General features: G+C 61.5%; 97 protein-coding genes, 3 tRNA genes and 2 pseudogenes (2 of these 102 only partly in view). 61 read left to right on the top strand and 41 right to left on the bottom strand.

Annotation, left to right across the window (positions count from 1 at the left end; translation table 11 throughout):
- Positions 1-143: the end of an MFS transporter gene (locus ACFRFQ_RS13015; protein ID WP_378657847.1), read on the top strand. 1099 nt of this gene lie to the left of the window's left edge; the window shows 143 of its 1242 coding nt (coding positions 1100-1242); the start codon falls outside the window, past its left edge; it ends in the stop codon at positions 141-143.
- A gap of 4 nt (positions 144-147) precedes the next feature.
- Entirely contained in the window at positions 148-1128 is a 981-nt protein-coding gene (locus ACFRFQ_RS13010; protein ID WP_378657844.1) for a bile acid:sodium symporter family protein, read from the top strand.
- 34 nt (positions 1129-1162) lie between these two features.
- Here ACFRFQ_RS13010 and ACFRFQ_RS13005 read toward each other — a convergent pair whose 3' ends face one another.
- Together ACFRFQ_RS13005 and ACFRFQ_RS13000 are read right to left on the bottom strand one after the other, a co-directional pair.
- Positions 1163-1768, bottom strand: a complete 606-nt coding sequence (locus ACFRFQ_RS13005; protein WP_378657841.1) for a YqgE/AlgH family protein — start codon at positions 1766-1768, stop codon at positions 1163-1165.
- A 12-nt stretch (positions 1769-1780) separates the two neighbouring features.
- Entirely contained in the window at positions 1781-2476 is a 696-nt protein-coding gene (locus tag ACFRFQ_RS13000; protein ID WP_378657838.1) for a TetR/AcrR family transcriptional regulator, read from the bottom strand.
- Between the two features lie 153 nt (positions 2477-2629).
- Here ACFRFQ_RS13000 and ACFRFQ_RS12995 point away from each other — a divergent pair, with 153 nt between their 5' ends.
- From ACFRFQ_RS12995 to ACFRFQ_RS12985, 3 genes are all read left to right on the top strand, one after another.
- Positions 2630-3571 (top strand): NAD-dependent epimerase/dehydratase family protein, encoded by a 942-nt coding sequence (locus ACFRFQ_RS12995; RefSeq protein ID WP_378657832.1) that lies wholly within the window; start codon positions 2630-2632, stop codon positions 3569-3571.
- A 97-nt stretch (positions 3572-3668) separates the two neighbouring features.
- The gene (locus ACFRFQ_RS12990; RefSeq protein WP_378657829.1) at positions 3669-4103 is read left to right on the top strand and encodes an SRPBCC family protein; all 435 of its coding nucleotides are present in this window, start codon (positions 3669-3671) and stop codon (positions 4101-4103) included.
- A 26-nt stretch (positions 4104-4129) separates the two neighbouring features.
- The gene (locus tag ACFRFQ_RS12985; RefSeq protein WP_378657826.1) at positions 4130-5425 is read left to right on the top strand and encodes an MFS transporter; all 1296 of its coding nucleotides are present in this window, start codon (positions 4130-4132) and stop codon (positions 5423-5425) included.
- Here the strand turns inward: ACFRFQ_RS12985 and ACFRFQ_RS12980 are convergent.
- Entirely contained in the window at positions 5422-6873 is a 1452-nt protein-coding gene (locus ACFRFQ_RS12980) for a CCA tRNA nucleotidyltransferase (protein WP_378657823.1), read from the bottom strand. The genes ACFRFQ_RS12985 and ACFRFQ_RS12980 overlap by 4 nt on opposite strands.
- Before the next feature lie 202 nt (positions 6874-7075).
- On the opposite strand from ACFRFQ_RS12980, the gene ACFRFQ_RS12975 reads away from it, so the two are divergent.
- The 5 genes from ACFRFQ_RS12975 to ACFRFQ_RS12955 all read left to right on the top strand — a co-directional run bounded on the left by ACFRFQ_RS12975 (position 7076) and on the right by ACFRFQ_RS12955 (position 15183).
- Entirely contained in the window at positions 7076-7555 is a 480-nt protein-coding gene (locus ACFRFQ_RS12975) for an NUDIX hydrolase (protein ID WP_138871171.1), read from the top strand.
- Positions 7556-7557: 2 nt separating this feature from the next.
- Positions 7558-9909: a DUF6049 family protein gene (locus ACFRFQ_RS12970; RefSeq protein ID WP_378658565.1), complete on the top strand. Its 2352-nt coding sequence runs from the start codon at positions 7558-7560 to the stop codon at positions 9907-9909.
- The gene (locus ACFRFQ_RS12965) at positions 9906-13790 is read left to right on the top strand and encodes a murein biosynthesis integral membrane protein MurJ (RefSeq protein WP_378657819.1); all 3885 of its coding nucleotides are present in this window, start codon (positions 9906-9908) and stop codon (positions 13788-13790) included. Before ACFRFQ_RS12970 ends, ACFRFQ_RS12965 begins: the two co-directional genes overlap by 4 nt.
- 49 nt (positions 13791-13839) lie before the next feature.
- Positions 13840-14421: an RNA polymerase sigma factor SigM gene (sigM, locus tag ACFRFQ_RS12960; protein ID WP_378657816.1), complete on the top strand. Its 582-nt coding sequence runs from the start codon at positions 13840-13842 to the stop codon at positions 14419-14421.
- Positions 14422-14484: 63 nt separating this feature from the next.
- Positions 14485-15183 (top strand): hypothetical protein, encoded by a 699-nt coding sequence (locus ACFRFQ_RS12955; RefSeq protein WP_378657813.1) that lies wholly within the window; start codon positions 14485-14487, stop codon positions 15181-15183.
- A gap of 57 nt (positions 15184-15240) precedes the next feature.
- On the opposite strand, the gene ACFRFQ_RS12950 is transcribed toward ACFRFQ_RS12955, so the two are convergent.
- Positions 15241-15804 carry a helix-turn-helix domain-containing protein gene (locus tag ACFRFQ_RS12950; protein ID WP_378657811.1) on the bottom strand — a complete coding sequence of 188 codons (564 nt, stop codon included), beginning with the start codon at positions 15802-15804 and terminating at the stop codon, positions 15241-15243.
- Positions 15805-15902: 98 nt separating this feature from the next.
- Between ACFRFQ_RS12950 and nox the strand changes: the two genes are divergently transcribed.
- From nox to ACFRFQ_RS12925, 5 genes are all read left to right on the top strand, one after another.
- Complete coding sequence (gene nox / locus ACFRFQ_RS12945; protein WP_378657807.1) at positions 15903-17087, top strand: 4,4'-dithiodibutanoate disulfide reductase; 1185 nt, start codon at positions 15903-15905, stop codon at positions 17085-17087.
- A 56-nt stretch (positions 17088-17143) separates the two neighbouring features.
- Positions 17144-17725: a TetR/AcrR family transcriptional regulator gene (locus tag ACFRFQ_RS12940; protein ID WP_378657805.1), complete on the top strand. Its 582-nt coding sequence runs from the start codon at positions 17144-17146 to the stop codon at positions 17723-17725.
- A gap of 110 nt (positions 17726-17835) precedes the next feature.
- Positions 17836-18843 (top strand): thioredoxin-disulfide reductase, encoded by a 1008-nt coding sequence (gene trxB / locus ACFRFQ_RS12935; RefSeq protein ID WP_378657802.1) that lies wholly within the window; start codon positions 17836-17838, stop codon positions 18841-18843.
- A gap of 34 nt (positions 18844-18877) precedes the next feature.
- Positions 18878-19201, top strand: a complete 324-nt coding sequence (trxA, locus tag ACFRFQ_RS12930; RefSeq protein ID WP_378657799.1) for a thioredoxin — start codon at positions 18878-18880, stop codon at positions 19199-19201.
- A gap of 128 nt (positions 19202-19329) precedes the next feature.
- Complete coding sequence (locus tag ACFRFQ_RS12925) at positions 19330-20517, top strand: N-acetylmuramoyl-L-alanine amidase (protein ID WP_033235298.1); 1188 nt, start codon at positions 19330-19332, stop codon at positions 20515-20517.
- A 10-nt stretch (positions 20518-20527) separates the two neighbouring features.
- Here ACFRFQ_RS12925 and ACFRFQ_RS12920 read toward each other — a convergent pair whose 3' ends face one another.
- The 9 genes from ACFRFQ_RS12920 to rpmH form a co-directional block, all read right to left on the bottom strand.
- On the bottom strand, positions 20528-21211 hold the full coding sequence (locus ACFRFQ_RS12920; RefSeq protein ID WP_378657795.1) for a GNAT family N-acetyltransferase: 684 nt from the start codon (positions 21209-21211) through the stop codon (positions 20528-20530).
- A gap of 256 nt (positions 21212-21467) precedes the next feature.
- Positions 21468-22541: a ParB/RepB/Spo0J family partition protein gene (locus ACFRFQ_RS12915; RefSeq protein WP_378657793.1), complete on the bottom strand. Its 1074-nt coding sequence runs from the start codon at positions 22539-22541 to the stop codon at positions 21468-21470.
- Position 22542: 1 nt separating this feature from the next.
- The gene (locus ACFRFQ_RS12910; RefSeq protein ID WP_378657791.1) at positions 22543-23598 is read right to left on the bottom strand and encodes a ParA family protein; all 1056 of its coding nucleotides are present in this window, start codon (positions 23596-23598) and stop codon (positions 22543-22545) included.
- Positions 23599-23658: 60 nt separating this feature from the next.
- On the bottom strand, positions 23659-24339 hold the full coding sequence (gene rsmG, locus ACFRFQ_RS12905) for a 16S rRNA (guanine(527)-N(7))-methyltransferase RsmG (RefSeq protein ID WP_378657788.1): 681 nt from the start codon (positions 24337-24339) through the stop codon (positions 23659-23661).
- A gap of 811 nt (positions 24340-25150) precedes the next feature.
- The gene (locus tag ACFRFQ_RS12900; RefSeq protein WP_378657784.1) at positions 25151-25732 is read right to left on the bottom strand and encodes a protein jag; all 582 of its coding nucleotides are present in this window, start codon (positions 25730-25732) and stop codon (positions 25151-25153) included.
- Between the two features lie 20 nt (positions 25733-25752).
- Positions 25753-26868 (bottom strand): membrane protein insertase YidC, encoded by a 1116-nt coding sequence (gene yidC, locus ACFRFQ_RS12895; protein WP_378657781.1) that lies wholly within the window; start codon positions 26866-26868, stop codon positions 25753-25755.
- 4 nt (positions 26869-26872) lie between these two features.
- Entirely contained in the window at positions 26873-27226 is a 354-nt protein-coding gene (gene yidD / locus ACFRFQ_RS12890) for a membrane protein insertion efficiency factor YidD (RefSeq protein WP_138871188.1), read from the bottom strand.
- Positions 27223-27603, bottom strand: a complete 381-nt coding sequence (rnpA, locus tag ACFRFQ_RS12885; protein ID WP_378657777.1) for a ribonuclease P protein component — start codon at positions 27601-27603, stop codon at positions 27223-27225. The genes yidD and rnpA overlap by 4 nt, the downstream gene beginning before the upstream one ends.
- Before the next feature lie 26 nt (positions 27604-27629).
- Positions 27630-27773: a 50S ribosomal protein L34 gene (gene rpmH / locus ACFRFQ_RS12880; protein WP_003942540.1), complete on the bottom strand. Its 144-nt coding sequence runs from the start codon at positions 27771-27773 to the stop codon at positions 27630-27632.
- Between the two features lie 816 nt (positions 27774-28589).
- Here rpmH and dnaA point away from each other — a divergent pair.
- From dnaA to ACFRFQ_RS12810, 14 genes are all read left to right on the top strand, one after another.
- Entirely contained in the window at positions 28590-30143 is a 1554-nt protein-coding gene (gene dnaA / locus ACFRFQ_RS12875; RefSeq protein ID WP_378657774.1) for a chromosomal replication initiator protein DnaA, read from the top strand.
- Between the two features lie 580 nt (positions 30144-30723).
- Positions 30724-31908, top strand: a complete 1185-nt coding sequence (gene dnaN / locus ACFRFQ_RS12870) for a DNA polymerase III subunit beta (protein ID WP_378657771.1) — start codon at positions 30724-30726, stop codon at positions 31906-31908.
- A 22-nt stretch (positions 31909-31930) separates the two neighbouring features.
- A complete protein-coding gene (gene recF / locus ACFRFQ_RS12865; RefSeq protein ID WP_378657768.1) occupies positions 31931-33169 on the top strand; it encodes a DNA replication/repair protein RecF in 1239 nt (412 codons plus the stop codon).
- Positions 33162-33695 carry a DUF721 family protein gene (locus tag ACFRFQ_RS12860; protein WP_378657765.1) on the top strand — a complete coding sequence of 178 codons (534 nt, stop codon included), beginning with the start codon at positions 33162-33164 and terminating at the stop codon, positions 33693-33695. The genes recF and ACFRFQ_RS12860 overlap by 8 nt, the downstream gene beginning before the upstream one ends.
- A gap of 86 nt (positions 33696-33781) precedes the next feature.
- Positions 33782-34675: a metal-dependent hydrolase gene (locus ACFRFQ_RS12855; protein ID WP_378657763.1), complete on the top strand. Its 894-nt coding sequence runs from the start codon at positions 33782-33784 to the stop codon at positions 34673-34675.
- Positions 34672-35799 (top strand): PDR/VanB family oxidoreductase, encoded by a 1128-nt coding sequence (locus ACFRFQ_RS12850; RefSeq protein WP_378657761.1) that lies wholly within the window; start codon positions 34672-34674, stop codon positions 35797-35799. The genes ACFRFQ_RS12855 and ACFRFQ_RS12850 overlap by 4 nt, the downstream gene beginning before the upstream one ends.
- Before the next feature lie 43 nt (positions 35800-35842).
- Positions 35843-36766 (top strand): alpha/beta fold hydrolase, encoded by a 924-nt coding sequence (locus ACFRFQ_RS12845; protein WP_378657758.1) that lies wholly within the window; start codon positions 35843-35845, stop codon positions 36764-36766.
- Between the two features lie 197 nt (positions 36767-36963).
- Positions 36964-39000 (top strand): DNA topoisomerase (ATP-hydrolyzing) subunit B, encoded by a 2037-nt coding sequence (gene gyrB, locus ACFRFQ_RS12840; protein ID WP_378657755.1) that lies wholly within the window; start codon positions 36964-36966, stop codon positions 38998-39000.
- Between the two features lie 43 nt (positions 39001-39043).
- Positions 39044-41575: a DNA gyrase subunit A gene (gene gyrA, locus ACFRFQ_RS12835; protein ID WP_378657753.1), complete on the top strand. Its 2532-nt coding sequence runs from the start codon at positions 39044-39046 to the stop codon at positions 41573-41575.
- On the top strand, positions 41575-42831 hold the full coding sequence (locus ACFRFQ_RS12830; protein ID WP_378657750.1) for a DUF3566 domain-containing protein: 1257 nt from the start codon (positions 41575-41577) through the stop codon (positions 42829-42831). Before gyrA ends, ACFRFQ_RS12830 begins: the two co-directional genes overlap by 1 nt.
- 75 nt (positions 42832-42906) lie before the next feature.
- Positions 42907-42980 (top strand) — tRNA-Ile (locus ACFRFQ_RS12825).
- A gap of 175 nt (positions 42981-43155) precedes the next feature.
- Positions 43156-43228: transfer RNA gene (locus tag ACFRFQ_RS12820), tRNA-Ala, on the top strand.
- Positions 43229-43387: 159 nt separating this feature from the next.
- A complete protein-coding gene (locus tag ACFRFQ_RS12815) occupies positions 43388-45055 on the top strand; it encodes an alpha/beta hydrolase (protein ID WP_378657747.1) in 1668 nt (555 codons plus the stop codon).
- A gap of 128 nt (positions 45056-45183) precedes the next feature.
- On the top strand, positions 45184-46461 hold the full coding sequence (locus tag ACFRFQ_RS12810; protein WP_378658563.1) for a lipase family protein: 1278 nt from the start codon (positions 45184-45186) through the stop codon (positions 46459-46461).
- A gap of 64 nt (positions 46462-46525) precedes the next feature.
- On the opposite strand, the gene ACFRFQ_RS12805 is transcribed toward ACFRFQ_RS12810, so the two are convergent.
- From ACFRFQ_RS12805 to ACFRFQ_RS12785, 5 genes are all read right to left on the bottom strand, one after another.
- Entirely contained in the window at positions 46526-46954 is a 429-nt protein-coding gene (locus ACFRFQ_RS12805; RefSeq protein ID WP_378657744.1) for a hypothetical protein, read from the bottom strand.
- Between the two features lie 12 nt (positions 46955-46966).
- A complete protein-coding gene (locus ACFRFQ_RS12800) occupies positions 46967-47752 on the bottom strand; it encodes an amino acid ABC transporter ATP-binding protein (RefSeq protein WP_378657742.1) in 786 nt (261 codons plus the stop codon).
- Positions 47749-48489 carry an amino acid ABC transporter permease gene (locus ACFRFQ_RS12795; RefSeq protein ID WP_378657740.1) on the bottom strand — a complete coding sequence of 247 codons (741 nt, stop codon included), beginning with the start codon at positions 48487-48489 and terminating at the stop codon, positions 47749-47751. Before ACFRFQ_RS12795 ends, ACFRFQ_RS12800 begins: the two co-directional genes overlap by 4 nt.
- Before the next feature lie 71 nt (positions 48490-48560).
- Positions 48561-49412 carry an ABC transporter substrate-binding protein gene (locus ACFRFQ_RS12790; protein WP_378657738.1) on the bottom strand — a complete coding sequence of 284 codons (852 nt, stop codon included), beginning with the start codon at positions 49410-49412 and terminating at the stop codon, positions 48561-48563.
- A 226-nt stretch (positions 49413-49638) separates the two neighbouring features.
- Positions 49639-50661 (bottom strand): LacI family DNA-binding transcriptional regulator, encoded by a 1023-nt coding sequence (locus tag ACFRFQ_RS12785; protein ID WP_378657735.1) that lies wholly within the window; start codon positions 50659-50661, stop codon positions 49639-49641.
- Between the two features lie 158 nt (positions 50662-50819).
- Here ACFRFQ_RS12785 and ACFRFQ_RS12780 point away from each other — a divergent pair, with 158 nt between their 5' ends.
- From ACFRFQ_RS12780 to ACFRFQ_RS12750, 7 genes are all read left to right on the top strand, one after another.
- Complete coding sequence (locus tag ACFRFQ_RS12780) at positions 50820-51788, top strand: dihydrodipicolinate synthase family protein (RefSeq protein ID WP_378657733.1); 969 nt, start codon at positions 50820-50822, stop codon at positions 51786-51788.
- Entirely contained in the window at positions 51778-52932 is a 1155-nt protein-coding gene (locus tag ACFRFQ_RS12775; protein ID WP_378657730.1) for an NAD(P)/FAD-dependent oxidoreductase, read from the top strand. Before ACFRFQ_RS12780 ends, ACFRFQ_RS12775 begins: the two co-directional genes overlap by 11 nt.
- A 32-nt stretch (positions 52933-52964) precedes the next feature.
- Positions 52965-53351: a gamma-glutamylcyclotransferase gene (locus tag ACFRFQ_RS12770; RefSeq protein WP_378657727.1), complete on the top strand. Its 387-nt coding sequence runs from the start codon at positions 52965-52967 to the stop codon at positions 53349-53351.
- On the top strand, positions 53348-54766 hold the full coding sequence (gene hydA / locus ACFRFQ_RS12765; RefSeq protein WP_378657724.1) for a dihydropyrimidinase: 1419 nt from the start codon (positions 53348-53350) through the stop codon (positions 54764-54766). Before ACFRFQ_RS12770 ends, hydA begins: the two co-directional genes overlap by 4 nt.
- 141 nt (positions 54767-54907) lie before the next feature.
- On the top strand, positions 54908-55435 hold the full coding sequence (locus tag ACFRFQ_RS12760; RefSeq protein WP_378657721.1) for a peptidylprolyl isomerase: 528 nt from the start codon (positions 54908-54910) through the stop codon (positions 55433-55435).
- A gap of 17 nt (positions 55436-55452) precedes the next feature.
- Positions 55453-56406, top strand: a complete 954-nt coding sequence (locus ACFRFQ_RS12755; protein WP_378657719.1) for a rhomboid family intramembrane serine protease — start codon at positions 55453-55455, stop codon at positions 56404-56406.
- Positions 56407-56537: 131 nt separating this feature from the next.
- Positions 56538-57881, top strand: coding sequence for an MFS transporter (locus ACFRFQ_RS12750; RefSeq protein WP_378657716.1), 1344 nt, complete (start codon positions 56538-56540; stop codon positions 57879-57881).
- Here ACFRFQ_RS12750 and ACFRFQ_RS12745 read toward each other — a convergent pair.
- Positions 57872-59737 (bottom strand): helix-turn-helix domain-containing protein, encoded by a 1866-nt coding sequence (locus ACFRFQ_RS12745; RefSeq protein WP_378657713.1) that lies wholly within the window; start codon positions 59735-59737, stop codon positions 57872-57874. The two genes, ACFRFQ_RS12750 and ACFRFQ_RS12745, sit on opposite strands and share 10 nt — an antisense overlap.
- Positions 59738-59807: 70 nt before the next feature.
- On the opposite strand from ACFRFQ_RS12745, the gene ACFRFQ_RS12740 reads away from it, so the two are divergent.
- The gene (locus ACFRFQ_RS12740) at positions 59808-61244 is read left to right on the top strand and encodes an FAD-binding oxidoreductase (protein WP_378657710.1); all 1437 of its coding nucleotides are present in this window, start codon (positions 59808-59810) and stop codon (positions 61242-61244) included.
- A 160-nt stretch (positions 61245-61404) separates the two neighbouring features.
- Positions 61405-62208 carry a TauD/TfdA family dioxygenase gene (locus ACFRFQ_RS12735; RefSeq protein ID WP_378657707.1) on the top strand — a complete coding sequence of 268 codons (804 nt, stop codon included), beginning with the start codon at positions 61405-61407 and terminating at the stop codon, positions 62206-62208.
- On the opposite strand, the gene ACFRFQ_RS12730 is transcribed toward ACFRFQ_RS12735, so the two are convergent.
- The 3 genes from ACFRFQ_RS12730 to crgA form a co-directional block, all read right to left on the bottom strand.
- Positions 62201-62800 (bottom strand): TetR/AcrR family transcriptional regulator, encoded by a 600-nt coding sequence (locus ACFRFQ_RS12730; RefSeq protein WP_378657704.1) that lies wholly within the window; start codon positions 62798-62800, stop codon positions 62201-62203. The genes ACFRFQ_RS12735 and ACFRFQ_RS12730 overlap by 8 nt on opposite strands.
- A gap of 9 nt (positions 62801-62809) precedes the next feature.
- Positions 62810-63301 (bottom strand): PH domain-containing protein, encoded by a 492-nt coding sequence (locus ACFRFQ_RS12725; RefSeq protein ID WP_378657701.1) that lies wholly within the window; start codon positions 63299-63301, stop codon positions 62810-62812.
- Positions 63302-63408: 107 nt separating this feature from the next.
- Positions 63409-63672, bottom strand: a complete 264-nt coding sequence (gene crgA, locus ACFRFQ_RS12720; RefSeq protein ID WP_033235329.1) for a cell division protein CrgA — start codon at positions 63670-63672, stop codon at positions 63409-63411.
- Between the two features lie 225 nt (positions 63673-63897).
- Here crgA and ACFRFQ_RS12715 point away from each other — a divergent pair, with 225 nt between their 5' ends.
- Both ACFRFQ_RS12715 and ACFRFQ_RS12710 read left to right on the top strand, forming a co-directional pair.
- Complete coding sequence (locus ACFRFQ_RS12715; RefSeq protein WP_378658561.1) at positions 63898-64539, top strand: DUF881 domain-containing protein; 642 nt, start codon at positions 63898-63900, stop codon at positions 64537-64539.
- A gap of 22 nt (positions 64540-64561) precedes the next feature.
- On the top strand, positions 64562-65233 hold the full coding sequence (locus ACFRFQ_RS12710) for an aminodeoxychorismate/anthranilate synthase component II (RefSeq protein WP_378657699.1): 672 nt from the start codon (positions 64562-64564) through the stop codon (positions 65231-65233).
- Positions 65234-65249: 16 nt separating this feature from the next.
- Here ACFRFQ_RS12710 and pknB read toward each other — a convergent pair whose 3' ends face one another.
- The 7 genes from pknB to ACFRFQ_RS12675 form a co-directional block, all read right to left on the bottom strand.
- A complete protein-coding gene (gene pknB, locus ACFRFQ_RS12705) occupies positions 65250-67181 on the bottom strand; it encodes a Stk1 family PASTA domain-containing Ser/Thr kinase (RefSeq protein ID WP_378657696.1) in 1932 nt (643 codons plus the stop codon).
- The gene (locus ACFRFQ_RS12700; protein ID WP_378657692.1) at positions 67178-68524 is read right to left on the bottom strand and encodes a protein kinase; all 1347 of its coding nucleotides are present in this window, start codon (positions 68522-68524) and stop codon (positions 67178-67180) included. Before ACFRFQ_RS12700 ends, pknB begins: the two co-directional genes overlap by 4 nt.
- Positions 68525-68527: 3 nt before the next feature.
- Positions 68528-69994 carry a penicillin-binding protein 2 gene (locus ACFRFQ_RS12695; RefSeq protein ID WP_138871219.1) on the bottom strand — a complete coding sequence of 489 codons (1467 nt, stop codon included), beginning with the start codon at positions 69992-69994 and terminating at the stop codon, positions 68528-68530.
- Positions 69991-71442 (bottom strand): FtsW/RodA/SpoVE family cell cycle protein, encoded by a 1452-nt coding sequence (locus ACFRFQ_RS12690; RefSeq protein WP_378657689.1) that lies wholly within the window; start codon positions 71440-71442, stop codon positions 69991-69993. Before ACFRFQ_RS12690 ends, ACFRFQ_RS12695 begins: the two co-directional genes overlap by 4 nt.
- Positions 71442-72878, bottom strand: a complete 1437-nt coding sequence (locus tag ACFRFQ_RS12685; RefSeq protein WP_378657686.1) for a PP2C family protein-serine/threonine phosphatase — start codon at positions 72876-72878, stop codon at positions 71442-71444. Before ACFRFQ_RS12685 ends, ACFRFQ_RS12690 begins: the two co-directional genes overlap by 1 nt.
- A complete protein-coding gene (locus ACFRFQ_RS12680) occupies positions 72875-73339 on the bottom strand; it encodes an FHA domain-containing protein (RefSeq protein ID WP_033235336.1) in 465 nt (154 codons plus the stop codon). The genes ACFRFQ_RS12685 and ACFRFQ_RS12680 overlap by 4 nt, the downstream gene beginning before the upstream one ends.
- A 188-nt stretch (positions 73340-73527) precedes the next feature.
- Positions 73528-74934, bottom strand: coding sequence for an FhaA domain-containing protein (locus ACFRFQ_RS12675; RefSeq protein ID WP_378657681.1), 1407 nt, complete (start codon positions 74932-74934; stop codon positions 73528-73530).
- Between the two features lie 254 nt (positions 74935-75188).
- Here ACFRFQ_RS12675 and ACFRFQ_RS12670 point away from each other — a divergent pair.
- The 5 genes and pseudogenes from ACFRFQ_RS12670 to ACFRFQ_RS12650 all read left to right on the top strand — a co-directional run bounded on the left by ACFRFQ_RS12670 (position 75189) and on the right by ACFRFQ_RS12650 (position 81599).
- Positions 75189-75274: transfer RNA gene (locus ACFRFQ_RS12670), tRNA-Leu, on the top strand.
- A 402-nt stretch (positions 75275-75676) separates the two neighbouring features.
- A complete protein-coding gene (locus ACFRFQ_RS12665; RefSeq protein WP_378657678.1) occupies positions 75677-77533 on the top strand; it encodes an AAA family ATPase in 1857 nt (618 codons plus the stop codon).
- Positions 77534-77793: 260 nt separating this feature from the next.
- Positions 77794-78417 carry a hypothetical protein gene (locus ACFRFQ_RS12660; RefSeq protein ID WP_378657675.1) on the top strand — a complete coding sequence of 208 codons (624 nt, stop codon included), beginning with the start codon at positions 77794-77796 and terminating at the stop codon, positions 78415-78417.
- Complete coding sequence (locus ACFRFQ_RS12655) at positions 78410-79819, top strand: response regulator (RefSeq protein WP_378657672.1); 1410 nt, start codon at positions 78410-78412, stop codon at positions 79817-79819. Before ACFRFQ_RS12660 ends, ACFRFQ_RS12655 begins: the two co-directional genes overlap by 8 nt.
- 627 nt (positions 79820-80446) lie before the next feature.
- A pseudogene (locus ACFRFQ_RS12650) lies at positions 80447-81599 on the top strand (IS3 family transposase).
- A gap of 99 nt (positions 81600-81698) precedes the next feature.
- Here the strand turns inward: ACFRFQ_RS12650 and ACFRFQ_RS12645 are convergent.
- Positions 81699-82076, bottom strand: coding sequence for a DUF6226 family protein (locus tag ACFRFQ_RS12645; protein WP_378657668.1), 378 nt, complete (start codon positions 82074-82076; stop codon positions 81699-81701).
- A 43-nt stretch (positions 82077-82119) separates the two neighbouring features.
- A pseudogene (locus tag ACFRFQ_RS12640) lies at positions 82120-82254 on the bottom strand (DUF6226 family protein); the annotation flags it as partial.
- A gap of 152 nt (positions 82255-82406) precedes the next feature.
- On the opposite strand from ACFRFQ_RS12640, the gene ACFRFQ_RS12635 reads away from it, so the two are divergent.
- A complete protein-coding gene (locus ACFRFQ_RS12635; RefSeq protein WP_378657665.1) occupies positions 82407-83273 on the top strand; it encodes a hypothetical protein in 867 nt (288 codons plus the stop codon).
- 57 nt (positions 83274-83330) lie between these two features.
- On the opposite strand, the gene ACFRFQ_RS12630 is transcribed toward ACFRFQ_RS12635, so the two are convergent.
- Positions 83331-84770, bottom strand: coding sequence for a phytoene desaturase family protein (locus ACFRFQ_RS12630; protein WP_378657662.1), 1440 nt, complete (start codon positions 84768-84770; stop codon positions 83331-83333).
- A gap of 500 nt (positions 84771-85270) precedes the next feature.
- On the opposite strand from ACFRFQ_RS12630, the gene gltB reads away from it, so the two are divergent.
- The 3 genes from gltB to ACFRFQ_RS12615 all read left to right on the top strand — a co-directional run bounded on the left by gltB (position 85271) and on the right by ACFRFQ_RS12615 (position 92380).
- On the top strand, positions 85271-89869 hold the full coding sequence (gene gltB, locus ACFRFQ_RS12625) for a glutamate synthase large subunit (protein ID WP_378657659.1): 4599 nt from the start codon (positions 85271-85273) through the stop codon (positions 89867-89869).
- Positions 89862-91313, top strand: a complete 1452-nt coding sequence (locus tag ACFRFQ_RS12620) for a glutamate synthase subunit beta (RefSeq protein WP_378657656.1) — start codon at positions 89862-89864, stop codon at positions 91311-91313. Before gltB ends, ACFRFQ_RS12620 begins: the two co-directional genes overlap by 8 nt.
- Positions 91314-91483: 170 nt before the next feature.
- Positions 91484-92380 carry a cutinase family protein gene (locus tag ACFRFQ_RS12615; RefSeq protein WP_378657653.1) on the top strand — a complete coding sequence of 299 codons (897 nt, stop codon included), beginning with the start codon at positions 91484-91486 and terminating at the stop codon, positions 92378-92380.
- 2 nt (positions 92381-92382) lie between these two features.
- Here ACFRFQ_RS12615 and ACFRFQ_RS12610 read toward each other — a convergent pair whose 3' ends face one another.
- Positions 92383-92934: a DUF732 domain-containing protein gene (locus ACFRFQ_RS12610; RefSeq protein WP_378657650.1), complete on the bottom strand. Its 552-nt coding sequence runs from the start codon at positions 92932-92934 to the stop codon at positions 92383-92385.
- A 200-nt stretch (positions 92935-93134) separates the two neighbouring features.
- On the opposite strand from ACFRFQ_RS12610, the gene ACFRFQ_RS12605 reads away from it, so the two are divergent.
- The 3 genes from ACFRFQ_RS12605 (at position 93135) to ACFRFQ_RS12595 (ending at position 95776) form a co-directional block, all read left to right on the top strand.
- Positions 93135-93989 (top strand): hypothetical protein, encoded by an 855-nt coding sequence (locus ACFRFQ_RS12605; RefSeq protein WP_378657647.1) that lies wholly within the window; start codon positions 93135-93137, stop codon positions 93987-93989.
- 127 nt (positions 93990-94116) lie between these two features.
- The gene (locus ACFRFQ_RS12600; RefSeq protein ID WP_378657644.1) at positions 94117-94974 is read left to right on the top strand and encodes a hypothetical protein; all 858 of its coding nucleotides are present in this window, start codon (positions 94117-94119) and stop codon (positions 94972-94974) included.
- 94 nt (positions 94975-95068) lie between these two features.
- A complete protein-coding gene (locus tag ACFRFQ_RS12595) occupies positions 95069-95776 on the top strand; it encodes a hypothetical protein (protein WP_378657642.1) in 708 nt (235 codons plus the stop codon).
- 4 nt (positions 95777-95780) lie between these two features.
- Here the strand turns inward: ACFRFQ_RS12595 and ACFRFQ_RS12590 are convergent, their stop codons facing one another.
- Positions 95781-96686, bottom strand: coding sequence for an SDR family NAD(P)-dependent oxidoreductase (locus tag ACFRFQ_RS12590; protein ID WP_378658560.1), 906 nt, complete (start codon positions 96684-96686; stop codon positions 95781-95783).
- Between the two features lie 147 nt (positions 96687-96833).
- Between ACFRFQ_RS12590 and ACFRFQ_RS12585 the strand changes: the two genes are divergently transcribed.
- Entirely contained in the window at positions 96834-98459 is a 1626-nt protein-coding gene (locus ACFRFQ_RS12585) for an ABC transporter substrate-binding protein (RefSeq protein ID WP_378657639.1), read from the top strand.
- A 166-nt stretch (positions 98460-98625) separates the two neighbouring features.
- The gene (locus ACFRFQ_RS12580) at positions 98626-100242 is read left to right on the top strand and encodes an ABC transporter substrate-binding protein (protein ID WP_378657636.1); all 1617 of its coding nucleotides are present in this window, start codon (positions 98626-98628) and stop codon (positions 100240-100242) included.
- 96 nt (positions 100243-100338) lie between these two features.
- Here ACFRFQ_RS12580 and ACFRFQ_RS12575 read toward each other — a convergent pair whose 3' ends face one another.
- Positions 100339-100659, bottom strand: a complete 321-nt coding sequence (locus ACFRFQ_RS12575) for a UBP-type zinc finger domain-containing protein (RefSeq protein WP_378657632.1) — start codon at positions 100657-100659, stop codon at positions 100339-100341.
- A gap of 46 nt (positions 100660-100705) precedes the next feature.
- Between ACFRFQ_RS12575 and ACFRFQ_RS12570 the strand changes: the two genes are divergently transcribed.
- The 6 genes from ACFRFQ_RS12570 to ACFRFQ_RS12545 all read left to right on the top strand — a co-directional run bounded on the left by ACFRFQ_RS12570 (position 100706) and on the right by ACFRFQ_RS12545 (position 108349).
- Positions 100706-102301, top strand: coding sequence for a Na+/H+ antiporter (locus ACFRFQ_RS12570; protein ID WP_378657630.1), 1596 nt, complete (start codon positions 100706-100708; stop codon positions 102299-102301).
- 193 nt (positions 102302-102494) lie between these two features.
- Positions 102495-104111, top strand: coding sequence for an ABC transporter substrate-binding protein (locus tag ACFRFQ_RS12565; protein ID WP_378657627.1), 1617 nt, complete (start codon positions 102495-102497; stop codon positions 104109-104111).
- 111 nt (positions 104112-104222) lie between these two features.
- Positions 104223-105179, top strand: coding sequence for an ABC transporter permease (locus tag ACFRFQ_RS12560; protein ID WP_378657624.1), 957 nt, complete (start codon positions 104223-104225; stop codon positions 105177-105179).
- Positions 105172-106266: an ABC transporter permease gene (locus ACFRFQ_RS12555; RefSeq protein ID WP_378657621.1), complete on the top strand. Its 1095-nt coding sequence runs from the start codon at positions 105172-105174 to the stop codon at positions 106264-106266. Before ACFRFQ_RS12560 ends, ACFRFQ_RS12555 begins: the two co-directional genes overlap by 8 nt.
- On the top strand, positions 106263-107360 hold the full coding sequence (locus tag ACFRFQ_RS12550) for an ABC transporter ATP-binding protein (RefSeq protein ID WP_378657618.1): 1098 nt from the start codon (positions 106263-106265) through the stop codon (positions 107358-107360). Before ACFRFQ_RS12555 ends, ACFRFQ_RS12550 begins: the two co-directional genes overlap by 4 nt.
- Positions 107360-108349: an ABC transporter ATP-binding protein gene (locus tag ACFRFQ_RS12545; RefSeq protein WP_378657616.1), complete on the top strand. Its 990-nt coding sequence runs from the start codon at positions 107360-107362 to the stop codon at positions 108347-108349. Before ACFRFQ_RS12550 ends, ACFRFQ_RS12545 begins: the two co-directional genes overlap by 1 nt.
- Positions 108350-108355: 6 nt before the next feature.
- On the opposite strand, the gene ACFRFQ_RS12540 is transcribed toward ACFRFQ_RS12545, so the two are convergent.
- From ACFRFQ_RS12540 to ACFRFQ_RS12530, 3 genes are all read right to left on the bottom strand, one after another.
- A complete protein-coding gene (locus ACFRFQ_RS12540) occupies positions 108356-108955 on the bottom strand; it encodes a histidine phosphatase family protein (RefSeq protein ID WP_378657614.1) in 600 nt (199 codons plus the stop codon).
- Positions 108921-110633, bottom strand: a complete 1713-nt coding sequence (locus ACFRFQ_RS12535; protein WP_378657611.1) for a glycoside hydrolase family 13 protein — start codon at positions 110631-110633, stop codon at positions 108921-108923. Before ACFRFQ_RS12535 ends, ACFRFQ_RS12540 begins: the two co-directional genes overlap by 35 nt.
- Positions 110634-110795: 162 nt before the next feature.
- Positions 110796-111488 (bottom strand): sugar phosphate isomerase/epimerase family protein, encoded by a 693-nt coding sequence (locus tag ACFRFQ_RS12530; protein ID WP_378657608.1) that lies wholly within the window; start codon positions 111486-111488, stop codon positions 110796-110798.
- A 160-nt stretch (positions 111489-111648) separates the two neighbouring features.
- On the opposite strand from ACFRFQ_RS12530, the gene ACFRFQ_RS12525 reads away from it, so the two are divergent.
- The gene (locus ACFRFQ_RS12525; protein WP_378657605.1) at positions 111649-112881 is read left to right on the top strand and encodes an HNH endonuclease; all 1233 of its coding nucleotides are present in this window, start codon (positions 111649-111651) and stop codon (positions 112879-112881) included.
- On the opposite strand, the gene ACFRFQ_RS12520 is transcribed toward ACFRFQ_RS12525, so the two are convergent.
- The 3 genes in view from ACFRFQ_RS12520 to lysX are tightly spaced (at most 19 nt apart) and all read right to left on the bottom strand, a layout consistent with a single transcriptional unit that may run on beyond the window.
- Positions 112856-113758, bottom strand: a complete 903-nt coding sequence (locus ACFRFQ_RS12520; protein ID WP_378657602.1) for a hypothetical protein — start codon at positions 113756-113758, stop codon at positions 112856-112858. The two genes, ACFRFQ_RS12525 and ACFRFQ_RS12520, sit on opposite strands and share 26 nt — an antisense overlap.
- Before the next feature lie 19 nt (positions 113759-113777).
- On the bottom strand, positions 113778-114650 hold the full coding sequence (locus tag ACFRFQ_RS12515; protein WP_378657600.1) for an alpha/beta fold hydrolase: 873 nt from the start codon (positions 114648-114650) through the stop codon (positions 113778-113780).
- A gap of 11 nt (positions 114651-114661) precedes the next feature.
- Positions 114662-115343, bottom strand: the final stretch of a protein-coding gene (lysX, locus tag ACFRFQ_RS12510) for a bifunctional lysylphosphatidylglycerol synthetase/lysine--tRNA ligase LysX (RefSeq protein WP_378657597.1). The gene runs 2675 nt beyond the window's last position; 682 of the gene's 3357 nt are visible here — the last part of the coding sequence; its start codon lies off the right edge, out of view; the stop codon is at positions 114662-114664.

Genomic DNA, 115343 nt, shown 5'->3' with positions numbered 1-115343 from the left:
TGGCGATACCGTCCATTCTCGCGGGCATCGCCATCACCATCCAGGGAATGCAGACCGCGATCATCGAACTGTCGATCATCGGAGCACTCTTGTGCCTGGTCGTGATGATCTTCAACGCCCGCGCCGCACGTCGTTATCCTTAGCCAGGTGAAGTTTCTCAGTAGGTTCTACATCGACGGGTTCATCCTCGGCATCATCATCGCCGCAGTGCTCGGAAGTGTGTTTCCGGTATCGGGCACAGCGCAGACCGTGCTCGACTGGGCTACCAAGATCGCCATCGGTTTCCTGTTCCTGCTGTACGGCGCCCGCCTCTCGCCGCAGGAAGCGTGGAAGGGCGTCAAACACTGGCGGCTGCACAGCGTCGTGTTGGCGTCGACGTTCGTCCTGTTCCCGCTGATCGGCCTGGCACTGCGAATCCTGTCGCCGACCCTCATCAGCGATGAGCTGTACACCGGCATCCTCTATATGTGCCTGGTTCCGTCGACGGTTCAGTCGTCGATCGCCTTCACCTCGATTGCCAAGGGAAACGTTGCGGGCGCGATCGTCAGTGCGTCGTTCTCCAACCTGATCGGCGTCTTCATCACACCGCTCCTGGTGGTCTTGCTGATGAACACCACCGGCGAGGCAACCGTCGATTTCTCGTCGATCCTCGACATCGTCGTACAGCTGTTGATCCCCTTCATCGTCGGTCAGCTGATCCGGCCACTGGTAATCGGTTGGCTTCAAAAGTATGCAGAGCCAACAAAATACGTCGACCGCGGATCCATTCTCCTTGTTGTGTTTGCCGCCTTCAGCGAGAGCATGAAGGAGGGCATCTGGAGCACCATCACGATCTGGCAGATCGTGATCCTGACGGTGGTGTGCTGCGTGATCCTGGCAGTAGTGCTTGCGGTGACAACCGTCGCGGGGCGCAGGCTCGGCTTCGATCTACCCGATCAGATCGTCATCATCTTCTGTGGATCGAAGAAATCCTTGGCGACGGGTCTACCGATGGCCGCTGTCCTGTTCGCGGGTCAACCCGTCGGCCTGATCGTGTTGCCGCTGATGATCTTCCATCAAATCCAGCTGATCGTGTGCGCGGCGCTGGCGCAACGCTTCGCGAACCGTGATCCGATCAGTATCGGCTAGATCCAGTATCGGCTAGGTCAGTGCGCCGGCTTGATCAGTTCCGATCGACCTCGATGGGATGAGTGGCCAACATGGCCAGCGGCAAGGGCTGGCGTCGTAGCACCCGGGCCCACACATCGATGCGCGACGGTGTCACGACGTCCGACGGCAAGGAAGCAGTCACCATCCAGTCGTCCCGCTCGAGTTCCGAATCAAGCTGTCCCACAGTCCACCCCGAGTATCCGGCAAAGATACGGATTCCCTCGACCAGCGGAGCAATCACGTCGGGATCGGAATCCAGATCCACCATCACCACCTTGCCGTCGACGCGGCGCAACCCGGCGACACCGTCGATGACGGCCCCGTTGCGCGCCGTGCCCAGGCACAGTGCGGAATCACGTTTCACCGGTCCGCCGACGTACAGGGCAGACGGATTGGCGGTCAGTGGAGCCCATTGCGGAAGGACGTTCTGCACGGCCGTCTCGCTCGGCCGATTGATCACGACGCCAAGACTTCCCGCGTCGTTGTGTTCGATCATGTAGATGACGGTGCGGCGAAACGCAGGTTCGACGAGGTCGGTAGACGACACCAACAAGCTGCCTGGCCCAACCTCGGGTTCGATCCAGGCCATACGGTCTTCGGGTTCTTCTGCGTGCGACACATCTACATCATCTCACTCCAAGCCCGCCATCTCCGCGAGCAAAGCGAGGTGCCGCTCGAAAAGCTCGGCGGGTTCGGTGAAGGTGTCCGATCCGTACTGCCCGAACACCTCGAAGTTCACGGAACCGAACAGCGACACCCACACCAAGGTTCCGCGGGTGATCGCCGCCGGCAGCAATTCGACGCCCAGCTCCGCGCGCACACGTTCGAGATCCGACATCAAGGGTTCACCAACTGCCGCGTCGGCGAACGACGTAAGCGCGCCCGCCCGATAAGCACTGTCGACTATCGCGATCAGCCTGGTAACCACCCGCGTGCCCGGCCCGGTGGTCTGCTCGCCGGGCGCGTTGTAGCCGGGCACCGGGCTGCCGAACAGCAATCCGTATCTGGCGGGTTCGCGTACCGCCCAAGCCCGTACCGTACGACCCAAAGCCAGAAACTGGCCCCGATAGTCTTTTGCTGCAACAGCATTCACTGCAGCATCAACTTCGCCGCCCAACTCGGTGTAAGCATCCACGACAAGAAGGGTGAGCAGTTCGTCACGGCTTGCCACATAACGGTAAACTGCCGAGGATACGACGCCCAGATCGCGCGCCACCGCACGTAGCGACAGAGCCGCGGCTCCGACCGCCGCCAAGTGTTCCCGTCCGATCCGGGTGATGTCCTGCAAGGTCTGTTCGCGCGCACGTTCGCGGGGGGTACCGGCCATGGGGAACAGCTTGCCTCAATTCCGAGAGCAGAGCCAACAAACGAGAGCAATGTAGATAAAAGAGAGCAGTGCTCTTGACATTCCTGTCCACGAGGCGCATCCTAGAAATCGAGAGCAGTGCTCTCTAACTACGAACCTCAGACAGGAGCCATCATGTCGAACCTCGAAATCGTCACCGGCGCAGGACCAGTCGGATCCACCGTGGCGCTACAACTCGCCGAGCATGGCATCAATGTCCGTCTCCTGACCAGATCCGGAAACGGACCCCAGCATCCCCGTATCGAGCGTCGACGCGTCGATGTGTCGGATCGAGAAGCCCTACGTACCGCCGCCGAGGGCGCCACCGCGATCTACCATTGCATTCACGCCGCCTACAACGCCGCAGACTGGGAACGTGAACTGCCCGCAGCAGAAAAAGTCGTCCTCGACGTCGCAGCCTCGCTGAATGCCGTTGTGGTGTTCCCCGAAAGCCTCTACGCCTACAACTCCGATACCGTGATGACGGAATCCGACCCACGCAACGTCACCGGCGGCAAGCGCGGAGTGCGCGCGGCGCTACTGCGAGCCCGCGAAGCCTCTACCACCCCCACCGTCAGCGTAGTGGCGTCGGACTTCTTCGGCCCCTACGTGCGCACAGCTCACGCCGGCGAGCGCGTGGTCCCGAAAGTGATGGCAGGAAAGAAGATTCGGGTGATCGGATCGGCAGATCAGCCGCACTCCTTCACCTACGTGCCCGACCTCGCGGCGGCAATGATCGCCGCGGCACACAATCCGGAACTGTGGAACTCCGTCCTGCACGCGCCCACCGGACCCGCACTCACCCAACGCACCATTGCCGCAGCCTTCGCCGACGCTGCGGGAGCCCCCGCCGCCAAAGTGGGAGTACTCCCGGCCTGGGTTCTCGACACCGTCGGCAAGGTACACGCCGACACCCGCGAACTGGCAGAGATGAATTACCAGTTCACCAAGCCCTTTGTCATGGATTCGACTGCCAGCGAGACCCTCCTCGGACTTACACCGACACCGCTCGATCAAGCAGCGCGCGAGACCGTCGACTGGTGGCGAGCAGAACAGGCCCGCAGCGCGGCAGCCTGAGCACCCACCATTCCGATGACCGGGATTTCCGTCACCACACGCTGCACCAGCTCCCTAGTGTCCACCTCACACCACGCGAAGCACTAGAGAGGTACCTATGCCCACGCTTCTTCGAACGACCACTCTTCCTACCGAGCCGGACCAGATCTGGTCTGTGATCAAAGGATTCGACGAGCTCGCCGCCTGGCACCCGCGCGTGCCACCCTCCGAAATGGAAGAGAACGCAGACCCGACCACACCCGGCGCCGTCCGCCGATTCATCGTCGACGGCAACGTCGTGGCACGTGAAGAGTTGATCGAACATGACGATCGTGGCCGAACCTACAGCTACGAGGTGCTCGACCAACCGCTCGCGGTCGACAATTACATTGCGCGCATCGAAGTAGTGCCGGCTCCTGACGGCTGTGAAGTTCGATGGACCGCCACCTACGACGGAGCCGACGACATCATCCCCGTCGTGGAGAACGCTTTCGGCGACAACGTGTACTTGGTGGGCCTCGAGGCACTGCGAGACCGGTTCGACCGCCGGTAGTTCGGTTCCCGCTAGAGTTTCCCTACATGACCCCAGCCTCGAACCGCCGCGAGGCTTGGTCGCGGACGCTCCACACCGTGCGCGAATCCCCGGGCCTCGGACGGTTGGCGCTTGTCCGGTTCTCGAGCCAGTTCGGCGACGGGTTGTTTCAGGCCGCATTGGGCGGCGCGATCCTGTTCAACCCGGAACGCGAAACGGATCCGGTGGCCATTGCGGCGGGGTTTGCCGTACTGCTGCTGCCCTATTCGATTATCGGACCCTTCGCCGGTGCGCTACTCGATCGCCTCGATCGGCGTCTCGTCCTGCTGTGGGCGAGTGTTCTGCGCGGTCTGCTTATCCTGACGGCCGCCGTTCTGCTCGCTACCGGGGGAGGGGACACGCCGCTGCTGCTGTGTGCGTTGGCCGCGATCGGGGTGAGCCGATTTGTTGGCGCCGGTGTCTCGGCCGCACTACCGAAGGTGGTCCGACAATCCTGGTTGGTGGCCACCAATTCCGTTCTCACAACCGCAGGTTCAGTGGTGTCGGCCCTGGGTGCAACGGCGGCGGTGAGCATTATCGGGATTGTGGGTGCCGGTGATCGCGCCTCCGCGATCGCAACCGCGTGCGCGGCCGTCGGGTCGGCTGTCGCGGCTCTGGCCGCAGCACGGTTCACCGCCAGATCACTTGGCCCTACCAGCTCGGAAAGAACCAGGGCCAGTGCGCTTCATTCCGTCCTGACCGGTCTGAAAACCGGGGCTACCGCCGTCTGGCAAGCCCCCGGCGTCACCACCACGATGCTCGGAATCGGTGCGCACAGAATCTGTTTCGGCATCAACACTCTGATCATGGTGCTGGTACTTCGGGACACGTCGAACGGTTCAGCGCTACCTGGTGGGATGGCGGGGTTCGGTGTTGCCGTGGGCGCTACGGCCATCGGGATGTTGATCGCCGCACTGATCACACCGTTCGTGATTCCGCGGCTCGGTCGCTCTCGAACCGTCACCTACGCACTGACCGCCGCGGTGCTCATCCAACTCGTTTTTGTCACCACGCTGACGCAGGGATCACTCCTGATCGCCGCATTCCTCCTCGGCATTGCCGGTCAAACCGTGAAACTGGCCGGCGACGCCGCGATGCAGATCGACATCGACGACGACCGTCGTGGCCAGGTTTTTGCCTTGCAGGACACCGTGTTCAACGTCGCCTTCATCGGTGCGATCGCCGCCGCGTCGACGGTGATCGCACCCGACGGCAAGAGCATCGGCTTGGCCCTTGCCGGTGCGGGCGTCTACGCCTGCGGACTGTCGGCGGTGCTGATCAACCGCAGAAAACGGGAGAGCTAGGACTGCTGAGCAGCCCACCACTTCAACAGCTCGGCCTCAGCCTCGTTCCGATCGAGGGGACCACGATCGAGACGCAACTCCTTGAGGAAGGTCCACGCCTTACCCACCTGTGGACCGGCCGGAATGTTCAGCAGTTCCATGATGGCGTTGCCGTCGAGGTCCGGACGCACCCGAGCAAGGTCTTCCTGCTCGGCGATGCGGGCGATCCGCTCTTCGATGTCGTCATACGTGGCCTGCAACTGCGCGGCCCGACGCTTGTTGCGGGTGGTGCAGTCGGCGCGCACCAACTTGTGCAACCGGGGGAGCAATTCACCGGCATCGGTGACGTACCGTCGTACGGCAGAGTCGGTCCACTGCCCCTTGCCGTAGCCGTGAAAACGCAAGTGCAAGAACACTAGCTGCGAGATGTCGTCCACCATCTGCTTGGAGAACTTGAGGGCACGCAGACGCTTGCGCACCAACTTGGCACCGACAACCTCGTGGTGATGGAAGCTGACACCGCCGCCGGGCTCGTTGCGCTTGGTATCCGGCTTGCCGATGTCGTGAAGCAGTGCAGCCCAACGCAATACGAGGTCCGGATCGCCGTCCTCGAGGTCGATGGCCTGCTGCAGCACCGTCAGCGAGTGCTGGTAGACGTCCTTGTGCTGGTGATGCTCGTCGATCTCGAGCTTCATCTGCGGGATCTCGGGCAGCACGTAATCAGCCAAGCCGGAATCGACCATGACGTTGATGCCGTCCAGCGGGTACATACCGAGCATGAGCTTGTTGAGCTCGGTCTGCACACGTTCAGCCGTGATCCGCTCGATCTGCGACGCCATGTCCTTGATGGCGTCGAAAACGCGATTGTTCAACGTGAAACCAAGCTGAGACACGAACCGCGCGGCGCGCAGCATCCGCAGTGGATCGTCGTTGAACGAGTTCTCCGGAGCCGACGGCGTATCGAGTTCCCCGGCCAGCAGAGCGTCCATGCCGTTCAGTGGATCGACAAACGTGAACGAACCGTCGGCGCCTATCGCCATAGCCATCGCGTTGACCGTGAAATCGCGCCGCACCAGATCGTCGGCAAGATTCTCGCCGTACCGGACTACCGGATTACGCGACACCCGGTCGTAGGCATCCGCCCGGAACGTCGTGATCTCGATCTCCTGGCCGTCCTTGATGGCGCTGATCGTGCCGAAGTCGATCCCGGTATCCCACTGCTTGTCGACCCAGCCCTTGAGCAGAGCCTGCACCTTCTCGGGGCGCGCGTCCGTCGTGAAATCAAGATCACCGCTGAACCGGCCCAGGATTGTGTCGCGCACGCTGCCACCCACCAGGTACAGCTCGTGGCCGGCCGCTGCGAAGCGCTCACCCAGTGGCGTCAACACATCGGAGAGCGTGCGCAATGTGTTGGAAGCGTCGGCAAGGAGCCGTGCACGGCGATCGGCATCGGAGGTAGGGGCAGTCACGTCGATTGAGCTTACTTAAGGTGCACAAATAGCAGAACGCGCATATCCGCGCATATCAACGCGAGTACCCGGTTTGCGCGGGTTACCGGCCAACTAGTCGATGCCAACTAGTATCGATGAGGTGTCAGGTGCCGAACGAACGAACAGGAGCCGCCGCAACTCGCGGCGCCGTCCTGCCGTCGGCAATCCTGAACGATCCCCGATGCGTACCGTCCGCGAAACTTCAGCAGGCGGACTGGTCGTCGACGGCTGGGGCGGGCCGCCGGAACGCCTGTGTGCTGCACTGATCGGACGAACCGACCGCCGTGGTCGTCTGTTGTGGTCATTGCCCAAAGGACACATCGAGCAAGGCGAGACCGCCGAGCAGACTGCTATGCGTGAGGTCGAGGAAGAAACGGGCATTCAGGGCACCGTCCTCGCGCCACTCGGCAGCATCGACTACTGGTTTGTCACCGAGGGCCGACGCGTCCATAAGACGGTGCACCACTATCTCTTGAGATTCCTCGGCGGCGAACTGTCCGACGAAGACGTCGAGGTCACCGAGGTGGCCTGGGTACCGCTGGCGGAACTGCACTCACGCCTCGCGTACGCCGATGAACGCAAACTGGCAGAACTTGCCGCTCAGATGATCGCCGAGATGCCACAGGCACCCATGCTTCCGAAGGAACCGGACGCAGGATGAAAATGGCTCTACGGCGAGCTGGCATCGCCGCTCTGGTGATGGCCGCTGTCGGTGTGACCGGATCGCTCGGAGCGGGTCCGGCGCACGCACTCCCCACCTCGGGCGACAAACACGTTCAGGCACCGCGCACCAGCACCGACGGCAAGTTCCTCGAGCTGTCCATCGAATCCACGACACCGACCACCATCACGACAACCAGCACTCCCACCGTGGTGGTGAAAGGCACGGTCAAGAACGTCGGCGACCGCCCCGTCGAAGACGTCGGAGTTCGGTTGCAACGAGCGCCGGCCATCGACAACGCCGCCGACGTACGCGATGCCCTCGAATTCGACCAAGCCATCTTCGACACGGTCGGCGAGTTCGACACCGTCGCCACCACCCTCGAGCGCGGTGAATCCCGACCGTTCACCCTCTCACTGCCACTGCGCAGCACTACCGAAACCTCACTCGAGATCTCCGAACCCGGCGTCTATCCGATACTTGTCAACGTCAACGGCACCCCCGAATACGGCGGCGCGGCGCGACTCGACGACGCGCGTTTCCTCCTCCCGGTTCTGGGTGTTCCCGGCACGACCGCCACCAGTACGTCAAGCACCTCCGCAAGCACCTCCGCCACAGCCGTCGTGGCGCCCGATACGTCGAATCCCGTCGGCGTGACGATGATGTGGCCGCTCGCTACTGCTCCCAGCCTGGTCGGCGGAATCCCCGGATCCGTCAATGACCCGGTCCGTCTGATCAACGACGACCTCGCCACCGAACTCTCGGACGGCGGACGCCTCGACGCGCTTGTCGACGCCGTCGAAAACGCCACGAAGCCCGAGATCGACGCCGACGACAAGGTGCGGGATTCACTGTGCCTCGCCATCGACCCGGACCTGGTGATCACGGTCGACAACATGACCCGCGGTTACCTGGTCGTCGACAACGCGGCAGACCCCTCGGGCCCCGCCCACGACGGTCGCGGACAGGATGCTGCGTCCAATTGGTTGCAACGAATCAAGACGCTGGCAGCATCGATGTGCACGACATCCGTCCCGTTTGCGCAGGCAGATCTCGCGGCAGTCGGTACCGTCGCCCATCCTGAACTGACGGCGACGGCCATCGACCGACCGGCCGACATCGTCGACAACATTCTCGGTGTGACCTCGCTCCGCAATTTCGTGTGGCCGGATTCCGGCGTCCTCGATTCCGTCACCGTCGACACACTGAGCACCCGGCCGACAACCACCCTCGTCGCGGCCTCGTCCGTGGATTCGAGCGAGGCGCAACTGTCGTCCCGCATCACCGACACCGTCGACGCACTTGCCTTCGACACGGCGGCGGCCGCAGCTTTTGCCGCGACCGGATCCAACCCGTCGACACCGTCGTACATCGACGAGGACACCGCGCCGCAACTCGAAACGGAATCGCGGGTTGCCCGGCGCCAGGACGCACTCGGTGCCATGGCGTGGTCCGCGTTGACTCCCACCGCCGTGCCGCGCAATCAGATTCTGGCGCCGCCGCAACTGTGGAGCGCCGACGCGAACGACGCCGGCGCGATGCTGTCGATGCTCGCCACGCTCATCCGATCCGGCCTGGCGACACCACAGTCCCTTCCGGCGCTGCTCGGGACACAACCAGGCTCCGCCGACACGGCAACTCTCGAATATCCGGAGCGGGCAACTCAGGACGGTCCGCAAACATCCGTCATCGACACCGCACAGGCCCAACTACCGCGGATCGACGCTCTGGAACTCTCACTCGTCGACGACCCGCAGGTTCTACTCACTCCGCGATCCTTCACAGCGCCGCTGCGCGAGGACCTGCTGCGCGCGATGAGTTCTGCCAATCGGCGCGACACCAATATCTTGTCTGTCCGCAACGCCGAACGCGCTGCAAGCATCCGCGCGAGCAACGTGACCACCAGCGTCAACGGCCTCTATCAAGCCGTCAGCGTTGTATCGCCGGGCGGCGTGTACACACTGGCGTCCGGACAAAGCCCGCTGCTCCTCGTGGCTCGCAACGAACTGCCGATCGCCATCAACGTCAACCTGCGGGTGGACGCGCCGCCGGAAATGAAGATCAGTGACATCGGTCCCAAACAATTGCCGCCACGCGGTAGCCGACAATTGACTGTGCCAGCGGAAATGAACGATTCTCGCAAGGTGGTCGTGAACTTCTCGCTCACCACCACCGACGGGTTCCAATTGGGCACGCCGACCAGCGTGACCGTACGGTCGAATGCATACGGTCGTCCGTTGGCCGCTGTGACTGCCACAGCAGGAGGATTGTTGTTGTTCTTGGCCGGACGACGGCTGTGGCATCGATATCGGGGTCAGCCTGACCCAGCTGATGAAGGGTACAAACGTTCATGACCGGGAATCCGCCTGAGGGCAAACGGTCCGCGATCACGCGCCGGAGCACCGCAACCGCGTCACATCCGCGCATGCCACCGTGGGAACGCGGGTACCCGATCCAGCCGGTCAACCCGGACGCACGTTTCGACGACTCACCCACCATGACCATTCCGGTGATCCGCGACTACCCGCGGTACCGAGAAGCGGAAATGGAGTTGGCGGGTCGGACCGTCGCCGAGTCCGGCGAGATCGATCCCGACTCACACGTCGAAGCCGGCGACCGCAAGGAAACCAACTCCCGACTTCTCGCCGCGACGGGTTCCATCGCCATCGCGACGCTCACGAGCCGTATCACGGGATTCGCCAAGCAGCTCATGATCCTGATGGTCCTCGGGCCGGCTATTGCCAGTTCGTTCACCATCGCGAGCCAGATCCCGAACATGATCGCCGAACTGGTCCTCGGCGCAGTTCTGACCGCGATCGTCGTACCCGTCCTGGTCCGGGCCGAACGCGAGGACAAGGACAAGGGCGAAGCCTTCATCCGACGCCTCTTCACGGCAGCTCTTGTCCTTCTCGGCATGGCTGCTCTGCTCGCGACCGTTGCCGCGCCCTTGCTCACCAAATACGTCTTCCTGTCCGAAGACGGCAAGGTCAGCACCGACCTGACGACCGCCCTCTCCTATCTGCTGCTGCCGGCAATCCTGTTCTACGGACTGTCTGCGCTGTTCACGGCGTTCCTCAATACCCGTCAAGTCTTCAAACCCGGCGCCTGGGCGCCGGTGCTCAACAACATGGTCGTCCTCGTGGTGCTCGTGATCTACCGCCTGACTCCGGGTGAGATCTCGCTGGATCCAGTCTCGATGGGTGACGCAAAACTGCTCACTCTCGGTATCGGCATCACCGTCGGCGTCATCGTGCAGGCCGCAAGCCTCATCCCTGCGCTACGACGCGAGAACATCTCCCTCAAGCCTCTCTGGGGTCTCGACGACCGTCTACGTCAGTTCGGCGGTATGGCCGTCGCAATCGTGTTGTACGTCCTGATCAGCCAGATCGGCATGATCTTCGCGACGCGTATTTCCTCGCACGCCGACGAAGCCGGCCCCGCGATCTACAGCCAGGCCTGGCTGCTGCTGCAGTTGCCGTACGGCGTCCTCGGCGTGACGGTTCTGACCGCGATCATGCCGCGTCTGAGCCGCAACGCCGCAGCCGACGACACGCCGGCCGTCGTCGACGACCTCTCCGTCGCGACGCGTCTGACCATGATCACGCTTGTCCCGATCATCATGTTCCTGACCTTCATGGGACCCCAGGTCGGTGAAGCGCTCTACGGCTACGGCCGCTTCGGCCCCGAGCAGGCCGAGCGCCTCGGTACCGCTGTCAGCTGGTCCGCGTTCACCCTGATCCCGTACGCCCTGGTGCTGATCCAACTCCGCGTCTTCTACGCCCGCGAACAAGCGTGGACACCGACGTGGATCGTTCTCGGCATCACCGCTGTGAAGATCGTTTTCTCCGCTCTGGTCCCCCTGGTTGCATCCGATACCGATCAGGTCGTGATCCTGCTCGGTGCGGCCAACGGCCTCGGCTACATCACGGGCGCTGTCATCGGCGGGTACCTCCTGCACCGCAGCCTCGGAAACCTCCAGATGGCCAACGTCGGCAAGACTGTGTGGTCCGTCGTACTCGCCTCTCTGGCCGGTTCACTGACAATGCTTGCTGTCGACCGGGTACTCGGATTCCACAAACTCACCGAGAATCTGGGTGGTCCCGGATCCTTCATTCGCGTAGCTGTCGGCGGCATTCTCATGCTCGCCATCACCTTCACGATCCTGTACTTCAAGAAGATCCCCGAAGTGCGCTCGGTAACGGTTGCCGTCTCCCGCAAGATTCGTTCTGTGTTGGGTCGCCCCGAGCCGGCATCGAAGTCGGCCACCGGTAATGCGGCGCAGCGTGACGACGATGCTGTAACCGAGCTGATCCCGGCCGTGCGAACGGAATCGAACCAGCACGAACGACCAGGTGCGCTGCCGTACCCTGGTCCTGGAACCACAAGGTCGCAACCCGCACAGAATCGGGGATGGGCAACCGAAAGTGAAGGAGCGAGGGTGAGCGACGACAAGGTCTCTGACGACAAGAATGCCGGAACTTCTGCCGTGAAAGAGTCCACGTCGGCCGGGGCGGCGCCTACGGCTGCGCCGCGAGCAGAGGCTCCCCGGAAGCAGTCACCACAGCAGCAAGCGCCGCAGAAGCAAGCACCGCAGCAGGCGCCGCAGACACGTGCACTCAAGCCTGAGCCCCCCAAGGCCGTGCCGAACAAAGCAGTGCCGCCCGCCGGATCTGCCAAGACGCCTCCGGCTGCACCTGCATCCGCACCTGCATCTGCATCCCGGCCCGCTCCCCGCGGACCGAAGCTCATTCCGGGTGCCTCGGTCGCCGGTGGTCGCTACCGTCTGCTCGCGCCGCACGGTGGAACTCGCGGACTGCAGTTCTGGGAAGCACTCGACGTCAAACTCGATCGCGAAGTAGCCCTGACGTTTGTCGACGCGGAACAGCGCGGCGACGACAACGCGCAGTCCGGTCCGCAGGCTGTGCTCTCCCGTACCTTGCGTCTGGGACGAATCAACTCGCCCGGCCTCGCCCGCGTCCTCGACGTCGTTCGTGGCAGCTCGGGCGGCATCGTCGTCGCAGAGTGGACGCCCGGCCGATCACTGCGTGAAATGGCTGAGACGACGCCGTCGCCCATCGGTGCGGCGCGCGCGATCCGCAGCCTCGCAGCTGCTGCCGAGGCAGCTCACCGCTCTGGTGGTGCCTTGTCCATCGATCACCCCGATCGGGTGCGCATCAGCATCAACGGCGACGCCGTACTGGCGTTCCCCGCAACGCTTGCCGACGCGGATTCCACCAGCGACGTTCGTGGTCTGGGCGCCATGCTCTATGCCCTCATCACGGCTCGGTGGCCGCTGGCGGAGCCGTCGGCCGGACCCGTCGGTGGGTTGCTACCGGCCGGCCGCGATGCTTCCGGGAACCCCGTCGAGGTGCGGGGAATCCGTCCCGAGGTGCCGTTCGACATCTCGGCCGTTGCCACGCGCGCCCTGCAGGCAGAGAGCGGAATCCGTACTGCCGCAACGGTGCAACATATTCTCGATCAGGCGTCCGTAGTCAATGACAAGACGGAACTGATTCCGGCCCTACGCCTCGGACATCGCGACCCTGGCAACTCCGGGCATGCTCTGACGGATCCCGAGGCGATCGAAGCCGAGAAAAAGAAGTCGACGCGCATGCTTGCCGCGTTGACTGCGCTGGGCGTCTTCACCGTGATCGTGCTGATCCTGCTCGGCGTGTGGGTGGCCAGCTTCCTGTCCGGTAGCAGTTCCAATACTCCGCTGAGTGAACAGAGCTTCGGCTTGACCACGGAAGCGTCTGCGCCCGAGGAAACTTCGGCGCCCACCCCGCTGGTTGCCACGGCTCCGATCGGTGCGTCCGCAGTGGCTGTGTTCTCACCGCAGGGCACCCCGGATCAGCCCGCTACGGCAAAGAACGCCATCGACGGAAACCCCGCAACGGAGTGGTCCACGGACGCGTACTTCCAGCCCTTCCCGTCGCTGAAGAACGGCGTCGGCCTGATGGTCACGCTGGACGACGCCGCGACTTTGAAGAACGTTGCCATCACGTCCGGTTCGCCGGGTAGCGTCGTAGAAATCCGTTCTGCCCCTTCTGCCGGAACAACTCTCGATCAGACGAAGCAAATCGGGACCGGAACTTTGAAGAACGGTGTAACGGAAATTCCGGTTACCACCGACAGCCCGAGTCAGTACGTTCTCATCTGGATTACCGAACTCAGCACGCAATCCGGACAAAACCAAACAGCCATCTCGGACATAACGTTCAACGCTGCTCGTTAGCCCGTCCCTGACCCCTCCGGAAGCCCCACTCCTGGGCTAACATCCGCCCGTGCACACTTATCGGGGGGGCACCGGGGGCGAGGCAACGGATGTCGAATTACTGACAGCACATGTGGCGGGCGATCCACATGCTTTCCGTGAATTGCTGACCCGGCATCAGGATCATCTCTGGCACGTTGCCCGGCGTACCAGCTATTCGGACGAGGACGCCAGTGATGCCTTGCAAGAAGGCTTGCTGTCCGCGCATCGCAACGCGTCCAAGTTCCGCCGCGATGCCGCGGTGCGGAGTTGGCTGCACGCGATAGTTGTCAACGCGTGCCTGGATCGGATTCGACGAAACAAGTCACGCCAAGCCTTTTCGCTCTCTGCCGACAATGCGGAGGAACCACGCGATTCCCACGATCATGTCGAAGCTGTGGACATGAGGATGACCGTCGATCAAGCTTTGGCGCTTCTGCCACCTGAACAGCGCGCTGCCGTCGTTGCGGTCGACATGGAGGGTTATCCCGTAGCCGAGGCCGCAATTCGGCTGGGCATCCCCGTAGGAACGGTGAAGAGTCGCTGCGCTCGCGCCCGCAAGCGCCTGGCCGGAGAACTGGCCGAGTTCGGTGGCGGCGGGAACCGATCGTGACGTCGGCGCGTCTAATCCTTGTGAGCACCGGAACAGGTGGCCGCGCGCAGAAAGGGGAGGCTCGTGAACGACTCGTACGTTCCCGCCCCACCTTTCTCCGAAGACCTACTGGCCGATCTTCACGGTGATGTTCTCGATCCGGAAACCAGTGCTGCCTTGTGGCTCGTCGTCGAAGAGGACCCGGAAGCACTGGCGTTCATCAGAAACCTCGACAACGTCAGTCATTCACTGCGCACATGGGATGAGCGCTTCGCCGCGCACGAACCCATGCCACCCGAGTTGGCAACTCGCATTCACGCCGTCTTGGATGACGAGTGGGAACAGCAACGCAGTTCCGATTCGACGGTGGTATCCATCAATCGCTCGCGTCGTCGGATATTGATTGGCAGTATTGCTGCAGCTGCCATAGCCGTTGTGGCGGTGTTGATTGCAGTCCGCCCCGCCGAGCCAGATACCGTCGTCACGGCGCAACCGACACCCACCGTCAGCGAGAACCCGGCGCTCGAGAGCTTCCTTGCCTTGATGGGATCCAAAGCTCTCGGACCACTGGAGGATCCACTCGAGCTGGCGGGTTGCCTGCAGGCAAACGGATTTTCCGCAGATGAACCAGTTCTCGGCTCGGGCGAGGTCACCGTCGACGGCAACCCAGCCGTGGTTCTCCTGCTACGCGGTACGCAGCCACGTCAGATCACCATTCTCGCGGTCGGCCCCGATTGCAGAGCCGACAACCCGAACACGTTGTCCGTCAACACTATCGGCTAGTTCATTTCTCGGTCTTCATTTCTCAGCGTTCATTTCTCGGCGTTCATTTCTCGGCGTTCATTTCTCGGCGGCAGGCAGCAACATCGCCAGGATACGTTCGCGGAGCGCTTCCGTATCATCTTCCACCGCAATGAGACTCGAAAACATCGCAGCTCCCGCCGCCATCACGAGCACAGCTTTTGCGTCCAACAATGCACCGTCACGGTCTTCCGAATCTTCCAGAAACAACTGAGTACTCGGCCCACTGAAACCGCGCCACAATTCGTTGCGCAAATCGTCGTGATCGCGCAATGCTGCCAACAGGCCAGGCGCCGCGGCACGAACCTCGGGCCGGGAGAACAACTGCGCGCTACCGGCCACCACCCAGCGGATCCACCCTTCCCGATCCGTTCCCGCGAAAGGCGTCAGATCCGGGGTGGCGCCGAGGATCGATCCGAGAACCAAATGAGCTTTCGACGACCATCGACGCGACATCGACGCCCGACTGACTCCGGCTCGGGCAGCAATCGCGCGCAGGCTCAGTTGCTCCCAACCGACCTCGAGAAGCATGGTTCGGGTGACTTCGAGGACTGTGTCGTCGATGCGTGGGTCTCGGGGGCGACCAGATCCTGTGGTGTTCATCGTCTCGAATTGTCGAACAGATTTGGCGTCGGCGCTATATCGTCATATATACGAGTCCACTGGCACCGTAATGGATCCGCCGAAGCAGGAAGAAGAAAATGACCCCCACGATCTTCGAACCGGCCCGTCTCGGGCCCCTGACCTTGAAGAACCGCATCATCAAAGCCGCCACCTTCGAAGGTGTGATGCCGCGGGGAGCGATCTCCGACGACCTGATCAACTTCCATGCCGAGGTCGCTCGCGGCGGTGCTGCCATGACCACCGTCGCGTACTGCGCCGTCTCACCCAGTGGTCGCGTGCACCGCGACACCCTCGTCATGAACGAAAAGGCACTGCCCGGACTGCGCCGTCTGACCGACACGGTCCACGCCGAAGGAGCACTTGCGGCCGCGCAGATCGGCCACGCCGGACTGGTTGCCAACACCCTCTCCAACAAAACCAAGACCCTGGCTCCGTCGACGCGCTTGAGTCCGCCCGCGATGGGACTCGTCAAGGGAGCAACACTCGCGGAACTCGACGGGGTTGTCGCCGACTACGAGCGCACCGCACGCATTGCCGTCGACGCCGGATTCGACGCCATCGAGGTACACCTCGGCCACAACTATCTGCTCAGTTCGTTCATGAGCCCGAACCTGAACAAACGCCACGATCAATACGGCGGAACCGTCGCCAGGCGTGCCGAATATCCGCGTCGGGTGATCGAAGCCGTCCGGCGGGCAGCCGGACCCTCGGTTGCCGTCACCGCGAAGTTCAACATGTCCGACGGCGTTCCCAAAGGGTTGTGGCTCGATCAGAGTCTGCCCATCGCCAAGATCCTCGAGGTCGACGGCCATCTCGACGCCATGCAATTGACCGGCGGCAGTTCACTTCTCAACGGAATGTACTTCTTCCGCGGCGACGTTCCGATGGCGGAATTTGTTGCGTCCCAGCCCAAACTCGTGGGTTACGGCCTCAAACTGTACGGCCCGACACTCTTTCCGAAGTACCCCTTCGAGGAAGGTTTTTTCCTTCCCTTCGCCCGCCAGTTCCGCGAGGCCCTTAACCTTCCACTTATCCTGCTCGGCGGTATCAATCGCGTCGACACCATCGAGGGCGCACTCGACGAAGGCTTCGAATTTGTAGCCATGGCTCGGGCGCTACTCCGAGATCCACAGTTGATCAACAAGTTTCAGTCGGAATCGGTTTCCGAAGGACTGTGCGTCCACTGCAACAAGTGCATGCCCACCATCTATACCGGCACGCGCTGCGTCGTCCGAGAGGCGCTGCGCCCGGCGACCACGTAGCCCGCAGCTCCCCACTAGGCTGTTCGACAACCGAGCAGCGTACGAAGGGAGTTCACGTGCCACGGATCAACGCCCCCACCGTCGGCGAGCATCGCGCAGCGCAGCGTCATGCACTTCTGAGCGCTGCCCGTGAGGTGCTTGCCGAAGGAACCGCGGACATCCCGTCGTTCGGTGAGATAGCCGCGCGCGCCGGCCTGGCTCGATCCAGCGTCTACCAGTACTTCAACTCCCGGCAGGACCTACTCGACGCACTGGTCGAGGATTCGTTCCCGCGGTGGTCACAGAAGTTGACCAAGGCCATGGCCGAAGCCGACGGGCCGGCCGGTCGCATCCTCGCGTACGTCGACGCCAATCTGACCTTGGCCGCAGATGGCGAGCATGCGATCGCGGCGTCGCTGAGCCAGATTGCATCCGGCCCGAAGTTCGACGAGAAGAGTCGGGCACTGCACGCCGATCTTGTCACTCCGCTGCTGCACACGCTGCAGGAGCTTTCCGCAGGCGACCCGGCCGGTATGGCCGAACTGATCAACGCGGTAGTCCATACCGGCGTCCGGCAGATCGAACGCGGCACCGATCCGGATCTGGTGCGTCGAAATGCGGCCGCCCTGGTGGCGCCGTATGCAGCCGACCCCAGCTGAGCGCCTCGCCACTTTTGCGACGAGCCCGGGAACAACACCCCTTATCCTGGTGTTGATCGGTACGGCTCTCGGGAATCGACGGGCCTGCACTTAACTACTGGAAGGCCCGCATGACCACCCAGCTGGAAAACAAGCCCACGGTCCATGACGTCATCATTGTCGGTTCCGGTCCCGCCGGATACACCGCTGGTGTCTACACCGCGCGTGCTGAACTCCAGCCCCTGCTCTTCGAGGGAACCCAGTTCGGCGGCGCTCTCATGACCACCACCGAGGTCGAGAACTTCCCCGGATTCCGCGAAGGCATCATGGGACCCGACCTCATGGAACAGATGCGTGAGCAGGCTCTGCGCTTCGACACCGACATCCGCACCGAGGACGTCGACGAGATCGACCTGAGCGGCCCGATCAAAACCGTCGTCGCGAACGGCGAAACGTACGCCGCGCACGCGATCATCCTCGCGATGGGCGCCGCAGCGCGCTACCTGGGGATTCCCGGTGAAGAGCGTCTCCTCGGCCGCGGCGTCAGCGCCTGCGCCACGTGCGACGGCTTCTTCTTCCGCGACCAGGACATCGTGGTGGTCGGCGGCGGCGACTCCGCTATGGAAGAAGCAACCTTCCTCACCCGCTTCGCCCGCTCGGTCACCCTCGTGCACCGCCGCGAGGAGTTCCGTGCCTCGCGCATCATGCTCGAGCGCGCCAAGGCCAACGAGAAGATCCGCTTCCTCACCAACGCCGAACCCATCGAAGTTCTGGGCGAGAACAGTGTCACCGGCCTCGTCGTCCGCGACACCGTCACCGGCGAGACCTCCACCCTCGAGATCACCGGCATGTTCGTAGCCATCGGCCACGATCCCCGCAGTGAGCTCGTCAAGGGCCAGGTAGACCTCGACGACGCCGGCTACGTCCGCGTCGCTCCCGGTTCCACCGCAACATCCGTCGACGGCGTCTTCGCGGCCGGCGACCTGGTCGACCACACGTACCGTCAGGCCATCACCGCTGCCGGCACCGGATGCTCCGCTGCGATCGACGCCGAACGCTGGCTCGCCGACCGCGGCGACATCACCGCAAACACCCTCGATGCCGCCGGTCATACCGTCGACGTCGTCGGCGCCCCCTGATCCCCGCTCGTTCACAACCCTCGAGGAGTAACCAGTGTCGAATACCGTCACCATCACCGACGATTCCTTCAAGCAGGACGTCTTGGGCAGCGACAAGCCCGTTCTCGTCGACTTCTGGGCAACCTGGTGCGGCCCGTGCAAGATGGTCGCCCCGGTCCTCGAGGAAATTGCCGGTGAGAACAGCGACAAGCTGACCATCGCCAAGCTCGACATCGACGCCAACCCGGCCGCAGCTCGCGACTTCCAGGTCATGTCGATCCCGACGCTGATCCTGTTCAAGGACGGGCAGCCCGTCAAAACCATCGTCGGCGCAAAGGGCAAGGCTGCGCTGCTCAAGGAACTCTCGGACGTACTCTGAGTACTCTGTGAACGTGGGGGATTCTCGCAATCCCCAGGTTTTCTGAGATAATCGATCGATGTGCCTGATCAGATTCATTTCCAGGCACATCGATCGAATTCTTTTGCCGATCTGAGAGGTTTTCACGCATGCATCGACTCCGACACGGTGATCACGGCCCGGCCGTCGCCGAGATTCGGGGCACATTGACGAAGCTGGGATATCTGCATCACATCCCGTCCAGCATTCGACGTGAAAGCGGCGACGGTGCCCATTGGGTAGCGCCGGACGTCATCTTCGATCATCACCTCGACAGCGCCGTTCGTGCCTTCCAGCAGCAACGTGGGCTGCTTGTGGACGGCATCGTGGGCCCGGCAACGTATCGGTCCATTCGTGAGGCGTCGTACCGCTTGGGCGCCCGCACTCTGATCTACCAGCTGTCCGCCCCGCTGTACGGCGACGACGTGGCAGCTCTGCAGACCAAACTTCAGGATCTCGGCTTCTACTCGGGGCGCGTCGACGGTTTCTTCGGGCCGATGACGCACGAGTCGTTGTCGTCGTTCCAGCGTGAGATCGGCATTGCCGCCGACGGTATCTGCGGCCCCCAGACTCTGCGTTCTCTCGATCTTCTCGGAACTCGTGTCACAGGCGGTTCACCGCACGCGATCAGCGAGGAAGAACTGGTCCGGCGCAAGGGCCCGCAGCTGGGCGGCAAGCGGATCGTCATCGATCCCGGTCTGGGCGGACCGTCCACCGGAGCAATCGTGAACGGTATCTCCGAGTCCGATGTGCTGTGGGATCTTGCGATGCGCCTCGAGGGGCGGATGGCCGCAACCGGAATGGAGACGTTCCTCTCGCGCCCGCACAATGTCGATCCGTCCGAGGCCGATCGCGCATCGACGTCCAACGCGTTCGATGCAGACCTGATGATCTCGCTGCGGTGCGACAGCAATCCCAGCCCGTCGGCAAACGGTGTGGCGAGTTTCCATTTCGGAAATTCACACGGTTCGGTCTCGAAGATCGGTCAGATTCTCACCGGGTTTGTCCAGCGCGAGATCGTTGCCCGAACTCCGTTGCAGGACAACAGGACTCATGGTCGCACGTGGGAATTGCTGCGGTTGACCAACATGCCGACGGTACAGATCGACCTCGGGTACCTCTCCAATGCGAATGATGCTGCGGTGCTTACGAATCCGCGTATGCGCGACACCATCGCCGAGGCTATCCTGATTTCGGTCAAACGCCTGTACCTGCTCGGGCAGGACGATCAGCCCACCGGTACGTTCACGTTTGCCGAGCTTCTTGCAGAAGAACTTTCGGTATCGGACCGCAACTGACGCGCGTTTCCTACACGCGCGTCAGTTCACCGACCTGAATCATCTCGAGGGCCGCGGCCTGGAGGAGTCGATCGAGGGCTTCCTCGACGTCGACCTTCCACTCGTGGTCCCGATTGAGTTCGAGCCGCAAGCGCGGGTACCGATGATGGGGCGCGACAACCTCGAAACCGTAATCCTCGAGAAAATCTGCGCTGATCATGCATTCCTGGGGTGAACATTCCAGTGCCGCAGTTGCCGACGCGATATCCGAAGCCGACTCCTGCTCGTCTGCGCGGATTCCGAAAGCTTCGAGCGCACGAACACCTCGGCGGACAAGATCGGTCACCACAGCGGAAATGAGGGCCGGCCCGAGGCTTTCCTCGATGCCCGACGGCTCCAGCCGAAGACTGGTCAGCAGAACCGCGTCGGAGCCGACGGGACTGGTGGGAAACATCTGCGCCCGCGGAATGCTGCGGGGAGGGGCATAGAGAGCACTGCCGAGTGGTTTTCCGTCCTTGACCGCAACCTGGCCGCAGGATCCCCACTCGAGCATGACCATCGACAGCCACGCTTCTTTTTCGAATTCCTGATCGCAGAATCCGCGCGCCTCGTGAAGCGCCGCCGGATCCATCTCCCAGAACACGCATCGTCGAGCGTGTGCCGAGAGTTGATCGAGACCGTCAAGACGCAGCGATGTGATGACGTGAGTCGACACTGGCTAACTCACTTCCGTAGGTCGCGATCTCAATTTTGGTCTCTGTCGAACATGTAGATCTCCGCCGCACATTTTTGCCCCACCCGACGCGTTTTCCTTCTCCAGAATAAGCCACCACAACTCCGTTTGCGCTGTCACTGCACGTCCCACATCAAAACTGTTGCGGTTCAATGCATTTCACTGTGATGACGCGTTCGCTGTTGCCATTTTGTCACAGTGACGAAACTAGCTGGTATGACTGGGTGTCGACGTTTCGTCACTTGTTCGATTTCTGCGCTTCCATCATGCCCACGATGCGCTGAAGGTCGTCCACCGAGCCGAACTCGACCACAATTTTGCCCTTCCGCTTACCCAAACTGACCGTCACGCGAGTGTCGAACGAGTCGGACAACCGCTCCGCCACATCCTGCAGACCCGGCATCACAATCGGCTTCCGCTTCTGCGGGGGAGCGATCTCATTGTCCGCACGGTTGGCCAAAGTGACAGCTTCCTCCGTCGCTCGGACCGACATTCCTTCCGCCACGATGCGTGCCGCCATCACTTCCTGAGCGTCGGCACCCGCCTCGAGGGAGAGCAATGCACGAGCATGCCCGGCCGACAGAACGCCCGCAGCGACGCGTCGTTGGACAGCCACCGGCAGCTTCAGCAGACGGATCATATTGGTTACGACCGGGCGCGAGCGACCGATGCGGTTCGCCAACTCCTCGTGCGTCACTTCGAATTCTTCGAGCAACTGCTGATACGCGGCAGCCTCCTCGAGGGGATTCAACTGAACACGATGAATGTTCTCGAGAAGCGCATCACGCAACATCGAGTCGTCGTCGGTCTCACGAATAATCGCCGGAATCTTCTCGAGGCCGGCTTCCTGGCTCGCACGCCAGCGACGCTCACCCATGACAAGTTGGTACTTGTCACCGTTGCGACGAACCACGATCGGCTGCATCAAACCGAACTCGCGGATGGAATGCACCAACTCGGCAAGTGCTTCCTCGTCGAAAACGTGACGCGGCTGCTTCGGGTTGGTTTCGATCAAACTCGGTTCGATCTCGAGATAGACAGCCCCGGCGGGTGCTAGTTCAGACTCGAGTTCATCCGCAGTCGACACCGCGGTCTTTGCGGCAGCAGCTTTGGATTTTGCCGTTTTCGGGGACGCTGTCTTCGGTGGGGGAGGGGAGGGGTTGGCTTTCTCGCCGTCAATTTCACCGCTTCCCACTTCACCGCCGATGATGAGGTCTGCCGCCGCCGCGCCCAATCCTGGTGCAGTAGCCGGACCGGTAGGAATCAGTGCGGCAAGGCCTCGGCCCAGTCCGCCTTTACGTGCCTGGCTCATCTCACTGCTCCTGCGTCGTAGTGGTGACAGAGCGTCCGGCCAATTCGCGGCCGGCATCGAGGTAACTCATTGCCCCGCGTGAACCCGGGTCGTAATCGAGAACGGTCATGCCGTAGCCCGGGGCTTCGGAAACCTTGACGCTTCGGGGAATCACGGCCCGGAGAACGGTGTCGCCGAAGTGCTTACGCACCTCTTCTGCCACCTGGTCGGCAAGCTTGGTACGACCGTCGTACATCGTCAGCAGAACGGTCGAGACGTGCAGATCGGGGTTCAGGTGTGCCTGCACCAATTCGATGTTTCGCAGCAACTGCCCGACACCCTCGAGGGCGTAGTACTCGCACTGAATCGGGATCAGAACTTCCTTGGCCGCAACCATCGCATTGACCGTCAGAAGTCCGAGAGACGGTGGGCAGTCGATGAGGACAAAGTCCACGTCCAACTCAGCGAGCACCTTCTCGTTGAGCGCACCCTTGAGACGATTCTCGCGAGCCACCATCGACACCAGTTCTATCTCGGCACCGGCCAAATCGATGGTCGCGGGGATGCAGAGTAGCCGTTCACTGTGCGGGCTTGTCTGGACCGCGTCAACGGCCTTCACTTCGCCGATGAGGAGTTCATAGCTCGAAGGGGTACCCGAGGTGTGAACGACACCCAACGCGGTGCTGGCGTTGCCCTGAGGGTCCAAATCGACCACGAGGACGGTAAGCCCTTGGAGGGCAAGCGCAGAAGCAAGGTTGACGGTTGTTGTTGTCTTGCCGACGCCACCCTTCTGGTTGGCAATCGTGATGACACGACGGTAAGCCGGCTTGGGCAGCGTCACCGAATGTGGGTGCAGCACCTGGCTTGCGCGGTGAGCGGCAGCGCCGATCGGGGTCTCTTCCGACGAGATTCCGGAATAGGGAGCCGTGAAATTCTCGTCGTCATTGATCACCGGATCGGCGTTCACGCTCGGTTGCGGCGTCGCTGTTTCACGTGAAACAGCGGACTCTGGCGACGTGACTGCTTCGGGCTCAGTAACTACTTCCGGTGAAACCACGGCTTCAGATCGACCCGACATTAACTGCTCCTTCGATTGCGAATCGACCACTGCGTGCTCTCATCATGTGTACTTCCTTCGTCATCGCTGACGCCGTTTCGGGAGACGCTCAGCCTTGACAACGACTGTGGGTGTCCGGAGAAATTCGGAGCCGCACTCGAGTATTTCGAACTTTCCCGCGCCGAGTTTGGTCAGGGCGGTGCGGTCTCGCTCGATCTCTTCCGCAGCGCTCGAACCCTTCAGGGCAAGCATTCGGCCATGCTCGTGTATGAGGGGGAGTGACCAACGGGCCAGCTTTTCCAACGGCGCAACTGCTCGCGACGTCACTACGTCGGCACCGCCCGCTTCCTTCACGACACCCGATTCCTCGGCGCGTCCACGAACAACCAGAACATCCAATCCGTTGGATTCGATGAACTCGGCGAGATACACAGACCGTCGTAGAAGCGGTTCAACCAGAGTCACTTTGAGATCCGGTCGCGCGATTGCGAGAGGGATTCCCGGCAGCCCGGCTCCACTTCCCACATCGACAACGGACTCACCTTCGGCGATCAACTCACCAATGACAGCGCAGTTGAGCAAGTGACGTTCCCAGAGACGCGGCACCTCGCGAGGTCCGATGAGCCCGCGCTCGACGCCGTCCGTTGCCAGAGATTGGTAATAGCGTTCTGCAATGTCGTATCGATCGCCGAACACAGCGCGCGCAGTCGCTTGTTCATCCCAGTCAACCGACGCCGCACCATTTTGTTCCACGTGAAACATCCTCCCGCGTATGCCGCGAAATCAACAATCAAGACCAAAGTTATTATCCGTGTTATCACCGACAAGTGTTCACTTCTACGCATCGACTCGCTGTGAGTCTGCCAACTCAATCGCGGTCGCGCCAGGTTTCACGTGAAACATCCTCCTCAAAAAGGACACCTTCTCGGAAAATATCATCACAGTGACGAAACTAGGTAGGGGTCCTGTATGGGCCAGATTCATCGCTGAATTTCTCTAATTTGTTGGTTTTTCGGTGAGGCGTTTCACGTGAAACCATGCGGCGCAGAATTGCTGCGGGATACATTCTCACGCTGACACTTAGCGACACATGGCTCGCGTTCATGGAGGCGCTAGCAAACGAGCTCCGATCACTGCCGCGGAGGTTCGCGAGTTCAACTCACTTCATGATGGCCAGGAACAGCCAACAGGGGGAGGGGACAATCGGTAGCCTGTTCGCGACTTCGGTTAGGAAGGCGCGAATGAAGCCGATCCGATACGGCGACAGCACTCTGCGGCTACCTCCGCCGGAGCCGACTGAGATTCGAAATCCGTTCCCACTGACGAGCTTTTGCCGTCACAGATCGGTCCCGAAGATGACCTGATCGACATCGAGGTTGTCCGTCGAACAGTGATCGACACACGGAGTGTCACATTCGTGTCGGTGGTGACGGGTATCGACAACGAGGTGATCGTTCACGAAACTTCTGAAGAGGGCCTCCGTTTCACGTGAAACCGATAGTCGACAAATAGAAAAGAATGCGAGCCCCGGATTGAATCCGGGGCTCGCATTCTTGTACTGCTGAGGGGAGGGTCAGTCCTTCAAGACAACCACTCGGCGTGACGGCTCAGCACCCTCACTCTCGCTCGATACGCCCTTCACCTTGGCGACGGCGTCGTGCACGATCTTGCGTTCGAACGGCGTCATCGGCGCCAGTTCTTCACGCTCACCGGTTTCGAGAACACGTGCAGCAGCCTCGGCACCGAGAGCGCTGAGTGCTTCGCGGCGCCCAGCACGCCAGCCGGCGATATCGAGCATCAGGCGGCTACGTTCGCCGGTGGACTGCTGGACGGCCAGACGGGTCAATTCCTGGAGAGCGTCGAGAACCTCACCCTTGCGACCAACCAGCTTGGTCAGATCGTCGCCACCGTCGATGCTGACGATCGCACGATCGCCCTCGACGTCCAGGTCGATATCCCCGTCGAAGTCGAGTACGTCGAGCAACTGCTCGAGGTAGTCGCCGGCGATTTCGCCTTCTTCGATCAGGTCGTCGTCGGAGTCGTCGATGTCTGAATCTTCAACGTCCGAGTCTTCGACGTCGGTAACGGGCGCAGCGATTTCAGTGCTCACGTCTGCGTTTTCTCCATCCAAAGCGGTGTCAGCTTCACTGGACATTGGTCGTTCTCTTTCCTCGATCATCGCCGCTTATTGCGCTTGGGAGAGTTACCGCGATTGCTCTGTGGCCGGTTCTGTTTGGGTTTCGACGAAGCGCCGCCACCCCCTGAACCGGTGGGCTTGGCCGCAGGCTTATCGGCCTTGTTGAGGGATACCTCGGGCAACTCGGATTCGTTTGCTGATTCCGTCGCACTCAGCGCGGCCGGAGATCCCTTTTTCTTGGCGGGATTGGGACGGGCACCAGGCTTGGGAGCATTGTCGTTTCGACGCGAGATCGCTTCCTGCTTCTTTGTTTCTTCTTCGGCGTCGATCTTGCGGAACACGAGATGCTGCTGACCGTAGGTCCAGATGTTGTTGGACACCCAGTACAGCAGAATTGCGATGGGCAGGAACGGTCCACCGACCAGAACACCGAGCGGGAAAACGTAGAGCGCGAGCTTGTTCATGATCGCGGACTGCGGGTTCGCTGCGGCGGCTTCGGACTGGCGAGCAACCGAAGCGCGGGAGTTGAAGTGCGTCGCGATGCTGGCGATGATCATCAGCGGAGCGGCCACGAGAATGATGTTCAGACGCGACGGCAGCTCGGGAACGTTCTCGGTGACGTAAGCCTGAAGCTGCGCGACCGGCGTCGTGATTGCCGCCGAGATGGGCGCGCCGAACAGACGAGCATCCAGGAACGACTGGACGTCAGTGGCCGAGAAGACGTAGTTCGGGGTGTTGAGGTTGTCCTCGGCGCTCATGCCCAGCTGACCCATACCGGTGCCGGTGCGGTTGAACGAGCGCAGGACGTGGAACAGACCGATGAACACCGGGGCCTGAGCCAAGACTGGGAGGCAGCCCATGATCGGGTTGAATCCGTGCTCCTTCTGGAGCTTCTGCATCTCGACGGCCTGGCGCTGACGGTCGCCCGAATACTTCTTCTGCAGTGCCTTGATCTGCGGCTGCAGTTCCTGCATCTGGCGGGTCGTGCGGACCTGCTTCACGAACGGCTTGTACAGAACCGCACGCAAGGTGAACACCAGGAACACCACGGAGAGCGCCCAGGCTATTCCGTTGTCCGGGCCGAGAATGAACCCGAAGACCTTGTGCCAGACCCACAGAATCGCGGATACCGGATAGTAAATGAAATTGAGCACGGCTCTAAGTACTCCTCTGTTCGTCCATAGGACCGCGGTGGCGGCAACCCGCATCACGGCCACGACGGGGCGGAACGGGGTCCCACCCTCCAGAATGCCAGGGGGCACACTTCGCCAACCGCACCACAGTCAAGAAAAGGCCTTTGATCGCCCCGTGCGTACGGAGGGCATCCACCGCATACTCGCTACAGGTGGGCGTGAACCGGCAGGTCGGCATCCTCAGAGGCGACACATACGTCCGGTACAACTCGATACAGAAGATAAGAACAGTGGCGGGAGCGCGACGCACAGCCTTCAAAACCGTCAGAAAACGGGAGGCTGGGGGAGTTTCGATCTGCTCATCGAGCGGAGTACTCATGGCTCTTCACTTACCGACACCAATAGATTCATTTTGCCCAGACCTGCGCGCAGCTGCTTGGCCAACTCAGCGGAACTGGCGGTCGCACTACCCGGAAGTGCTCGGATAACCACATCTGTTTCCGGTGAAACGTGGGGCGCGAGGTCTGCACATATATGACGAAGCCGGCGTGCGACTCGATGTCGAATCACCGCCGGCCCGACAGCCTTGCTCACGATCAGCCCGAATCGGGGACCGTGATTTGTTACTACCAGCGCCTCTACTTGCTCGCGATCAAACGCGTGCACGACAAGGTCGCGTCTTCCCATACGACGACCACGTCGCACCGCCACGGAAAAATCCGAGTGGCGGCGCAACCGGTACGGCTCAGGCAACACCCCGAGCTCCTGATCTCAGAATCAGATCAGGCTGTCAGGGAATCGCGGCCCTTACGGCGACGCGCCGAAACGATTGCACGACCCGCACGGGTACGCATACGAAGACGGAAGCCGTGAACACGCGCGCGGCGGCGATTATTCGGCTGGAACGTCCGCTTGCCCTTGGCCACGGTCAACACTCCTCGAAGTTCATTGGCGCCTCCCGGCGCCCTCTAATTGATCGGCGCCACCTGAGCGCCTTGGATCTAACGGTCTTCTCCACCCGACAAGCGGCTTGGATAATCCTTCCGACCCGACATATGTAGTCAGCACGAAACGATCACCACCAGCGGGTGACTGTTCGAGGTTACTTACCACCGTTGCCAAGGTCAAACCAGCGCATTCGACGGACGCTCCACCCAAGAAGAAGCGACACGCCGAAAGTGCGCAAATCCCCAATTTTCGAACCCTGATGTGCATAGGCCCTTGACCTCGAGCGAGACCCGGAGTGTGACCTTGGCAACATTTTCGCAACGGTGCTCGGAGCATACAAAACCCGGTGTACGCAATTCCGGCGGAGAACCACTCGACAAGGCCTCATCTGCACGTTCGGTCCGGGCTTCGGGTTTCGACAGGGAAACCCGAGTTTTCACATTCATCCACAGGGCTGTGAGTATCAACGCATCGCTACCCCCGAGTGTCCAACGCCTCGAGTTACGGCAAAAAGCCAGGTAGATCGACTTCGCGCTGGATTTTCGGGAAATATCCCACAAATAAACCGACTCGGTGCACGTTTGTCCACATCTGTGGATAATTGTGTGGAAACACAGTTCAGGTGGCATATTCGTAGGCTGTTACGAGGTTTCTCACCTCAGGTGGCAGACACACCAGCAGACATAACAAAAGTGTCACACCAGCGCACATCCCCACCACCGAACATCCATGCCGCAGCAACGTGCTCGGTAGCGCCAGCGCACTCGCTGTCGGTGAAACACGGAAGGAACCACGTGAACGACGATCCCAACGCGCTCGAACGTGCCTGGGTCGACGTGGTTGCAGAACTCACGAGTGATGACCCCGGGAACGATCTTCCGATACTGAGCAGTAAGCAGAAGGCATTCGTCCGCCTGGTGAGACCACTCACACTCGCGCAAGGATTTGCACTCCTCTCGGTTCCGTCGTCCTTCGCTCAGGAGACCATCGAGCGCGATCTGCGTGAACCGATTCTGCAAGCACTCGGACGACATCTCGGCGGCCAGGTCGAGGGCCTCGGCGTCCGTATCGCTCCTCCCGACGAAGATTCGGCAGAACCGGAAGAGCGCACCGGCAGCCGGCAGTTCGAGTCGGTCAGTAGTTCCGGCGCTTACCGTCGACGCCGATTCACCGAAGGCGACGGGGAACCGTCCGATTCCGAAACCGCCGAGAGCGAAGAGGTCGACGACGACCGCGAAGCATTGGCGAGTGTTCACGAATCGTGGCCGTCGTACTTCACCAAACCACCGGCCACGCCGTCCTCGTCGAACTCCGGTGCAAACAGCCTCAACGCGAAGTACACCTTCGACACGTTTGTCATCGGTTCCTCCAACCGGTTTGCACACGCTGCCGCGGTCGCGATCGCGGAGGCGCCTGCCCGCGCGTACAACCCACTCTTCATCTGGGGCGCGTCCGGGCTCGGCAAGACGCACCTGCTGCACGCGGCCGGTCACTACGCGCAACGGCTCTTTCCCGGTATGCGCGTGAAGTACGTCTCCACCGAAGAGTTCACGAACGACTTCATCAACAGTCTTCGTGACGACCGCAAGGTGGCATTCAAGCGCCGTTATCGCGAGACAGACGTCCTCCTCGTCGACGACATCCAGTTCATCGAAGGCAAGGAAGGTATCCAGGAAGAGTTCTTCCACACCTTCAACACCTTGCACAACGCGAACAAACAAATCGTCGTCTCCTCCGACCGGCCACCCAAGCAGTTGGCAACCCTCGAGGAGCGTCTGCGAACGCGATTCGAATGGGGCCTGATCACCGACGTCCAACCGCCGGAACTCGAGACGCGTATCGCGATCTTGAGCAAGAAGGCGCGGATGGACCGCCTCGAGGTGCCACATGATGTCCTCGAGCTGATCGCCAGCCGGATCGAGCGCAACATCCGCGAACTCGAGGGCGCGCTGATTCGTGTCACCGCCTTTGCATCGCTCAACCGGCAGCCGTTGGATCTCACGTTGGCGGAGGTTGTCCTTCGGGACCTGATGCCCGATTCGTCGAGCCTCGAGATCAATGCGGCGACGATCATGGCCGTGACGGCCGAATACTTCAATATGTCGATCGACGACCTCTGTGGGCCGGGTAAGGCGCGTCCGCTCGCTCAGGCACGCCAGATCTCCATGTATTTATGCCGTGAGCTGACGGATTTGTCATTGCCGAAGATCGGTCAGACGTTCGGGCGTGACCACACCACCGTCATGTACGCGGACAAGAAGATCCGTAAGGAAATGACGGAACGTCGCAAGGTGTACGACCAGGTACAAGAGTTGACGGCTCGGATCAAGCAGCGTTCCAAGCGCTGACCTGCATATTTTGCCGGTGCCCCTCGAGGGGGAGAGATCCTCCCTCGAGGGGCACCGCTGTGTTGGCCGGGCTTCCCTCGAGGTAAGTCATTCCTCCAAACTCGCGACACGCCAAGGTGCGACACGCCGATTTTGGGGAACCTGTCGTTTCTTCTCAAAAGTATTCACATCTGGGGATAACTGTGTTGATAACTTCCAAAGTCTGTGGAGATCTCGAGGAGTAATCCGAAAACTTCTCGTCTGTGCACAGAGGGGCCTGATCGCTCCTCGAGTCTGTCCTCGAGAAGTCCACATGCCCTCGAGGGGGCAGACCTGCATCGACAACCGTTACTCCACAGATTGCACAGGACTTATTACTACTACTGAGAAATTTCTAGGAAAAGCTCTTTAAAAGTAGATTTGTGGACAACTCCTGTGAGGAACCTCAGGCCAGGCCTCGCTCGTCCTCGTCTCGGCTTTCCTCATCGCCCCTCGAGGGCATACGGTTGTCGTCGCACACCGCTGTGCCAGACTTGTCGTCTGACGTCTGTGCCAGACTTGCTGTCACCAGAACATGCCTACCGAGAGGAATCACCCGGCGATGGAGCTTGGAAGCCTGAAGTTTCGCGTATCCCGGGAAGAGTTCGCAGATTCAGTAGCGTGGGTTGCTCGTAGCCTCCCCTCGAGGCCGCCTGTTCCCGTTCTCGGTGGCGTTCTTCTCGATGCAACCGAACAGGGACTCACCGTCTCCGGTTTCGACTACGAGGTCTCCGCTCAGGTTCGCGTTTCCGCAGATGTCACCACTGTCGGTCAGGTCCTGGTTTCCGGTCGACTCCTTGCTGACATCACCAAGTCGCTGCCCAACAAGCCTGTTGATGTCACCCTCGAGGGCACTCGCGTTCTGATCTCGTGCGGAAGCGCGAAGTTCTCCCTGCCGACGATGCCGGTCGAGGACTACCCGCAGCTTCCGACGCTCCCGCAGCAATCCGGTTCAATCCCGGTGGATCTGTTCTCCGAAGCAATCAGTCAGGTTGCCATCGCGGCTGGTAAAGACGACACCCTGCCGATGTTGACCGGTATTCGCGTCGAGATTGCCCAGAATTCCATTGTCCTGGCTGCGACCGACCGTTTCCGTCTTGCTGTCCGCGAACTCGAGTGGATGCCGGCGAACCCCGATGTCGAGGCTGCGGTTCTCATCCCGGCAAAGACCTTGTCAGAGTCCGCGAAAACACTTGCCGGAAACGCAAATTCGCCGGTCGAGCTGGCTTTGGGTTCCGGGTCGAGCATCGGCAACGACGGTCTCCTCGGCATCGTCAACGACGGCCGTCGCACAACGACGCGTCTCCTCGATGCAGAGTTCCCGAAGTTCCGCCAGCTTCTGCCGGCGCAGCACACAGCCATGGCAACCGTCGAGGTTGTTCCGCTGGTCGAAGCCATCAAGCGTGTGGCACTCGTGGCAGAGCGTGGCGCTCAGGTGCGTTTGCAGTTCTCTTCCGAAGGTCTGCTGCTCTCCGCTGGTGGCGATGACGCCGGCCGCGCTGAGGAAACGCTCAACGCAACGTTCCAGGGTGAGCCGTTGACCATTGCGTTCAACCCCGGATACCTCACGGATGGCTTGAACTCGTTGCATAGTGAGAACGTCCTGTTCGGCTTCACGACGCCTAGCCGTCCCGCAGTTCTGCGTCCGGCTACCGACGAAGATCCGACGCCGGACGAGTCGGGTAATTTTGCTGCGCCCTCGAGCGAGTACACGTACCTGCTGATGCCGGTTCGACTTCCAGGCTGATTATTGCTGTTGGGCGGCATGAGTGTTCGTTCGTAGATTCTCGTTGCGGGACTTCCGTTCGTGGGATTCCCTGACACTTGATCTGGTACCGGGAACAACTGTGTTCCTCGGTTCTAACGGGCACGGTAAAACCAACATCCTCGAGTCGCTCGGCTACTTGTCGACACTGTCGTCTCATCGGGTTTCTTCTGATGCCCCGATGATTCGCAGCGGTTCGGCCAGCGCTTTTGCCGGTGCAACGGTGGTCAACTCCGGTCGTGAACTCACCATTGACGTCGAGTTGATCGAGGGAAAGTCCAACCGCGCCAGGATAAATCAGTCGCCGGCGCGGCGTCCCCGCGAAGTTCTGGGGATCTTGCAGTCCGTGATGTTTGCGCCCGAGGATTTGTCGTTGGTTCGCGGCGATCCTGGTGATCGTCGACGGTACCTCGACGAACTGCTGACGTTCCGCATCCCTCGAATGGCCGCTGTGCGTGCGGATTACGACAAGGTGTTGCGTCAACGCTCAGCGCTGTTGAAAACGGCAGGTGGGGCACTTCGACGCGGTTCGGGTGGCGGCGAGAATGTTCTCTCCACCCTCGAGGTGTGGGACGGACATTTGGCTGCACACGGCGCGCAGTTGTTGGCCGGCCGCCTCGAGTTGGTTCACGACCTCGCGCCGCATCTTGCCGAGTCGTATCGCTCGATAGCGCCGGAATCCAGGCCCGCGTCGATGCGCTACCGCAGCAGCCTCGCAGCGTCGTTGGACCCTGAATTCACTGATCCCACAAGGATTCCCGGAATCGATGACGTCGCATACCTCGAGGAGCGTTTCCATCACGAACTGTCGGTGATGCGAACCAAGGAAATCGATCGGGGTGTGTGCCTTGTCGGTCCGCACCGCGACGATCTCGAGCTGATTCTCGGGGACAGTCCTGCAAAAGGCTTTGCCAGCCATGGGGAATCGTGGTCGTTTGCGTTGTCGCTGCGGCTGGCGGGGTTCGCGTTGCTACGAACAGAAGGTAGTGACCCCGTACTGCTGCTCGATGACGTTTTTGCCGAATTGGATCGCCGCCGTCGCCGTGCGTTGGCTGCGGTCGCCGCCACCGCTGAGCAGGTCATCGTCACTGCCGCGGTTCCGGAGGATGTTCCCGGCGAACTCGAGGCAGCCAAGTTCGGCGTCGAAGCATCCGAAACGCCCGAAGGTCGTATTTCACGGATAGTCTCGAAAGACCGGTCTGCGACGACGGACTTGTCCGAGGGGGTCGAAAATCGTGAGTGACGAGAAAGAGCCAGAACTTCGGGGTATCGATTTGGCACGCCGAGCCCTCGAGGAGGCCCGCGCTGCGGCTAAAGCCAACGGGAAGGCCGTCGGGCAAGGTCGATCGTCACCCAAGTTCGGCAGCGGTAGGCCGCGTCGACGCGGCGGGTGGTCCGGTCCCGGCCCGGATGCCCGCGATCCACAACCGTTCGGAGCATTGACCAGCGCGGTGTCCAAATCACGCGGCTGGTCGCCGAGAGTGTCCGAAGGCACCGTGCTCGGCCGCTGGCCGCAGGTTGTCGGAGAAGACATCTCTGCGCACGCCGAACCCATTTCCCTCCGTGAAGGTGTCCTGAGCATCTCGGCGGAGTCGACGGCCTGGGCGACTCAATTGCGGATGATGCAGTCCCAGATTCTGGCCAAAATCGCAGTTGCGGTGGGTGACGGCGTCGTGAAAACACTACGGATCACGGGGCCGAGTGCGCCCAGTTGGCGTAAAGGCGAAAGGCACGTCAAAGGTCGCGGACCTCGCGATACGTACGGCTGAGCAAGCCCTGGTTGTACCTATTACTTCATGTTACAGTTACCCTGGTTCTGGGTGAACTGTGTCACAGAGCATGAAGGGGTAGTCAGATGCCGAGCAAGGTACACGCCGAGCCTGATCACATCTTGTTGCAGGCACGCAATGTCGAATTCGACTGGTCCGACCTGCCGATGCACTGGATTCCGGGTGATCCGTTCAGCACTCACGTACTCAACGTGCTGCACCTGCTGCTCCCGGCCGGTGAGGAGTGGTTTGTCGAAACGTTCAAGGAAGCGCTTCCACTCATCGAGGACGAGACGCTTCGTGACGACGTTGTCGGTTTCATCGGTCAGGAAGCCATGCACGCCGGCGCTCACAGCGGTGTGCTGGTCCATCTGAAGGAAAACGGGCTTGATCCGACGCCGTACACGCAGCAGATGGAATGGACCTTCTCGAAATTGCTCGGACCACGTCCACTGACCGGACGACGGGCCGAGAATCACCTGGTTGAGCGTCTGGCGATCATCGCGGCCATCGAACACATCACGGCATTCCTCGGCGACTGGGTTCTCAACGCCGACGGTCTGGATCGGGCCGGAATGCACCCGACCATGCTTGATCTGCTTCGCTGGCATGGAGCTGAAGAAGTCGAACACCGAGCGGTTGCGTACGACGTGATGCGCTACTTCGACAAGCGGGAAACCCGTCGTATCCGTACTCAGCTCCTGGTCACGCCCGTTATCGTGTGGTTGTGGATCAGAGGAACCCGCTTCCTGATGCGCAACGATCCTGAACTTGCCAACCAAGCGCCGAGTCGGCGTCGTCCGCACTTCTCCGATTTTGTGGCAGCCGGCAAGCGCGGCACAGTCCCCACCAGTTTCGAGCTGGTCAAGCGGATGTCGACCTACTTCTCGAAGTCTTATCACCCCGGCAAGGAAGGTTCGACGGCTCAGGCAGTGAAGTACCTGGCGTCCTCGCCGGCTGCGCAGGCGGCGGCCCGATGATTCCGTCGATTGCCAGGATCAAGGACGTCCTGATCGGGCACGACGGTCTTCCGCGATATCAGGCACCACCGGATCTCGCGGGTCGTGCTCGTCCCGATCGGGCTATGTGGATCACAGAGTTGTTGGCGGACAAGTACCTTCGTATTCTGACGGCTTACGACTACAACCCGAGGATTGCCGGCCATAACCCGGATACCGCGCTGAACATGGTGGTCAGTACGCGTGAGGTGGTCGCGACCGACGAAAATGTTGTTCGTTTGCGCTTCGAATCTGCTGACGGCTCACCGATTCCGCCGTGGCAGCCCGGTTCTCATCTGGACTTCCATCTGCCTTCGGGTCTGCGACGACAGTATTCACTCTGTGGGGATCCCGCTGACCGCTGGGGATACAGCGTCGCGGTACGCCGAATTTCCGACGGTGGTGGTGGTTCCGTCGAAATGCATGCACTGCAGCCAGGCGAGCGCGTGACGGTTCGTGGACCGCGCAACGGGTTCCCCTTTGTCGGTGAAGGCAGTGCGCTCTTCATTGCCGGTGGTATCGGAATCACTCCGATCATCGCAATGGTCAGGGCTGCAAGGCAATTGGGCATGGACTGGTACTTCGTATACTCGGGCCGCTCTCGTGAGTCCATGCCGTTCCTCGGGGAGATCGCAACCTGGGATCCGGAACGGGTGTTCGTGCGGCCTGACGAAGAGTTCGGATTACCCACTGCCGCGGATCTTCTGGATAAAGCTCCCGATGGGGGAGCTGTGTATTGCTGTGGCCCGACGCCCATGCTTGACGCGGTGCGTACAGGTTTCCGGGAAACACCTTCCACTGCTTTGCATTTCGAGAGATTCGGAGCACCGCCAATCATAGGAGGGGTTCCGTTCGAAGTACAACTGATCAGCTCCGGCGAAGTGTTGACCGTGGACGCGGATCAGTCGGCACTCGAAGTTGTCAGGAAAACCTTGCCCGGTGTCGGCTACTCGTGTCAGCAAGGCTTCTGCGGAACCTGTCGCGTCAAGGTTCTCGCCGGACTTCCGGATCACCGCGAGAACCGCCTGACCGATGCCGAACGGGAAAACGAGATGCTGATCTGTGTGTCGCGTTCCGCCGGCGGACGACTGGTACTCGATCTCTAGTTCTTCTCGCCCCACTTTCTTCTCTGCTACGAAGGGTTTGCCGATGACCAAGCATGCGCCGCTCCATGCCGTAACCGCCCGCAGCGTCACCAACGGCGCGGTCAGCCTTGCCGTATTCGAGCAGGGCCGGGCAGACGGTGAGACGATCGTCCTCGTTCACGGGTGGCCGGACACTCACGAACTGTGGAATCGCGTCGTACCTTTGTTGGCCGACAATTTCCGCGTCGTCAGCTATGACAGCCGCGGAGCCGGTGAGAGCACGATCCCGTCGCGAGTGCAGGACTACCAACTCAGTGCGATGGCCGGTGATTTGTTTGCCGTGATCGATGCGGTCAGTCCGAACAAGCCGGTTCACGTCGTTGCTCATGACTGGGGATCCGTCGAAACCTGGGAGGCCGTCTGCGAGCCGGGTGCCGAGGAGAAGATCGCATCCTTCAGTTCCATTTCAGGACCGAATCTCGACCATCTCGGAAAATGGATCCGTTCCAGTGCGTCCAAGCGGCGATTCCGCGGACCGGCCGCCCAAGCGGTGGCGTCGGCGTACACGGTGCTGTTTCAGGTTCCAGGTCTGTGCACGGTGCCGTTGCGGCTGTGGTTTTCCAAGCACTGGCCGGCGTTTCTCGGATTCTTCGACGGTCTGGACCCGAAATTGGTGGGGACCGCGCCGACGGTTGCCGACGACATGGTCAACGGTCTCAAGTTGTATCGGGCGAATATCCGGCCCGCTCTGGGCAAACCACGGGAACGGTACACGGACGTTCCGGTTCAGTTGATTCTGAACAAGTACGACAGGGCAGTTCGGCCGGTGGGCTTCGAGGACACGGAAGAATGGGTCTCCGACCTGCGACGGACCGAAATCCTGGCCGGCCATTGGTCGCCGATTTCGCACGCCGACAAGGTTGCCGAACATGCGCAGGCCTTTATCGCGAGCCTGAGAGAGCGTCGCTCGGAGAAGCAAACTTCCTAGCGTTTCACCTTCAGGGGATCGTAAAAATTCGTCTGCGGCGCAACCAGGGGTGTCATTGGCCGGTTCCTGTCGGTGCTTACCAGTAAGATGGTCTTCGGTAACTAGCGGCAACATTCTCGAACCCGCTCCGACGACACCCGCAAGGGCTTGCTGACGGCTGCGCTCGAGTATTGACGGAGAAGGAGAGCTACCCACCCGTGGCTGCCCAGAAGTCAGATACAAGCACTTCCAGCAAGGACTACAACGCGTCGTCCATCACAGTCCTCGAAGGACTGGAAGCGGTACGTAAGCGCCCAGGCATGTACATCGGTTCCACCGGTGAACGCGGCCTGCACCACCTGATTTGGGAGGTCGTCGACAACTCGGTCGACGAGGCGATGGCCGGATACGCCAGCAAGGTCGAGGTAACCCTCCTCGAAGACGGCGGCATTCGCGTCGTCGACGACGGCCGTGGCATTCCGGTCGGAATGCACGCCTCCGGGGTTCCCACCGTCGAGGTCGTGCTGACCCAGCTGCACGCCGGCGGCAAGTTCGACTCCGATTCCTATGCCGTCTCCGGTGGTCTGCACGGCGTCGGTATCTCGGTGGTCAACGCGCTGTCCACCAGGCTCGACGTCGACATCAAGGTCGACGGCTACGAGTGGCAGCAGACGTACACCGATTCCAAGCCGGGAGAGCTCGTACAGGGCGCTCCGACGAAGGAGACCGGTACCACCGTCAGTTTCTGGGCCGATCCCGAGATCTTCGAGACCACCCGATACAACTTCGAGACCGTCGCGCGTCGTCTGCAGGAAATGGCCTTCCTCAACAAGGGCCTGACCATCACGCTGACCGACGAGCGCGCCGAGGTCATCGACGTCGACGACGAAGCTATCGACGTCGCCGAGGCACCGAAGTCAGCAGCCGAGACTCAGGAAGCGGCTGCTGCCGCTCCGCGTAAGGCCAAGACCCGCGTCTACCACTACCCGGGTGGACTCGAGGACTACGTCCGTCACATCAACAAGTCCAAGAGCCCCATCCACAACTCTGTTGTGGGATTCACGGCCAAGGGCACGGGCCACGAGCTCGAGGTCGCGATGCAGTGGAACTCCGGTTACTCGGAGTCCGTGCACACCTTCGCCAACACCATCAACACGCATGAGGGTGGAACGCACGAAGAGGGCTTCCGCGCAGCGCTCACCACGGTCGTCAACAAGTACGCCCGTGACAAGAAGCTGCTCAAGGAAAAAGAGCAGAACCTCAACGGTGACGACATCCGTGAGGGTCTTGCCGCCATCGTGTCCGTCAAGGTCGGTGAACCGCAGTTCGAGGGCCAGACCAAGACCAAGCTCGGTAACACCGAGGTCAAGTCCTTCGTGCAGAAGGCGTGCAACGAGCATCTTCAGCACTGGCTCGAGGCCAACCCCGCCGACGCCAAGACCATCGTGAACAAGGCGGTCTCGTCGGCGCAGGCTCGTATTGCCGCTCGTAAGGCCCGCGAATTGGTTCGCCGTAAGAGCGCTACCGATCTCGGTGGCCTGCCAGGCAAGCTTGCCGACTGCCGCTCCAACGATCCGGAGAAGTCCGAGATCTACATCGTGGAGGGCGACTCGGCAGGTGGCTCGGCCAAGTCCGGCCGCGACTCGATGTACCAGGCGATTCTGCCGCTCCGCGGCAAGATCCTCAACGTCGAGAAGGCCCGCCTGGACCGCGCGTTGAAGAACACCGAAATCCAGTCGATGATCACCGCCTTCGGCACCGGCATCCATGACGAGTTCGATATCGCGAAGCTGCGCTATCACAAGATCGTGCTCATGGCCGACGCCGACGTCGACGGTCAGCACATCGCGACGCTGCTGCTCACACTGCTGTTCCGCTTCATGCGCCCGCTGGTCGAGCACGGTCACGTGTACCTCGCCCAGCCGCCGCTGTACAAGCTGAAGTGGCAGCGCAGTGAGCCGGAATTCGCGTACTCCGATCGTGAGCGCGACGTCCTGGTCAAGGCTGGTCTCGAATCCGGCAAGAAGATCAACAAGGACGACGGTATCCAGCGTTACAAAGGCCTTGGCGAGATGAACGCCAAGGAGCTGTGGGAAACCACGATGGACCCGACGGTGCGTGTTCTGCGTCTGGTGACGTTGGACGACGCGGCTGCTGCCGACGAACTGTTCAGCGTGTTGATGGGTGAGGACGTCGAGGCTCGGCGCAGCTTCATCATCCGTAATGCCAGGGACGTCCGTTTCCTCGACGTGTAGCACCTGCGCTTGCGCCCACCATCTTCTTTAAGAAAGTGAACTCATGACCGACACCACGTTGCCACCGGACGGACCGCAGCACGACCGCATCGAACCGGTCGACATCCAGCAGGAAATGCAGAGCAGCTACATCGACTACGCCATGAGCGTCATCGTCGGTCGTGCTCTGCCGGATGTGCGCGACGGCCTCAAGCCCGTGCACCGCCGCGTGCTGTACGCGATGTACGACACCGGCAATCGCCCTGATCGCGGATATGTGAAGTCTGCCCGTCCGGTCGCCGAGACCATGGGTAACTACCACCCCCACGGCGACTCCTCGATCTACGACACCCTGGTCCGTATGGCCCAGCCGTGGTCGCTGCGGTATCCCCTCGTCGACGGTCAGGGCAACTTCGGTTCCCGCGGCAACGACGGCGCTGCCGCCATGCGTTACACGGAGTGCCGTCTCACGCCTCTCGCGATGGAGATGCTTCGTGAAATCGACCATGAGACAGTTGATTTCACGCCGAACTACGACGGTAAGACGCAGGAACCCACGGTTCTTCCCAGCCGTGTCCCGAACCTGCTGATCAACGGCTCCAACGGTATTGCCGTCGGTATGGCCACCAACATTCCGCCGCACAACCTGCGGGAAGTTGCCGACGCCATCTACTGGGCGCTCGAGAACTACGAAGCCGACGAGGAATCCACGCTCGCTGCCGTCATGGAGCGGGTCAAGGGACCGGACTTCCCGACGCACGGCCTCATCGTGGGTGGCCAGGGAATTCAGGACGCCTACACCACCGGCCGCGGCTCCGTCCGTATGCGCGGTGTGGTCGAGGTCGAAGAAGATGCCAAGGGCCGCACCACAATTGTCATCACCGAACTGCCGTACCAGGTCAACCCGGACAACCTGATCACTTCCATCGCGGATCAGGTTCGTGACGCCAAGATCGCCGGCATCTCCGACATTCACGACGAGTCTTCCGACCGCGTCGGCATGCGCATCGTTGTCACCGTCAAGCGTGACGCTGTTGCCAAGGTTGTACTGAACAACCTGTACAAGCACACACAGTTGCAGACCAGCTTCGGCTGCAACATGCTCTCCATCGTCGACGGTGTTCCACGCACACTGCGCCTCGACCAGATGATCCGTCTGTACACGACGCATCAGCTCGAGGTCATCGTCCGTCGCACGCAGTACCTGCTCCGCAAGGCCGAAGAGCGCGCTCACATCTTGCGTGGTCTGGTCAAGGCTCTCGACGCCTTGGACGAGGTCATCGCCTTGATCCGTGCGTCGCAGACCGTCGACGTCGCTCGGGCCGGATTGATGAACCTCCTCGACGTCGACGAGATTCAGGCCGACGCGATCCTCGCGATGCAGTTGCGTCGTCTGGCCGCCCTCGAGCGTCAGAAGATCGTCGACGAATTGGCTGAGATCGAGATCGAAATCGCCGATTACAAAGACATTCTGGCCAAGCCTGAGCGTCAGCGCGCGATCGTTCGTGACGAGCTCAAGGAAATCGTCGACAAGTACGGCGACGACCGTCGTACCCGGATCATCGCCGCCGACGGTGACGTCAACGACGAAGATCTCATCGCCCGCGAGGACGTTGTCGTCACGATCACCGAGACCGGCTACGCCAAGCGCACCAAGACCGACCTGTACCGCTCGCAGAAGCGCGGCGGCAAGGGCGTTCAGGGCGCCGGCCTCAAGCAGGACGACATCGTCTCGCACTTCTTCGTCACGTCGACGCACGACTGGTTGCTGTTCTTCACCACGAAGGGCCGCGTCTACCGTGCCAAGGCATACGAACTGCCCGAGGCCAGCCGCACGGCGCGTGGTCAGCACGTAGCCAACCTTCTGGCCTTCCAGCCGGACGAGCGCATTCAGTCCGTCATCCAGATCAAGACGTACGAAGACGCGCCCTATCTGGTCCTCGCTACTCGAAACGGTCTGGTCAAGAAGTCCAAGCTCACGGACTTCGATTCCAACCGCAGCGGTGGCATCGTCGCGATCAACCTGCGTGACGAGGACGAACTGGTCGGTGCTGTTCTCTGCTCCGCCGACGACGATCTGCTTCTCGTGTCGGCACAGGGCCAGTCGATCCGCTTCTCGGCAACCGACGAGGCATTGCGTCCCATGGGCCGCGCTACCTCCGGTGTTCAGGGCATGCGCTTCAACGGTGAGGACGAACTGCTTTCGCTCAACGTCGTTCGTGAAGGCAAGTTCCTGCTGGTCGCGACTTCCGGTGGTTACGCCAAGCGCACAAGCATGGAGGACTACCCGGTGCAGGGCCGTGGCGGCAAGGGCGTGCTCACCATTCAGTACGACAAGAAACGTGGCACTCTGGTCGGAGCGCTCATCGTCGACGACGACGACGAGCTGTACGCGATCACCTCGGGCGGCGGCGTCATCAGGACAGCTGCCAAGCAGGTTCGTAAGGCTGGACGTCAGACCAAGGGCGTGCGTCTGATGAACCTCGGCGAAGGCGACACCTTGCTCGCAATTGCGCGCAACGCCGACGAACCCGAAGAGATCGCTGCCGCAAACACCGACAGCGCAGACAATGCCGATGGAGCTAAGGAGTCCTAGTGAGCACTCCCAACCAGCCGGGCAGTGACCAGAAGAGCACGAGCACTTCCGGTTCGACGCCCCAGAAGCCGGAGCAGTCAGCTGCTCCGGCGGGTGCAGGGGGCTCGACGTCTCCCGTTGAGGCATCGAAACCCCCGGCCGCTGGTAAGCCGAGCAGCTCTGCCGCCGATTCCAAGGCTGTGGCCGACAAGTCGGCTCCGCCTGCGGTTGGGAAGAGTTCACCGGCTGCTCCCGCTGCCCCGAATGTTCCCGCTGCCCCGAAGTCACCTGAAGCGCCGACGCCCCCAGCGGCACCGGCTAATCAGGCGGCTGCCAATCAGGCTCGGGGTAACCAGGCGCCACCGTGGCAGCGCGGTCAGCAGCAGTCGGGTCCGCAACAGCCGGTATCTCAACAGCCTGTTGCTCAGCAGCGCGAACCCCAGACCAACATCACCCGTCCGGCTGCGCCGCGACCCGATGTTCGTAAGGGACCTGAGGTTCGCAAGGGACCGCCGCCGGCTGCCGGGAAACCGTCGGTCGGTCCGCCGAATCAGCGACCAGCGGGTCCTGGAGGTCCGTCGCAGCCGCCGGCTCGGCCGGTAGTCACGGGAACAGCGGCGCCGAAGGTCATGAACAACGCGGTCGACAACAAGACCGTCGCGAACAAGACCGTCGCCGACAAGACTGTGGCAAATAAGACCGTGGCAAATAACGCTGTGGCGAACAAGCAGGTTGCGCCGCCGAATGCTCCGGCCGGTCCCCGGGCCAAGGCTGCGGCCATCGACGGTCCGACTCGGCATATCAGCCGTAAGGATTTGCCGAAGGACATGCCGGACCTCTCCGAGGCGAAGCATCCACTGCCACAGGCAGCTGTCGGTGATAAAAATCACGTCGCTGCCGTCGCGGCGGCGTCCAATGGGACTCCGTTGCGGGCGACTGTGCAGATCCGCCGTATCGATCCATGGTCCACACTCAAGATCACTTCTGTGATCTCGGTTTCACTTTTCTTCGTGTGGATGGTGGCCGTCGGACTTCTGTACGTCGTTTTGGACGGCATGGGCGTCTGGGACCGCCTGAACAACGCGTTTACGGACATCGTGTCCGATGGCGGATCCGACGGACTGGTGACGGCGGGGCAAGTCTTCGGCTATTCCGCGGTGATCGGTTTGGCGAACATGGTGTTGTTCACGGCGCTCGTCACCATTGGATCGTTCATCTACAACCTCTGCAGTGACTTGGTTGGCGGCGTCGAGGTAACTCTCGCGGACCGCGACTGACCTGCGGAAACATTGCCCCACCGGACCCGTTTTGGTGTTAGCGGGCCGGTGGGGTAATCTTTGAAACCGGTTCAGGGGCCTATAGCTCAGGTGGTTAGAGCGCTTTACTGATAATGAAGAGGTCGGAGGTTCAAGTCCTCCTAGGCCCACTCCTTGTGCCGAAGAAGGGTTGCTGGAATGAAGGTTTTCCTGCTTGTCGGGGCTAGCATTCTGGTGTCTCTCGTAGTCACCAAGTTGATCAAAAGTCGGCGCGGAGACAAGGTTTGGCACGATTTGGAAACAAGCTAGAACATAGGTACTCTGACTCCGGTCGGAAAACCGAACGGGGCCTTAGCTCAGTTGGTAGAGCGCTGCCTTTGCAAGGCAGATGTCAGGAGTTCGAATCTCCTAGGCTCCACAGTAAGAAAAACACCCTCCCGGGCAACCGGGAGGGTGTTTTTGTATGTGCGTATCCGCTCCCCCTGTCGAGCGAAAGGTACGTTCGCTCTTCGGAATTAGCATGCCGACTGGGCGGTACGGTGCCCGAAATCGAACTCTCTGCGCTTACGATTCCCGCATGAGATCTGTGTGGGACCGCATACGCCGCTATTGCGCGACGCTTCATCCGGTTGGCCTTGCCTTTGCGCTGGTGTTCTTTACGTGGTCGATGACCCCGTCGCTGCTACCACGAGCGTGGTACCTGCAGGGCGTTGCGTCGGGTATCTCCCTCGCTATGGGTTATGCGATCGGAACTCTGGTTGCCTGGACGGTTCGCAAGTGTGGCGTCGAGCCGCAGTGGTCGGAGCGCACGAAGAAGATCGCGTGGCGGACCATGGCGGTTGTAGCTGTGATCGCGGTTCCCCTCTTCTTGATTCTGGGGGCGCGGTGGCAGCGAATAGTCCGTGAACTTGTCGGAATGCCGCGTGACAGTGCGGCAAACTACCTTCTGGTGGCGTTGATCTCGCTACTGATCTGGTTCATCCTGCTCGAGGCGTCGCGGGGTATCCGCTATTCCACGAACCGTCTGTCGCAGTTCGCCTTGCGGTTCGTCCCGAAGGAAGCGGCGAAGGTCGCCAGCCTTGTCGTGGTGCTCGCTCTTGCAGTCTTCGTCGTGAACGGTGCGCTGTACAACGGGTTGATCGCGTTCGCGAACTGGAGTTTCTCGGGCGCGGATACGGAAACGCCGGACGGTATCGAACAGCCCCTCATCGCCGAGCGCAGTGGTTCGCCGATGTCTGCGGAAGCCTGGGACTCGTTGGGGCAGGAAGGGCGCACCTTCATGGGTAGTGGCCCCACCGCGGCGGAGATCACGGCGCTGACCGGGCGTGAGGCGAAGCAACCGATCCGCGTCTATGCCGGGCGTGAGTCGTCGGATTCGATTCGCGGCGTGGCAAACCGGGTTGTCGACGAACTCAAGCGCACCGGTGGTTTCGACCGCGGAACTCTGGCCGTCGTCACGACGACCGGTCGTGGCTGGGTCAACGAGGATGTGGCGTCGGCGTTCGAATATGTCGAGGACGGGGACACGGCCATCGCGTCGATGCAGTACTCGTTCCTGCCGAGTCCGTTGGCTTTCATCGCCGACCGTGAGACTCCGATGGTTGCCGGCCGCGCACTGTTCAACGCTGTTTTTGCCGAGTGGATCGACCTGCCGGTGGAGACGCGTCCCGAGTTGGTCGTGTTCGGTGAGAGCCTCGGCTCGTACGGTGGCCAGGCCGCGTTTGCCGGCGATCAGGACATGATGACGCGCGTCGACGGAGCGTTGTGGGTGGGCACACCCAACTTCACGCAGCAGTGGCAGGAGATCACGAACAACCGTGACTCAGGTTCGCGCGAGATTCTTCCTGTGATCGACGGCGGTGAGTCGATCCGTTTTGCTGCGGATCCGATCGACTTGGAGCTCGATGCCGACTGGAACGACGATCGAATCGTGTACTGGCAGCATGCGAGTGACCCCATCACGTGGTGGTCGTTCGACCTCTTGCTCAACAAGCCGGACTGGTTGAGCGAAAAGCCGGAGGGACGCGACGTGGATCCGGGGATGACCTGGATTCCTCTGGTGACGTTCTGGCAGGTCACTCTCGACATGGTGTTCTCGGCTGATGTTCCGTCGGGTCATGGTCACAACTACGGCGAAGACGCCGCGGACATGTGGGCCAACATCTTGCACCCGCCGACGTGGACGCCTCAGAACACCGAGCAGTTGCGGGCGCTCCTGACGAACAATCTGGAGCCGACAAAATAGTTGAAAGTGGCTGTACGACAACCACTCTAAGGTTGTTTCCTTACCGGTAAGTTTGTTTTGAGGTATATGTTACCCTGCGTTCACTGTGTGTCAGAGCACAGTGCAAACGACGTGGGGAGAACGTGACCGTGAAGAACCGAATGTCGTGGGCAATCGGCTTGTCCGTTGCAGCACTGGTGACCAGTGCTGCAACGGCGCCGTTCGCAGCGGCTGAACCAGCGGATTTCTACACTCCGCCGACGGAATTGCCGGCCGGCAACAATGGGGACCTCATTCGCAGTGAGCCGACGCCCTTGCTGCTCAGCGTGCCGGGATCGAACGGCCCGTGGCCGGCTACCGCCACCAAGATCATGTACCGCAGCGAGGACGCCAATGGTGCTCCCGTTGCGGTCACCGGCACGTACCTCGAGCCGACAAACCCGTGGACCGGGCAGGGGGCGCGTCCACTGGTTGCCAGCGCAGTAGGTACTCACGGGCAGGGTGATCAGTGCGCCCCGTCCAAGCTGTTCAACACCGGAATGGAATACAAGTTTCCGACCGACGTGATGGTCGGCTACGAGTCCATCTGGGTGAACATGCTGCTGCTCAACGGCATTGCCGTTGTCGTCACGGACTACGACGGGCTGGGAACGCCAGGTGACCACACGTACGTGAACCGCGCGGCCGAGGCACACGCCGTCCTCGATTCGGTGCGTGCTGCTCAGCAATTGCCGAATGCCGGCATTCCCGACGATGGGCCCGTCGGCCTATGGGGCTACTCGCAGGGCGGTGGCGCTGCCGCTGCCGCAACGGAACTGAAGCCGTCCTACGCCCCGGAACTCGATCTGAAGGGCACGTACGCTGGTGCCCCACCGGCTGATCTCGCAGCCACGCTCGCTCGAGTAGACGGCACGTTCCTCACCGGTGTCATCGGATACGCGCTCAACGGGATAGTGACTCAGTATCCCGAAGTGGAGTCGTTGCTCGATGCGGAGATCAACGATCGTGGACGAGCGATGTTGGCCGCAACCAAGAACCAGTGTGTCGGAGAGACCGGACTGCAGTTCGGATTCCAGCACTCCTCGAGCTTCACCAAGTCCGGCGAATCGCTGTCGGCCGTGCTTGCTCGACTGCCGTTGGCGCAGGAAATTCTGGACGAACAGAAGATCGGGAATCGAATACCGACGTCGCCGGTGCTTATCCAGCACGGCCGGGCCGACGACATCGTTCCGTTCGGGCAGGGACAAGAACTCGCACGGGACTGGTGTGACGGAGGCGCGGTCGTGCAGTTCTCGGTGAACGAGCTGCCCTCGGTTGCATCCGGCTTGGCCCTGGGGCACGTAATGCCCTACGTCGTGGGAACGCCGGAATCCGTCGGCTACATGATCGACCGGTTCAACAACGTTCCGGCGCCGTCGAACTGCTGACGCCGACACACGAACGAAAAGAGGCCCGGAACACACTGTGTTCCGGGCCTCACTGCTTCACGATCTACGCAGTTTTCTCGTCCACTCGCGGAGGAGCCGACGCCACCGGCGGGTGCTCGCGGCGACGGCTCTTGAAGAAGACAGCGCCGCCGATCACTGCCACACCGGCAATCACGAACAGGCCGATGCGCTTGCGTCCACGCGGCTTCGGTTCACGCTCTGCTCGCGCCGCTGACTTGGCGGGGAGGGACTTCGCGCACTCCACGCCCTTCTTGGCGAGAACGGCGCTCTGACGGCCCAGGAACAGGCCGAGCTGCCGGGCACCACGGGCGGTCGCTGTTGCGACCACAGCGGCGATGCGGCGGGCGTTATCGGCTGCGTCTGATTCCTTGATACGTGATGCCGTTTCCTCGAAAGAATCTTCGACCCTGGCCAAGGCTTGGTCGAACGTGTCGGGAAGCTGGCTGCTGAGGGACTCGGTCACTCGTGTCATGACTCCACTTTGTCACAGGATCTGTCCCAGGAACTGCCGGGTGCGTGGATTTTGTGGGTTGTCGAAGAATTGATCAGGGGCAGCGTCTTCGACGATCTTGCCGTCGCTCATGAAAACGATGCGATCTGCGGCAGCGCGGGCGAATGCCATTTCGTGGGTGACTACCACCATCGTCATGCCCTCGTCGCGAAGCCGGACCATCACGTCCAAGACCTCTTTGACCATTTCAGGGTCGAGCGCCGATGTCGGCTCGTCGAAAAGCATGACGCTCGGCTTCATGGCCAGCGCGCGGGCGATGGCAACGCGTTGTTGTTGACCGCCCGAGAGTTGGGAGGGGTAGTTGTCGGCTTTGTCGGACAACCCGACCAGGTCGAGGAGTTCGAGCGCCTGCGCCTGGGCTTCGTCCTTCGCAACTCCCTGTACGTGGCGTGGACCTGCTGCGACGTTCTCCACGGCGGTCATCATGGGGAAGAGGTTGAAATTCTGGAACACCATCCCCGTGTTGTGCCGCTGTTTCGCGATCTGCGCCTCGGTTCGCAGTCGGCGTTTGCCGTTGCTGTCGACGTAACCCATCGATTCGCCGCACACCTCGACGATTCCGGAGTCGATGACCTCGAGGCAGTTGAGGGTGCGCAGCAGGGTGCTCTTACCGCTGCCCGACGGTCCCAGTAGCAGCACGACTTCGCCGGTGGACACGCTGAAATCGATGCCGTCGAGCACGCGTACGTCGTTGAAGGACTTGATCATGTTCTCGACGCGAACAACCGTGGTGCTGCGGGCGATGGCGGTGGTGGTCATCTGTTCACTGCTTCCGCTAGCTGAGCTGACTCGGCGACTTTCGCATCACCGGAATTGTTCTTGCGCTTGTAGTTACGGTCGTAGCCTCGGCCGGCCCGGGCTTCGAGGACGCGCTGGATCATTCCCCAGAGCGTGGTCAGCACAAGGAAGTACAGGGCCGCTGCGCACAGGCCTTCGAGGACCCGAAAGTTGACCTGAACCAGAAACTGCGTGCGCCGCAACAACTCTTGGACCGAGATGACCGATACCAGAGTTGTGGTCTTGAGCAGCCCGTTGAAGCTGTTGCCCAACGGTGGAATCATGACGCGAAATGCCTGGGGCAGCACGACAACTCGGAATACCTTGAACGGTGACATGCCCAGTGCGCGGGCCGCCTCGGTTTGTCCTGCCGGTACCGACATCAATCCAGAGCGGACGATTTCGGAGAGATAAGCGGCTTCGTTGAGAACAAGCCCGAGCAGAGCAGACTCGATGACGCCGAGTTTGATACCCACTTGCGGGAGTCCGGTGTAGATGATGACCAACTGCACCAGTAGGGGCGTGCCACGCATCAGCCACACGTAGAAGCCGACGATTGCGCGCAGAATCCACCAGCGGGACGAGCGTGCCGCAGCAACGACGACGGCCAGCATCAGGCCGAGAACCATGCTGACGACAGTGAGCCAGATGGTGACCCATGCGCCCTCGAGCAGCTGTTTACTGGTCAAGATCGAGAAGAATGCATCCCAGGACCACATAGGGTCACCTTTCGGTTGGAGCGGAGCTCAGAATTGATGTGAGCGAAGCTCTGTCTTGCTGCGAGCGGAGCTCAGGGCTGCAGTGGACCGGTGCTGACGGAGATGTCGCCGTCGTAACCTTCGACGCCGTATTCCTCGAACAGAGCGGGGAGGAAGCCGTCGGCTCGCATGTCGGTGAGGACACGTGCCACCTCGACGGCGGTTCGGCTGCCCTGGGCGAATCCGAGCGCCAAGGGCGAGTTGTTGATGCCGTCGACGCCCGTCTCGAAGCGGCCGTCCTTCTGGTAGAAGGAGGTTACGGAGCTGACGATTGCCGCCCCGTCCGCCTGTCCTGCTGAAAGTGCTTGGTAGGCATCGGCATTCGTCTTGAATGTCTGGACGTTCATGGACGGCTTTCCGGCGGCGGAAAATGTTTCGTTCAACGCGTTGAGGGTGTCGAACTCGTATCCCGGCGCTTCGACGGCGATGGTCCTGCCGGCTAGATCGTCGACGGATGAGATGGACTCGGGATTTCCAGCCGGTACGGAGACGGATACCGCCTGGACCTCGTACGGAACGAGCGAAATGGTCTCGGCGCGAGCCGGTGTGTAGAACATCCCGGTGTCGATCATGTCCCAGCGGCCGCTCTGCACGCCGGGGATCTGGGCGTCGAACTCGATGTTGACGAAGTCGGCGCGAAGACACAGGCGGTTCGCAATCTCTTTGCCCAGGTCAACGCGCATTCCGACGACCTTGCCTGACTCGTCCACGTACTGCATCGGAGGGAGTGTGGCATTGGTGGCGATGGTGAGGGTGCCTTCTTCGGCGAGGTCCGAAGAGCCCAGTGTGGGGGTGCAGTCGGTGGGTGCGGCGGTGTCGTCGCTCCCCGATCCACAGGCTGTGAGGGTGGCTGCCAAAGCGGTGGCGGCTGCGACTGCGAGCATTCTGCGCATTTTCGAGTGGCCTTTCGGGAGTGGCTTCCGCCTACATTTTTTCGGACGGTAGAGCGCTTTTTGAGGGGCTCTGATTGGTCCGAAAACAGATTCATGGGATCGATTGCACTGAGCTTGGCATGCGAGTGATGAAGGGTCAACGCTGTTAACGCGAGAGATACGGACGAAACGAACTGTTAACGAAACTGCGTGTCCTACGCCACCATCGTTACCGTTTTCAGTGACGTCCGTCATGTGGCGTGCACGAATTTCGTTCGATCAGGGTGGAGCCGATCCGGTAGGTGCGTCCTTGGTCTTCCTTTTCGAGCTTTTCCGAATCTATTTGCTGGAAAAGAAGATCCATCGCAACATTGGCCAGTTGAATAGCACCGTTGTCGATTGTGGTGATCGCAGGTTGCCACATCTCGAGCCAAGGCATGTCCTCGTGGCACACCAGGGACAACTCGTTCGGAATGCTTACGCCGCGGCCGACGAGGGTCGGCAGAATGCCGAAAACGGCTTCGTGATTGGCGGCGTACAGCGCAGTCATCTTCGGTGCGTGATCGAGTAGTGAACCGACGGCCTCGGCGCCGAAATATGTTGTGAAAGAACCTTTTCGGACCAAAGACTCATCCACGTCGACGCCGTATTCGGTCAGTGCGCGACGGTATCCTTCGAAGCGTTCTCGGCCGGACGTCGCGTCGTCGGTGCCGCCGATGTAGCCGATATTCCGGTGGCCGAGTCCGAGTAGATGCCGCGTGGCGAACATAGCGCCGTCGATGTCGTCGGCAAGCACGTTGGGGGCTTTGCTGCCCTCCACGGACCTGATGAGGTTGACGACGGCGCTTCCCGCAATCAGTTCGTTGGTGGCGGTGGCATTACGGCCACTGCCGATCACGATCGTCCCGTCCACGCCGTGCTCGGCCAGCATCTCCAGCACATCACGCTCGCGTGAGACATCGGCATCGGTGATGCACAGAATGACCTGAAAACCCTTGTCCGAAGCTCTTTTCTGTACTACTTCCGCAACGGTGTGGAACGACGCGTTGAGCAGGTTGTTCATCACGAGGCCGATGAGGTGCGATCGCCGCGAGCGTAGGGTGCTCGCGGCGCGATTGGGGCGGTATTGCAGCTTGCGCGCCGCTTCCTGCACGGCCGCCCTGGTCTGTGGAGAGATCAACGTCGATCCACTCAATGCGCGTGATGCAGTGCTTCGCGAAACGCCGGCTGCGTTTGCGACATCGATCAGGGTGACTGTCATCGTGTCCTCTTGGCTTCATTGACTGGATGGTTGCTTCATTCGACTATGCCCGTGTTACGAGTCTGTTTCCTGGCTTGACGATTTTAGCGGTTCGGAGCAATGTATGGAATCGATCCCATTCGCACAGTCTGTGCATCTCCATCGAGAGGTCTACTTCTATGAATCGCGACGATGTCGCTTGGTCGGGCTATTGGCCCGCTGCTCCCACCCCGTTCGATGCTGCCGGCGCCGTGGATGTCGATGCATTCGCCGCGCTCATGGAGCTCTACGCGCGAATGGGTGTCGACGGGGTTCTGATCAACGGCAGCACGGGTGAGTGGTTCTCCCAGACCCATGCCGAACGCAAACTTGTCGCCGAGGTGGCGGTGGAGGCCGTGAGCGGCCGATTCCCCGTCCTGATCGGGGTGAGCGCGTACACGGCCGAGGAATCAGGGCGACTCGCAAAGCATGCAGCGAGCGCCGGCGCGAACGGAATTCTTGCGACCCCGCCGCCGTACGTCCACACGTCGGCGGACGAGACGGTTGCTTACTACGAAAAAGTTTCCACTGCAACGGATTTACCGTTCATGGCCTACAACTGGCCGCGCGGTGTGTCACTCGACATCGGAAAAATCCCCGGATTGTTCGGCCGGATCGCGGATCTCGAGAATGTGGTTGCGATCAAGGACAGCACCGGCGATTGGCTGAGCATGCTCGACACCGTCGAGCAGTACTCCTCGCAGGTAAGAGTTTTCGGTAGCTTCCTGCATCGTCGTGGATTGGCTGCGCTCCTGGAGCTCGGTGGTGACGGCAACATCGACGGTGGTGGCGTCGGAGCTCCCTTCGGTGTTCCCTTCTATCGCGCTGTTGTAGCCAAAGATGCCGCAGCAGCACAGGTATGGGCAGACCGATACCGCGCATTGTCGGGTGCGCTGATCAACGGCGACTACAGCGGCATTCACGCGTCTCCGATTCCCCAGCTCAAAGCGGTGATGAACCTGCTGGGACAGCCCGGCGGGCACGTACGGGAGCCGCTGCTGCCGGTCACCGATCCGATCATCATCGAGACGTTGCAGGCGATCATCGATCGATCCGGAATTGCGGAAGCCACGGCACACGCATCGAAGGAGTTCGAACATGTCCAGTGAAGCAGTGGTCACCGACGTCGTCATCATCGGTGCAGGAATTGTGGGGGCTGCAGCCGCATTTCGATTGACCGATGCAGGCTTCCGTGTCGTGGTGCTCGATCGGTCGGTACCCAATTGCGCCGGTTCGGGTACTACGGCGGGAAATCTGCACATTCAGACGATTCACACGCGTCGGCCCGGTCAGGGCGTGGCGCTGGATGTGCGGCGTCTGCTGCCACTGCAGCTCGCCGCGAGCGAGTTGTGGGATCATCTCGAGCACGATGTCCCCGGCGGTGTCGGACTGGTCCGCTGTGGCGGTTACATGGTGGCCGAGACCGCTGAGCAATGTGCTGCTCTGGCGCAGAAGCACGAATGGGAACGGGAAATCGGAATCCCGACGCGTCTACTTACCGGTGACGAAGCACGCCAAGAGCTTCCGTTGCTCGGGCCGACCATTGCCGGTGCAAGCTGGTGCGCCTTGGACGGCTACGCAGAACCCGATATCGCGGGCCCGGCTCTCTTGGCGGCGGCGCTCGCCCGTGGAGCGCAACTGTTCACCGATACCAAGGTCACCGCGATCGAGCGGGTCGGTCAGTCGTGGAACGTCGGTACTGCCGCGGGTACGTGGCAGGCGCCCCACGTTGTCAATGCCGCGGGTCCGTGGATGGCAGAAGTTGCCGCGATGGTGGACGTGCAACTGGACCTGCGTGCACTGTCTCTGCAAATGCACACCCTGGCTTCCCCACCCGAGACCTTGAATGTGTTGGTGCAGCACGTCGGTGAGGGAATTTCGATCAAGCAGGACAAGCGCAATCGCATCGTTCTCGGTGGCGGTTGGCCGGCCGGTCCGTTCCGGCCGGAAGGCGCGGCACCCATCCGTGAGGAGAGTATCGAGGGCAATCTCGCCCAGACTCAGCGGTTGATGCCCGGCCTCGGCGAGATCGAACTGTCCGATGTCTGGACCGGCCCCGTAGTGACCACACCGGACGAATTGCCGATCATCGGTGAACTCGACAGTGCACCAGGCGTTTTTGTGGCCGGTGGAACCTACTCGTTCACCTTTGCGTCGCTGTGGGCAGACGTACTCACCGCTTTTGTCCAGGGCAAGGAACCGGTTGTCGACGTCAGTTCCTTCGGGCCGGGGCGTCTGACCGCGTCGCACTGATACCGCAGTTATTCGAAATAGAGGAGACAACTATGGCAACCGTGACGATGTTCGTGAACGGGCAAGCGCTGTCCGGTGGAACACTGAACGACGCACTCGCCGGCGCCACCTTCCTGGGGGCAGTCGATACCGCGCCGAACTACCAGTTCTTCTCCGTCCGAGACGAATTCCCCGGATTGTATCCAGTGGTCGAAGGTGGATTCACCGTTCCCGGTGAGCTGTACGAGGTCGACTACGATCTCCTTCGACTCGAACTGCTGCCCCGTGAGCCGGAGGAATTGGAACTCGGCGTGATTCTTCTCGCCGACGGACGAGGGTCGTTGTCCATGCGCATGCGCGCCGAGTGGCTGGATCGTCCCGAGGTAGTGGATATCAGCGACCGCGGCGGTTGGCGAGCGTACCTCGCGAGCCAGTCGTGACCACCTCCCCACTGACCGTGGTGCGCGGCGGCACCGTGGTGGAATCGTCGTGGAGTGGACTTGCCGACGTCGTGATGCGGGACGGCAAGATCATCGCGATTGCCGAACCCGGCGGGCCGATTCCGGACGGCGCAGTTGTACTCGACGCGACCGGCAAGTTGGTCATGCCGGGCGGTGTGGATCCGCATTGCCACGTCGGGTTCACGTCGGGTGAATTCACGTCGCTCGATTCTTACGCCGAATGCACTACCGCCGCAGTGTTCGGCGGCACCACCACGATCATCGATTTTGCGATACCTCGGCCGGGTCAGGATCCGCTGGAGGCGGCGGACAAGCTCCGAACCAAAGCCACTGAGGGTCTGTGTGATTCGGCTCTGCACGGATGTGTAGTCGAATGGGACGATACGACGGCCGGCCAACTGGCTACGATGGCTGCCGCCGGAATCCGCACGGTCAAGATGTTCACGACGTACGCCGGTGAATCCATGGCCGACGAGCACACCATTCTGCGCACGATGGCGACCACGCGTGACCTCGGTGGCATGGTGATCATTCACTGCGAATCGGATGCGATAGTCGGTGACGCGCAGGATAACGCCGCCGACTGTGGGCACATCGACGCGGCCGGTATGGCGACAACGCGACCGGAATTGGCGGAAACGGCCTCGGTAGCAGCAATATTGGCTATTGCAGAATCGCAACAGGCGCCCGTGTACTTCGTGCACCAATCGTCAGCAGCGGCTGTCGAGCTGGTTGCCGATGCCCGAAAACGTGGGTTGGTGGCGTTTACCGAAGCCGTGGCACATCATGTGACACTGGATGATTCGGAGTACCTGGGCTCGCAGCCGGAACAATTTGTGTGCTGCCCACCACTTCGGTCGGCGGAGACCGTCGACGGTTTGGGTAAGCACCTCTTCACCGGCCACATCACGACCATCGGTTCGGATCACTGCTGCTACGACACCGCGCAGAAGCGTCAGCACCGCCATGACGTGCGCCATATGCCGAACGGTTTGCCGGGCGTCGAGACTCGCCTACCCGTCGTATTCTCGAAATTTGTTTCGGAAAATGGTTTGTCAGCCAGTCGCTTCGTTCAGTTGACGTCGGCCAATCCCGCTCGTACCAATGGTCTTTATCCGCGTAAGGGTTCGATCATGCCCGGTTCCGACGCCGACGTCGCCATCTGGGACGGAGAGCTGGAATGGACCGTGTCGGATGCCGACCTCCATATGGCAACCGACTACACCCCGTACGAGGGTCGGCGGCTGCGCGGGAAACCGGTGACGGTTCTTGTCGGTGGCCACGTCGTCGTCGACGACGGGATTCTGGTCGACGACACACCACGTGGACGCCATGTGCCGGCGCAGCCGCTGGACTTCGCGTCGATGTCGACGGGGTGCATCCCGGTGGGGTGAGGTGTCAAGAGGAACCGTGTGTTGTCAGCCGAGAGATCCACTGAAGAAATCGAAGGCGCCGGCGATGTCCTGGCAAGGACTGCCGTGGTCGGTTTGGCAGCCTCACATCCATCAAAAGCCAGACAATGGCACGATGGGGTGGTGACTTCAACTCATCAGACCGCAACCGCAACGCTGCACACGAACCGCGGCGACATCAAGATCGCTCTGTTCGGCAACCACGCGCCGAAGACCGTCGAGAACTTCGTCGGCCTGGCCGACGGCTCGAAGGAATACTCCACCGAGAACGCATCCGGCGCCAAGACCGGACCGTTCTACGACGGCGCAGTCTTCCACCGCGTCATCGACGGTTTCATGATCCAGGGTGGCGACCCCACCGGAACCGGCCGTGGCGGCCCGGGCTACCAGTTCGGCGACGAGTTCCACCCGGAACTGCAGTTCGACCGTTCCTACCTGCTCGCCATGGCTAACGCCGGCCCGGGAACCAACGGATCGCAGTTCTTCATCACCACCGGCCCGACGCCGCACCTGAACCGCCGCCACACGATCTTCGGTGAGGTTCTCGACGACGAGTCGCGCAAGGTTGTCGACGCTATCTCCTCCACCCCGGTCGATCGCTCCGATCGCCCGGTCGAGCCCGTCGTCATCAACAGCATCACCATCTCCTGAACAGGTAAACAACGAAGATGACTAACCCCGGTTGGGGCGGCGGTGCGAGTGAGGGCCTCCCGCCCCAGCCGCGGTGCGTCCGCCATCCAGATCGACCCACTGCTCTCTCGTGCAATCGTTGTGGCCGCCCGGCGTGCCCCGATTGCCTCCGTGAGGCTGCGGTGGGCTACCAATGTGTTGACTGTGTAGCTGCCGGTCAACGCGATATTCGCCCGGTGCGTGGCGTCGCAGGCAATACCGTGACGCAGGCGCGGCCGGTTCCGGTCGTCACCTACACGCTCATGGGACTCAACGTCCTGGCGTTCTTGGCGACGCTCGTGCAGTCGCGCAGCATCATGAACAACCAGGTCGGTTCGTCGATCTTTGCGAACTGGGCCCTCAACCCCGCCCTTGTTGCGGGCGGTGAGTGGTTCCGGCTGATCGGATCGGGGTTCTTGCACTTCGGGATCCTGCATCTGGCCGTCAATATGTATGCGCTCTACATCCTGGGCCGTGACACGGAGATCGTGATGGGCCGCTCTCGGTACATCAGCATCTATCTCGTGTCCTTGATCGGCGGCAGCGCGTCGGTGATGGCGTTTCAACCGGTCTTCGCGTCGGTGACGTCTCTGTCGTGGACCGCCGGCGCGTCCGGCGCGATTTTCGGCATCATGGGCGCTCAGGCAGTTCTGCTGCTCCGCCTGCGTCGTAGCCCGGTCCCGATCATCTCGGTGATCGCGATCAACGTGATCATCAGTGTTTCGCTGCCCGGCATCTCGTTCTGGGGACATGCGGGTGGTCTGCTGGCGGGCGCCGCTGCCGCTGCCGCATTCCTGTACGCGCCGCAGTGGTTGGGCGCGGGTCAGGATCGGTTGAAAGCAGTCCGGATCGGCTGGATCGCATTCGGCGCTATCACCGTGGTCACGATCGGAATCATCGTGATGCGCGTCGTGCAATTACGCGAGCAGGGACTGTTCCTCACCAGCAGCTAGAGATAGTGCACATAGCGGGATTTCTTCTGTGGAGACAATCCACATAGTGCGACGAAGCAATGAATTCTACTGTGGCTCGAGTCACTCGAGTAGAAGCAGTGCTTCCGACCATTTTTAGGAGTAACCCCGCGATGACCTCCACCGATCGCGCCACCCCTGACGGCGCAGTCGCGCCGAGCGAGATCGAATCTCGTGTGGTGAAGAAGGTAGCCAGGCGGCTCATTCCGTTCTTGATCCTGCTCTATTTCGTGAACTATCTGGATCGTACGAACATCGCGTTTGCCAAGCTCACCATGAGCGCCGACCTGGGAATGACCGAGACGATGTTCGGACTCGCATCCGGCCTCTTCTTTGTCGGCTATCTCCTGTTCGAAGTGCCGAGCAACTTGGCTCTCCACCGTTTCGGCGCCAGGTTGTGGATTGCGCGCATCATGCTCACGTGGGGCATTCTGGCTGCGGCTCTGGCGTTTGTACCGAATGTGGGAAGCCTCTACTTCCTGCGAATTCTCTTGGGTATCGCCGAGGCCGGCTTCTTTCCCGGCGTGCTGCTCTACCTGACATTCTGGTTCCCCAAGAAGTACCGCGTACGACTGATGGGCCTGTTCCTGCTGACCCTGCCGCTCTCGTCAGCTCTCGGCGCGCCGTTGTCCGCCGCGATCATCCAGTACGGCGACGGCCTGTTCGGTCTGGCCGGGTGGCGCGTGATGTATCTGATCGAGGGCTTGCCCGCGGTGATTCTGGCGTTTGTCGTCTGGTTCTATCTCACCGATCGACCCGCCGAGGCCAAGTGGTTGACCCTCGAGGAGCGCACGTGGCTCATGCGATCGATGGAAGACGAGGAACGAGAACTGGGCGACGCCGGCCACCAGTCGGCCGGAAAGACGCTGCGCGATCCCCGGGTCATCGGATTCGGCCTGGTTTACTTCGGCATCACGTACGGCCTGTACGCCCTGAGTTTCTTCCTGCCCAGCATTGTCGCCGGGTTCAAGGAGACATTCGATACCGACTTCTCACTCGTGGAAACCGGCCTGATCGTGGCAGTTCCCTACGCGATCGGTGCGGTCGCGATGGTGCTGTGGAGCCGTCATTCCGACAAGACCGGTGAGCGGATGTGGCACGTCGCAGCGCCGACGCTCCTCGGTGCCGTCTCCATTCCGATTGCGTTGTACCTGGATTCGCCCTTCACCGTCATGATCGCCGTATCACTGACCGCGGTGGGTGTCCTGTGCGCGCTGCCTGTCTTCTGGTACCTGCCCACCACATTCCTCACGGGAGCGAGTGCGGCCGCCGGTATCGCGATGATCAACTCGATCGGCAACGCCTCGGGCTTCGGTGCTCCGTACATCACGGGATGGCTTACCGATCTGACCGGAAACGCCAAGGCGGGCCTGTGGGTGGTGGGTGCGGTGATGCTCTGCGCTGCAACCCTTGTGGTGGTATTGGCAAAGCGATCTGACAAGCCCGCTCAGATCTGACCGAGCTTCCCCGCACTGGCACGCAGCCGGATCAGGAGCGCAAGATCGAGCGCTTGGTCCGGCTGACGCCATTCGGTGCCGATCAAACGGTCGATGGATTCGAGTCGTTGATACAGGGTGTTCGCGTGGATTGCGAGGGCAGTTGCCGTCGCGGAGTGCCGGCAATTGTGAGCCAGGTACGACGCAAGAGTGTCCAGCAGCGGCACACCACGCCTGGCTTCCTCCTCGAGGAGTGGGCCGAGAGACCGCTGGGTCAGCATCTCCAGTTCGTCTCGACCGGTGTGGCTGAGCAGGATTCGGTAGATGCCGAGCGAACTGGCCGCTTCGACGTGTGACGCCCGGCCCAGAGTTTCGAGAACGTCGACGGTGCGCTGAGCCTCCACGTATGCCCGCGCCAGACCCTCTCCGCCGACGGCAGGATCGGCGATACCGACGGTGGGATTCTCGGCCGGTTGTACCCAGGCAGCAGCCACCTCGGTGGGTGTCATTCCCGGAATCATGGCAATGACGCGGGAACCATGCTCGGCAACAACGGTTCCCGGAGGAAAGGCGATCTCCTCGATACTTCGACGTGCCCGATCGACCGCGTCGGCAGGACGGGCCACGACGACGGTGTACGAGCGGTCCGGGTTGAGGCCGGCCAGGCGGAACTGACCCGTCACCTCGGCCGGCGTCGGGGCGGGCCGAGTGATGAGATCGACCAGGAACGCGTCGCGGGCGCGGCGGGTGGCTTCCCGGGCCGCACGTTCGCCGACCAGTGCCAGTGCCACCGCCGGCGCCGAGCGTTCGAGAACCAATCGCATTGCGGCAGTGGGTTCTTGACGCGAAGTCAGGAAAAGTACGCCCAGGCGATCACCGGCGCTGCGGACTTCGACGGCAAACAGGAACTGCTCACCGTCGATCAGGGTCAGTGCTTGTTCACGCCGATCGGCGGCCAGTATGTCGAAGGCCCGCACCACACTGCTTCGCAGGTGCTGCAGTCCTGGCGGGATTTCGCCTCGGCCGGTTACGAAGAACACCGGGCATCGCGTCGACGCCGACGCTTCCTGCACGAGCTCGCGAACTCCGCCGCCGCGCAACACAACGTGGGTCAGTGAGCGGTCCCACGTCAGCGTCTGTTCGAGAAGTGCTGTGCGCTTGGCGAGTTCGGTATTGGCGGCGTTGATCTCCGCGACCGTCGCGCGGTACTGCTCGAGGAGGCGAGCATTCTCGATAGCCACCGACGCATGGGCGGCCAGTGCGGACAGTAGCGCAACTTCTTCGTTGCCGAAGCGTCGTTCCTGGCGCTTGCACGCGCACAGTGCGCCCAGGATCTTTCCGTCCACCTGCAGTGGAACGGCCAGTAGACCGCGCATGTTCTCGGCGCGAGCGGCGTCGTCGGCTGGTCCGATGTGGGCAAACGACGGATCGTTGCGGTAGTCCGGTGTCCAGGCGGGAGAGGAGTTTTCGACAACCCGGCCGATGAGGCCCTCGCGGAAGGGGACGGTGAGTCCGAGTAGTTGCGCGGTATACGCGCCGCTGGTCACTTCGATGATCAGGATGTCGTCGTGAATGAGCGCAAGATACGAGAGATCTACTCCGAGCAGCCGTTTTGCCTGGTCCACGATTTCCTGCAGGAGCGCGTGATGATCGTGCATCGTGGTCAGCAGTGTTGCGATGTCGTTGAGCGCGGATAATTCGGTGGCACGCTGGCGGCGCTGGGCGAGGAGGCTGCGCAGCTGCAAGGCGGATCGTGCTGCCCGCTCGATATCGTGAACCTCGCCGGGCGGTGCGGCTTCGGCGAGTCGATCACGATGAGCGATCAATTCATCCGTTGAAGCCTCGTTGAGGAGCATCTGTAGCCATTGTTCGTGCATCGTCACTCCCAGCAGTATCGCGCATGGAGAAAAGGCACATACATCAGCCGATTCCCTGGAGTAAATCTACATGGGCTGGCGTTTTGGCTGTCACTATCGTGGAGTTATGACTTCGCTTGATCAGGCCGCCGTCGACTCCGTCGCGCTCCTCGAGGCGATCGGCTCGCAGATCGACGTAGATCGCCTCATCGTGGATCCGGACATCATGGCGAGCTACGCCCACGACGACGCCGAATGGGCTCCGTACGCCATGCCGGTCGCCGTCGTGCGTCCCCGCACTGCCGAGCAGGTCCAGGCCGTTGTCCGCGCCTGCATCGCGCACGGTGCCCCGGTGGTGACGCGTGGCGCCGGAACAGGTCTGTCCGGTGGTGCCAACGCCGTTTCCGGTGGTGTGGTGATTGCCTTCGACGCGATGAACGCCATCAAGGAGATCAACACCCTCGAGCGGTTGGCTGTCGTGGAGCCAGGCGTGGTCAACGATCACCTGCGTGAGGCGTGCGCCGAGCAGGGCCTCTGGTACCCGCCGGACCCGGCCAGTGCTCCGTGGTCGACCATCGGCGGCAACGTCGCGACCAACGCCGGCGGTCTGTGCTGCGTCAAATACGGAGTCACGAAGGACTACGTGTTGGGTATGCAGGTCGTCACCGGTACCGGCGAACTCGTGCGCCTGGGGCGTCGTACAGCCAAAGGTGTCGCGGGATTCGATCTTTCGGCACTGATGGTGGGTTCGGAGGGAACACTCGGAGTAATTACCGAAGTGACCGTGAAACTGCGTCCTCAGCGCGATCCTGAACGCACGATCGTCGGTTACTTCGATTCCATCGTCGCCGCCGGAAAGGCTGTCGAAGCAGTTGCCGCAGAAGGTCTCACGCCCTCAGCCCTCGAACTGATCGATCGGCAGTGCCTGCTGGCCGTCGACGCGTGGAAGAACATGGGACTTTCCGCCGACGCGGAGGTAGTGCTTCTCGGACGGATCGACACTCCCGGCGAGATCGGCGACGCCGAAGCCGAGCGAATGTTGGCGTGTTTCAACCGCTCCGGTGCCACGTGGAGTGCCCGTTCCACCGACCAGGAAGAAGCCGACGCACTGTTCTCGGCTCGCCGTCTCGCGTATCCGGCCCTCGAGCGACTGGGGCCGGTCCTGACCGAGGACATCTGCGTTCCGAAGGCCGCAGTTCCGGAAATGTTGGCTCGCATCGAACAGATCTCGGCTCGGCACGACACCCACATCGCAAATATCGCTCACGCCGGTGACGGCAACCTGCACCCCCTGCTGATCACTCCCCATGACGACGAGGCGGCGCGCGCCCGCGCTCAGGCCGCTTTTGCCGAGATCATCGACAACGCCCTCGAGTTGGGTGGAACAGTCACGGGTGAGCACGGCGTCGGCCTGCTCAAGATGGGCGGTCTGGCCCAGGAACTCTCGCCGGCCGTGGTCGCGATGCATCACGCGATCAAAGGCGCACTGGATCCATACGGAATCATGAACCCCGGCAAGGTGATCTGACGAGCAGGTCCGTAACCGAATCGGTTTCCGGAGTTACATCATTGAAATCGCGGCTACCTACGCTGACTTGAACCACTTGGTTCAACTCGGTTCACATCGACGTAGGGAGTCACGAATGTTCTCGTCTCAACTAACGCAGGCCAGTGTGGTTCCCCGGCGCGTGAACACTGTCGCGGCCGTCCGGGCAGCCATCGCGCTCGACGGCGCCGCAGTGTTCGGTGGGCTGCACACCGAGGCCGACGCGATTGCCTTTGCGTCGAAGCTCCTCGGTGACAAGTACATTCGCGTCGGACGCCAGTTCGAGGCAACAGCCCGAAGTCAGAACGCGGAAGCGGCAGTCGTCGACGAGCAACCGGTGGACAAGCGTGGCCGCAAACGGTATTTCGACATGTCGTCGGATCGGATGACGGCACACAACGACGGCTTTGCGTTCGGTGACTACGCGCCCGACTACCTGTTTCTGTGGTGCAAGCAGCCGGCACTTCCCAGCGGGGGAGATTCGTTTCTGATCGATGCCGTCAAGCTCACCCGGCTGCTGGCACTGGATCTGTCGACGGCTGAGCTGGCAGAGTTCTGTTGGAGCGTGGACATCGATCATTCCGAACCGAATTTCCAGCAGTCCACCTTCTCTCCCATCGCCAGGACGGTTGGCAGTGGCCGTGATCAGGCGCGATACCACCCCTTCCTCGCGCCGATCGAGGGTGAATCCGAAGATGCGCAGTGGCCGATGGTCAAGCGGTGGAGCGAGGCCGTGATTCAGGTGCGAGACAGCGGACCGATGTTCCGCGCCGAGGCCGGCGAGATGATCTGCATCGACAATTACCGCGTGCTGCACGGCCGTGACGGATACACCGATCCGAACCGTGAGTTGTACTCGATCTGGGGATGGTCGACCGACGCCGTCGCAGTTCCGCAGCAGGCCCTCGACATCGTGCAACCGGACCTTGCGGCGCTCGCTATGTAATCGGCTGCGCAGCAGAGTAAATGGTGGCGACGATCGACTCTGTCAGATGCCGGGCGGCACGATCGACCATTGCGCTGTCCCCGGCTCCGATCAGCGTCATCTGAAACCCGCGCCACGCGGCCACGATTTCGTGTCCCAGAGTTTCGGCAAGTTCGGCGTCGACGCCGGTTTCGGCTATGGCGCGGGCAGTTTCGTCTGCCCACTCGTTGGCGACGCCCTCGAGGAGCGGACGGTACTGCTCCGAATCGAACGCGGCCACCCCGAAGAGTTCGAAGAAGAGTCGATGGTACGCAACAAGTTCGGGGTCGGCGAGGATGTCCCACGCGCCGTGAAGACGCTCCGCGATGGGGATCTCGGAATCGCGGATCAGATCGAGGAGGTGAGCTATCCCGGGAAAGCGGAGCCCGGCGCGGCGTAGTGCCTCGAGGAGCAAGCCGGCCTTGCTCCCGAAGTAGTAGAGGAGCATGCGATTGTTGGAGCCGAGGGCGCGGCTCAACCCCCGGAGTGTTGCAGAGGAGACGCCGAACTCGAGCACGTAATCGGCCGCGAGATCGAGAAGGCGGTCGCGCTCCGCGCTCTCTGGACTGCTCACCGCTCGACTCTACTTCTCGGGCGGTACCAAGCCGTGGACCGTGAGCACCTCGAGGACGTCCTCGGGGTTGGTGCCCAGATCCCAGCGGCCGAAGATCAACAGCTTCTCGGTGTCGGTCGATCGGTCGACTATGTCGATCTCGAGCATGGGGACGCGTCGGCCCAGACGTGGGTAGCGCACCAAGCGCACCCGGTCGATCAGCGGCCGGGGAAACACGTGGCGCGCGAGTAAACGCTGCACGGCGATAGCTGGGGTGCCGTTGTCGTCGATCACGGCGAGTCGCGGACGCTGCTTCAGGGCAAGTCCGGCCATGACGAACAATCCGATCACGGCGAGGGCGAGAAGGAACCGTCCGGCGGTCTCCGTCGGCACCACGATCGCGGCGATCGCGAGCGCGATTCCGCCGGCGAACATCGCGTAGACGGCACCCATCGGAGTGGCCCACGAGACCATGTCCGAGCCGTTGTCACGAGGCTGTGGATGAAATTCATCCTCGAGCATGTGGATAACTTCCTAGGTTGTCCACAGGAGTTATCCACACTGGGGATGAATGACACCCATGTAATTGAAAGCCGGTCACGATCAAAGTCGAATCGGGAACGTGCAGGTCAACGCCATTTCATGGTCATGATGAGTCCCACCACCATGAAACCGAAGCCGATCAGGAAGTTGTACGCTCCCAAGTCGTTCATCCATGTGATCGAATCTGCGGCCAAGTAATACACAATCAACCATGCCAATCCGACAAGCATGAAACCGAGCATCACCGAGACGTACAACGTGCTCGACGGACCCATCTTCACCTTGACCGGAGTGCGGTTCGCCGGGTTGATCGTGTAGTCGTTCTTCTTGCGTACCTTCGACTTGGGCATAACGTCCTCGCTCTTACGGTGTGACCTGCATATGTGTACCTACACGCTAACGTAGCTGGGTCCGGCCGGTCACGGGCCGACTGGGCATGACAGAGCGAGAATCAGTGTCAGTGGAAAGTGACAGCGGAAGAAGCGGAGAGTGGCGTGGGACAAACCGTCGGGTCCACCGGGTCGCGTAACTTCTGGCGCGTGGGTGTCCTTGTTGTCTGCCTCGTGGCGGGACTGATGGTCGCTACCGCGTCGCGCTCCGCCGAAGAGAATCAGCTTCAGGTCACCGACAGCACCCGGCTCTCCGATCTCGTGCGCAGCGCGCAGGCAAACGCCGACGGTATTTCCGCGACCCGCGACGAACTCTCGGCGCAACTGAATGCACTCCAAGTGGAAGCCGCACGATCCGACGACGGCGTTGCCGAGGCGCTTGCCGAACTCGACGCGATGTCCGTCGACGCGGGTCTGACGGAGATGACCGGCCCCGGTGTGGTGGTCACCATGACCGACGCTCCCCGCAATGCCGATGGCAAGTATCCCGTCGACGCCACCCCCGACGACCTCGTGGTGCATCAGCAGGATGTCCAGAGTGTCCTGAACGCCCTGTGGGCGGGCGGAGCCGAAGCAGTGGGGATGCAGGACCAGCGAATCGTGAACACGTCGGCGCCGCGGTGCATCGGCAACACCCTGCTCTTGCATGGTCGGACATACAGCCCGCCGTACGTCATGCGGGCGATCGGCAACACCGAACGACTCGAGGCGGCGTTGGCCGGCGAACCGGGAATTCGGGTGTTCAAGCAGTACGCCACCAGGTTCGGTCTCGGCTACACCCAGGCGAGTTCCGGCGAGATCACAGTGCCCGCGTACACCGGCGGTTAGCGCGGGCGTTTACCCTGCTCTTATGAGGATTCTCGTCGTCGACAACTACGACAGCTTTGTGTTCAACCTGGTTCAGTACCTGGGTCAGCTCGGAACCGAAGCCGTGGTGTGGCGTAACGACGATCCGCGACTGACCGCTCCTGGCGGCCTCCACGCTGCTGCCGAGCAGTTCGACGGCATTCTCCTGAGCCCCGGCCCCGGCACTCCGCAGCGCGCGGGAGTGACCATGGACCTGGTGAAGGTGTGCGCCGAAACCAAGACGCCGGTACTCGGTGTCTGCCTCGGCCACCAGGCGATCGGTGCCGCTTTCGGAGCCACCGTGGATCGCGCACCGGAACTGCTGCACGGAAAAACGAGCAAGGTTCACCACACGAACGTCGGAGTTCTTGCGGGTCTACCCAATCCGTTCACCGCGACGCGCTACCACTCGCTGACAGTTCTCGAGGACACGATTCCGGGCGAACTGGAAATCACCGCGCACACCGAGAGTGGCGTCGTGATGGCCATGCGTCACCGCGAGCTTCCCATTCACTGCGTGCAGTTCCACCCCGAATCCGTCCTCACTCAGGGCGGGCATCGGATGCTGGCCAACTGGTTGACCGTATGCGGCGAGGCCCCACCGGAAGCGCTTGTCGCGGCCCTCGAAGCTGAGGTCGCGTCGGCGCTCGGTGGAGCCCTGCCGGCAATACTCTGATCTAGCGACTCCCGGCTCAGCGGTTGGGAATTCCCAACGCGCCAACACTGACCGTGACAACCGCGTCCTTGGAGATTTCGGACCCGGCCGGCTGAGTCTGCGAGAGAACCTTGCCGACCATTTCCGGTACCAGTGTGGTGGTCTGCGTCTGCACCAACTGGCCGGCTGTTCCGGCCCAGCCGGCTGCCCGCAGCGTGGTCAACGCCTCGGAGACGGTCTTGTTGGTGAGATCGGGCATCGCGATCTTGTTGCCGTTGGACACTCGAAGCGTCACCGTCGAACCCTTGGTTGCCGACGTTCCACCGACAGGATCAGTGGAGACGACCTGGCCGGCCGGCAACCCCGAGTCGATCTCGGTGATCGACACGACAAATCCGGCGCCTTCGATGTTGGGGCGCGCCACCTCTTCACGCTGTCCCGTGACATCGGGAACACGGACCTGTTCGGGACCGGAACCGACGGTGATCGAGACTGCCGAATCGAGCACTACCGAAACCCCGCTCGCCGGATCCTGCCCGACAACCTTGTCGACCTCGGCGATCGTCGACGCGGCCTGACCGATCGTGGGATCGAGGCGCAAGCCGATGGCGTTGAGTTTGCGTTCGGCGTCGTCCTGGCTCAATCCGGTCAAGCGCGGGATGGCGACCTGCTCCGGTCCGGTGGAGACGTCGAGCGTGACGGTACTGCCCTTCTCGAGGTTGACTCCGCCGACCGGGCGCGTGGTGATCACGTTGCCCGGCGCAACAACCTTGTCGTTCTTGTTCTGCCGTTCGACGTTGAAGCCGGCGTTGCGAAGCGTCGCCTCCGCGGAATCGGCGGGCTGATTGGTCAGTCCCGTCGGAACCGCGACGTTTTCCGTCTTCGGCGAGTTCACCTGCCACAGGAAGGCACCGATCAACGCGATGACGATGACGGCCGCGAAGCCCATCAACGCGTAGCGCAGACCCTTCTTCTTGGCCGGTGGCTCCGGTGCCCGCCTACTCGCAGCAGCGGCGGTGACGGGTGCTACGGGATCGGCAGCAGTGCGGAGATTTCCGGTCTCGCTGCCGACGGCCCCGAGAATCGTGGTGCGATCCTCGTCGTTCATCACCATCGGTGCGCTCGGACGCTGACCGCCGAGCACCCGAACCAGATCGCTGCGCATGTCTCCCGCGCTCTGGTAGCGGTTGGCGGGGTTCTTGCTCATCGCCTTGAGGATGATCGAATCCAGCTCGCGCGGAATGTCGGGGTTGATCTCCGACGGCGTCGGCGGATCCTCGCGGACATGCTGGTACGCCACCGCAACCGGAGAGTCGCCGGAGAACGGCGGCTGGCCGGTGAGGACCTCGTACAGCACACAGCCGAGTGAGTAGACGTCCGAACGGGCGTCGACCTGCTCGCCGCGCGCCTGCTCGGGTGAGAGGTACTGGGCGGTGCCGATCACGGCAGCCGTCTGCGTCATCGGGCTGGACGCGTCGGAGATCGCTCGCGCGATACCGAAGTCCATCACCTTCACTGCGCCGGCGCGGTTGATCATGATGTTGGCCGGCTTGACGTCGCGGTGCACGATGCCGTTGCGGTGACTGAAGTCGAGCGCGGCGCAGACGTCCGCGATCACTTCCATCGCATGACGCGGCGCCATCGGGCCGTTGCTGCGCACGATGTCCCGCAGAGTGTCACCGTCGACGTACTCCATCACGATGTACGGCAACGGTCCCGCGTCGGTCTCGGCTTCACCGGTGTCGTAGACAGCAACGATCGCCGGGTGATTCAGCGCGGCAGCATTGTGCGCCTCACGACGGAACCGCAAGTAGAACGTAGGGTCGCGCGCGAGGTCGGCCCGCAGGACCTTGATGGCTACATCTCGGCTGAGGCGGAGGTCGCGTGCCAGATGAACCTCGGACATTCCACCGAAGCCGAGAATCTCACCCAGCTCGTATCGGGAGGAGAGATTACGAGGTGTCGTCATTCGTCTTGTCCTAGCGGTTCTTCTGCAGCGTTTGTCGTGGTGGTTGTAGTTGTCGTGGTCGTTGTTGTCGTCGTGGTGGTCGGCTCGGTGGTTGTCGTCGTAGTCGGCACCGTTGTTGTGGTGGTGGTCGGCTCGGTCGTTGTCGTCGTGGGCCGCGTTGTGGTGGTGGTCGGCTCGGTCGTTGTCGTGGTCGGCCGAGTTGTCGTGGTGGTCGGCCGCGTTGTCGTTGTCGTCGGACGGGTTGTCGTCGACGACGTCACGACAGCCGGTGACGAATTGTCAGGGCCGTCCGTCGCAATCCACACGCCGCCGATGATCAACGCCAGAGCGATCAATCCACCGCCGGCCCATGCCATCGCCTTCTGGCCACTTGTCAGTCCACCGGCGTCGGCAGCATCGTCCGCGGCAATCGCGGCCGGACCCGCGTATCCAGCGGTCGGGGGCATTATCTGGGTGGCACCAGTCGGCGTCAGCGTCCCGCCCTGGCCCAACCCCGGTGGCGGCGGACGCCTTCCAGCTCGGACGGCTGCGACAGCGTCGGCGAACTCGCCGCCGTTGGCGTAACGACCGGCCGGGTCCTTGGTCAACGTGATGTCGATGAGTTCGCGGATGTTGGGTGCCAGGTCGGCCGGCATGGGGGCCGGAATCTCCTGGACATGCTTCATCGCGACGGTCAAGGCGCCGTCGCCGGTGAACGGTCGCCGGCCCGACAGCGCTTCGTAACCAACGATTCCCAGCGAATACACGTCACTGGCCGCCGTGGCGTCCTGACCGAGAGCCTGCTCGGGAGCAATGTACTGGGCAGTGCCCATCACCATTCCGGTGCGCGTGACAGGGGCGCTCTCGACGGCCTTCGCGATACCGAAATCGGTGATCTTGACCTGGCCTGCGGGCGTGATGAGGATGTTGCCCGGCTTGACGTCCCGGTGAACCACGCCTGCATCGTGCGCAACCTGCAGGGCTCGGCCGGTCTGCTCGAGCATGTCGAGCGCATGCGGAACCGCAAGACGGCCGACGCGCGCCAACACGGCATTGAGCGGTTCGCCGTTGACCAGTTCCATCACCAGGTAGGCAGTGGAATCGCCTGAGCTGTCCCGAGTCTCGCCGTAATCGTAAATACCGGCAATGCCCGGGTGATTCAGTTGCGCTGTAGTGCGCGCCTCGAAGCGGAAACGCTCCAGGAACTCCGGATCGGACGAGAACTCTGACTTGAGTACCTTGACGGCAACGCGTCGATTGAGGCGGGAGTCCGTGGCTTCCCAGACCTGGCCCATACCGCCGGTAGCGATGAGACGGTTCAGTCGGTAACGATCGGCGATCAAAGCGCCATTGTTCAACGCCATGGTTCAGCCCCCTTGTATTCCGGCTGCGATAACTGCTCGACCGATCGGTGCAGCCACCGAGCCACCGGTAGCGGCCAGTCCGCGGTCGCCACCGTTCTCGACGATGACGGCGACTGCAACCGTCGGATTCTGAGCCGGTGCAAACGCGATATACCAGGCGTGCGGCGGTGTTTCTCGCGGATTCACGCCATGCTCGGCGGTGCCTGTCTTGGATGCGATCTGGACGCCCGGGATCTTGCCCTCACCGCCGGTGAAGTTCTCCGAACCGATCATCAGATCGGTGAGAGTTGCCGCCACCGTCGGTGAAATCGCTTGGCCCATCGACACCGGAGACGGCGCACTGAGCTCGGTCAGGTCCGGTGCCTGCAGCTGGGAAATCAGATTGGGGGCCATCCGCACACCGCCGTTGGCGACGGTCGCGGCGATCACGGCATTCTCGAGCGGCGTCACGGCCACATCGCGTTGACCGATGCTGGTCTGCCCGAGGGCCGCGTCGTCGGGGATGTCGCCGACGGTGCTGTCTGCGACCGACAACGGGATGGCCGGAGTGTTGGGGCCGATGCCGAACGCCTTGGCCTCGTCCTTGATGGCGTCGGCGCCGTCCTTGATACCCAGCTCGACGAACGCTGTGTTGCAGGAACGCGCAAACGCGTCACGCAGCGATGCCGTCGGATTGGATCCGCACGTGCTTCCGTTGTAGTTCTCGAGCGTGGTGCTCGTTCCGGGCAAGGTGATCTGCGGCGCCGCGGTCAGCTGATCTTCCGGGGTAGCGCCGTTGGTGAGCGCGGCCGAGGTGGTGATCACCTTGAACGTCGAGCCGGGTGGGTAGGTCTGGGAAATAGCCCGGTTCACCAACGGATCGGCTGGGTCCGCATTCAGTTCGTCCCACGCCTTCGTGGTCTCGGCGCCGTCGTGGCCCGCAAGCAGGTTCGGGTCGTAGCTCGGTGTGCTCACCATCGTCAGGATGCGACCGGTGCTCGGCTCGATCGCGACAACGGAACCGGTGTAGCCCTTGCTGGTCAACTGGTCGTAGGCAACCTGCTGCATCGCCGGATTGAGAGTGGTCACGACGTTCCCGCCGCGCGGATCACGTCCGGACACCAGGTCGAAGAATCGCTGGCTGAACAACCGGTTGTCCGAACCGTTGAGGATCGGATCTTCGGTGCGCTCGAGGCCGGTGCTGCCGTATTGCATCGAGTAGAAGCCGGTCACCGGGGCGTACGGGTACGGATTGGGGTACTCGCGCAGGTACTTGTACCGATCCTCGGTGATGGCGGACGAGGCGAGTACCTGACCGGCAGCCGAGATCTGACCACGCTGACGTGAGTACTCGTCGAGCAGCACCCGCGAGTTACGGGGGTCGGCCCGCAGGTCATCGGCTTTGATGACCTGAACGTATGTCGCGTTGGCGAGGAGGGCGACAACCATCAACATGACGGCCATCGCGACGCGGCGTAGGGGAGTGTTCATACGCGCGGCATCATCTCGGTATTGGCGTCGGCGATAGGGGGCGGACCCTTCTTCTTGGCAACGACCGGCGCGCGGGCCGCGTCGGAGATACGGATGAGGATGGCCATCAGGAGGTAGTTCGCGAGCAGCGACGAACCGCCGTACGACATGAACGGCGTCGTCAAGCCGGTGAGCGGAATCAGTTTGGTGACGCCACCGACAACGACAAAGATCTGGATCGCGATGGTGAACGACAAGCCGGCGGCAAGCAACTTGCCGAAGCTGTCACGCACAGCCAGCGCGGTGCGCAAGCCGCGGACGATCAGGATCAGGAACAGCATCAGGACAGCCGCCAGGCCGATGAGCCCCAACTCTTCGCCGATGGTCGCGATGATGAAGTCGGTCTTGGCGAACGGCACCTGATTGGGACGGCCACTGCCAAGGCCGGTACCGGCGATACCGCCCGTTGCCAGGCCGAACAGCGATTGCGAAATCTGATAACCGGTATTGGCATAGTCGCCGAGTGGATCGAGCCACGTGTCGACGCGTACGCGGACGTGACCGAACAATTTGTAGGCGAAGAAGAATCCGATGGCGAGCAAACCACCGCCGATCACAAGCCACCCGACGCGCTCGGTGGCGATGTACAGCATCACCAGCACTGTGCTGAACAGCAGCAACGACGTACCGAGGTCGGTCTCGAACACGAGCACACCGACCGATACGATCCAGGCGAGCAGGATCGGACCGAGATCGCGGGCACGCGGAAAGTCCATGCCGAGGAAGTGTTTGCCGGCCGTGGTGAACAGATCGCGCTTGGCCACCAGGACTGACGCAAAGAAGATGATCAGCAGGATCTTGGCGAACTCACCGGGCTGAATGCTGAATCCGGGCAGGCGAATCCAGATCTTCGCGCCGTTCACGCTCGAGAACTTCGCCGGCAGGATTGCCGGGATCGCGAGGAACACCAGGCCTGCCAGACCCAGCGTGTAGCTGAACCTGGCCATCAACCGGTAGTCCTTCAAGAACACCAGCAGCAGAACAAAACCTGCAATCGCCAACGCCGTCCACATAACCTGCTGGTTCGCGTCCGGAGATGGTGCTTCGACGCCGTTGTACAGCGCAGTCTGTTCGTCGGCCAGATCCAGACGGTGAATCAGAACCAGACCCAGGCCGTTGAGCAATGCCACGATCGGAAGCAACAACGGATCCGCGTACGGTGCGTATCGCCTGATCGCCAAATGCGCGATCAAGAACAGACCCGTGTACGCGAGTGCGTACTTGGCCAGATCGAGAGTGATCTTCTGTTCCTGGCTCGCCTCGACGAGCAGAAGCGACACCGTCGTGATGATGACGGCGAAGCCCAGGAGCAGCAGCTCCATGTTCCGGCGGGTCGACTGGACCGGTGCCGGAGCAAAACCTCCGGGTGGGCTCGGAAAAGCCGTCCCAGCAGTGGCGTTGGACGACATCAGTTGACCGTCCTGCAAGTCTGACCAGGGATGCCGGTCGGTGTCGGTGTCGGAGTGGTGGTTGTTGCCACCGGCGGCACAGGTTCACCCGGCAGTGGAGGCGCCGCTTCGGTAGTCGGAACCACCGCTGTTCCCACCGGGGGCGTCGTGGGAGTCGTGGTGGTCGGAATCGATTCACAACGAGGCAGAAGATCGCCGCCGATGAGACGGATCATCTGGCTCTGCGCGTCCGCACGATTGCCCGACGGCAGACCGGCCCGGACCTGTTCCTGCGCCGACGGCTGCAGATCGGTCACCTCGAGGACGTTGCAATCGGCCGGGATCTCGTTCGGGGAGACCAGCGTCAGGACGTCGTCGTCGCCGACACACCCGATCAGGTCAGCTTCCTGCAGCGAGTATCCGAGGACGGAACCGGGGATTCCGCGAAGTACGGTGACGCGGCCCTCGTCGGCTCCGACGTAGTAGTTGTTGCGGATGACAGTGCGTCCGATGACGGCACCAACTCCGATCACCGCGAGCAGCACTACGGCAATGACTACCCACCACAACCGGTTCCGCTTCTTCTTCGGCTCGGGTTCAGGCTGGGACACGACACGCTTAGGCGTTGCGCGCGGGGGACGCATCGCGGCAGCGCGCCCGGCAGCGGTATTGGGAGGAGGAGTGAACTCTTCTTCCTCGGTGGACGCAGCGCCCGCGACGATGGGACGGGACTGTCCGTAATCGAGGTCGATGACGTCGGCCACCACGACGGTCACGTTGTCCGGTCCGCCGCTGCGCAGAGCCAGCTCGATGAGTCGATCCGCGCACTCTTCCTGCGAGCCCTCGCGCATCGTGTTCTCGATGGTTTCGTCGCTGACCACGTCGGACAAACCGTCGGAGCACAGGAGATAACGATCGCCGGCGCGGGCTTCGCGCATGGTGAGCGTCGGCTCGATCTCGTTTCCCGTCAGCGCTCGCATGATCAGCGACCGCTGCGGGTGAGTGTGTGCCTGTTCCGCGGTGATGCGGCCCTCGTCGACCAAGGACTGAACAAAAGTGTCGTCGCGGGTGATCTGTGTCAGGTGGTTGTCACGCAGCAGATACGCGCGCGAATCACCGATATGCACCAGACCGAGCTTGCTGCCTGAAAAGAGGATCGCGGTGAGCGTCGTGCCCATGCCGTCGAGTTCGGGTTCTTCCTCGACGTGATCGGCAATGGAGTCGTTGCCCTCACGCGTTGCTGCCTCGAGCTTGCCCAGCAGATCCTCGCCGGGCTCGTCGTCGTCGAGATGCGCAAGCGCCGCAATCATCAACTGCGACGCGACTTCGCCGGCAGCGTGGCCGCCCATACCGTCGGCCAAAGCCAGGAGGCGAGCACCTGCGTACACGGAGTCTTCGTTGTTGGAGCGCACCAGACCACGGTCGCTGCGCGCCGCGTAGCGGAGAACAAGGGTCACGGGCGCAACTCGATTACCGTCTTGCCGACACGAACCGGGGTACCCAACGGAACCCGCACAGCCGTGGTGACCTTGGCGCGGTCCAGATATGTGCCGTTGGTGGAACCAAGATCTTCGACGTACCAGTCGGCCCCGCGTTGGGAGAGCCGCGCATGGCGCGTCGACGCGTAGTCATCGGTCAGGACGAGCGTGGAATCGTCGGCTCGACCGATCATGACGGGTTGCGAACCCAGCGTGATGCGAGTGCCGGCGAGAGCGCCTTGTGTGACAACCAGATAGCGAGGCACCTTCGTTTTGCCGAGGGAGGGGAGGACCTTCCCGGCGCGTGTGTACCGCTGGGGAACACGCACTCCGGAGCCGGCGTAGATATCCGACCTCAGCGTCCGCAGGACTGCCCAGACGAACAGCCACAAGAGGAGCAGAAAGCCTGCCCGTGTGAGTTGCAGAATCAGGCCCTGCACGGCTGTCCACCTCCTTCTATGGCTCGATCCCCGCCGCAGCAAGGGTTCGAGCGTTGTCGACTGGCAGCATCATATGGGGCACGGGGCCCCGAAAGATCACGATACTGACACGGAGTGCCGGAGGCGCGCCGACGGACCGCCCTATGTTCGATTGTTATCGGAAAATTCGCCAGCAACCTTCGTCACACTCAGAGGATACGTACCAAGATCTCGGAGTGACCAGCGCGAATGATGTCGCCATCGGCGAGTTGCCAGTCCTGAACCGGCGCGCCGTTAACTGTGGTGCCGTTCGTGGAACCGAGATCGGAGAGCATTGCCGTCCGGCCGTCCCAGCGGATGTCGATATGGCGACGTGAAACACCGGTGTCAGGGAGGCGGAACTGCGCTTCCTGGCCGCGGCCGATGATGTTGCTGCCATCACGCAACTGGAAGTGACGTCCGCTGCCATCCTCGAGCTGGAGCGTTGCCGTCACTGCAGCCTGCTGGGCTGCCGGCGCGTATCCGCCCTGGTTGTAGCCGGGCTGGGCGTACGCCTGGGTCTGGTCGTAGTTGCCGCCCTGGTTGTTGTACGCCTGCTGGTCGTAGCTGCCCTGGTCGTACGACTGACCCTCGTATGGCTGCTGGGTGTATGCCTGCTGGTCGTAGCTGCCCTGATCGTAAGACTGAGCGTCGTACGGCTGCTGCTGGTAGCCCTGCTGGTCGTAACCACCCTGGTAGGCCTGCTGGTTGTAGCCGCCCTGGTCGTAGGACTGCTGATCATAAGCGGGCTGCTGGTAGCCGCCCTGCTGAGCGTCGTACGGCTGCTGCTGGTAGCCCTGCTGGTCGTAGCTGCCCTGGTACGCCTGCTGGTTGTTGTACGGCTGCTGCTGGTAGCCCTGCTGGTTGTAGCCGCCCTGGTCGTATGGCGCCTGCTGCGGCTGATCGTCACCGGTGCGGTATCCGTCGCCCCGGTCGTACCCGTTTTGCGGAGGCGCTTCCTGGCCCCGCGGCGCGGGGTAGCTGCCGTCGTCGTGTGAGTATCCGTTGCGTGCCGGCTGCTGATCGGGCTGGCGACCAGCCGGTTCGCGGCTGGAATCGTAGCCTGAGTTCTGCGTCATGGTGCCGGCTCCTGGTTGTGACGGGACTGGATTCGAAACAGGGGGAACAATAGGTGCAGGTGATTGTGGCGGTCGAGACGATACCTGCGGAACATTGGACCGGGGCGACGGCTGATCGGCATCGTCGTCCGGGTCGACAGTGCCGCGGGTGCGGAACTGACCGGTATGCAATGTAGGCGAGGGCTCGAAAGTCACCGAAATATCGCCATACGTCTGCCAGCCCTGATCGCGGATGAAATCCTGCAGATGCCGGCTGAAAGCCTTGATTGTGAGGTCGCGGTCGGCCGCCAATTCCTCGTGATCCGAATTGTTGATCGTGATCACATAGTGGTTGGGCGCAAGGAGGATTCCGCCGCCGAGATGCTCGACGCGGTCCCGCGCTTCCTGTTGGAGCGCAGCCTCTACTTCTTGCGGTACGACGCCACCGCCGAAGACACGTGCGAATGCGTCACCGACAGCTCCTTGCAGCTTTCGCTCAAAACGCTGAACGATGCCCATCGGGGTCTCCTCTCGCTTCGCAATGACGAGTGGAAAAATGCTCGGCAACTAGCGCCGGCATCGCTCACTCGCGTGTCGTTCGAACTACTGTCAGGTTCCACGGTACTGTCAAACGGCTGTTCGGCAGTACCTGGCTCTGGTTTCTGCATGATATCGGTTCCTCATACCGAAGTACCCTGTGTTCTTCATTTCATGCTTTGACCAGTACGAATAGTAAGTTCAAATGTTGTCGTGATAATGTTTCGACGTTGCTCGGGCGAGTGGCGGAATGGCAGACGCGCTGGCTTCAGGTGCCAGTGTCCTTCGGGACGTGGGGGTTCAAGTCCCCCTTCGCCCACCACAGGCAGTTCCACGAACTGCCACAAGCGAGGTCACGAACTCGAAAGAGTTCGTGACCTCGCTTTTTTCGTTGGGTTGGTCTGATAGTTCTAGGTCCGGGTCGGGGATGGGGTCATCCCAAAGGGAGCGACTGTTGGGTCGCTGTGCGTCTTCGCTCTGTATGAGCTGTGCAGTGCGATATAGCAAACGTGACCGTCTTCCTCCCTTCAATCAAGTTCGCCCGATGCTCACTGGGTCATGACTGCTGATTGCGCGGCGTCATGTGGATCATCGACGTCGTGACAACGATCAGCGGGCAGCGTAGCGGAAACGCCTGTTACCAGAGGGCGTCACTTAAACGCGTCAGCGATTGCTGTCCGATAATGTCGACCTTGAGGGCCGTCCAGTCGGTGCCCTACTCACTATGACAAGTAGGAGAGCTGACCGAATGTGGGTCTCAAGAATTCGGGTAACCGGAGGGTTCCTCAGTGGTCTCGACGTACCGTTGAGCAAAGGGCTAAATGTCGTTGTCGGTCCACGGGGCGCGGGCAAGACCACACTTCTTGAACTCCTGCGCCATGCCGTCGGCGCCCAGCATGCGGAGCGAAGCAAGTCGGCGCAACAACAGCGCGAAGCGTTTCTGGACGCAGTGCTCGAGGCAGGTGAGGTTGTCGTCGATGTGGAGTCCGATGACGGGGGTAGGCGCCTTGTCGTGGATGTGAAGGGCGGTGGCCGGCGGCAAGACCTTTCGCATTCAGTCCTTGTACTCGGGCAGAATGAGCTTGAGGAGATCGCGTCAGACGCGACAAGTCGCCTCAATTTGCTTGATCTTCGGACTGGCGCGTCCACCGACCTCCCTGATCGTGCTGAGGCGGCCATTCTCACCGGTGAGATCTTTGAGATCAGAACGGAGTTGGAAGATCGTCGCGAGGAATCGATGAAGCGCGCAGGGCTTGTGGCTGATCGGGAACTCCTCTCATCGCAGGAGGCAGCGCTGTTGGGCGGCAGCACAGCTCAGCTATCTGAGTTGCGTGAGAGCCTTAGCCAAGCTGAAGAACGTGTCATCCAGACCGGTCAGGACCTCGAGCGTATTGAATCGGTTCGGATTGAGATCGCTGACCTTCTGGTGTCGCAGACGCGGCAGGTCGACCGCATGGCCGTAATCACCGATCGTGCGGATGATCTCCCGACAGCAACTGCAGTCCGCGATGTCCTGGCACAGGCCACCAATCTGTCGCAACGTGTTGTTCAGGCGTTCCAAGATGCGCAGACTGGTCTAGCTGCCGCTAGCGCGGAAACGCGGGAAGAAAACATCGCGGCGAGGGAGAATGCAGCTCCAATACGGGAAGAGCTTGAGCGGGCGGAGGCTGGTCTCGGTCAAATCACTGCACAGTTGCGGAATATTGACGCGGCAGTGCGGTCCCTTGATGGGAACGACGTCGTCATACGCGATCTTGAGGCTCGGCAAGCAAATCTTGTACAGCGGCGTGCTGCACGACTTGACCTTGCGGAGCGAGCTGAAGAAGACCTCTTCGACAGGAGGGCCGAGGTTGCTCGATCTACCACGTCGCAGATCGCGAACAACGTTGTCGTAGTCGTGGACCACCTCGCAGACGCTAGCGAGTTCCGGAACTATCTCCAAGAGGCACTCCGAGGAACAAGCACGCGTTCGGCGCTTATTGGAGCAGTCGCGGACAGCGTGTTGCCACGGCAGTTAATGGAGATGGTCGAGGATCGGGATTCCAACGGACTCGCTGCGGTCGCGGATATTGCGGTGGACCGAGCCCACAAGCTGATCGAGAACCTCAATACAATAGACACTCTTCAGGGGCTCACCCAGATTACGCTGACCGACAGCGTTGACTTTAGGCTCAACGACGGATCGGTGGACAAGAGCGTCGACGCACTCTCAACTGGACAAAAGTGTGCAGTCACGCTTCCGATCGTGCTTTCGGAGCCCGAACGGACTCTGATTCTTGACCAACCGGAAGATCATCTCGACAACGCATTCCTAGTCACGAATGTGGTCAGCGGTCTCATCGCGCGGCGGCAAAATGGAGCGCAGACGATCGTGGCGACTCACAATGCCAATATTCCGGTGCTGGGATCCGCCGACAACGTCATCGTTCTCACTAGTGATGGCCGCGTCGGGAGTATCGACGTGAGAGGTCCATTCGACATGGATGAAGTTGTTGACAGGATCACACGTTTCATGGAGGGAGGGCGCGATGCGTTCGCTCGGCGATCGGCCTTTTATACGGAGCATGGCGGTCTCGAATGAATGATGTTGTACCTCAACAATTGCAGAGCCTAAGATCCTCGTCGCCCAGCGACCGAGCAAGGGCCATTGGATGGCTGGTCCAGTACCCGAATGCCGTAACGACACGGGACCTCATGCGAGCACTCCAGACAGAGAATGTCCCGCGCCTGCGCGCGGCATTGCTGACCGTTCTGGAGAAGAGGCAAAATACATCCACCTCCTCCCGTGACGATTCGACACATCGTGGGAGATCAAATCGCCGGGTGTCCGGGGCTGAACCGATGTCCGATCAAACGGACATCGCATCACTCATACGTCATGAACTCTCCCCGGCCATAGGCTGGATCAGACTTGCCGCAGATAGCGAGATCTCGTCGTACCCAAACAGCAAGACCAACGAAGCAGTTCGAAAGCTCCAGCGGAGAATCGACGGACTTGTCGCAATGATTAAGTCGGAAGAAGAACTGAACCTTCGCCGATTCAGCTTGCCCCATGTTCTGATCGAAAGCTGGCCTGACCCTCACACCCGACCACTTGTCAGCCCCGCAGCAACTGAACAGGCTATCGATATCGAAACAGACGAGGGTCTTTTTTCGATTTTGATTTCCAATGCCTATCAAAATGCCATTGACGCTTCCATTGAGGCAACAGGGACGGCCTCAGCTCAAGTTACCTGGGGTTTTACAGATCGCAATTATTGGGTCAGAATCGCTAACCCGTTCAAAGGTGATCGACTCACGTTGACTGACGTGATTGATGTCGGCAACTCGTCGAAGATGGCGCACCAGGGGCGGGGGCTCGCTCTCGTTCGAACGGTTGCTTCTCGCTTGGGAATTACAATTGACCTCCAAGGGTATAGTGGCACAGCAACTTTCACTATGAGTGGGAAGAGATTTGATGAGTAATCCGATGGCGATCCTCGTCGAGGATGATCCCCAACAGTCAGAGTTTTCGAAGGAAATACTTGAGTCATCGGGCTTCGATGTCCGAGTCTTTGACTCCATCGCGCCAACGTTGGAGTATCTCAAGACGTCAGAGGAGCTAATCGACCTCTTCGTCCTGGACCGGCGCTTGCCTGTGAAGTCGGGTGAACCGGCGACCGACGAGTTGGGTGATGAACTGCTAAGCGAGATCCGTGCAAGTTACCCGGACTCCAGACTAATCGTCTTCACAGGTTATGCGGACGTGCGACATGTACAAGCATCACTTCAGGGTGGAGGTCAGTTGCCGTCGAACGCCGGACGGATGATCGACCGAATCACAGTGCTTGAGAAGGACCAGTCTCTCGAATTCAAACAGGAGGTCAAAGAGTTCCGCGATCTCCTGCAGAAACTTGAGGATATCGAAATCTCAACGGCCGACGGTATCGATTCGCTGAGCTACCTAGACAAGCGCGTTCTCAGGAGGTTGGCGTTCGGCTATCAGGCCGTGTCGTTATCCGCAGTTTCGTTGGGTGGCGGGCTCACTGGTGCGAGTGTGTGGAGATGTGAACTAAGTAGGCAGGAGGGGCATGTCGCTTCCATCGTTGCGAAGCGAGTGAAGGAAGCGAGCCCGCTGGGTGGACTCTCTGATTTGTTGCCCCGAGTGAGCACCACCTGCACGATGACGACACTTTCTGGACTCATGGGCGGCAGTCACCTCAGCGTGCTTCAAATAGCGGGCGACAACCCGTACGCGCTTATGGTACGGATTTCCGAGGATCCCGCTATGGCTGTCGAACTTGCCCGCCCTGTCTGGGAGGCATTGAACTTGGTAGCAGACCAGCGGAGGTCCCTATCAGTTGCAGAGATCTGCAAATCGTTGATCGACTGGGAAGAGCTTCACACGAGACTCAAGCCATACGACATTGCAGTACCTGCTGGAACACTCACCGCCACAACACGAATGGGGTTGCGGCACGGCGATCTTCATCCGGGCAACGTACTGATCGACAACGATCAGGCGGTACTGATTGATTTCGATAGCACCATATTCGCGGGAGGGGCTCTAGATCCGGTTACAATGCTAATCTCGACACTCGTTCATCCTGACTCGCCTCTCCGGGGATCTCGCTGGCCTGACGTCGATCACATTGAAAAGCATTTCGGCACAGCGAGTTTCGGATTTGAACACATGTGTGAGGCGTGGTTCCAAGGTGTTTATGAGTGGATTCAGGCATTCCGAACCAGCGACCGCGAGTTTTGGTCAATGGTCTTGGCGTACTCTGGGCGGCAGCTCCGCTACAAGGACGTATTGGCTGATACAGAGGTGGTCGATCGAGTTGTTGCGATCGCGCGGCGTGCTGCAGGGGTACTGACCAGTTCGTGACGCGAGTGCGAAATCCGAAGAGATGTGGGACGGACCACGAGCGTCGGCGACCGGTTCGACATCGGCTATCCGAGGAAGCCGTCGGTTCTCACGTTTTCGTGAATAGGGATCAAGATTCTCAACGATTTTTCGGTGTACCCGAGAGAGTGAGAAGCTGTTGTAGTGACGTTCACGCGTACTCGTTTGACCAGCGAGACCCTTCCGCTGGTTAGTTGGGAAAGGAATGGCTATCCCGGCCCATTCCAGTTTTGAAGTTGCGAGTTCGTAATTGAGCAGGATGAACCGTTTTGGGAGCAGGGGTTGAAATGGCAAGCAACTACGATGAATTGGCTAGATGGGCTGAGGACGAGATGGTTCTGCCGGAGCAGTCCACTTCGGCTTATCGAGGTGCCGCCGCTACACAGTTTGGTCGGGAGCTACTTGAGCGTGTACTCGCGCCAGAGCCGAGCGCCGCTGCCACAGAGCGTGGTCCCCAGTCGTGTTAATTTCGGCCCAGGCGACGCGAAGGGTGACATTGAGTGACTGTTGGTGAATCGCACCTGCGAGTCCGGAGGCTTTGATGTTCCCGAGTTTTCCGGAGTTCGTTTGTTTTACTTCAGGCATTGATGCACCCGAGAGCGGTCCACGATGCCCCGACGCTATCCACCCGAATTCCGCCGCAAAGTACTCGACCTGTTGAAGTCAGGCCGCACGGTCGCCGAGGTCGCCTCGGGTCTCGATGTCACCGAGCAGACGATCTACAACTGGCTTGGGCCAGGAGCTCATCGATACCGGGCAGAAGCCGGGGCTGAGCTCGATCGAGAGCGCTGAACTCGCTGCTGCCCGTCGTCGTATCGCCGAGTTGGAGGCCGAGCTTGCGATTGCCAAACGCTCCACAGAATTGCTGAAGTCGGTGGCGGCCTAAAAGGCGGTTCGAAGCGATCGAGGTGATGGACAGGGAAGGAGTACCGGTACAGACCTCGTGTCGGATTCTGGAGGTGTCGGAGTCCGGTTTCTACGAGTGTCGCAATCGCCCACCCTCGGAACGCCCATTGCGACATGCGTGGCTGACGCAGCTGATCACCGAGGTTCACACCGCCTCCCATGGCACCTACGGTGCCCGCCGGGTCCACGGAAGAACTCACCCTTGGCCACGGCATTGTCGTGGGGCACGGCTGTGTCGAATTGTTGATGAGAGCTGCTGGTGTGAAAGGACTTCCGGGAAACCAAGCGTGCACGTTCCAAGTATCAGACCCCGACCGCGAGCGATCTCGTGGACCACAAGTTCACCCGCGACGAGCCGAACAAGCTGTGGGTCACGGATATCACGGAACATCCCACCCTGCGAAGGTAAAATCTACTGCGCTGTTGTCTTGGATACGTTTTCGAGGCGGGTCGTCGGTTGGTCGATCGACAGTTCTCAGACTGCGATATTGGTGACGAACGCTCTGGGAATGGCCATTTCGAATCGGGGTCCGACGCCCGGTACGTTGATTCATTCCGACCACGGAGTGCAATTCACATCGTGGGCGTTCACCCGCCGGGCCCACGACTCGGGGTTGGTCCCGTCAATGGGATCGATCGGCGATTGCTACGACAATGCCGTCATCGAATCTTTTTGGGGCAGAATGCAAACCGAACTCTTGAACAGGAAACGATGGAAACGAGGATCGAACTGGCCAACGCCATGTTCGAGTACCTCGAGATCTTCCACAACCGCCAATGTCGGCACAGTGCCCTCGGGATGCTGACACCGATCGAGTTCGAGAACGTACACTTCACACGCCAACCCGTAGCCTGAAGTCAAATGATGGCTCCACGAAACTCGGGGTACATCAGTCGGCCACCCCTGTTGTATCGACCACCTCAGCCTCCTGCCCTTTGCGTGTGAGATTTCAGTCTAGGAGGGAAGCGTCGTCGACCACGGCATCCAACGGCCATCTTCCGGCGGTTGCACCGGTCCGGCACGAAGCTCGGAGGCTTTCTCCCTGGACAGAGAGGACTTGCCGCTACGACCCCAGCCATTGCCTTCCCAGGAATGTTCGAGCACTGGCCGAAGATTGCCGGTGATGCGTTCGGAGAGTTGCCCGGCGGTCAGAGCTTCTTTGTATTCAGCCATTTCCCGCAAGGCGGATTCGGCATCCTCGTCGCACGCATCGCATCCACATGAGGGGAGCGCGATGTGCTGCCACGCACCGACGTCGAGGTACAGCCCGGGAAACGACGTGAAAGTGATCGTGAGCGGGGCCTGGTCCGTTCGAGCGGGAGTTATCCGCACAGTCAGTCTCCAACATCGCAACAGTCTTCGACTTCGACGGCGCCGCTGGACCGCGGGAAATCGTCACGTCGAACCTGGATACCAGATCACGGATCAACTCTTCGGCAGCCGATATCAACGGAGCGAATCGCTCCGGATTCGTCACCCGCCCGTATGCATCTTCCGGTGGGTCGTCCAATGCTGCGCCTTCCGTTGTCCGAAATGTCGTCCCCGCGGGGACGTTTCAAGCATTATCTACGCAATTCGGACGGGTCCGGGTCGTAATCGAAATCGAGGTGCGCCCGAACTTTACTATTGGCCACGCGGCGGATCACTGAGGAGGTACTGGCCATGCATGGTGCATTGATCGTTACGTGGAATCCAGATCAATGGGATTGGGGTGCCGCCTATCTCGATGCTATCGACCAAACAGCCAAACGCGTAAAGGTCAAGGACAACTGGTCTACCGGTGGACGGAAGAGCGGGGTCGGCCCAGGCGACCGGGTTTTCCTGCTTCGTCAGGGAACTAAGGGACGAGGAATCGTTGCCAGCGGGAAAGTGACCAGCGAAATTTACGAAGGCAATCATTGGGATGGTTCCAAGCGTCCTGCAAATTATGTCGACCTCCGGTGGGACGTAGTCCTTGCAGTGGAAGATCTACTACCGACCGAGGCCTTGGAAGAGGCTATGCCTGAACAACATTGGCGGCCTCAGGGCGGCGGGATCATGCTGGCGGCGAACGCAGCGTTGGATCTCGAAATGTTGTGGGTGGCGCACCGTGACAGCCTTGACGTCGAGGCGGAAGGCCGCTTGGGTAGAGGGGCAGCTCAGGGGCGACTGCAGGACCCGGTGCTCCGGAAGAAGATCGAAGACGCTGCACAAGACCGCCTGATGGAGCATTATCGTTCGCGGGGCTGGAAGCTAACGGATACCAGACTTGGTAGTCCCTTCGATGCGACGGCCGAAAAGGGTGGAAAGCTCCTGTACCTGGAAGCCAAAGGCACACAGACTTTTGGCGCTGCTGTTCTGGTGACCCAGCGCGAAGTCGAACATGCGCTCGCCCACGCTGGTTCGACGATGATGGGTATCTGGTCAGGAATCAAATTCGACGATAAGGACGAGGTTGATCTGAACACCGGATACTTCCGCATAATCCCTTTCGATCCCGAATCGGGTGAGCTGACGCCTGTGACATTGAAATGGAGTCCGGACGACTAGGCAATCACTGTCTGGTGGCGAGGTATTTGTCCGAAATGACGTCCCCGCGGGGACGTTTCAGCCCTTAGTTTTCAATGCCGCCCGCGCCGCGTTGTAGCCGCCCATCCCGTGGACGCCGCCGCCCGGAGGAGTTGCGGACGAGCAGAGAAAGACACCCGGAACCCCGGTGGCATAGGGATCCGACCCGAATCTGGGGCGGGCGATGATCTGCCTCGGGGTGTTTGCACCCGCAGAAATGTCGCCACCCACGTAATTGGGGTTGTAGGCCGCCATTTGCGGGACAGTGCGAACGTGCACCCCGACGATCCGCTCCCGGAAGCCCGGCGCGAAGCGTTCGATCTGCCGAGTGACGGACTCGGTGACGTCACCTGAATATCCATGCGGGACATGTGCATACGACCACAGTGGATGGATATCTCCCGCTGATCGTGACGGGTCGGCCAGAAACTGCTGACCGACGAGAATGAATGGTGCGGAAGGCATTCCACCCCGGGCGGTCTGACGTTCGACGGCGGCGATTTCCGGCATCGAACCGGCGAGGTGCAGGGTGCCGGCTTTCCGGGCGTGTGGATTGGTCCACGGTACGACGCTTCCGTCGGAGTCACCACGCACGGCGTAGTCGACTTTGTAGGCGGCAGGTCCATAGCGGTAGCGACGGTAGGCGCGCGCAATTCGGTCTGGCTGATGACCGTCGAGGAGTCGCGCCGCGGCGTCGGGTGCGAGGTCGAGCATCACGATGTCGTAGCCGGCCAACGAGGAGAAGTCGGTGACCCAGTTCCCGGTTTCGATGGTGCCGCCGAGGCCGCGCAGAATGGAGGCCAGAGCTGCGGCAATGGCGCCGGACCCGCCTCGGGCGACCGGCCAGCCATGCGCGTGGGCGCCGGCAATGAGCATCAGTCCGACCGCACTGGACAGCGGGGTGTTCAGTGTCCCGAACATGTGGGCGGCACTGCCACCGAACAGTGCCTGGGCTTGCTGGGTTTTCCACATTCGCGCGAGGCCAGTTGCCGGAAGAATCGCGCCGGCGCCGAACCTGGCCAGTGTCAGCGGATGCTTCGGGACGTGGATGATCGGTTGAAAGACGTCCTGAACCAACGCGTCGAAGTGCTCCGAGAGATACCCGAATACCGAGCGCCACCGCTTACCGTCGACGCCCATCCCGTCGACGGTTCGGTTGATATCGCGCCACAGAACCCCGGCGGTGCCGTCGTCGAGTGGATGGACCAGATCGATTTCGGGCCAGAGCCACTCCAATCCGTGATCGGCGAAACCGAATTCCCGGTCGAGGCCGCGGAAGAACGGTGATGCCAGTGCGGTGGGGTGGAAGGCCGCGCAGTCGTCGTGGATGAGTCCGTCGACAATGTATTCGCTGCTGCGGGTGCCGCCGCCGATTTTGTCGGCGCCTTCGATGACGTGGACCGCGATTCCGTGTCGGGCGAGTTCGATTGCCGCTGCCAGTCCGTTGGGGCCACTGCCCACGACCACCGCTGTTGTCATGCGGCTGAGCGTACGTAAATCACGGGGAGCGTAAATCACAGGGAGCGTTGGGAAATCACACGAATGAGATTCCGTTAACAATTGATGCCGCCACAGGCCTTGGTTGATCGATCAACTTTTGCTAAAGTTTCAGACACACTGGCCGCAGCTGATCTTTATCGCTGCGGCCAGTTGTTGCATTTATCGCACTTTTAGGCCGGTTGCCTGGGGATTCGGTATCCTGTGAAGCGGAACTTTTCTGCACGAACGCAGCCCTGAATCTTTCCGAGGCGCTCTCGGGCGTCCTGCATCGCCGCAGTTCAGAGCAAATATAGGGCTACCTTAGTTGCGCGCATGCTGGGGTTCTGAATTATCGTTTTCGTTACACGGTTGACTCGCAGAAGTTTCAACCGACTGCGCCGGACACATCGTCGTGCCGGTGCTGAGGACTTGCATTGCAAGTTGATGACCATCAGCGTTGCTGGTCGTCGGTGCATCTTTATGGCATACGAAGGCTGGGTATGAAGCAACTTCCAGGCCCCCAGGGCCTCTATCACCCGTCCAATGAGCACGACTCCTGTGGAGTCGCATTTGTTGTCGACATGAAGGGTCGCCGCAGTCGCGACATCGTCGAAAAGGCGATTACCGCTCTGGTGAACCTCGAGCATCGCGGCGCGGCCGGCTCCGAACCCAACACGGGTGACGGCGCGGGCATCCTCCTGCAGGTTCCCGACAAGTTCTTCCGGGCTGTCGTGGACTTCCCGCTGCCCGCCGAAGGCGCGTACGCAACGGGTATCGCGTTCCTGCCGCAGGGCGACGCCGAAGCTCACGAGGCTGCTGCCGCGGTCGAGAAGATCGTCGTCGACGAGGGCCTGACGGTTCTCGGTTGGCGCGAGGTCGGAACCGACGACTCGTCGCTCGGCGCATTGGCGCGCGACGCGATGCCGACGTTCCGCCAGATCTTCATCGGTTCCGAGGGTGACAAGTTCACGGGCATGGACCTCGAGCGTCGGGCGTACGTCGTGCGTAAGCGCACCGAGCATGAACTCGGCAGTTCGGGCGCCGGCAAGGGCGGCCCGGGCAGCGAGACGGTGTACTTCCCCAGCCTCTCCGGCCAGACCTTCGTATACAAGGGCATGCTCACCACCCCGCAGCTCAAGGGTTTCTACCTGGACCTGCAGGACGATCGTGTCGAGAGTGCGTTGGGCCTCGTCCACTCGCGCTTCTCCACCAACACGTTCCCGTCGTGGCCGCTGGCGCACCCGTTCCGCCGGGTCGCTCACAACGGTGAGATCAACACCGTCACCGGCAACGAGAACTGGATGCGCGCTCGCGAGTCCCTCATCGACAGCGACGTCTTCGGTGGCCGCGAGAACCTCGAGAAGATCTTCCCGATCTGCACCCAGGGCGCATCCGACACCGCTCGTTTCGACGAGGTTCTCGAGATGCTGCACCTCGCCGGCCGCAGCCTGCCGCACGCAGTTCTCATGATGATCCCGGAAGCCTGGGAGAAGCACGAGAGCATGGACCCCGCTCGTCGGGCGTTCTACGAGTACCACTCGGCTCTCATGGAGCCTTGGGACGGACCGGCGTCGGTGTGCTTCACCGACGGCACCGTCATCGGCGCTGTGCTGGACCGCAACGGTCTGCGTCCTTCGCGTCTGTGGATCACCGAGGACGGCCTTGTCGTCATGGCGTCGGAGGTCGGCGTCCTGCCGATCGATCCGTCCACCGTGGTCAAGAAGGTCCGCCTGCAGCCCGGCCGCATGTTCCTCGTGGACACGGCACAGGGCCGGATCATCAGCGACGACGAACTGAAGTCGGAACTCGCCGCCGAGCATCCGTACCAGCAGTGGATCGACGAAGGTCTCATCGACATGGACGATCTGCCCGATCGCCCGTACACGTACATGTCGCACGAGCGTGTCGTTCTGCGTCAGCAGCTCTTCGGTTTCACCAACGAAGAGGTCAACCTGCTCGTCAAGCCGATGGCCCTCTCGGGTGCCGAGGCTCTGGGCTCGATGGGTACCGACACACCGATCGCCGTGCTCTCCGCACGTCCGCGGATGCTGTTCGACTACTTCTCGCAGCTGTTCGCTCAGGTCACCAACCCGCCGCTCGACGCTATTCGTGAAGAGGTTGTCACCAGCCTCGGTGCCACGCTCGGCCCCGAGGGCGACCTGCTGCACCCGAGCGCTGATTCCTGCAAGCAGATCGCGCTCCCACAGCCGATCCTGCACAACGACGATCTGTCGAAGCTTGTTCACGTCAACGACGACGGCGAATTCCCCGGCTTCCGCAGCGTTGTCATCCGTGGCCTGTACCCCGTCAAGGAAGGCGGCGACGGTATCCGTCGTGCGCTCGACGGCATCAAGTACCAGGTTTCGCAGGCCATCGCGGGCGGCGCACGCCTCGTCGTGCTCTCGGACCGTGAGTCCACCGAGGATTACGCACCGATTCCGTCGCTGCTCCTGACCTCCGCTGTGCACCACCACCTGGTTCGTGAGAAGTCGCGCACCAAGGTCGGTCTCATCGTCGAGGCCGGCGACGCCCGCGAGGTGCACCACATGGCGCTCCTCATCGGCTTCGGTGCTGCCGCAGTCAACCCGTACATGGCTTTCGAGACCATCGACGAGTTCCTGCAGAACAAGGAACTCGAGGGTCTGACCCTCGAGAAAGGCATCGCCAACTACATCAAGGCTGCCGGCAAGGGTGTCCTGAAGGTGATGTCCAAGATGGGCATCTCGACGCTGGCGTCGTACACCGGTGCTCAGCTGTTCCAGGTCATCGGCCTGTCGCAGGAGCTGACGGACGAGTACTTCACCGGTCTGCAGTCGCAGCTCGGCGGTATCGGCCTCGATCAGATTGCAGCCGATGTGGCTGCGCGTCACCGCGTCGCGTACCTCGATCGTCCGGAAGAGCGCGCTCACCGCGAGCTCGAGGTCGGCGGCGAGTACCAGTGGCGTCGTGAGGGCGAGTACCACCTGTTCAACCCGGACACGGTCTTCAAGCTCCAGCACGCAACTCGCACCGGTCAGTACGAGGTGTTCAAGGAGTACACGACCATGGTCAACGACCAGTCGGAGCGCCTTGCGGCTCTGCGTGGTCTGTTCGACTTCAACATCGGCAAGCGGCCGTCGATCTCCATCGACGAGGTCGAGCCGGCCAGCGAGATCGTCAAGCGTTTCTCGACGGGTGCGATGAGCTACGGCTCCATCTCCGCCGAGGCTCACGAGACGCTCGCCATCGCGATGAACCGTCTGGGCGCTCGCTCCAATTCCGGTGAGGGCGGCGAACATCCGTCACGCTTCACGCCGGACGAGAACGGCGATTCGCGTCGCAGTGCTATCAAGCAGGTCGCGTCGGGGCGCTTCGGTGTCACGTCGCACTACCTGAGCAACTGCACCGACATCCAGATCAAGATGGCGCAGGGAGCAAAGCCCGGTGAGGGCGGCCAGCTTCCGGCTCACAAGGTGTACCCGTGGGTGGCCGAGGTTCGGCACTCCACGCCGGGCGTCGGACTGATTTCGCCGCCGCCGCACCACGACATCTACTCGATCGAGGATCTCGCTCAGCTGATCCACGACCTGAAGAATGCCAACCCACAGGCCCGCATCCACGTGAAGCTGGTCTCCGAGGTCGGCGTCGGAACCGTCGCGGCCGGTGTCTCCAAGGCGCATGCCGACGTCGTTCTGATCTCCGGTCACGACGGTGGCACCGGTGCCACCCCGCTGACCTCCGTCAAGCACGCCGGCGCACCGTGGGAACTCGGCCTCGCCGAGACCCAGCAGACGTTGCTGCTCAACGGTCTTCGTGACCGCATCGTCGTGCAGGTCGACGGCCAGCTCAAGACGGGCCGTGACGTTGTCGTTGCTGCTCTGCTCGGCGGCGAGGAGTTCGGTTTCGCCACCGCACCGCTGGTGGTCTCGGGCTGCATCATGATGCGCGTCTGCCATCTCGACACCTGCCCCGTTGGTGTTGCGACGCAGAACCCGGTGCTGCGCAAGCGTTTCAGTGGCAAGCCGGAATTCGTCGAGAACTTCTTCATGTTCATCGCCGAAGAGGTTCGCGAGCTTCTCGCGGAACTCGGTTTCCGCACGCTGCTCGAAGCAGTCGGCCAGGTCGACATGCTGGACACCACGCGCGCCCTCGATCACTGGAAGGGAAGCAAGGCAGGCAATCTCGATCTGTCGCCGATCCTCACCCAGGTCGAGTCCGCGTTCATGGACCAGGACGTCCACTGCACCGGAACGCAGGATCACGGCCTCGACAAGGCGCTCGATCAGCAGTTGATCGTGTCGGCACGCAACGCACTCGACAAGGGTGAGCCGGTCGCATTCGAGTCCGCGATCACCAACGTCAACCGCACGGTCGGCACCATGCTCGGCCACGAGGTCACCAAGGCGTTCGGTGGAGAGGGCTTGCCCGACAACACCATCGACATCACGTTCACCGGCAGTGCCGGTAACAGCTTCGGTGCGTTCGTGCCCCGCGGCATGACCTTGCGCCTGAACGGCGACGCCAACGACTTCGTCGGCAAGGGTCTCTCGGGTGGACGCATTGTCGTACGCCCGCCGCTCAATGCAGCGGAAGGCTTTGTCGCCGAGGACAACATCATCGGTGGCAACGTGATCCTGTTCGGCGCCACCAGCGGTGAGGCTCTGCTTCGCGGTGTGGTCGGCGAACGCTTCGCAGTCCGTAACTCCGGCGCCACTGCCGTCGTCGAGGGTGTGGGCGATCATGGTTGCGAGTACATGACGGGTGGAAAGGTGGTCATCCTCGGAGCCACCGGACGTAACTTCGGTGCCGGTATGTCCGGCGGCGTCGCGTACATCTACAACCCCGACCGGGCTTTCGAGAAGAACCTCAACACCGAACTGGTGGACCTCGAGGATCTTTCGGGCGACGACTTCACCTGGTTGAAGAGCGCCATCGAACGTCATCGCGACGAAACCGGTTCCGAGGTTGCCACACGCATCCTCGCGGACTGGTCGCAGCAGGTGGGTCACTTCGCAAAGGTGATGCCCCGCGACTACAAGAAGGTTCTTTTGGCCATCGCGGCCGCAGAGAAGGATGGCAAGAACGTGGACGAGGCAGTGATGGAGGCAGCTCGTGGGTGATCCAAGCGGCTTCATGAAGCACACGTCCCGCGAACTTCCGGTTCGCCGGCCGGTGCCGTTGCGCCTGCTCGACTGGAAAGAGGTCTACGAGGAGTTCCCGAAGGAAACCCTCAAGACCCAGGCCAGCCGTTGCATGGACTGCGGAATTCCGTTCTGCCACAACGGTTGCCCTCTCGGAAACTTGATCCCCGAGTGGAACGACCTGGTGTACAAGGACCACTGGCACGACGCGATCGAGCGTCTGCATGCGACCAACAACTTCCCGGAGTTCACCGGTCGCCTGTGCCCCGCACCCTGTGAGGCGTCCTGTGTTCTGGGCATCAACCAGGATCCGGTCACCATCAAGCAGGTCGAGGTCGAGATCATCGACAAGGCCTTCGACGAGGGATGGGTCAAGCCGGTTCGCGCGGCGCGTTCCACCAACAAGCGCGTCGCCGTTGTCGGCAGTGGTCCGGCCGGTCTGGCTGCAGCGCAGCAGCTGACGCGCGCCGGTCACGCAGTGACGGTCTTCGAGCGGGCAGACCGCATCGGTGGCCTGCTGCGCTACGGCATCCCCGAGTTCAAGATGGAGAAGCGTCACATCGACCGCCGTCTCGAGCAGATGGAAGCCGAAGGCACCGTCTTCAAGGCCAACGTCAATGTGGGTGTGGACATCACGGCTGACGAGCTGCGTGAGCAGTTCGACGCCGTGGTTCTCGCCGGCGGCGCCACCGCAGCTCGCGACCTGCCGATCCCCGGCCGCGAACTCGACGGCATCCACCAGGCGATGGAGTACCTCCCGATCGCCAACCGTGTTCAGCTCGGTGATCTGGATGCCCCGACAATCGATGCAAAGGGCAAGAAGGTCGTCATCATCGGTGGCGGCGACACCGGCGCCGACTGTCTCGGTACCTCGCACCGTCAGGGCGCTGCCAGCGTCCATCAGTTCGAGATCATGCCGCGTCCCCCGGAGACTCGCGCAGCGCAGACTCCGTGGCCGACATACCCGTTGATGTACCGCGTGGCTTCGGCTCACGAGGAGGGTGGCGAGCGCCTGTTCTCCGTCAACACCGAGAAGTTTGTCGGTGAAGACGGCAAGGTCACCGGCCTCAAGGCTCACGAGGTCGAGATGAAGTCGGGTCGCTTCGAGAAGGTCGAGGGCTCGGACTTCGAGCTCGAGGCTGACCTCGTGTTCCTGGCCATGGGCTTTGTCGGACCCGAAAAGCCGGGTCTGCTCACCGATCTCGGTGTCGACCTGAACGAGCGTGGCAACGTCGCCCGCACGTCCAAGTGGAACACCAACGTCGACGGTGTCTTCGTGGCCGGCGACATGGGCCGCGGTCAGTCCCTGATCGTTTGGGCCATCGCCGAGGGACGTTCCGCAGCAGCCGCTGTGGATACTTACCTCGAAGGTGAGACGGCGCTTCCGGCTCCGATCCTCCCGACGGCGGCTCCGCAGCGCTAGTCGCACGAGACATACAAAACCGCACCCCACCACAACGGTGGGGTGCGGTTTCGTATGTGGGCGACAAAAGCGCACTTTCGTAGCCACACCCTGCACCACGTTCAACCGCTATGCTGCTCAGATATCTGCGGTGAGTACAGGGGCCCGCCTGATTGGATATGGGGTGTTTGATGGGCGCGAAGCGCTTTGTTGCGATGTTGTCGGTTGTTGCGGCCGCCGGTGTAGTGCAGGCCGTCGGCGCACCGACGGCATCCGCAGCGCCCTGCCCCGAACTGTATGTCGTGGCGATTCCGGGAACGTGGGAGCCGTCAGGCGCTTCGCCCGGTGCGGGCATGCTCGCACCGGTCACCAGTGGTCTCCCGTCGTCGGTACGAACCGACTACGTCACGTACTCGGCTACCGCTTTTCCGTGGGAATCAAATGTTTATGCCAGATCGAAGAAGCAGGCCGTCGACAACGCGCGCGGCATGATCGGGGCGATGGCGGCATCGTGCGGTGACACTCGATTCGCGATAGTCGGGTACAGCCAGGGCGCCGATGCGGCCGGAGACCTCGCCGCCGAAATCGGGACAGGCATCGGTGTCGTTCCGCCCAATCGTGTTGCCGGCGTCGGTCTGCTGTCCGATCCGCGTCGATCCGAGTCCGATGCGTTGGTCGGTCCCTGGGTTGGCGGAAACGGCGCCAGTGGTGCTCGCATCGGCGGATTCGGTTGGCTGTCCGCCGATACCGTCACTCTCTGTGCTGCGGGCGATCTGTACTGCTCGACGCCCGAAGACGATTTTGTGATGCGTCTGGCCGGATTCATGGCACAGGTTTCCGATCCCACGCCGGCGACGGCTCTCACGTTGCGCGACGAAGCAGCTGTGATCGTCCGCGACTTGATCACTGCGGGTGGACTTCCCGCGCTCATGGCGCAACTTGATCCCGGCGCCAACAGCCGACGTGTCGATCAGTTGGTCGATTTCTACGGATCGCAGGTCCATACCGACTACACCCGTTACGTGGTCGACGGTTCGGGCACAACCGCTACGTCGTGGCTGCACAACTGGCTGGCCGGTAAAGCCTGATATCAGCAGTACGTGTTTTCTGCTGTCTCCACATAGATTTCGGCGATTCGCGGTGACGTCATCGGTGTGATCTGGGCGTAGACGTCGCCAACTGCCTTGAACTCTGCGAGTACCTCGGATCGCGGCATGCCCTGGGCGATGGCGTTGCAGGTACCGTCGGCGTAGAGGATCTCGGCGGAGTCCATGCCGCTCGGCGGGATTCCCGCCAGTCGCAGTGCTGCGAGGTAACGCTGGCCCCGTTCACCGGCTCCGGCAACAATTTCGTCCGGTGAGCGTGCGTCGATCGGTGTATTTGCTTCGACAGCTGCCGGAGGCGCACTCGGCAGTGCCGGCGCCGATGCGAGTGCGCTGGGCTCGAGAGTGCTGGGCTGTGGCGCTTCAACCGCTGATGTCGAGGTCGGAGCAGCCACTGGGGGCGTCGTCGTCGATGCCGCGGCACTCGACGACGCGACGCTCGTTGTCGAACTCATTGTCTCGGTAGCTGATTCGTCGCTGCAGGCACTGAGGAGCAGGCCGCTCGCGGCAAGGCACACAATCAGGTGTTTGGTGTTCATCGCCCCTGAGTGTGACACACCGTATCGGATAAATCGTCCATTTTAAGGAAATTTCCTTGGGGCTGTTTTCGACTCGAAACTGTGTGATATACATCTGTCCAGGTTGTTACTTGTGAGTAAGAACACTCCACTGCGTTTGGTTCCGGCAGTCGATTACACAAGCAGCGACTGTCACTCCCACACCATTCGAAGGAGTCTCAGTGCACAACTCTCGCAAGAATTCACGCGCTCGCCGCCTGGGCGTTCGCGCAGCAGTAATCGCCGGAACTGCCGGCACCGTTCTGGCAATGGCGGCGCCGATGGCGTCAGCTGACCCCGTTGCCGAGTCGATTCCCGGCGCTGCGGTTTGTCCGGCGACCGCCGAATCTTGTGTGTCCGTCGTGGTCAACAGCGGGACTTTCGAAAACAACGGCTTCAACCTGCCCATCGGTGACGGCGACATGATCATCGCCGCGGAAGCCGGTTCGGGGGAAGGCGTGAGTACCGTCCTCCTGCCACGCGACGACGGTCATTTCGGTGTTTACGCCAAGCCGATGACAGTGCCAGGCGGAGTGCTCGGTATCGATCTGCCGTTCAACAATCTGTTCGGGTTGGCGGCGGTCACCGCTGAGGTGCAGGCGGTGGACGTGCCTGTTTTCAACGATCTGATCACCAACATGGACATCAGCCTGCCGGTTCGGATGAAGATCAACAACGCCTTCCTGGGCAACAACTGCTATTTGGGATCCGAGGCAGCGCCGGTGAACTTCCATCTCACGCCTACGGCAGACTCCAGCCCGGCTTTCGAGGTATTGCCGTCCGGTTCGTTGAAGGTCAGCCCCGTCAAGAGCGCGACAACCGACTTCGCTATTCCGGCTGCCAGTGGTTGTGGCCCGTTCGGTGTGTTGAATCCGATCGTCAATTGGCGAGCCAAGACGCCCGCAACTTCGGGGACCTCGCTCAATACCGTGTCGACGGCATACCTGTACCCGGGTGGTATCGACGGCAGTGATCCGCTCGACGATCTCGGTGGCGGAACGGGCTCACTCGGGTCGAGCGGTAGCTCGGGCTCTTAGTAGGCCGCACGGTCAACGCGAAGGTGGCGATGTCTTCACTCGCCACCTTCGCGTCTCAATTCTTCTGTCGACCTGGCAGATTGGCCGCATCTGTGGCTGAAGTTCCACAATTCCAAAGGATAATGTAGTGCAGAATTCAGTAAAGAGTTCGCGGGCAAAGCGATTCGGTGTCCGCGTCGCAGTCGTAGCCGGTAGTGCCGGCACCGTACTTGCCCTGGCGGCACCGATGGTATCGGCGCAGGAGGCCCTGCCGCCGATTCCCGGCGCTGCGGTGTGTAACGACACCGTCGGTGCGCAGGTATGTTTGACGGTCGACGTCCTGAATGGAACGTTCGACAACAACGGATTCAACCTGCCGATCAAGGCTGGGGACATGATCATCACGTCAGCCTTGGATGAGACCGCTGACGGCGCAGTCTTCACTCCTCGCGCTGATGGGCACAACGGTTTGTATGCCAAGCCCATGACAGTGCCGGGCGGGGTGCTCGGTATCGATCTGCCGTTCAACAATCTGTTCGGGTTGGCGGGTGTCACGGCTGAGGTGAAGGCGGTCGCGGCTCCATCGTTCAACGGTGACCTGATGGATTTCGACATCAGTCTGCCCGTCAAGATGAAGATCAACAACGCCTTCCTGGGAAGTAACTGCTACCTGGGGTCCGAGACGGAACCGGTGAATTTCCGTCTGAAGAACGCGAATCCGGGCGAATCGCCGGAGTTTGAGGGAATTGACACGGCGGTGAAGTTCCTCGGCATCGAGAACGTTGCCGAAGATTTTGCCATTCCGAAGGCGAGTGGTTGCGGCCCGTTCGGCGTTCTGAATCCGATCGTCAACTGGCGTGCAAAAACACCTGCCACGGCAGGCACGTCTCTGACGACTACGTCCGACGCCTACATCTTCACTCCCGGATTCGAGGGCAGTGATCCACTCGAGGACCTCGGCGGTGGAACGGGATCCCTGGGGTCCAGCGGTAGCTCGGGGTCCTGACCCCTTCGTGCGGTTGCTTCACATTTGCCCATAGCTCAGTATTGTCAGCGGCAAGACCATTGCCGGCTGTTCACTACTTATGGGAGATTTGCCGATGAATCATGTTCGCGTTCTGACTTGGATGGCTGCAGGTGCCGTGGGAGTAGCAATATTTGCCAGCGCACCTGCAGTTGCCGAACCCTTGCCAGGGTCAACACCGTCGGTGGTAACGGTCGATTCGATTCAAGTCGCCCGCTCGTGGCATATCGGCACCGAGGTTACGGTGTCGGGAACCGCGACTACATCGTCCGGGGATTTCGAATCCAGCTTTTACGACAAGGGATTTGGTCTCCAGAGCGGCAATTCGGGCATCTATGTCAGTGATCCCGACAATTCGGCCGTATCTGTTGGTGATCGGGTTGAGGTCAGCGGTGTCCTCGCAGATCAGGAGGGCCTGCTTGTCATTCGGCCGAGCGCGGTCACGCGTCTCGGTTCCGCCCCGGCGGTACGGCCGGAGCGGTTGCCGCTCAGCGCTATCGGTGAGAGTAGCGAGGGGCGCCTTGTCACGGTATCCGGCATCGTCAGCGCGCCCGTCGTCGATGATCTGCCGTACGGACACAAGATTTTGGTGTCGGGAGCAGGAGGAAACACTGTCATCTTCGTGAACACCCAGGCGGGTATCGACCCGGCATCTATTCTGGTTGGTCGACCCATCACCGTCACTGGCTTCAGTGGGCAGTATGCGGACACTTATGAAGTTCTTCCCCGCACGAAAGACGACGTACGACAAGGATTCACGGGAAGTATCTCATTCGGAAGCTGATTTCTCACAGAGCATTGACGCGTGCTCCGACGCGCATGGAACTCGGGTAGAACCGGCTGAGCCGGTACCCGAGTTTCGCTTCGGGGGTGACGGGCACAATTGCCTTGTTGGTTCGCACCGCCTTGACGATGGCGCTTGCCACCCGGTCGGGTGTGAAGTTTCGGCGACGGTAGAAGTTGTCCGCCTTGGTTTGATTTCGAAGTTGTTCCGCTGCAGTGGTTCCGGCGAACTCGGTGGTCTTGACGATGTTGGTATCGACAATGCCGGGGCAGATGGTACTGACACCGATTCCATGCGGAAGTAGTTCTGCACGTAGGCAATCGGAGAGCATGAACACCGCCGCTTTGCTGGTCGAGTATGCGGTCAGTGCTTTCTGCGGTGTGTATGCCGCGGCGGACGAGAGGTTGACGATGTGTCCGCCGGAGCCGCGTTTGATCATCATCGGCGAGAAGGCGCGGCAGCCGTACACAACTCCCCAGAAGTTGATGTCCATGACTCGCTCGAACTGTCGCTGTGTGGTGTCTGCGAAGGTTCCCGAGAAGCCGATACCGGCATTGTTGACCACGATGTCGGGTACTCCGTGGTGTGCGGCGACGGTTTCCGCGAATCGAGTCATGGCTTGCTCGTCGGCCACGTCCACGTGATACGCGTGCGCACCGCCGCCGAAGACTGCTTGGGCTCCACCGACGCTCGCGGGTGAGTTGATGAGTGCGGCTGTGTCCTGGGCGCTTTCGAGGTTGACGTCGCACACGACGAGGATTGCGCCCTCGGCGGCAAAAGCGAGCGCGGTCTCGCGGCCGATGCCACTGCCTGCTCCGGTGACAACCACCAGCGTCCCGGTGAGGTCGCGTAGGCGTCGTTGTAGCTTTGCACCGCGTCGCCAACTGCCGATGTCCCTGATGAGTCCCATGCGGTTCAGTCCCATGTGCTTCAGTCTCATGCGTTTCCCCCGTCGTTTTGCGCAGCTTAGGCTATTTTGCGAAACACTGTGTCTCAGGTCACAAACTGTGAGAACTTCGCATCACACCGCAGTTGTACGACCGACCTGGAGGTTTCGATGAGCCGCAATTCCCGATCAGGTAGTCGCGGCGTGGCAGTTGCCGCGCTGGCTATCTCCGCAAGTTTGTTCCTTGCCTCATGTGCCGGAAATGACGACAACGGGGGCGGTGGCGGGGGAGAGTCGGCCGATTCCGGGTCGTCGTTGAAGATCGGAATGGTGAACGAGCAGGCCGATCCAGGCTCGCCCACCAAGGGGGGCACCCTCACGTTCAGTGGCTATTCACCGGTGACGACACTCGATCCGGCCAAGGCTCAGGTATCGGGCTCCACCGGCGGCAGCGAGCTCAGTGCAATCTACGACGTGCTGATGCGATACGACCCCATCGAGCAGACGTTTGTGCCCCAGTTGGCGCAGTCGCTCGAGCCGAATGACAAAAGCACCACGTGGACGTTGAAGCTGCGTGACGGCGTGACATTCAGTGACGGAACACCTTTCGATGCGCAAGCCGTTACTGCGAGTATCAACCGCTACATGACGAACAAGGGGCCGCAGTCGGGATTGTGGATCGACAAGGTCGCCTCGATGGATGCGCCGGACGCAACGACGGTTGTCTTCAATCTGGTTGATCCGTGGACGGGTATCGAGCCGATGCTCTCGACCGGCCCCGGCATGATCGTTGCTCCGGCAGCGCAGCAGGGTGATCAGTTCACGCCGATCGGTGCCGGTGCGTTCACGCTCGAGAAGTTTGCTCCCAACGAGGAAATGCTGCTCGCTGCTCGTACTGACTACTACGGCGGCGCGCCGAATGTCGACAAACTCAAGATGGTCAGCATTCTCGGTGCGCAGCCCACTTCCGAGGCCCTGAAGTCCGGCGGTATCGATGCGGCGTACATACGCACGTTGGGGCCGATCCTCGATCTGATCGAGAACGGCAACCCGGGCTTCATCGACATTCCCTCGCTCGGCTACATCGCAAACGTCAATATGGCTCCGGGTCGGCCCGGAGCGGATCTGCGTGTGCGCCAAGCGATGACGTACGCCGTCGATCCGTCGACTTTGGATGTCCGTGCCAACGACGGTAAGGGTCTGCCGGGTCAGGTGATCTTCCAGGACACGTCGCGCTGGCACAACGATGTTGCTCCGATCGGCGTCGATCCGGCCAAGGCGAAGGAACTGCTCGATCAGGCGAAGGCCGACGGTTACGACGGCAAGATCAGTTACCTCACGATGCAGGAGCCGTCGGCGCAGGCCACGGCGCTCGCTGTGCAGGCCATGCTCAATGCTGTCGGGTTCGACGTCCAGATCGAGAACGTCAACAACGTCGGTGACCTGGTCAAGCGGATGTATGCCGATCGCGATTACGACATGGCTACTGCGGCTCTCAACCTCACCGAGGCAGACCCTTCCGAGCGTCTCTACACGGGCCTCAAGACCGGGGGGCGTAACAACACCACGGGCTACTCGGACGCTGAAATGGATCAGTTGCTCGACGAGTTGGGTGTTGCGATCAGCGACGACGACAAGAAGGCCGTCCTCGTGAAGATTCAGGAACGTGCCAACGAGACCCTGCCGTGGCAGGTGTGGGGCACCGGACCGGCTCTGGATGTGTGGAATCAGAACGTGCACGGACTTCAGCCGAGTATCGACGGGATCCTGCTCTTCGACGAGGTCTGGAAGAAGTAGCCCCAGTGCGCCTTTCTGGTAGCACCCTCGCTGCCGGAAAGGCGCATAGGCCTTGGCCACCGACTTTCCACTGAGTGGGACTAAAAATTAATACTTGTGCCTTAGGTCACAAACTGTGACAGCTTCGCATCACATCACAGTTGTAGTCCGATCTGGAGGTTCGTAAATGAGTCGCAGTTCTAGGCGCGGCAGTCGAAAGGTCGCAGCAGTCGCCCTGGCTGTTTCCGCCGGTTTGTTCTTGTCCTCGTGTGCCGACAGTGGAGCGGACGGCGGCGACGCGCCGGAGTCCGGCTCGGCTCTCTCGATCGGTGCCGTCAACGTGCAGTCCAACGAGGGTGATCCGGTCAAGGGTGGAACGCTGACGTTCAGCGGATATTCCGCCGTGACGAGCCTCGATCCGTCGAAGACGCAGATTGCCGGCTCGGTGGCCGGCTCGGAGCTCGGGGCGATCTACGACACCCTGCTTCGTTACGACCCGACGTCGCAGAAGTTCGTTCCGAAGCTCGCCAACTCGATGGAGCCGAGCTCGGATTTCAAGACCTGGACGCTCAAGCTGCGCGATGGTGTGAAGTTCAGTGACGGCACGCCGGTCGACTCCGCTGCCGTGTCGTCGAGCTTGGCTCGGTACGTCACCAACAAGGGACCGCAGTCCAGCCTGTACGCGTCGAAGGTTGCGTCGGTCGACACGCCGGACGCGTCGACGGTTGTCTTCAATCTTGTCGACCCGTGGACGGGTATCGAGTCGCTGCTCGCTACCGGCCCCGGCATGATCGTTGCGCCGAGCGCTCAGCAGGGTGATCAGTTCACGCCGATCGGTGCAGGTGCGTTCACACTCGAGAAGTTCGCTCCCAACGAGGAACTGATTCTCGACGCGCGTGAGGATTACTTCGCCGGCGCCCCGAACCTGGACAAGTTGCGCATGATCAGCATTGTCGGTTCGCAGGCCACGAGTGAGTCGCTCAAGAGCGGCGGCGCAGATGCCACGTACATGCGATCACTTCCGAACGTGCTCGATCTCATCGACTCGGGCTACCCAGGTTTCGTCGACATTCCGTCGCTGTCCTACTTGTCCCTGATCAACACGGCTCCGGGTCGCCCGGGTGCCGACGTCCGGGTGCGTCAGGCACTGGCGCTGGCCACGGATCCCGTTGCACTCGACAACCGACTCAACGAAGGCAAGGGTCTTCCGGGGCAGGTCATCTTCCAGGACAGCTCGCGCTGGCACAACGACGAGGCTCCGATCGGCGTCGACCCGGCCAAGGCCAAGCAGCTTCTCGACGAGGCAAAGGCCGACGGTTTCGACGGCAAGATCACGTACCTGACCCTGCAGGAGAACTCGGCTCAGGCGATGGCTCTCGCACTGCAGTCCATGGCCAACGCCGTTGGCTTCGACTTCCAGATCGAGTACGTCAACTCGGTTTCCGACGTCGTCAAGCGTTTGTACGTCGACCGCGACTTCGACATGTCGACTGGTTCCGCCAACCTTCCGGAAGCCGATCCGTTCGAGCGTCTGTACTCGAACCTCAAGACCGGCGGCCGCAACAACGCAACAAGCTTCTCGGACGCTCAGATGGATACGCTGCTCGACGAGTTGGGTGTCGCGACGTCTGACGACGCGAAGAAGGAGGTTCTTGCCAAGATCCAGGCACGCGCCACTGAGGTTGTGCCGTGGCAGATCCTCGGAAACACGCCGTGGCTTGGCGTGTGGGGCAAGAACGTTCACGGCGTCCAGCAGAGCATGGACGGCATCATGTTCTTCGACGAGGCGTGGAAGACCAACTGACGGAATCTGAATAACTGAATACGGAAAAACCGAAGCCGGAGCTGCGCACTGCATCTCCGGCTTCGGTGTATTTTGCTTCGGTGTATTTCGGGGTATCTAGCCCATCAGATCGTGGACGTAGCACCAGCGCCAGGACTCTCCGGGTTCATGGGAGCGCATGACGGGGTGTCCGGTCGCGCGATAGTGGGTGGTGGCGTGTTGGTGCGGGCTGGAATCGCAGCATCCGACGTGGCCGCAGGTGAGGCAGATTCGTAGATGTGACCAGTTGTCCTCGCCCAGTTCGGCGCATCCTTGGCAGACTCCGGGAGTTAAAGCAGCCGGGTCGGTTTCGGGCGTTTCAGCCAATTCTTCGCAACCGCTTGCCGCCGGTTCGGGTGCCGGTGTGCGGGAGGCGACGCGCTTCAGGATCTTTTTCATCACTATCCATAGTGCACGGTGGCCGCCGATCCTGCATGCTGCCAGAGTGAACGGCATATTACTGGGGGTTGTTGTAGCGGCTTTGCTGGTCGCAGCGGTTGCGCGTCGATTCGGATTGTCGTCGCCGTTGATGCTGGTGGTCTTCGGGTTGATCGCGTGTCAGATACCTGGCGTACCTGATCTCGAGCTCGATCCGGATCTTGTTCTGTTCGTGGTGCTACCGCCGCTGCTGTACTCGGCGGCGTTGGACAGTTCATATCTGGCATTGCGATCGAACCTGCGCCCCATCGGTTTCCTCGCGGTGGGCTTGCCCCTTGCGACGACGGCCGCGGTCGGTTTGGTCGCATATCTGATCGTGCCGGAGTTCTCGGTTGCCGCTGCATTGGTTCTCGGTGCGATTGTGGCACCGCCGGATGCGGTGTCGGCGAGCGCAATCGGACGCAGACTCGGGCTGCCGCGTCGGATCATGACTCTCCTGGGCGGCGAGAGTCTGCTCAACGACGCCACCGCCTTGACGGCATACAAGGTGGCTTTGGCGGCCGCTGTGGGCACGGGCGCGACATTGGCCAGTGGTTTCGAGACTTTTGTCGTTGCCGCGCTCGGCGGAACGGCGATCGGGCTGGCGGTGGGGTTCGTGATCTCCAAAGTGCGTGGCAAACTTCGTGATCCGGTGATGGAGAGCGCAATCGGCTTGGTGGTGCCGTTCTTCACCTACTTGGCTGCGGAGGAGATTCACGCGTCTGGCGTCATTGCCGTGGTGGTTGCCGGACTGTTCCTGGGGCAGCGTTCCACTCGGGCGAGTTATGCGACACGCCTGCAGGATACGGCGGTGTGGAAGGCCGTCGACCTCATCCTGGAGTCGTTTGTGTTCTTGTTGATCGGGCTCCAATTGCCCAGTGTTGTGAGCGGATTGCAGGGGTACAACACGTCGATGGTGGTGTGGGCGTCCATCGCGGTGCTCGCGACTGTTGTAGTGGTGAGGATTGCGTGGGTCTTTCCGTTCACGTACCTGCCACGGTGGTTGTCGCCGCGGATCCGGGCGCGGGAACCGGATGTTTCGGTTCGATCGGTATTTGTCGTGTCGTGGGCCGGTATGCGCGGAGTCGTGTCGCTGGCAGCGGCTTTTGCCATTCCCTTGACGGTGAACAGCGGTGAGGAGTTCCCGGGGCGTTCCCTGATCCTGTTCCTGACTTTTGTCGTCGTGGTCGGAACGTTGCTCTTGCACGGTCTTTCGCTGCCGTGGGTGATCCGCACGCTCGGTGTTCAGGGGTCCGAAGCGCAGTCCGACGCGAGAGCGGAGGCGGCGGCGCAGGACAAGGCGGCGCGGGCAGCGGCGGCGCGATTGGACGAGCTGGTTGGGGAGCAGGATGGCGGCGTGCCCGCGGTGCGAGGCCGAGCCGCGGACATCCTGCGGACCTGGAACACGCACCGAGCCAACTCGGCGTGGGAACGGCTCGGGCGTAGCGACGACGATCTGGGGGAGAGTCCGTCAGCGGCATTCCGGGCTTTGCGTCTCGAGATGATCGACGCCGAGCGGACGGTATTCATTGCCGAACGCGACGGCGGCCGCATCGACGACGAGGTCCTACGGAAGGTACTGCGTGAGCTCGATCTGGAGGAAGCCACCCTAGATCGGGACTAGCTCGAGACTAGACCGATAGGTCTCTTTGATTTGACGAAATGTGCAGGCCAGGGCCTATTGACTTAACCGTTGAGGACCGCAACTTAACAAATTCCACTGAGCGGGACTCGCTTGAACCATTCTGTGCGTCGCATCACACACTGTTTCTTGTTCAACAAGAAGTCACAGTTTTTCCTGCCTTGGAGGCATCAGAATGAGTCGTAGTTCCCGCCGTGGACATCGCAGACTAGCTGCGGTCACACTGGCGATCACCGCAAGTATGTTTCTGGCGTCGTGTGCCGACAACGGCTCGAGCGGCGGCGGTGAATCCGTCGAGTCGGGTTCCGCGCTCAAGATCGGAATGGTCAACGAACAGGCCGATCCCGGCACCCCGACCACCGGTGGCACGCTGACGTTCAGTGGCTATTCCGCGGTGACATCGCTCGATCCGGCGAAAATCCAGGTTGCCGGCGCAACAGGTGGCAGTGAGCTCAGCGCGATCTACGACGTGCTGATGCGATACGACCCCATCGAGAAGACGTTTGTGCCCCAGTTGGCGCAGTCCCTCGAGCCGAGTTCGGACAGCAAGACGTGGACGCTGAAGCTCCGTGACGGCGTCAAGTTCAGCGACGGAACGACGCTCGATTCCAAGGCAGTTGTCGACAGCATCAACCGTTACGTCAACAACAAGGCAGCGCAGTCGAGCCTGTGGGCAGCCAAGGTTGCCTCGATGGATACCCCGGACGCGTCGACGGTTGTCTTCAACCTCGTCGATCCGTGGACCGGTATCCAGTCGATGCTCTCCACCGGCCCCGGCATGATCGTCGCTCCGGCCGCGCAGCAGGGTGATCAGTTCACGCCTATCGGCGCAGGCGCATTCACGCTCGAGCGTTTTGCTCCCAACGAGGAACTCCTGCTCGCTGCCCGCTCCGACTACTTCGGCGGTGCGCCGAAGGTCGACAAGCTCAAGCTCATCAGCATCGTCGGAGCTCAGCCCACTTCCGAGGCTCTCAAGACCGGTGGCATCGACGCGGCCTACATGCGCACGCTCACCCCGATCCTCGATCTGATCGAGAACGGCAACCCGGGCTTCATCGACATCCCGTCGCTCGGCTACATCGCAAACGTCAACATGGCCGAAGGTCGCCCCGGTTCGGATCTGCGCGTTCGTCAGGCAATGGCATTGGCCATCGACCCCGAGACGCTCAACACCCGCGTCAACAACGGCAAGGGCCTGCCCGGCCAGGAGATCTTCCAGGACACCTCGCGCTGGCACAACGACGTCGCGCCGACCGGTGTGGATCCGGCCAAGGCCAAGGAACTGCTCGATCAGGCCAAGGCCGACGGCTACGACGGTAAGGTCACTTTCCTCTCCATCCAGGAGCCGTCCGCGCAGGCAACAGCTCTCGGCGTACAGGCCATGCTCAACGCCGTCGGATTCGACGCGCAGATCGAGTACGTCACCGGTGCAGGAGATCTGGTCAAGCGTATGTACGTCGACAATGACTACGACATGAGCACAGCAGCTGGTTCGCTGTCCGAGGCCGACCCGTTCGAGCGCCTCTACACGGGCATCAAGTCCGGCGGCCGTAACAACGTCACCAACTACGCCGACGCCGAAATGGACGTCCTGCTCGATCAGCTCGGTGTTGCCACCAACGACGAGGACAAGACGGCTGTTCTCGCCAAGATTCAGGAACGCGCCACCGAGACGGTGCCGTGGATCGTCTGGGGCAACGTCCCGACGCTGGACGTGTGGAACCAGAACGTTCACGGTCTGAAGCAGAGCATCGACGGAATCATGCTGTTCGACAGCGTTTGGAAGTCCTGACTCGAACTGAACGTGTCCGGCCTCGCGGGGCCGGACACGTTTGACAGAGACGAATGAGATACGAGGAATTGCTGTGAAGTGCGAGTTGGCTGCCCGAAGGAGACGAAAGCTATGAACATCGGCGCAATCGGTAAGAAGTTGGGCCAGCTCGTCATTGTGCTCCTCATCGTCAGTTTCGGAACCTTCGTGCTGGCGTCGTTGATCCCCGGTGACCCGGCGGTCGCGGTATTGGGTGAGGGTCGTTCCCCCGCCGAGTACGAGGAAATGCGTCAGCAGCTCGGACTCAACGATCCACTCCTGGTTCGTTATTGGGACTGGCTGACGAGCGCCCTGACCGGTGATCTCGGTACCTCGCTGGTTCCGCCGCAGCAGGAAGTCCTCACGGCAATCGGTTCGGCTCTGCCGGTCAGCGTTCAGCTTGCAGTGATGGGTCTTGTCATCGCGCTTGTTGTCGCTGTTCCGCTTGCACTGTGGTCGGCCCATCACGAGGGTGGCGTCATCGACCGCGTCATCAGCGCTGCAACGTTCGGTGTTCTGTCGATTCCGAGCTTCCTGGCCGGTTTGCTCCTGATCATGGTGACGGTCAACTGGCTCGGCTGGTTCCCCCGCTCGCAGTGGGTGCGTATCGGTGACAGCATCTCCGGAAACCTGTCGCACGCAATACTTCCCGCAATCACTATCAGCCTTCTCGAGATGGCGATGTTCACCCGCGTGCTGCGTAGCGACCTCGTGACTACCCTGCGTGAGGATTACATCCTCGCCTCGAAGGCCAAGGGCATGCCCACGCTGCGTGTCCTGTTCAGTGACGCACTGCGGCCGTCGTCGTTCTCGCTCATCACCATGATGGGTCTGGCGCTCGGCGGCATGATCGGCAGTACCGTCATCGTCGAGACGCTGTTCTCACTGCCCGGAATGGGCACACTCATCGTTCGGGCTGCACAACAAGGCGATTCGCCGATGCTGTTGGGTGCGGTGGTCGTGATCGCCGTCATCTACGTGGTCGTCAACAGTGCGATCGACGTTCTGTACACCTATCTTGACCCGAGGAGTCGTCGTGTCCATGTCTGAAGTGACGCCCGACGGAGCGGCCCCGTCGCCGGCCCCGTCCGAGGTGATGACATATCGGCAGCAGACCGTCCTGCTGGCCCCCGGTCCGATAGAAACGCTGGAGAAGCCGAAGAATCTGGTCCTGATCGGCACGATCCTGACCGTCGTCGGTATCGCTCTGCTCGGCACAGCCCTCTTCGGGTCCGGCATCATGATGATGGTTCGTATCGTCATCGGCCTGGCCTCCCTGGTGTTCCTGTTCAAGGGACTGGGGAAGGTCGGTATCGCCAAGTGGGGTAGCCAATTCGACCTGTCGTACTGGCTGGCCTGCATCTGGCTGGTAGCGCTGGTTGTTGCGGCGATCATCGCGCCGCTCCTGCCGCTCGGTGAGTACAAGGACACGGTCAAGACTTTGGCCGAGCCCGGCTTCGCGCCTCCCAGCCTGCTTTCGGAGCATCCGCTCGGTACCAACAACTTCGGTCTCGATCTCCTGGCCCGCGCGCTCTACGGAGCGCGTGCCTCGCTGACCGTCGCAATCTGCGCGGTGCTCATCGGTATCGTCATCGGCGGCACGATCGGCGTCATGGCCGGATACTTCCGGGGCAAGGTCGATGCCGTGGTCGGGATCCTCACCAACTCGTTGCTCGCAATTCCGTCTCTGGTTCTGCTGATCGCACTTGCTGCCGTCCTCACGTCGAACCTGCGCAACATCACGCTGGCACTGTCGATCCTCTGCATTCCCAGCATGGTTCGAATAGCAAGAGCCAATACGATAGTGGTCGCCCAACGCGAGTTCGTCCTCGCTGCCCGGGCGATGGGTGCCACCAAATGGCGCGTCATCTGGCGAGAGTTGGTACCCAACGTTCTTGTTCCCGTCGCGGCACTCGGCCTCGTTGCCGTGTCCGGCCTGATCGTCGCGGAGGCCTCGCTCAGCTTCCTCGGACTCGGTATCGCACAGCCGGATCCCACGTGGGGCAACATGATCGCAGAAGGCCAGGGCGGCATCGTGGAGAAGCACCCGTTCATCGTTCTGGTGCCCGGCGTCTTCCTCTTCCTGACGGTGTTCTCGTTCAACCTCATCGGTGAGAAGTATCGGAGCAAGCTGTGACCACTTCAGTGACAAATGGCGTACCGCTGCTGCAAGCGGACAACATCCGAACCGTATTCGCGACTCCCCGGGGAAAACTGCGGGCCGTCGACGGTGTCTCGATCCACGTTTCCGAGGGTGAAACTCTCGGCATCGTCGGCGAATCGGGTTCCGGCAAGTCGGTTCTCGGCCGCACCATCATGGGCTTGCTCCAGAAGGGGCCGGCTCTCGACATCACCGGAACGGTCACGTTTGCCGGCCGCGACATGTCGACGATGAAAAAGTCCGAGATGAAGCACTTCTGGGGCCCGGAGATCGCCATGGTCTTCCAGGACCCGATGACCTCGCTCAACCCGTTCAAGCGCATCGGCACGCACATCACCGAATCCTTGAAGTTCCATCTCGGCCTCAAGAAGGACGCGGCCCGCGACCGCGCCGCGGAACTGCTGTCGATGGTGGGAATCCCGGAGCCCAAGCGCCGCCTCGACCAGTACCCCCACGAACTGTCCGGCGGTATGCGCCAGCGAGTGGTGATCGCGATGGCACTGGCCTGCGAGCCGAAGCTGCTGATCGCGGACGAGCCGACCACGGCGCTGGATGTGACGGTGCAGAAGCAGATCCTGGATCTGCTCGCATCACTGAACGACAAGCTGAACATGGCCGTGATCCTCATCAGTCACGACCTGGGCGTGGTGTCGGGACGGTCCGATCGCGTCGCCGTCATGTACGCCGGTTCCGTCGTGGAAACCTCGGCGACGGAAGAGCTTTTCTCACGTCCACGGCACCCGTACACCGAAGCGCTGATGGCCGCGATTCCGCGACTCGAATCACCGACGCACACGGTGCTGCAAACCATTCCGGGCGGACTGCCGGACATGACGAAGCCGATGACCGGTTGCCGCTTTGCAGCTCGCTGCAGATATGCCCAAGACGACTGCCTGACCGGCGACCCGGCACTCGCACTCGGCGGACCGGGCGACAACACGTCCGACGGCCACTCGTTTGCGTGCCATTTCCCCGTCGACACCCCTGAGGGCACAGCGGCATTGGTAGCCAACGAGAAGGCCGGCAAGACCGCAGCGGGCCTCTCGCTCGCAGTGAAGGAGATGGTCTGATGACTGCAGCAATCGATACCAAGAAGCCGTTGACGCTCGACGACGCATTGACCGTCGAAGATCTTGTTGTCGAGTTCAACGTCGGCAAGGGTCAGACAGTTCATGCCGTCTCCGGAATCAGCTTCACCGTCGCTGCGGGTGAAACCCTCGGTGTGGTCGGTGAATCCGGCTGCGGTAAGTCCACCGCCGGGCGAGCCATCATGCAGTTGCCGTCCCCGACATCGGGTTCCATTCGCCTCGGCGACGTGGAGATGACGGCCCTGGACTCGGAAGAGTTGCGTCGCAGCCGCACTCAGCTTCAGATGATCTTCCAGGATCCGATCTCCTCACTCAACCCGCGCCGCAAGGTCAAGGCGCTCGTGACCGAAGGACCGTCGATCTGGGGCGGTGAGGACAAGGCAGCGATCGAGGCCCGCGCCCGCGCCGTCCTCGCCGAGGTCGGCCTCGACCCCGATATGGTCTGGGACCGCACACCCCGCGAGCTCTCGGGTGGTCAGTGTCAGCGTGTCTGCATTGCACGAGCTTTGATGCTCGACCCCAAGGTGCTGATCTGCGACGAACCCGTCTCCAGCCTCGACGTCTCGGTGCAGGCGCAGATCCTCAACCTCCTCGAGGATGCCAAGAAGCGGCACGGACTGTCACTGCTGTTCATCGCGCACAACATGGCCGTTGTGAAGAACATCAGCGACCGAGTGATGATCATGTACTTGGGTCGCATCTGCGAAATCGTTCCCGCAGAAGACATGCAGAACCGTGCGCTGCATCCGTACACGCAGTTGCTGCTGTCTTCGATCCCCGATCCCGATGCAACAGTCACCGCGGCGCAGAACGTCGAACAGAAGGTCATCGAACTTCCGTCGCCGCTGAACCCGCCGAGTGGTTGCCGCTTCCGCACCCGGTGCCCGCTCGCCACGGATCGCTGCGCCGAGGAAGTTCCGGAGCTACGACTCGTCGACGGCGGACACCAGGTGGCGTGCCACAACGTGTGAGATGAGCTAGACGCGCAACATGTTTCGAACGTGACCGGTTTCGTTGACCGACGCAACCCGACGGTTGCCGTTGCGGGACACGAGAACACGAGTGACGGAGACGTATTCGATCGGGAACGTCAGCGGACGCTCCAGGCCGAGTAGCTCCTGCAGAACGATATTGACGACGCCGCCGTGGCAGAACACCGCAACGGTGGCGTCGTTATCTGTAGCGGCGACGATGTCGTCGATCGCTGCGAGGACACGCACCCGGAATGCGTCGGCGTCGACCGATTCGGGTAACCAACCGGCTTTGATGCGTTCGTAGGTTTGCGGTGCTCGCTCCAACACCTGGTGCATCGGGATGTAGTGCGATTGCTCGGCGTCGTACTCGGCCAGCCCGGCGTGCTCGGTGATCGGTAGTCCCAGAACGTCCGATACGGGTGCCGCGGTTTCCAGGGCCCGCTTCTGGGGGCTACTGAACAGTCCCGTGATCCGGTACGGGGCCAACGCCGCAGGCAGTCGGTGTGCCTGGGCGTGGCCCTCGTCGGTCAGCGCAGGATCAGCACGACCCTCGGTGACCTCTGCCAGTTCAGGGAGCGCATGTCGGATCAGGAGTAGTTGCACACGGGACACCTTGCCAGACGGCCGTGTCGGCGGGGATCGTGCCGTTGCCGGGGAGCGGACCACTGGCAAGCAGAACCTCTCCGTCGGGAAGCGGGATCGATTCCGAGGAGATGTTCACGACGACGCGCAGCGTACTGCCGCGCCGGAAGTCCAGAACCTGATCGTTGTCACCGCTCATCCAGGTCAGCGGCTCGGTGGCCAGCGCCGACAGACTGCGCCGTAGGGCCAGAGCACTGCGGTACAGCTCGAGAGTGGAGTCGGCATTGCCCGTCTGGAACTCCACTGTGCGCTCACCCCAGCCCTGGGGCTGCGGCAGCCAGGGCGCTTGATTGGCGTTCGCGGGGCTGAACCCGTACGGCGCGGTGTCGCCCGACCACGGTAGTGGCACACGGCAGCCGTCGCGGCCACGTTCGCGGTGCCCCGTGCGTTCCCAGATCGGATCCTGCAACTGATCGTCCGGGATGTTCTCCACCTCGGCGAGGCCGAGTTCTTCGCCCTGATAGATGTAGACACCGCCGGGGAGAGCAAGCATCAGCATCGCCGCTGCACGCGCCCGGCGCTCGCCGAGTTCGAAGTCGCCCGGGATGTCGCGGATCTGACTCAGGAACCACGTACGCGAATCTGTTTGCGGCCTCGCGTATTTCGACAGATGGCGGACGCCGTCGTGGTTGGACAGCACCCAGGTGGGAGAAGCATTGACCGCAGCATGCGACGTGATCGTCGTGTCGATGACGCTGCGCAGAGTCGATCCGTTCCACGGTGCGAGCAGGAAGTTGAAGTTGAACGCACTGTGGAGTTCGTCCGGGCGCAGGTAACGAGTGAGGCGTGCGGGGTTGCCCACCCAGGCTTCGGCGACAAAAACGCGCGGCGGGTCGTAACTGTCGGCCACCGCCCGCCACGAACGGTAGATGTCATGCACCTCGTCGCGGTCGAAGTGCGGATGCTCCACCGGTTCGGAGCCGTCGGCGGGGATCGGCGTGGGATATGTCAGCCCGTTCAGGTCGGGCAGATCCGCGTCCTTGCACAGTGATTGAGCGACGTCGATGCGGAATCCGTCGACACCGCGGTCGAACCAGAACCGCAACGTGGTCTCGAAGTCGCCGCGGATATCGTCGTTGCGCCAGTTCACATCCGGCTGCCCCGGAGTGAACAGGTGTAGGTACCACTCACCTGGATTGCCGTCCGAATCCTTGATTCGCGTCCACGCGGGACCGCCGAAGGAACTGACCCAGTCGTTCGGGGCCTCGTCGCCGGCCGCGCCTTTGCCGGGGCGGAAGTGGAACCGGTCGCGTTCAGGCGATCCGGGCTGTGCGAGCAAGGCTTCCTGGAACCATGGGTGGGCCTCGGAGACGTGATTGGGTACCAGATCGAGGATGACGCGCATGCCGAGATCATGAGCTTCGGTGATCATGGCCTCGGCCTGCTCCATCGTTCCGAAAGACGGTTCGATGCTGCGGTAGTCGGAGATGTCGTAGCCCGCGTCCTCCATCGGCGACGGGTACCACGGATTGACCCAGATGGCGTCGACACCCAACTCTGCCAGATAACTCAAGCGATTTCGGATTCCGGCGATGTCGCCGACGCCGTCACCATTTCCGTCGGCGAAGCTGCGGATGTATACCTGGTAGATCGCGGCGCTGCGCCACCAGTCGTTGTCGCGGAAAATATTGTCAGGCAAGGTGTTTCTCTTCTCGGTAGGGGTGATACGGCTCAGGGGTGATACGGCTCAGGGGTGTTACGGCTCAGTGGTCTGTTACAAGACGAGTAGCGGTCGCAGAGTGGTCTCGGCGATCTTCAACCCCGTTTTGATGCGCTCTTCTCCACCGCGCCAGACGGGATCCTAATGTTCCACGGACAGCGTTCCGGTGAAGCCGTGCTCGTACAAAGCCTCGACGATGGGGCTCCAATCGATTTGCCCCCGTCCGGGGACTCGGTATCGCCACCAGCCGGCATCCCAGGGGTTCTCGCGAGCAGCTTTGCCGAAGATCCCATACCGGTTGAGTCGGTCTTGCCGGATCTCGACGTCCTTGGCTTGTGCGTGCACGATCCGGTGCGCATACGGCGCGATAGTCGTCAGTGGATCGATGCCCTGCCACACCAAATGCGAAGGATCCCAGTTCAAATAGAGACCCAAATCGAACATCCACTCCCAAAGTTCAGGAGAGTAGGCGAGGTTGGCCGGGTAGCCGTCGGCCATGTTCTGGGCGACTGTCCGTGTCCAGTCACGGCCGATGAACGTTCCCACGTACGGCACACCCAGCGCCGACGCCGTGTCGATCACACACTTCAGGTGGGTTCTGATAACCTCGCGGCGAACCGGGTCGGGGTGAAGGTTGTTCTCGTAGTACGCGAGGGCGGAAATCGACAGATCATGCCGCGCCAGGAGGTCCCAGGTCTTGTCCGCCTCACGGGACCCGAAAGTCTCGACCGGCAGGTGAGCAGCTTCGTAGAACTGCCGCCCGGCGCTCGGCCACGTGGCAATTTCCTCGAGGTTGAGCATCGGTAGGGCCGCGGTCAACATACCTAGCTTCACTCAACTGTTCTAACAGGTTGAGTGCGTTCGAATTTCGACAGTCTTGGTGAGTGAGAAGGGCGGGGCCTCGGGTCGAAACGTCCCCGCGGGGACGTTTTTCGGCAAACCTGTCGGTACCTGCGGTTAGGGTCGACGCACATTCGTAGGGTGGGGGAACATCATGACGGAAACAGACAGGGACACGGTCGATCGACTCGGTACCGAAATCTGCTCACTTGCCGGGCATATTGCTGCGGCAACGGCCAGATTCCTTACTTTGGTGGCGCGGTTCGACGAGTCTCGCGGCTGGACGGGGCCAGGCCTGCATTCCTGCGCCCATTGGCTTTCGTGGAAGTGTGGGCTGAGCCAACACACCGGGCGCGAATATGTCCGGGTTGCAAAAGCTCTCACCACATTGCCGAGCATGCGTGCTGCGTTCGAAGAAGGCCGTTTGTCCTATTCCAAAGTGCGATCTTTGACGCGCGTTGCCACACCACTCAACGACGAACAGATGGTGCGTCTTGGTACGAGCGCTCCGGCTGGTCAGATCGACCGTCTTGTTGCCGGATTGCGCAAGGCAACGAGCGATGATCAGGGTAAGCCGAAGCTGGACAGATTCGAAACCCGATGGCACTGGGATCCGGACACCGGCGACTTCGTTTTCCGGGGACGTCTCTCAGCCCAAGACGGCGCAAAAGTATTGGCGGCCTTGGCAAATGCGGAGCGGGACCGCACGCGCACCGGTGACGAATCTGAAGAGTCTGAAGAGCCACAAAAACGCCCGCCACGCGATATCGGACCGGCGCTGGTGGCTATGGCTGACATCGTCTCGGTAGCAAAGGATGCCGGTAAGCGTAGCCGCCCAGCCGAAGTGGTGTTTCTACGCGAGGACAAGGTTATGCGAGTGCCCGGTGGGCCCGCGCTCGAGGACGCTGACGCCGACGAAGTGTTGTGTGATGCACGGGTGCGGGCAGCAAGCACCAAGCAGAAATGCATGCTCAGTCTTGGTCGGCGCACTCGCATCACCAGCGCAAAGCAAGTGATGGCGCTCATGTACCGCGACGGGTGTTGCCGCACACCAGGATGTGGACGAACTCGATTCCTGCACGCTCATCATGTTCGGTTCTGGCGCGCTGGTGGGAAGACTGACCTGGACAACCTGATCATGTTGTGCGGCACGTGTCATCGGGCGTTGCACCGCGATGAATTCACAATTACAGCGCGCGGCGAGCAGCAATTCGAATTCCGTCTTCGTGGCGGTTCGGTGATGGAACCGGCTCCGCCGTCAGTGGGTTTCGCGGATCGCTTGCTCAGCGGAGAGGTCGCGGACGATGCGATAGTGCCCGACTGGGGCGGCGACGCTCTTCGCTTGAATCACGCGGTCAGTGTCATTCTGGATAGTTGGGCTGCGTGAGTAGCGGTTTGTGGAGAGTCACTGTTGCCAATGCCAGCAGTCGGTCATCCGCACTGGCGTCTACCAATTGGATGCTCAGCACGGCGTGATCCGAAGCGTCGCGGATCACCGTGCCATGGGATCGCGCAGGTCCTGTGCGGACTTGTGACAGGTAGTGCATCTGCATGTCTGTTGCAACCAGTTCGGGGCGCATAGCCTGGGCTGCCGATTCCACGAGCAGTGCTTGCGCGCCACCCATGATCGTGCCGATCTGATTGACCACAAACGGTGTGAGGTCGAGTTCGAGAACGCCCGCTGAAGCATCGATGACGCGCATTCCGAGTCGGGAGTAGATCGTTCCCTCGACCGCTTGGGTCGGATGCTCTCTGAGTGTGCCGATCCACTGGTCCGGGGTATACGAATCCGCGTCGCCCGCGGCCGAACGAGGAATCCGGGCGAAAGTGACGAGACCACGAGCGGCCAGGGTTGGTCCGCTGCCCGAGTCGATCGCCGCGGCCAACTCGCGGAGGTCCGTGCGGCCGTGGCCGTCGTAGACATCGGCAGAAACGATGATCGTCTTTTTGCCGATGCGCACAAGCCTACTGTCGACGACGATCGGTCCCTCGGTCAGTGGACCGGCGGAATGTAGCGAGAGATCCTGGGTTGCAGTCCAATCGGGTCGGCAGGCCACCAAGGCGGGGTCGGAGGTCACATAATCGGCAACGGTCATCAGCACACCCAAGGAGGCCTGGCCCGCGTGTGACCGCAGCTTGTCGGTGAGATCGGCCCGCATCAGCGAGCGCTCCGGTGTCGGCTGAAACGAGGCCAGTCCGAAGTCGGAGGTGAAGGTTTTCAGGCTGGCAAGCACCTGTGGCGACGAACCGTTCGCGAGGACCATAAAAATGAGAATAGCATTCTCATTCGACGGATCGAATCAGATCGGCGAGTTGGTCTGGCTGATCGATCATCGCGTGATGGTGGGCGGGACGCAGGACGTGGAAGCTCCCGCCCAGGTAGGTTGCGAGCCGCTGTTGTTTGGCCATCCAGGACACCGACCACGGTGTCGAGTGCCCGGTGTGGGCAGCTACGACGCTGATGCCGATGCCCGGCAGTCGGTGATCCTCGGACTCGCGTAAATTGTTGAGCTCCATGGCCATGTCGGTGTACGCGACGTATTCGATCATGGCGGCTTCGAGGTAGTGCGGTTCGCGGTAGATGTGACGAACCCATTCGGCCATTGTGTGGGACGGGCCTGTCGGTGGCACTGACTGGTTGAGAATTTTTCGAGTGGTTGTGCCCAGAAGTCGTTGCAGCCCAGTGGTGCTGAAGGTTGCGGCTGCCGCATGTGAGGCTGCCAGAAGGAGGTGGCGGGGGATGATTCGCTTCGGGTTCTTCTCGGCGCTGGAGTCGAGGAGCAGGATGCCCGCCGTCCGTTCGGGGAACAGTCTGGCAAAACCTTCGACGTAAAATCCGGCTATCGAATGCCCCACCGCCACAGCTGGTTCGGTGATTCCGGCGGCGTCGAGTACGTCGGCGATGCGTTGCGCTTCGCTATGTACGGTCGGGACTTCAAAGGAGGGGTAGCTGAGTCCGAAGCCTGGTCGATCGAACCGGATTACGGTGTGGTCGCGGCTGAGGTTGCGCGCGCAGTCGTCCCAGTCGAACCAGTTGCCGGCCAGTCCGCCGCAGAGGACGACGGCGGGTCCGTCGCCCTCCACGAGCACGTGCAGGCTGTCCCCGCCGACCGTCATCAACTCGCCCGGTGGTTTCACGTGGAACAGTCCCGGCACCTGAGCCTCGATTACTGGCGTGGTTTCGCGAGGGGGAACGCCAAGGTTTCGCGGATGCTGCCGCCGGTGATCAGCATGACAACACGGTCGACGCCCATTCCGAGTCCACCCGTCGGCGGCATCGCGTGTTCGAGAGCTTGGAGGAACTCCTCGTCCAACTCCATGGCCTCCGGGTCGCCGCCGGCCGCCAGCATCGACTGTTCGGTAAGACGATTGCGCTGATCAACCGGGTCGGTCAGCTCGCTGTACGCCGTTCCGAGTTCCACTCCCCACGCCACGAGGTCCCATTTCTCGGCGACGCCGGGAATGCTGCGGTGTGGTCGGGTGAGCGGCGACATCGAGGTGGGAAAGTTGGTGTAGAACGTCGGGAATTCGGTGAAGTCCTCGACCAGATGCTCGTACATTTCCTGTGCCACGGCTCCGGCATCCCAATTGGACTGATACGGAATTTCGTTGTCGTCGCACAATTTTTGCAGCTTTTCCAGGCTTGTCTCCGGCGAGACGTCGACGCCAAGTTTTTCGGCGACGGCCCCGTGCATCGTCTTGACGGGCCACTCGCCGGAGATGTCGACCTCGACCAGTTCGCCGTCGGGTCCCGGTCGCATGATGATCTCGCGTCCGAACGCTGCCACGGCCGCAGCCTGGATGAGCTCGCGGCACATCCGCATCATGCCCTCGTAATCGCTGTGCGCT

The sequence above is a fragment of the Rhodococcus sp. NPDC056743 genome (assembly GCF_042790355.1).
Taxonomy (GTDB): Bacteria; Actinomycetota; Actinomycetes; order Mycobacteriales; family Mycobacteriaceae; genus Rhodococcus_F.
This window is presented reverse-complemented; position numbering and strand designations above follow the sequence as displayed.

Excerpts from the sequence above, each read along its gene's own strand:
- ACFRFQ_RS13000 (WP_378657838.1), bottom strand. The coding sequence starts at position 2,476 with ATGGCCGGTACCCCCCGCGAACGTGCGCGCGAACAGACCTTGCAGGAC.
- ACFRFQ_RS12995 (WP_378657832.1), top strand. The coding sequence starts at position 2,630 with ATGTCGAACCTCGAAATCGTCACCGGCGCAGGACCAGTCGGATCCACC.
- ACFRFQ_RS12990 (WP_378657829.1), top strand. The coding sequence starts at position 3,669 with ATGCCCACGCTTCTTCGAACGACCACTCTTCCTACCGAGCCGGACCAG.
- ACFRFQ_RS12985 (WP_378657826.1), top strand. The coding sequence starts at position 4,130 with ATGACCCCAGCCTCGAACCGCCGCGAGGCTTGGTCGCGGACGCTCCAC.
- ACFRFQ_RS12975 (WP_138871171.1), top strand. The coding sequence starts at position 7,076 with ATGCGTACCGTCCGCGAAACTTCAGCAGGCGGACTGGTCGTCGACGGC.
- ACFRFQ_RS12970 (WP_378658565.1), top strand. The coding sequence starts at position 7,558 with ATGGCTCTACGGCGAGCTGGCATCGCCGCTCTGGTGATGGCCGCTGTC.
- ACFRFQ_RS12965 (WP_378657819.1), top strand. The coding sequence starts at position 9,906 with ATGACCGGGAATCCGCCTGAGGGCAAACGGTCCGCGATCACGCGCCGG.
- ACFRFQ_RS12950 (WP_378657811.1), bottom strand. The coding sequence starts at position 15,804 with ATGAACACCACAGGATCTGGTCGCCCCCGAGACCCACGCATCGACGAC.
- nox (WP_378657807.1), top strand. The coding sequence starts at position 15,903 with ATGACCCCCACGATCTTCGAACCGGCCCGTCTCGGGCCCCTGACCTTG.
- trxB (WP_378657802.1), top strand. The coding sequence starts at position 17,836 with ATGACCACCCAGCTGGAAAACAAGCCCACGGTCCATGACGTCATCATT.
- ACFRFQ_RS12925 (WP_033235298.1), top strand. The coding sequence starts at position 19,330 with ATGCATCGACTCCGACACGGTGATCACGGCCCGGCCGTCGCCGAGATT.
- ACFRFQ_RS12915 (WP_378657793.1), bottom strand. The coding sequence starts at position 22,541 with ATGAGCCAGGCACGTAAAGGCGGACTGGGCCGAGGCCTTGCCGCACTG.
- ACFRFQ_RS12910 (WP_378657791.1), bottom strand. The coding sequence starts at position 23,598 with ATGTCGGGTCGATCTGAAGCCGTGGTTTCACCGGAAGTAGTTACTGAG.
- rsmG (WP_378657788.1), bottom strand. The coding sequence starts at position 24,339 with ATGTTTCACGTGGAACAAAATGGTGCGGCGTCGGTTGACTGGGATGAA.
- ACFRFQ_RS12900 (WP_378657784.1), bottom strand. The coding sequence starts at position 25,732 with ATGTCCAGTGAAGCTGACACCGCTTTGGATGGAGAAAACGCAGACGTG.
- yidD (WP_138871188.1), bottom strand. The coding sequence starts at position 27,226 with ATGAGTACTCCGCTCGATGAGCAGATCGAAACTCCCCCAGCCTCCCGT.
- dnaN (WP_378657771.1), top strand. The coding sequence starts at position 30,724 with ATGGAGCTTGGAAGCCTGAAGTTTCGCGTATCCCGGGAAGAGTTCGCA.
- ACFRFQ_RS12855 (WP_378657763.1), top strand. The coding sequence starts at position 33,782 with ATGCCGAGCAAGGTACACGCCGAGCCTGATCACATCTTGTTGCAGGCA.
- ACFRFQ_RS12850 (WP_378657761.1), top strand. The coding sequence starts at position 34,672 with ATGATTCCGTCGATTGCCAGGATCAAGGACGTCCTGATCGGGCACGAC.
- ACFRFQ_RS12845 (WP_378657758.1), top strand. The coding sequence starts at position 35,843 with ATGACCAAGCATGCGCCGCTCCATGCCGTAACCGCCCGCAGCGTCACC.
- gyrA (WP_378657753.1), top strand. The coding sequence starts at position 39,044 with ATGACCGACACCACGTTGCCACCGGACGGACCGCAGCACGACCGCATC.
- ACFRFQ_RS12815 (WP_378657747.1), top strand. The coding sequence starts at position 43,388 with ATGAGATCTGTGTGGGACCGCATACGCCGCTATTGCGCGACGCTTCAT.
- ACFRFQ_RS12805 (WP_378657744.1), bottom strand. The coding sequence starts at position 46,954 with ATGACACGAGTGACCGAGTCCCTCAGCAGCCAGCTTCCCGACACGTTC.
- ACFRFQ_RS12800 (WP_378657742.1), bottom strand. The coding sequence starts at position 47,752 with ATGACCACCACCGCCATCGCCCGCAGCACCACGGTTGTTCGCGTCGAG.
- ACFRFQ_RS12795 (WP_378657740.1), bottom strand. The coding sequence starts at position 48,489 with ATGTGGTCCTGGGATGCATTCTTCTCGATCTTGACCAGTAAACAGCTG.
- ACFRFQ_RS12790 (WP_378657738.1), bottom strand. The coding sequence starts at position 49,412 with ATGCTCGCAGTCGCAGCCGCCACCGCTTTGGCAGCCACCCTCACAGCC.
- ACFRFQ_RS12785 (WP_378657735.1), bottom strand. The coding sequence starts at position 50,661 with ATGACAGTCACCCTGATCGATGTCGCAAACGCAGCCGGCGTTTCGCGA.
- ACFRFQ_RS12780 (WP_378657733.1), top strand. The coding sequence starts at position 50,820 with ATGAATCGCGACGATGTCGCTTGGTCGGGCTATTGGCCCGCTGCTCCC.
- ACFRFQ_RS12775 (WP_378657730.1), top strand. The coding sequence starts at position 51,778 with ATGTCCAGTGAAGCAGTGGTCACCGACGTCGTCATCATCGGTGCAGGA.
- ACFRFQ_RS12770 (WP_378657727.1), top strand. The coding sequence starts at position 52,965 with ATGGCAACCGTGACGATGTTCGTGAACGGGCAAGCGCTGTCCGGTGGA.
- ACFRFQ_RS12755 (WP_378657719.1), top strand. The coding sequence starts at position 55,453 with ATGACTAACCCCGGTTGGGGCGGCGGTGCGAGTGAGGGCCTCCCGCCC.
- ACFRFQ_RS12750 (WP_378657716.1), top strand. The coding sequence starts at position 56,538 with ATGACCTCCACCGATCGCGCCACCCCTGACGGCGCAGTCGCGCCGAGC.
- ACFRFQ_RS12745 (WP_378657713.1), bottom strand. The coding sequence starts at position 59,737 with ATGCACGAACAATGGCTACAGATGCTCCTCAACGAGGCTTCAACGGAT.
- ACFRFQ_RS12740 (WP_378657710.1), top strand. The coding sequence starts at position 59,808 with ATGGGCTGGCGTTTTGGCTGTCACTATCGTGGAGTTATGACTTCGCTT.
- ACFRFQ_RS12725 (WP_378657701.1), bottom strand. The coding sequence starts at position 63,301 with ATGCTCGAGGATGAATTTCATCCACAGCCTCGTGACAACGGCTCGGAC.
- crgA (WP_033235329.1), bottom strand. The coding sequence starts at position 63,672 with ATGCCCAAGTCGAAGGTACGCAAGAAGAACGACTACACGATCAACCCG.
- ACFRFQ_RS12715 (WP_378658561.1), top strand. The coding sequence starts at position 63,898 with ATGGTCGCTACCGCGTCGCGCTCCGCCGAAGAGAATCAGCTTCAGGTC.
- ACFRFQ_RS12710 (WP_378657699.1), top strand. The coding sequence starts at position 64,562 with ATGAGGATTCTCGTCGTCGACAACTACGACAGCTTTGTGTTCAACCTG.
- pknB (WP_378657696.1), bottom strand. The coding sequence starts at position 67,181 with ATGACGACACCTCGTAATCTCTCCTCCCGATACGAGCTGGGTGAGATT.
- ACFRFQ_RS12700 (WP_378657692.1), bottom strand. The coding sequence starts at position 68,524 with ATGGCGTTGAACAATGGCGCTTTGATCGCCGATCGTTACCGACTGAAC.
- ACFRFQ_RS12695 (WP_138871219.1), bottom strand. The coding sequence starts at position 69,994 with ATGAACACTCCCCTACGCCGCGTCGCGATGGCCGTCATGTTGATGGTT.
- ACFRFQ_RS12690 (WP_378657689.1), bottom strand. The coding sequence starts at position 71,442 with ATGTCGTCCAACGCCACTGCTGGGACGGCTTTTCCGAGCCCACCCGGA.
- ACFRFQ_RS12675 (WP_378657681.1), bottom strand. The coding sequence starts at position 74,934 with ATGGGCATCGTTCAGCGTTTTGAGCGAAAGCTGCAAGGAGCTGTCGGT.
- ACFRFQ_RS12665 (WP_378657678.1), top strand. The coding sequence starts at position 75,677 with ATGACAAGTAGGAGAGCTGACCGAATGTGGGTCTCAAGAATTCGGGTA.
- ACFRFQ_RS12660 (WP_378657675.1), top strand. The coding sequence starts at position 77,794 with ATGTCCGATCAAACGGACATCGCATCACTCATACGTCATGAACTCTCC.
- ACFRFQ_RS12655 (WP_378657672.1), top strand. The coding sequence starts at position 78,410 with ATGAGTAATCCGATGGCGATCCTCGTCGAGGATGATCCCCAACAGTCA.
- ACFRFQ_RS12635 (WP_378657665.1), top strand. The coding sequence starts at position 82,407 with ATGCATGGTGCATTGATCGTTACGTGGAATCCAGATCAATGGGATTGG.
- ACFRFQ_RS12630 (WP_378657662.1), bottom strand. The coding sequence starts at position 84,770 with ATGACAACAGCGGTGGTCGTGGGCAGTGGCCCCAACGGACTGGCAGCG.
- gltB (WP_378657659.1), top strand. The coding sequence starts at position 85,271 with ATGAAGCAACTTCCAGGCCCCCAGGGCCTCTATCACCCGTCCAATGAG.
- ACFRFQ_RS12615 (WP_378657653.1), top strand. The coding sequence starts at position 91,484 with ATGGGCGCGAAGCGCTTTGTTGCGATGTTGTCGGTTGTTGCGGCCGCC.
- ACFRFQ_RS12610 (WP_378657650.1), bottom strand. The coding sequence starts at position 92,934 with ATGAACACCAAACACCTGATTGTGTGCCTTGCCGCGAGCGGCCTGCTC.
- ACFRFQ_RS12595 (WP_378657642.1), top strand. The coding sequence starts at position 95,069 with ATGAATCATGTTCGCGTTCTGACTTGGATGGCTGCAGGTGCCGTGGGA.
- ACFRFQ_RS12590 (WP_378658560.1), bottom strand. The coding sequence starts at position 96,686 with ATGGGACTCATCAGGGACATCGGCAGTTGGCGACGCGGTGCAAAGCTA.
- ACFRFQ_RS12585 (WP_378657639.1), top strand. The coding sequence starts at position 96,834 with ATGAGCCGCAATTCCCGATCAGGTAGTCGCGGCGTGGCAGTTGCCGCG.
- ACFRFQ_RS12580 (WP_378657636.1), top strand. The coding sequence starts at position 98,626 with ATGAGTCGCAGTTCTAGGCGCGGCAGTCGAAAGGTCGCAGCAGTCGCC.
- ACFRFQ_RS12575 (WP_378657632.1), bottom strand. The coding sequence starts at position 100,659 with ATGAAAAAGATCCTGAAGCGCGTCGCCTCCCGCACACCGGCACCCGAA.
- ACFRFQ_RS12565 (WP_378657627.1), top strand. The coding sequence starts at position 102,495 with ATGAGTCGTAGTTCCCGCCGTGGACATCGCAGACTAGCTGCGGTCACA.
- ACFRFQ_RS12560 (WP_378657624.1), top strand. The coding sequence starts at position 104,223 with ATGAACATCGGCGCAATCGGTAAGAAGTTGGGCCAGCTCGTCATTGTG.
- ACFRFQ_RS12555 (WP_378657621.1), top strand. The coding sequence starts at position 105,172 with ATGTCTGAAGTGACGCCCGACGGAGCGGCCCCGTCGCCGGCCCCGTCC.
- ACFRFQ_RS12545 (WP_378657616.1), top strand. The coding sequence starts at position 107,360 with ATGACTGCAGCAATCGATACCAAGAAGCCGTTGACGCTCGACGACGCA.
- ACFRFQ_RS12525 (WP_378657605.1), top strand. The coding sequence starts at position 111,649 with ATGACGGAAACAGACAGGGACACGGTCGATCGACTCGGTACCGAAATC.
- ACFRFQ_RS12520 (WP_378657602.1), bottom strand. The coding sequence starts at position 113,758 with ATGGTCCTCGCGAACGGTTCGTCGCCACAGGTGCTTGCCAGCCTGAAA.